This window comes from Celerinatantimonas yamalensis (assembly GCF_046054155.1).
GTDB lineage: Bacteria > Pseudomonadota > Gammaproteobacteria > Enterobacterales > Celerinatantimonadaceae > Celerinatantimonas > Celerinatantimonas yamalensis.
Genome location: NZ_JBEQCT010000006.1, coordinates 1 through 115,343, shown reverse-complemented (window position 1 = coordinate 115,343; position 115,343 = coordinate 1). Strand labels below are relative to the sequence as shown.

Sequence of the window (115,343 nt, the reverse complement as noted above, 5' to 3'; positions counted from 1 at the left end):
CACTTGTTGTTGGCACATTGCAACAAAATATAGGAATGAATCAAGGCATTTTAGCGGCAGCTGCAACCGGGTTAGATGACTTTATTGCACAGGTCGGCGGAGATGTAGAGCAGATCCTAGCCAGCAGTCATATCGACCCACAAATTCTCACCAGCCCCACCCTCAGCTTGCAATTAGTGAACTATTGCCAAGTGCTTGAGCAAGCCGCACAACAAAGTGGTTTTAATAATTTTGGCCTCTATTATGGCCGACAGTTTCAGCCACAATCACTGGGATTAATCGGATATATCGGTTTATGCTCCGCAAATTTAGGCGAAGCACTCAGGAATGTCGTCAACGCTTTTTGTTGGCACCAGCATGACACGTTCGTACAGTTGGTAGAACAGGCCGATTGTTGGCGTTTTGACTATCAAGTGCGCCATGGAGCGATCCTCTGTCGTCGCCAAGATTCTGAGCTGACGTTAGGGATGATTAACAATTTGATCCGTCAAGCCTGTGGCAAAAATTGGGCTCCACGCGAAGTTCACTTTGAACACCCAAGACCAGAGCAGTGGCATGACCACTGTAAAGTATTTGATGCACCCGTTTACTTTGATCAACCTTTTAACTCGTTGTTCATTCGTAAAGCTGATGTACTCAAAGCGATGCCCTCGCCTGATCCGATCTTGCTAAGCGTTATGCTTGATGCCATTCGGCGCCTGAATAGCGACCATCGGCAAGACCTTATTAATCAAACCCGCGCACAGATCCAAACAGCACTGCTCAGCGGTGAACCCGATTTAGAGAGTATTGCTGAGCAACTGGGGTTATCTCGCTGGTCCTTGCAACGACGGCTACGCCAGAACGGATTGACCTTTAGCGGCTTAATTGAACAGGTGCGTTGTGACATGGCGACCCATTATCTGCGCCAGCAACAGATCCCCATTTCCGAAATGGGCATGTTGTTGGGCTATTCAGAAACTAGCGCTTTCTCACGCGCGTTTCGCCGCTGGTTTGGCGTGAGTCCAAGGCAATTTCGCCAGCGTCAACAATCTATGCTAAAGCATGCTCCCAGCAATACTATGGCGGCATATCAAGTTAAAGTATGCTGAGATGTTCGAATGAAAAAGACTGACTAACCCGCACCCACCATGCGACAACAAACTTGGTTACTCCGTATTCAAGCCCCTTTGCACCAACATTGTCAACCGAGCAACGCGTCGTTACTTGAGGCTTTAGAGGTTTCACGTGAAACGATTCACCGCGATGTGATGACGATTTGCGCGCACAGGCTAACGCAGCGAGTCTATACTGGCGTGATAGCTCTTGAATACCCAAAAGAACTCTTCCTAACGATTCGCCAAAGTGCCCCTACTCAGGAAAGAGCCAAAGGTTACATGCGTCTTATTCAATCCGGTCAAACCCTATTTATTGATGCTGGCAGTAGCAATTGTTGGGCCGAGCAGCCCAAAACGCTGAGCGATCTAACTACCATTACCAATAACCTATCGGTCGCGATAACCCTAAAGCATTCCTACACCAGTGCTCTGCATCGTGCTCTTTTGTTGCACGCAGCCATGCAAGCAAGAGCAAATGCCAGTAGCAACTATCATCCATGGGGAAGCGGTATTGTTGTAGCGATGTTCAGCCAGTCAAAGCGAACGATTATTTTGGCCAATCACAGCACAATTGGAATGACCAATCATTTTATTTACACCCCTCGGTCACAACTTGACACCGTAGTGACCGATCATCACCCCAAAACAAAAATAACTTGTTTTAATCTTAAGTAACTGGAGGTATAGAGCATCACCACATAATTGCATCTGGTCGATATTAAACAGAAAATTGTTATTAACATGTCGCGATAATACTCAAACTGGTGAGTATTTACCCATAGTTAAATTATGGTAGACTTGCCGCGCTTCTTAGTCATAACGGAATATACACTATGCATTTACTGCATTTTTTGCTCGCCCTCGTGGTCATTTTTGGCCTCGCGGTAGTGGTTAGTTACGAACGAAAACAAATTCGATTACGCTACATCGTTCAACTACTAGTGATTGAAATTGCGATCGCTTGGTTGTTGTTAAACTCACAAGCTGGACTTTCGATTGTTAAATCATTCGCAGGTTTGTTTGATGAGTTAATGGGATTTGCTGCTCAAGGAACCGATTTTGTCTTTGGTAATATGAGTAAACAAGGTCTGGCGTTTGTCTTCTTGAACGTGCTTTGTCCAATCATCTTTATCTCGATGCTCATTGGGATCTTACAACACTTCCGTATTCTGCCTTGGCTCATCCGTATCATTGGAACCTTGTTATCCAAAGTCAACGGGATGGGAAAACTGGAATCTTTCAACGCGGTCAGCTCACTGCTACTCGGCCAATCAGAAAACTTTATTGCCTATAAAGGGATCTTGGGACAGCAATCACCACGGCGAATGTACACCATGGCCGCAACGGCAATGTCAACGGTGTCAATGTCGATTGTCGGTGCTTACATGTCAATGATCCAACCGCGTTATGTGGTGGTTGCCATCATCTTGAATATGTTCAGTACCTTTGTCATTTTATCACTGATTAACCCCTACCGCCCTGGGGATGAACCAGAAATTGAGCTGCAAGAATTGCACGAAAAACAAAGCTTTTTTGAAATGCTCGGCGATTACGTTCTAGCCGGTTTTCGAGTTGCAATGATCGTAGCAGCAATGTTGATTGGTTTTATCGCATTAATTGCGGCATTAAATGCCCTATTCTCAGCGGTATTAGGGTTAAGCTTCCAGCAGCTTCTAGGCTATGTGTTTTATCCACTAGCATGGGTGATTGGGATCCCTTCAGTGGATGCACTACATGCCGGATCGATCATGGCGACTAAATTGGTTTCTAACGAATTTGTGGCAATGCTGGAGCTGCAAAAAATCACTGCGCAATTTACCCCGCGCGGGCTTGGCATCTTGTCGGTATTTTTGGTGTCATTTGCCAACTTTGCTTCTATTGGCATCGTTGCTGGGGCCATTAAAGGGGTCAGCGAACCACAAGGCAATGTGGTTGCTCGCTTTGGTTTTCGCTTAGTTTATGGCGCAACGTTAGTCAGCTTACTTTCTGCTGCCGTCGTTGGACTCGTGCTCTAATACACGTGCTATGCAGTACAAAAAAGGCCAGCAACAGCTGGCCTTTTTTTGTCGATCTTAGCGAAATGACCACTTAGAATGAAACACACTTGGTTGAATCAACACGCATCACTGATTCTTGATTGAACCGTTTCATGTAGATCTGACGTAACTCTTGGATTTTCTCACTGCTCGCCTTATCGTTAGCCGGATAAATCACCATTAACGCACGACTTGGCTCTTTGGTCACCTGACCGTCTTTGCCTAACCACTGACCTTGCGCATTAAAGATAGTTAAACCATCACGAAAACGCGGCGTAACTTCTTTATCAACATAGTTTTCCCATTGCGCCTTAGTGATATCAACTACTTTTTTACCCTGATAACGAGTCAAACCATAGTAAAGAGTTGTTTTAGCCATTAAATCACCTGCTTGACAGACCTTTTCTGGGCTGTTTTTAGCTTGCAGCTGGGTATTAGGAGCAGCGCAACCGGCTAGAGCTAACGTCAGTACTAGTGCGCCTGCAGTCAATGATGCGCGGCCTAACGTCAATGTTTTTAACATAAAAAATCCATAAATTGAGGGGGAAAGCGATATCTTACTAAACTCTATCCAAAAGAGAAGTAATTGCGGACTACTTACCCATAAGATAATCGATCAAGTTTAGATTAAAGCTGTCGTCACCATCACAAAAATACTGAGCAAGATCTTCTATATTAGTATATACTAATATACATGTTCACCGATGAGTATGAGGGCTATATCATGTTAAAAATTCATTCATTGTTTGACCACTCTACCCACACTGCCAGTCATGTGGTTTACTGCCAACAATCCGGTCACTGTGCGATTATCGATCCGGTATTGGATTTAGATCCGCTAGCGTGGCATACCCATACCCAGCAAGCCGATAAGATCATCCATTTTGTTCAGACCCAGCAATTAGCCGTACAGTGGATTCTAGAAACCCACGTACATGCCGATCATCTCACAGCTGCCAGTTATATTAAATCACAACTCGGAGGGCAAATTGGGATTGGCAATCAAGTGACACAAGTGCAAGAAATATTCAAAGGACTGTTTAATGCAGGCGATGAATTTCACACCGACGGGCAGCAGTTTGACCATTTATTTGCCGATGGTGACACCTTTCCATTAGGTGATTTTAACTTTACAGTGATCCATACGCCCGGCCACACCCCAGCTTGCGTTAGCTACACGATTGATGATGCCGTATTTGTGGGCGATACCTTGTTTATGCCCGACTACGGCACAGCCCGCTGCGATTTTCCAGGAGGCGATGCCAGCGATCTGTATCAGTCGATTCAGCGGCTTTATCAACTGAGCGACGACACCCGAGTTTTCCTGTGCCATGACTATCTCCCTGAAGGCCGTGAGCAATTTACATGGGAAACAACCATTGGCGCACAAAAACAACACAATATCCATATTCAAGCTGACACGTCAAAAGACACCTTTGTTACCTTTCGTCAGCAACGAGATGAAACATTGACGTTACCAGAGCTGATCATGCCATCCATTCAAGTCAACATGCGCGCCGGGGAACTCCCCCCTGCCGAAGATAACGGCATCCAATATCTCAAGTTTCCATTAAATAGGTTGTAATCGATGCTGACGCTTCCCCTCATTGCATGGCCTGCTGCATTGGCCATTGGCTTAAGCCTGGGCCTGCTTGGCTCAGGTGGCTCTATCTTGACCATCCCAGTACTGATCTATTTGTGCGGGTTATCTGAAAAAATGGCGATCGCATCGGCGTTGATCATCGTCGCTTGCATCAGTTTCGTAGGTGCAATGCCTTATATTCGTGCCCAAAAAGTGCAATGGAAAGTGGTCTTTGGATTTGGGATGCCAGGCATGTTCGGTACCTATCTAGGCGCGTATGCCTCCCATTGGATCAGCGGCACAATACAGCTGGTACTGTTTGCCATCGTCATGATCTCAGCGGCCTTTTTTATGATTCGCCGCCCAGCCCCCCACTCGACGGCCCCTCTGCAATGGTATCGGCTACTGGGTGGCGGTTTTTTGGTGGGCATCGTCACAGGGCTCGTCGGTGTTGGTGGCGGTTTTTTAATCGTCCCAGCCCTATTACTGCTCGCCCGTATCGAAATGACCCAAGCAGTGGCTTCGAGCTTGGTGATCATCTGCTCTAATGCCCTGATTGGCTTTTTTAAGTATTTTCAACTCCTACATAACCAAGGACTACACTTCAATTGGCCGCTCATTGTACTCGTGAGTGTGTTGGGGATTGTGGGAAGTTGGATTGGTTCAAAATGGGCGATTAAACTGCCACAAACATTACTCCGACGTATCTTTGCCATCATGCTGGTGCTGATGGGCGGGTACATTTTGTACCATTCAGCCAACGCGTATGCTCATTGATTTGTTATTTATATAGGTGCTTTTTATCATGAAAATTCATTATCTAGAACCAAACTTTGCCGTCAGCCCACAGATTGAGCATACTGATTTGCACGATATTGCCCAATTGGGGTTTAAAACTATTATTTGTAATCGTCCCGATGGCGAACATCACGAACAACCAAGCCAACAGCAACTTGCACAGTTGGCAGAAGAGCTCGGGCTAACATTTATCTATCTCCCCTTACAAAACGGTCAAATACAACAAGCCGATGGTAGACAGCTCGCAGCAACGATTGCCGAAACCGAATTACCTATTCTAGCCTTTTGTCGCAGTGGTACTCGCTCGGCGATTGCTTGGGCACTGGCTAATACAGCGCATCGCAGCGCAGAAGAGATCCGCGCCTGCGTTGAAGCGCAGGGCTATTCTTTGAATAGCTGTTATATTGAGCAAGCGCATACCCTCGATTAGCGGCATTAATGATGCTCAGGTGAGATGCAAAACGCTCTTTGCAATAATCTGAGTCATCTATCAACAGCGCCAACTTGCGATGATGGTTATTATGACTAAGCCCATTGGGCGATCGCCGCCAAACTTACATTATTGTCAAATGCCCTTTAGCTTGCTGAAAGCATGCTTAACTAGCACTAGGCCATGGTGTAAACGAGCCTTATTCTTCACGATGAGGTCAATACCGCCTCACAAAATGTGGGGTCACTTATCATCGGCGGGTTCAGCACACCTAAAAAAGAACCAGCATCTTAAACCTCTCACCACCGCCTATACGCCCTCACGCTAAGGAGAGAGGATCTAGCTGAAAATTGATTGAAATGCGACCAATCTCTCGGCCGAAATCCCATCTTCCTCGTATGCTGATAGAGCCATACAGGCTGATCCGCGTAGCCATGTACAGGCCAAAGCAACTCTAACAATCCTCTCATCAAGGAGTAGGTTATGAAAGCTGTCATTTATCACGGTCCGGGTCAAATTGGCTACGAAGAAGTCGATAAGCCACAGCGCCAATTTCCCACCGATGCCATCGTCAAAGTCACTAAAACCACCATCTGTGGCACCGATCTACACATCATCAAAGGCGATGTTCCCGAAGTAACCAATGGACGCATTTTAGGTCATGAAGGCATTGGGATCATTGAATCGGTCGGTGATTCGGTAAGCCATTTTAAACCAGGTGACAAAGTCATTATTTCGTGTATTACCTCCTGCGGCAGTTGTCGCTACTGTAAACGTGCACTACCCGCTCACTGTGAAGATGGCGGCTGGATCTTAGGCCATCTCATTGATGGCACTCAAGCTGAATATGTGCGTATTCCGCACGCCGATAATAGCCTCTATTTAATCCCTGATGGGGTCGATGATGAATCGGCATTGATGCTCAGTGATATCCTGCCCACGGGCTTTGAAATTGGAGTGCTCAACGGTCAAGTGAAACCGGGCGACTCGGTCGCCTTTGTCGGAGCAGGCCCCGTAGGGATGGCGGCGATGATGACCAGTCAATTCTACTCACCTGCACAAATTATCATGATTGATGTCGATGATAACCGTCTAGAGGTTGCCAAACGATTTGGCGCTAGTCATACCATTAACCCACTACGCGAGGATGTTAATCAGGTGATCGGACAACTCACCCATGGTGATGGTGTTGATGTAGCGGTAGAGTGCGTGGGTGTATCCAAAACCTTTGATATTTGCCAACAGATTGTCAGCAAAGGTGGCCATCTGGCCAACGTCGGGGTCCATGGACAATCGGTCGATCTGCAGTTGCAAGATTTGTGGATCAAAAATGTCACGATCACCACCGGTTTAGTCAATGCTATCAGTACCCCAATGCTACTTAAATCTCTTGCGACCCAACGGGTTGAAGCCAGTAAACTGGTCACACACACCTTCACCTTTGATGAATTTTTGACCGCCTATAAAGTCTTTACGAACGCAGCTCAAGAAAAAGCGATGAAAGTAGTGATTGAAGCGAAGTAAGATCTTTTTGTTTATCTTGCGCTTTGCTAGCGGCGACCCACAAAGTCGCCGCGTTACGCATATTCACGTGCATTGCTCGGTAAAAAAAGCGCAAGCGTCTCTGCAACCAATCCAATTTAAATTTAGCCATTCGGCCAATCATCAAGGCTCACTGGCTTAAGCATTCGACACAAATTCTCAAGACGTGGAGAGCGGCTGCCCGCACGCACTGCTAACCAGATAGAGGCGAATAGCGGCACTTGCGCATCCAATGGGCGGTAGACAACACCAATAGCCTCTAAGCGTTTCAGCGACTGTGGCACAATCGAGACGCCAAGACCTGCGGCCACTAAACTCATCATGGTGGTCAAACGCGGCGCCTCTTGAACAATCTCGGGGCTAAATCCAGCCTGATAGCAAGCCGCTAGAATACTGTCATATAATCCTGGCCCCGATGGACGCCGATACAAGACAAAAGGCTCTTGGGCTAATTCACCAAGCGCCATAGGCGTATTCAGGTGGGCTAAATGATGGCGTGCGGGCAGAGCCACCAACATCGATTCTTGGCTCACTGGAAACAAGGTAAGCCGCTCACTATTACTAGGGGAAACGCTGCGAATAAAAGCCGCGTCAAGCTGCTCAGTTAACAAGCTACTAACTAACTCGCCACTACCGGCTTCTTCAAGTCGCATCTGTACGTTCGCAAACTGTTCTCGATAGTGATTTAACAGCGCCATCACAGGCACAGCCAATGCAGCTGAACTGGTAAACCCCACCGCCAACTCACCACTAAGTCCCGAGGCCGCGTGTTGCACGGTGCTGGGGAGTTTCGCCACCTTACTTAAAATAATCTGTGCTTGTTCATATAAAGCAAGGCCTGCGGCGGTCGCCTCAACGCCGCGCGGTAAACGCGTCAATAAAGGGGTATCAAAAACCTTCTCTAAGCTTTGCAACAGCCGTGACAAGGAGGGTTGCTGCATAAACAATTGCTCAGCGGCGCGGCTCATATTCCCCGCATCGACCACCGTCACAAAAGCGTGTAGGTGGCGTAGTTTAAGTTGATTCATAACATTTTTGTTATAGATATGGCCATTAGAATGCATTAGACAATATAGCAGCTTTTGCGCCATGGTGTGACAACTACCATTTGAGGAAACGAGTACAATGGGCACACACACTTTAGAGCAAACGAGCACATCCAAGGCACAACCCAATCCCCCCAACTGCCGAGCTTTATTTATCGGCTTTATGATGCTGGGAATGATAGGTTTCGGCGGGGTATTACCGCTGGCCCATCGCATGCTCGTTGAACGACGAAGGTGGTTAACTGACACCCAGTTCACCGAACTATTAGGCCTTTGCCAGTTCTTACCCGGTGGCAATATCATCAATTTAGCCGTCGCTGTCGGCGCGCAATTTCGTGGTATCCGCGGCGCGATTGGGGCGTTATTAGGGCTATTACTGGTACCAACTATCGTCGTTATCGCATTAAGCTATATCTATATGCATTATCAAGGCAACACCGCTATCCAGCATCTTTTTCTCGGCTTGATGGCAGCCGCGACGGGGCTATTGATCACCACCGCTTTAAAAATGTTCAAGCCTTTTATCGGCAATACCCGAGCTCTCGTAAGTATCGTCTTAACTATTCTGTTCATGGTCTTCGTCCACCTGCCACTATTCGCGACGCTGGTCAGCTTAGTAAGCTTTAATGTATGGATGCAACGAGGTGACTATCGATGATACTCATGATTAGCTTAGCGTTAGTGTTTGCACAGCTCTCATTAATGGCATTTGGCGGCGGCAATACCATTTTACCAGAGATGCAACATCAAGTGGTGCAGGTACATCACTGGCTAACTGCCCAGCAGTTTTCTACTCTGTTTGCAATGGCGCAAGCGGCTCCGGGCCCGAATATGATGATAGTCCCTTTGATTGGTTGGCAAGTAGCTGGAATCAAAGGCTTAATGGTTACATCTGCGGCCAAATTTATCCCATCCTCATGCCTGACCTTACTGACGCAACATTTCTGGCAGCGCTTTCAATATGCCCCTTGGCGGACGCGCCTGCAACAGGCTCTAAAGCCAGTAACCGTGGGATTGGTGTTCGCAAGTGCCATTTTGATTGCAAAACCCAACGCCAGTCACTGGCAACTGATTATCATTATGATGCTGGTGACAAAGCTAAGCTATCGCTATCAAATGCATCCCCTGTGGCTACTCGCAGGTGGTTCGATGGCTGGGGTATTGTGCTTGTCATAACGAGAGTGATGCGCGATCGTTACGGGTGCGAGCAAAGTGACACTTGGCTCAAATGGATTGATGCGCAATTTGCGAGAGGATGCGCAGCTTGATTAGGTAAACATCGCTAACATCCGTATAACAGTGGTATCTTAGCTGTTCTTTATCCTATTTTAAGCACTAATCCATTCAATCTTGCCACCTAAACGAGGGAGTTTCATTGCAACATGAGCAAATCAATTCACTACACCCTTGGCCAAATCAGTGATTACGAATTAAAACAGCTGAGAGTGTTTAAAACGGTGGTTGAATGTGGCGGTTTTTCAGCATCTGAAACCCAGCTTAATATCGGTCGCTCCACGATTAGTTTGCATATATCCAACTTAGAATCACGGCTCAATTTAACCTTGTGTCGACGGGGCCGTAGCGGTTTTGCACTGACTGATGAAGGCACTATCATCTATCAAATGACGCAAAAACTGCTCGATTCATTGGAAGATTTTCGCAACACTGTTAACAACTTAAATAGCAGCCTAACAGGCCGTCTGCGACTATTACTCTCTGATGGAATTAGTCTTGATCCCCGCTGCCAATTTAGTGAAATGATCGACAACTATTGCAGCCAAGCACCCGAGGTCAAATTAATCACCGATATGGCCCCAATGGCTGAAATTGAGCGAAAAATTCTCAATGACGAAGCGGATATTGGCCTTATTCCCTATCACCGCGAGCTTGAAGGGCTAAGCTATCTACAGCTTTATCATGATCGCTGTTATCTCTATTGCGCCCCCAAACACCCACTCGCACAGCGCCCAATGGAAACCATTACTGATGAGGATATTCAGCAAGCAGCAGCAGCTCACGCCGGATTAAAACCCCATCAACAGGTCAATGAGCAACTGCTTGATCTGAACTTGGCCGCTACCGCCTATTTTTATGATATTCGCTTAAGTTTGATCTTATCCGGCCACTATATTGGATTTTTGCCAGAGCGCTACGCCCAGCATTTGGTACAAAGCGGTCAATTGGTAGTGATCAAACCAGAGAAGCGTTTTTATAATCTGGGCGTGGCAGCGATAAGCCGCAAAACTACCCAGCCACATAAACCCCGCGAACTGTTTTGGCAGTTACTCCAACAACAGGGACTTTGCTCACAAACAGCTCAGTCAACAGGGCGCTTAACGCACCCTGCATAAAAAGACTAGGCATGAGCTTCAATAGTCGTTTCATCAAGCTCTGGTGGACTATTTTGAAATCCGCGGGTAATAAAGGCCAGATAGCCCACACCAATCAGCGCCCAAACAACCCCCAATTCAATGGCATGACTATCTAAGCTGGTCAACAGCCAAAAGTCACATATTGCACCACTAGCTGGGAATAATAAATAGTAGACCACACTGGCAAATCCGCGGCGTTTACCATGGATAAAGTAGTGAAAAATCACCGACACATTCACCAAGGTAAAGGCAATAAAGGCACCGAAGTTGATAAAGGAGGTCGAAGTTGAAACATTCATGGTTAACGCCAACAAGCCGATGACGGCCACCAGCAGAATATTGGCTACTGGCGTTTGATATTTCGGATGCAATTGCCCGAAAATCGACTCTGGCAACACCCCATCGCGACCCATCGCATAGAGCAAGCGTGAGGCGCTCGCCTGAGCAGAAATGCCTGAGCAAAACTGGGCAACAATCAGCCCGGCCAAGAAAATTGCGCTAAATAGTGCGCCGCCAATCTGTTTTGCAATTGCAAAGGCGGCTGAATCAACATCCTTAAAATGCAGATCAGGATGTACCAAGGTGGTGACATAAGAGGCCAGAATAAAAATTCCACCCCCAATACAGGTGACTAAAATAATCGCCCGCGGAATAGTTTTGGTCGGATTTTGGCTCTCTTCGGTCATGGTTGTGATCGCGTCAAAGCCCAAAAAAGAGTAACAGCCAATCGCCGCTCCTGACAAGATAGCTGAACCAGCATGCCCATAGTGATTCATCAGTGGCTGCAGCGAAAAGAGCGTGCCTAATCCTTGCCCCTGCTGCACCCCGCGCACCGCCAAAATAATAAATAAGGCGACCACTAGCAATTGAAAACCCATCAACAACATGTTGACGTTCATGCTGTATTTGATCCCCAAAATATTTAAGAAAGTTGTCACCACGATAAAGGCTAACACCCATGCCCAACTAGGAATCGCAGGGAAAGCGGCATTCAAATACGCGCTACCAATAAGCCAGATAGCCATGGGGATAAAGAGATAATCAAGCAGTGTGCCCCAACCAACCATAAAACCCAGATGGCCATTGAGTGCTTTGCGGGTGTAGGTATAAGCAGAGCCAGAAACAGGGAAAGCTTTGACCATCTGTCCATAGCTAAGTGCCGTAAACAACATGGCGATCAGCGCAACAATATAGGCGCTGGTACTCATGCCCTCAGTGGTTTGCGCCACCAATCCATAAATGCCAAAAACGATCATTGGGGCCATGTAGGCCAGACCAAATAGCACCAGATGAGGAAGCGTCAATACGCGTCTTAAAGCGGTTGAATTTTCCATAACGAATATCCCAATTTTGGTTGTTGATGTTGTGTGATTTGTTATTCATGTTTTATATCTATTTTTTATAATGGATTGTTATTATTAGTTTTTTTATAATTTCATGGTTTATTAGTGAGGATGCCATATAGATGCGCTTGCTCTCAAAACGCATCTACATGGAAGTATTCAGACAACGGCCATCCCCAAGCCATCAGCTGAGCCATAGTTAAACGAGTGAGGCCATCACTTCAGTGAGAATATCCATCGCTTCGTCTAAAATTGCTGGTTGTGCGGTGAGTGCTGGCAACAAGCGGATCACATTGCCTCGCGTACCACAAGACAACAAAATCAACCCTTTTTTCGCTGATTCAGCCACAATCGCTTTGGTCAGTTCAGGGTTAGGTTGCTGCGCATCGCCGGCATGAACGAGTTCAAAGGCAATCATCGCCCCTAAATGGCGCACATCACCAATCAGCGCTGGATAACATTGCTGCAAATTGTTTAAACGACCCGTAAGTTGTTCACCGATGCTAAGTGCTTTAGCGCATAACTGCTCTTCAACGATGATATCAATCACCGCTAATGCCGCGGCGCAGGCAATCGGTGAACCGCCATACGTTCCCCCTAATCCGCCTGGTTGAGGTGAGTCCATAATTTCGGCTTTACCAACCACTCCAGAGATAGGAAATCCGCCGCCCAAGCCTTTGGCGATAGTCATCAAATCAGGTTCAACCTCTGCATATTCACAGGCAAACAATTTACCGGTGCGAGCAAAACCTGATTGAATTTCATCGATGATCAATACAATGCCGTGCTGATCGCACAACTGACGCAGCGCTTTTAAAAAACTCACTGGCGCGCGATAAAAACCACCTTCACCTTGCACAGGCTCAACCACGATGGCGGCAACACGCTCTGGTTCGATATCTACTTTAAAGCGCATTTCAATGGCGTCGAGCGCTTGGCGCTCGCTAATGCCCACATAAGCATTCGGATAAGGAACGTGATAAACTTCTGCAGGAAATGGCCCGAAACCTTTTTTATAAGGGTTCACTTTGCCAGTAAGCGCCATCGCCATCGAGGTGCGCCCATGAAAACCACCATCAAAGGCAATCACTCCACTGCGTTTGGTATAGTGGCGGGCAATTTTGATCGCATTTTCAATTGCCTCAGAGCCCGAGGAAAACAACGCAGTTTTTTTGGTGCTATGACCAGGCGCCAGTTGGTTAAGCTTTTCGGCTAATTCCACCGCTGCAGCATAAGGGGTCACGGTCATACAGGTATGGGTCACATGTTCCAATTGTTCTTTGACCGCAGCGAGCACTTTAGGATGACGATGCCCGGTATTAAGCACCGCAATTCCTGCGCCTAAATCAATATAACGATTCCCTTCAGTATCCCAATATTGCGCGTTTTCAGCCCGATCAATAAAAATATCGAACGCATTGCTTTGTCCTGCGGCAAACGCCTGCTGCCGACGTTGTGCCAGTTCCTGATTTGTCATTAATCGATACTCCAAATTATCGAGCGTTAACCAACGCCCATACATAAATATTTAATTTCACTGTATTCATCGATCCCGTGGCGAGAGCCTTCACGCCCAACCCCAGATTCTTTGACCCCACCAAACGGCGCAACTTCATTCGAAATGAGCCCTTCATTAATGCCGACCATGCCATATTCAAGTGCTTCGCTAACCCGCCAGATCCGACTCATATCGCGGGCATAAAAATAGGCGGCCAAACCAAATGGCGTTTTATTGGCTAGCTCCACCGCTTGTTGTTCCGAGTCAAAGCGAATCAATGGTGCCACTGGACCAAAAATCTCGTGATGAAAGATATCCATATCGGCATTTACTTCGGTTAATACCGTCGGTTGATAAAACAAACTGTTCCCTTGCGTCTGCCCGCCAAGGCGCACTTGCGCGCCCGCGCTTATGGCTTGGGCAACCAATTGCTCAACTTTGTTGACTGCAGCTTGATTAATCAGTGGCCCCATGGTCACTCCAGGCTCAAGCCCATTACCAAGTTTGAATGATTGCACCGCTTGGACTAGTTTTTCGCAAAATTCGTCATACACATCTGATTGCACTAAAATTCGGTTGGCACACACACAGGTTTGACCACTATTGCGATATTTACTCGCCAACACCCCTTCAACCGCTTTATCTAGATCAGCATCATCAAAAACGATAAATGGCGCATTACCACCGAGCTCCATCGAGGTTCGCTTGACGGTATCAGCGCACTGGCGCATCAACAATTTGCCAACGGGGGTTGAGCCAGTAAAACTGAGTTTGCGAACAATCGAACTGCTCGTCAGTGCCCCGCCAATCGCCTTAGCATCCGTACCAACCACCACATTGAGCACCCCAGCTGGAATGCCCGCACGGTTTGCCAGCTGGGCTAAAGCCAGGGCACACAGTGGCGTCTGCTCAGACGGCTTAATCACCATGGTGCAACCCGCCGCTAACGCAGGGGCAGCTTTGCGAGTAATCATCGCAATCGGGAAGTTCCATGGCGTAATAGCCGCGACCACCCCAATTGGTTGCCGAATGGTGAACAATCTCTGCTTGGCATTAGTCGCGGGGATCACCTCCCCATATTGACGTTTGCCCTCTTCGGCAAACCATTCCACAAAGGAGGCGCCATACGCGACTTCGCCTTTGGCCTCTGCCAAAGATTTGCCCTGTTCTAAGGTCATCAGGGTGGCTAAATCCTGCTGATTCGCCATAATCAGCTCAAACCATTGACGCAGATAGAGGGACCGTGCCTTGGCGGTCAGTGCTTGCCACCCATCAAGAGCACTCTGCGCCGCACGAATAGCTCGTTCGGTTTCCATCTGAGCACAATCAGCAACATCAATCAGCGCGGCACCCGTCGCCGGATTAAAAACTGTAAACTGCTGACCGTCGGCCGCGTCGCACCACTGGCCGTCGATAAATGATTGATGGCAAAGTAACGCTGGATCAGATAACTGCATGCAAATCTCCTAGACGGTGAATGACAACATCTCCTTGAACCATGGGAAGCCCTTTTGGCGTCTCTGCATGATCAATGTGAAACGAATAAAAGATGTTGTGTTAATTAGATGTTAGAGGCGCAGATAGAGGTGAAAAATCACACACTATCAACGCATAGTTTGATGCCCACAGAACTTTATAACGCCTAGCCCGTGTCATCTTCATTGCATATAAAATAGTTATGAGTAAATATCTATTCATTGTATGATGCACGATGTAGCCGTAATGTGTCGTTATATCATGCGCACAGTCCTACAACTGATAACATATCAACTCACGTGCATCATGCAATCACCTCTTTCAATACGGTAGCCACCATGTTTCGCTCTCGCTTTTTTCGCTCGTTTCATAGCATGAATTATCGTCTCTGGGCAGTTGGTGCGCTGATCTCCAATATTGGCACATGGATGCAACGCACCGCCCAAGATTGGCTGGTACTGACCCAACTCACTCAACATAATGCGACGGCCGTTGGCATCGTGATGGCCTGCCAATTTGGGCCTCAACTACTATTTTTACCGTGGAGCGGCTTTGCCGCCGACTACTTTGACCGGCGTAAGTTACTGATGGTGACTCAATCTGTGATGGGGGTGTTATCGCTCATATTAGGCGTTTTGACGGTCACCGGGTGGGTCACGCTCTGGCAGGTCTATCTGCTGGCATTTTTATTCGGTTGCGCGGCGGCCTTCGATGCGCCAGTGCGCCAAACCTTTGTCGGCGACTTGGTCGGCGATTCCGACTTAGCCAACGCAGTTGCCCTGAACTCAACATCATTTAACAGTGCAAGGATGATTGGCCCAGCATTGACGGGCATCTTGATTGCAGCCATCGGCACTGGCTGGGCGTTTTTGCTTAATAGTGCATCATTTCTGGCCGTATTACTGTCGCTGTCACTGATGCGCCCTGAGCGCTTTTTTACCATGACCCGCGCCAAGCGCGCCAAAGGCAGTTTTAGTGCTGGATTTCGCTATGTCTATCAACGCCGCGATCTGTGTGCCATTTTATCAATGGCCTTTGTGATTGGGACCTTTGGTTTAAACTTTCCTATCTACATATCAACTATGGCTGTCACCGTTTTTCATAGCGATGCCCAAGGCTATGGCTTTCTTTCCTCGTGCATGGCAATTGGCACCGTATCTGGAGCAATTTTTTCCGCCAGCCAAGAGCGTCCACGAATGCGTACACTGATGATTGGCGCCGCTCTGTTTGGCGTGGGATGTACCTTTGGGGCGCTGGCACCAAGCTATCGTTGGTTTGCCGTGATTTTGGTTTTAATTGGGATGGCGGCATTGATCTTTAACAATACCAACAATAGTCTGATTCAACTATCGACTGAATCATCGGTTCGTGGACGCGTGATGGCCATACGAATGGCTATTTTAATGGGGGGAACCCCCATTGGCGCACCGATTGCTGGCTGGGTTATTGATCATGCTGGCCCACGTTGGGGCTTGATGATTGGTGCAGCATCGGGGTTTATCGCCACACTTATTGCGCTTCGCTATGTGGTGACGACTCGACGCCTAGCTGCACAATCAGCTGCGGAGCAATCTCTCTGATAGCAAGACTGTAGCGATTTGGCGCTATCCATTATCACCACGAAAGATCGGCTCTCGTTTCATCTGCCAAATCAAGGTTTGCCGAGCATAAGCAATCCGCGGCTGACGTAATGCACTGGGTAACCAAATCAGAAAATAAAGTACTTGAGTGTTAGCGACGGGGGCTGGGAGCGCCACTAGCTTGCCTGTCGCTATCGACTCCAAACATAAGTATTCAGGCATTATTGACCAGCCAAATCCTTGACAGAGTAACGAGCGCTGGGCACGTAAATCTTGACCCACTGCGGCGGGCATTAAATGATCAATGTTGATACGATTATACGTCAGCCAATCTTCAATCAGTGACAATTCCAAGTTATAGGCCAACAGCGGCTCGCTCAATAGCGCGGCGGCGAAATCATCGGCAGCCAGTAGTCTGTTTGCGACCGTGGGCGAGGCAACCGCAAGGACACTATCACGAAACACCACCTCGCTTTTTAAGCGCGGATCACTCACCGGATGCACCGAAAAGCCAAGGTCACACTGTTCTTCTAATAACAGTTGTGTCACAAGAGGGCCATCGCCAATATGCATCCTGACTCGAATGCCAGCTTCTAACAATGGCAATAGTTCAGGCGTTACCCTTTCAGCCATAAAATCGGCATGACCAATCAAATGCAAAGCCCCAGACATATCTAATGAACGAGCTTTTGCTGCAGATAAGGCCACTTCAGCTAAATCTAACTTATCGCCGATATCAGTGGCTAACTCGTCAGCGGCTAAGGTTGGATATACGCCGTGACTTTGCCGGGTAAACAGCGGTCGGCCAATCGCAACTTCCAACCCTGCAATATGTTGTGACACGGCCGGTTGAGTTAAATTTAAAGAACGGGCAGCACCGATAAATGAGCGTTGCCGGTAGACTTCGACAAAAGTCCTTAATCGAATGAGGGACATTAGTGACCTATAAAATTATTTATACCCCTAGCAAAATAACCTTGTTGGTCAAGCAATGCCAGCTTCCCCTATACTTTGCTTAGTTACAACACAACAATACTATTTGTCGGTGACGAGAGGGGATTAACTCGATGTACACCCAATCAAACAATGAATTACAAACTATTTTAAACACCATGAAAAAGGCGCACCTTGACACCGGACCGGCCAGCGCAGAACTTCGTCGTGACCGCTTAGAGCGCTGCATTAAACTGCTTCGCGATAATCATTCAGCGTTAGTACAAGCAATCAACGCTGACTTTGGTCATCGCAGCAGCTACCAATCACTGGTTGCCGATCTATTCGCGACCATTCAATTGCTGAAACACGCTGCCGAGAATGTGGCGATATGGATGCAACCGGAACATGTTGCCGATCCAGTCCCAGGTATGAAAGCTTGGATTGAACAGCAACCATTAGGTGTGATCGGGATCATCAGCCCTTGGAACTTTCCGATTAACTTGGCCTTCGGCCCACTAGCTGGGGTGTTTGCTGCGGGTAATACGGCGATGTTAAAACCTTCTGAACTCACCCCCTGCACCAGCGAATTGTTGGCCGAATTAGTAGCGCGCTATTTTCATCCTCACGAATTGACAGTTGTGTTAGGGGATGCCCTTGTCGGACAGGCGTTCAGTGCCCTGGCCTTTGATCATTTGGTCTTTACCGGTAGCACGGCTGTTGGTAAGAAGGTGATGCGCGCCGCTGCTGAAAATTTAGTTCCAGTCACGCTCGAACTGGGTGGAAAATCACCCGTGATGGTCGACATGGATGCCGACATTGCGCAAGCAGCTGAGCGAACTTTGACAATCAAAACCTTTAACGCCGGTCAAATCTGCTTATCACCCGATTATATGTTGCTCCCAGAAGATAAAACCCAAGGATTTATCGATGCCGCCAAAACTTTCGTCGCTGAACACTTTCCGACGATAATAGGTAATCCGGACTACACTGCCATTATCAATACCCACCACTATGAGCGGTTAGTGGGTTTGCTTGAAGAAGCGAAGCAACATGGGGCGACCGTCATCAGCCTCGCCCCTGACGGTGAAGCTGATTATGATGCAATAACGCGCAAAATAGCCCCGCATCTTATTTTGCATGTCAGCGACGACATGGGCGTGATGCAAGAGGAATTATTCGGCCCGTTACTGCCGATCAAAACATATCAAGATAGTGCACAAGCGATTGCCTATATTAATAGTCATCCTCGGCCACTTGCCGCTTATTATTTTGGCGTCGATAAAACGAACCAAGCTGCATTTATGGCGCAAACAACATCTGGTGCACTGGTGATTAATGATGTTATGACCCATGTCATGATTGATAGCCTTCCATTTGGTGGCGTTGGAGCCTCAGGTATCGGAGCTTATCACGGAGTACATGGCTTCCGTCGTTTTACCCACGCTAAAGCAGTCGTCGTTCAAAGCAAAGATGGCGCATCCAACTTAAAACTGCGTGCACCCTATCAAGAAAAGCTAGCTGATCTTGAAGCATTTTTACAAGGTTAATCTTTAATTTAAAATTGCCGTCAGGCGATGATCAGGAGTCAACAATGAACGTATTAATGGTACTTACCTCACACAGCGATCTTGGGAACACCGGCGAAAAAACCGGATTTTGGCTAGAAGAGTTTGCTGCCCCTTATTATGCATTTAAAGATGCAGGTGCTGAGGTCGTATTAGCCTCCCCAGCAGGGGGTCAGCCGCCACTCGATCCGAAAAGCGATTTGCCCGATTTTCAAACTGAACTGACGCATCGTTTTAAAGCTGACCCAAGCGCGCAACAAGCACTGGCTCATACCGTCAAACTTGAAACCATCAGCCAAGATGATTTTGACACAGTCTTTTATCCGGGCGGCCATGGACCTTTGTGGGATTTGGCAGAGTCTAAGCAGTCCATCCAACTTATTGAAGCGTTTGAGCGCGCCGGTAAACCGATTGCCTTTGTCTGCCATGCGCCGGGCGTACTGCGCCATGTGAAAACTATCGATGGTCAACCACTGGTTAAAGGCCGTCAGGTAACCGGCTTTACCAATGGTGAAGAAGCGGGTGTGCAGCTCACCGATGTGGTGCCATTTTTGGTTGAAGATGAGTTCATCGCATTAGGCGCTCACTATCAAAAAGGACCTGACTGGGCATCGTTTGTCGTTGAAGATGGCAAACTCATCACCGGTCAAAACCCAGCCAGCTCAGAGGCTGTTGCTAACGCATTGCTCGCGCAGCTTGCTTAACTCTTCAGCCAAGAGCCGCTTCTTCAGCGGCTCTTTTTTACGCAGTGAACACCTCATCGTTTGATCGTCAAAGCGACTTGCAACGCGATCCAGCAACTAGCGCAATACGGCCAGATCATCAGAATGTCACTTTAACAATATGGCTAGCTTGGCCATCGATTCCAAAGTCATTATCGGTACTCAGATACCAGAGCTTAGGATTGACATAAGCCATTCCTTCGATTTTTGACGGTGCATTAACCACCTCATCGGTGCTAAATACCAGCGTTTTACGCAGCATCGGCACGCCCATTTGTTGCTCTAAACTTGGATGTGTGGCAGCGTTATCCCACTTCGATGTAATCGATTTAGTTGTGCTCAAGTCAACTTGATAAAACTTCGTCGTTTGGCTGATCCGCTCCAAAATAATCAGCTTATCTTGACCAATGGCGGTCATTTCACTGATTTTTACATCACTTTGTTTACGCGGCTTTTTGTGATTGTCTTTGGCAAAGGTGCTGGGTTTATCCAGCTGATACACATATTCACCAAGGATATCGCCTGAGGTACGTTTGAGCTTAAATAGCCGGACATTACGCGATTTTTTATAAGCATCTTTATTGGGGTTATCCAGTGGGCTTTGCAGCGAAAAATACAAAAATTGCTCATCGGGCGACAAACCGACTGATTCAATGCCGCGATTGAGATGGCGTTTTGCTAAGATCGCCGGCAATTTCTCACGCAACGGATAATCAGCCCCAGCAAACCGCGCCTTGCTGCCCTTAGGGATCCAACGCGCTAAAATAGTGCCATCACGGGCAAGGTGCAAAATGCTCGGCCCATACTCATCACCCACATAGAAATCACCACTTTGGGTGCGCACCAACGCTTCGGAGTCAACCCCATTCGGATCATCGCGCAACTTTTTACCATTCAGATCAAAAGCTGCTTCAGTTTTAGGCGTTGAAATACCCGTAACAGGGATCTGCTGAGCCGTTTTTATTTGGATACGCGCTAAGACCTCAACCCCTGACGCGGTGATCTTGAGCTTATAAATTGAGGGAGCAAAATAGGGATTCGGGAATATTTTTCCATTGGGGCACACGGGACGGCCAATCAATGCCTTCGCCTCTTCACATGGAATATTAGGCCCCCGATCACTGATGGTGTAAATGACATCATCGGGATCGCCACTGCGATGATAGGCACCACTACCAATACCCACCGACAGATTCAATGGATGTGGAGTATTCATCATATCCATTGGCAAGGTTATTGACATCGAACGAAGAGCCAAATTGGCATGCGCCTGTATGGCGACAGCAAGCGTCGCCGTTAACACCATCACTCGATATTTTTTCATGTAACACCATCCCTGATTAATGACCATTGCTATGAGTATCAATAATACATTTGACAATAATGTGACGTTTTTTTGAACAGTCACAAATAAACAATCTCTAGAGGAGTGACAGCAACGCGAAGCTATCCGTTATTCTTTGCCTTCACTCAAACAGATAACCGCCGCTTTCGCATCACGTTGATAGACAACGGGTCGAGTCCCTCTGTAAAATCGGGCATGAGGGCAAATAATAAACATGTCGATATACGACAACACACTTAGACATCGCCCAGGCCATCATCTGTAGTATGAATTTTGCCGCCGTCGGTCTGAGTGAAATATGACAATTTTACACATTGGCGAGTGTTTAACGCTGCTCATTTAGAGATTAAGGCGAAGAGTCACAATGAAATTATTGCTGGTGGGATCGACGGGGTTAGTCGGCAGCCACGTGTTGCATCTGGCGCTAGCTGAACAACGCGTGCAAGAGGTGCTCGTGCTCACGCGCCGCGCGCTGAACATACAACATCCCAAACTACGCACTCAAATCGTCGATTTTGAGAATCTACCAGAAGATGCGCGCCTTTGGCACGCTGATGCAGTGATCTGCACCCTTGGTACCACGATGCGAATAGCGGGTTCAAAAGCGGCTTTCCGACGCGTAGACTACGCTTATCCACTGGCTGTCGCAAAACGGGCTCGTCAGCACCATACCCCAGCCTACGTTCTTAACTCAGCACTCGGGGCTAATCCTACTGCCCGCATCTTTTATAACCAAGTAAAAGGCGAACTAGAGCGTGACCTAACCCAATTGGGTTATCCATCACTCAGTCTAATTCGTCCCGGTTTAATCGGCGGTGCGCGCGAGCAAGTTCGCTTGGGTGAACAAACGCTATCCGTCGTCTTAAACATACTCTCGCCGCTACTCCCACGGCGCTGGCACATCAATCCTGCACCCCGCATTGCTCAGGCTCTGATTGAGGCCGCACTCGAACAACCACAGGGCACAAACATCGTCACCGCCGAACAGCTCATCTAACTGACCCGAGCTAAATTTTAAAGCCACTATAGTACGATTGCGCTTACTTATATTTTTTCACTCGATTCAAACTACTTATCTATCCGCCAGACAAACCGCCTTTATGAGTATTAAGTCCTACCTAAACTTATCCACCACTGACGGCTTCGACCAAAGCCATCTGGCAACACGTGCATTGAAGACTTCGCCTAACCGGCTCGATTGATCGCCAGACATACCTCCATGTTATTTCTACCCAAATGCGGTGTGATGACCGAGAAAGTAAAGTAGCTAACAAGTCATTGCCGAAAAATATTCAAATAAAGATCGCATTGACTCGTTCTTACCACTTGATATATGGAAAATAATATATATGATATTTCATATATAAGGAGTCAATATGCTATCCCCATTAACCTTTTTTAAGTGCCTAGCCGAAGACACACGTCTTAAATCGTTACTGCTGATCAGCCTAAAGCAGGAGCTGTGCGTTTGCCAGTTACAAGCCGCGCTTGAACTCAGCCAACCTAAAGTATCTCGCCATTTGGCGTCCCTTCGCCAATGCGATCTATTAATCGATGAGCGCCGTGGCAAATGGGTCTACTACCGGCTGCATCCAGCACTCCCTGATTGGGCATGCGACGTACTGTTTAACATCTCTAACCAGCACGGCGATTATCTGGCTGATTGTATCAAACGATTAGCCGCTACCTGTCAAAGCACTTGTGAGTCATAAGATGAGAATTCTATATATTTGCACCCATAACCGCTGTCGCAGCATCTTGTCTGAGGCGATTACCAACCACCGAGCGAACGCTAAGATCGAGGCGAAAAGCGCAGGCAGCCAGCCGGCCTATGAAGTTCATCCGCTGTCACTGAAATATCTCAGCGAGGCTGGCATCGCAACGAACAGTTTACAAAGCCAGTCGTGGGATGATTTTGCAACCTTTGCCCCCGATATCGTAATCACCGTCTGTGATAGTGCGGCCAGTGAAACCTGCCCCGTTTGGTTTGGCAACACGCTCAAAGTGCATTGGGGGTTAGCCGACCCTTCTAAGCTAAGTGGTTCAGAGAGAGAAGTTGCCGAGGCGTTTCGCCAAACCATCGCCATCATCGAAGATCGTGTCGATGCCTTACTCGCGCTGACCCAATTAGATAAAACCCAATGGCCGCAGGCACTCAGAAACCTTGGCGCACATTGATGAAACTAGCGGCCCGGTCCGAGCGCAAGTCGTGCAATATGCCGCTTCACTCTTCCACTCACTCAATCAACTCTCAGATAGGTGATTAAAAATGGGGTTATTTGAACGGTATTTGTCAGTTTGGGTCGCACTTTGCATTGGTACGGGCGTATGGCTAGGGCATCGGGTTCCAAATGCCTTTAGCCACATCGCAGCACTCGAATATGCCCATGTCAATTTGGCGATGGCCGTTTTGATCTGGCTGATGATCTATCCAATGATGATCCAAATTGATTTTTCCGCCTTAAAAAACGTGGGTAAAAGGCCCAAAGGGCTGCTCTTAACACTGGTCATCAACTGGCTCATTAAACCGTTTACAATGGCCCTGTTAGGTTGGCTGTTTTTTAAAGGGTTATTTGTAAACTGGGTCGACCCACAATCGGCCGAAGAATATATTGCAGGCATGATTTTGCTGGGGGTAGCGCCGTGCACGGCTATGGTATTTGTGTGGAGCCAACTGACTCGCGGCGATGCCAATTACACTCTCGTGCAAGTATCCATTAACGATCTCATCATGATCGTCGCATTTGCGCCGATTACCGCTTTTTTGCTCGGTATTAGTGATATTCAGGTGCCTTGGGAAACATTGCTGCTCTCGGTCATCCTGTATGTGGTATTACCGCTCGTCGCCGGTGTAATCACCCGTAAAAGGCTCAATCAAGCCAATGATTCACACCGTCTGCAAGGTTTTATCCGTACCTTGAAACCTTGGTCGATCATCGGTCTATTAGCCACAGTGGTCTTGCTTTTTGGTTTTCAGGCGCAAACCATTTTAGACACCCCGTTGGTGATAGGTCTTATTGCCATTCCGCTGCTGATTCAAACCTACGGCATTTTCGCCATCGCCTACTTTGCCGCCAAAAAGATGAAACTTCCCCATAACATCGCAGCGCCTGCCTGTATGATCAGCACCTCTAACTTTTTTGAGCTGGCGGTTGCTGTCGCTATCTCATTGTTTGGTCTGCACTCAGGCGCTGCACTAGCAACCGTAGTCGGCGTCTTGGTCGAAGTGCCCGTGATGTTATCATTGGTCTGGTTTGCTAATCGTACCCGTCACTGGTTTGATGAGTTGGAGGCATTCGATAATCAATCTCCTAAATGAACGAGGAACAATCTGTCGTCCGTGAAGTTAAAAATACAGGCCTGACAGATGTTCAACGAGCCCTTTAGTTATAAGGGCTCGAAGCAAGCTTGGCTTGGTTGACGACGAGACTCAGTCCCACCGACAACTCAGTTTAAATTGGGTTTAAAGCCAACTGCATAATCATCTGATTGATAGGATGAAACAGTGGTTTTTTTCGTGAATTGATTATTCCTCCAAACAGCAGGAAACACTTGATCACGAAAATCAATCGTCATTTTGACCATTCAAATTCATTGTCATGGGTCTTTAACCATAAAACGAGCGAGAAGCAAGCCATCAGTATCGATTAGGGACAGAAGAGTCAATATGTCCTGGTGATTGAATATCATAAATCCAGTGCATCCATTCCCAGGACGGCTGCATGAATAGTTCTTAAGCCTGTCTATCGAAACCGTACCTCAGATTAAATGATTTTCACTCAAAATTTGATTGTTTTAAAAATATAATTCATTCAAAAAATATTCATGAGGTAACCCTAAAAAATACGAGGGTCATGACTTGAATTTCTATTTTTTTAATTGCTTTAAATAAATCATGCTTTAGCTTAGCGTAATACCTAAAACATAAATACTCACGGATTTATAACGATAAATATCGAATGTATTTTCGTATTTAAAATGAGATGAAAGATCAAAAGTCGAAATCTGTTCCAACAGACTTTCCTTAATTCATTACCTTTTGACTTGCTCTTCGATATTGGATTGCAAAAAGCGATAGTCTGTTTTTTGAAATACTAACTTAATCTCTTTAACTCTCGTATCGCTTTCATCCGGTTCCACTTTTTAAGATTCATCTGCTTATAAACCCATAAACAACCGATATCAAACCCAAAGTAAAAGACACTGATACCACTAGGGGGGTTACTGCTTGTAATAAAAGAGATTCTTGAGAACCAAGTTTCAGGCCACATCCAGCAATTATAGTGAGTACCAAGAAGTTCTAAATATACCACCATAAAATACATGACAAGGAAAAACAGTGTATTGCCGCGCTTCTTCTTTAGAAAATACATGACAAACAAAGTACACACGAAACCAAACAAGTCATCATCTAGCACCAACCAAAGAGTAGCATAAAGAATCATCGCCCCGAACAAAACACGACTAATCAGAATTTTATTGCGTTGAACCACCCTTTCTTTGCAAAGATAAAACACAGCGGCATAGACCAAACTATGGCCTAGTGGCACGTAAATTGGCACATTGGCTAAGCGGTATTCATACATACCTAAAACCAGAGAAAAAAACATTTCTCCTAATAACGCCAAACCAACACCATAAACCATCAGTTTTTTTATCTTACTAGTCGCCTTTCTATATACCCAAGCAAAACACAAGAGTACGATAAAACTTGTCATCCACTGATTGTATTCCAACACCTGAGCCATCGACCGACTGTCAATAAATAGCCCAAGCCATAACACAATAAAAATAGGCAGATACACAGAAGGATATTGTAGTTTAGATATCATTAAAAACTCAAAATTAATAAAAAAATGGATTGGAAAACATTATAATAAAAAAATGGTCTATTGGGTCGCTGTATACCCTTCGATAACCGTAAACACTGTCAGATCAGCCAAAACTAATTAATCAGTCCGGGAAGATATTGATACCACTTCTCCGGCTTGCTGTCGGGTTGCTTAAGCCAAGCATAATAGCACTGCTAAAGACTTTACAATACATCGAACATCCCAAACAGATTGATTAGCTTTGATAAAGGAGGACCTCAGTCGACCGACTTGCGTAGTATAACGTTACTATTGAACAAGCCGCCCACATTTCCTCTTGCTCTGTTATTGCTGAACACGACAGGGCAATGACAGCTCAATCACTTCGTGCCGCTCGATTGTATTGATGAGCTGTGTGGCACACCTTCCTATAAATCGGTTCCGATCAGAGTGAACAAGCATGCGGATGGATGATGCCAGATAAATATAAAACCTGATGTGTCGTTCGCTATTCAACCGCAGCCCTGTCGATAACTTTTTTACATTAGATGGGGAATAATCAATTTTTTATGGTTTCGATTGTCCTTGGATTATCGACGATTTGATAGCCAATCATCATGTTAAAACAGAGTGCAGCGATGAATTTTTTGAATCAAGCGAAAGCTACACAGACCCAATCGCTATTGAGCAAAGTACCGGAGGTGACACTTTACTTCTGGATCGTAAAAGTTCTGACAACGGCTATGGGAGAGTCTACTTCGGACTACCTCGTTTATCATTTTAATCCTTATCTGGCGGTAATTCTTGGCGCTTTTGGATTTGCAGTGGCGCTGGTGATTCAGTTTCGTGCCCGCCGCTATGTGGCCTGGATCTACTGGCTGCTGGTGGTCACGGTGAGTATTTTCGGCACCATGGCGGCTGATGTCGTGCATATTGTGCTTGGGGTTCCCTACGTCGCCTCGGTCTGTTTTTTTGCGCTCTCTTTAGCCATTTTGTTTATCCTGTGGCAGCGCGTCGAAGGAACCTTGTCCATCCACAGCATCTACACGCCGCGCCGGGAGTTTTTCTATTGGGCCGTGGTTCTGGCTACATTTGCTTTGGGGACAGCAACCGGTGATTGGACAGCAATGAGTTTGCATTTAGGTTATCTTGGTTCTGGGCTATTGTTTACTGGGTTGTTTTTATTACCGGGGCTATTGTTCTGGGCCCGAGGGTTAAATGGTATTGCGGCATTCTGGAGTACCTATGTGATGACTCGTCCGTTTGGTGCGTCGTTCGCTGATTGGATGGGTAAACCGCACGCCGCGCACGATTTAGGCTATGGTTCTGGGGTTGTTAGTCTGGCCTTAACGGCGTTGATTATTATTTTCGTGGGATATCTGAGCATGAGTAAAAAAGATAGCCCTGCTGCAGGCAAGCTCAGCGACGATAACGAACCCGACTCAATCGATTAAAAAGCGCTTTGAACGTTAAATACGATCATAATATCAGCTGAAAAGGTGACGATGTCATTGATGATAAAACCGAACAACAAAACACAATCCATCTAGCAAATGATCTCTGCGGGTGTATGGTGCTTGGTAGAAAGAGCCTGCTGATGGATTTCTCCTCAGAGATAATCCATGCTTTATTGGCTTATCTGGTAACCGTTCTCGGCACGGTTGGTATTTTAGAAGGCGTTGCCGAGACAACTGAATGGCGGGGCGGTAAATATTAATGTTTTCCTTTGTGTCACCTGAATCGGTGCAGCATCTTATTCAAAACGGCGGTCTGTGGCTGCTGTTTGCGATGGTGATGCTAGAGAGTACCGGGTTGCCAATTCCCGGCGAGACGGCGTTAATTGCTGCTGCGCTTTATGCGGGGAGTGCACATGCCTTCTCTCTACAGTCGGTAATTCTCATTGCCGCTCTGGCCGCAATGACTGGCGATAACCTCGGTTATGTAATTGGCCGTACATTTGGCCATCGTCTGTTGGCTCGCTACGGCAAATATATCCGCCTGAGCAGCGAGCGGCTGCGGATTGGCGAATATCTCTTTTTTCGCCATGGTGGCAAGATCGTGTTCTTTGGCCGCTTTGTCGCCTTTTTGCGAACCTTTGCCGCCATTTTAGCAGGCGCTAACCGGATGCCTTGGCAGCACTTTTTGTTGATGAATGGTCTGGGGGCAACCCTCTGGGCTGCCTTATTTGGCTCTGGGGCCTATCTGTTTGGCAATCAAATTCATCGCATTACCGGCCCATTTAGTGTACTGCTGTTGATAGGTGCTGCCGTTGCCGTGATGATCGGTGGATGGTTCTTACACCGTCATGAACAAGAATTGCAGCGCCGCGCCGATGTTGCACTGACTGAGCGAGATAAACGCCTTGCGATGCGTCAATCAATTGATTAAAAAATTTTTCGCCCAATGTGAGGTTTGTCACTGACAATTTAGACCAGTAGTCTAAATTTAGACTGGTGGTCTAAACAGATTATGGCAAATTGTCTTTTCAGTTATTGAGAAGGGCCAAAGGGAAGCAACTAATGCGATGGCGCGGTGTGAATCATGTGGAATTTTCGGTACTGGACTATGAGCGCTCGGTGGCGTTTTACGATGGTATGTTCGGTTGGCTAGGGTATAAAAGTTTCTGGACCCTCGACATCGGTTATCGCTCGACATACTACATGGCGCGTTTCCCTATGCCGCACAGTTATATCGGTATTCAGCCGGCGAAAAGCAGCTATAAGCTGGACCATCAGGCGCGAGCAACTGGTATCCATCATATTGCACTTTGGGCCAAGAGCCGCCGTGAAGTAGATCTTTTTTATCATGATTTTTTGCAGGCTAACGCGATCCCTATTTCCGATCAACCGGTCGAGTATCCAGTTTACGCACCGGGCTATTATGCCGTATTTTTTGAAGATCCGATTAACGGTATTCACTGGGAACTTGCACATATTCCGCGCATTCCTAGTTGGGGAGCATGGCGGCGGTTTCGTCAGGTGATGGATGAACAGATAGCTCTGCATCCGCAGTGGAAGAAATCTTTTATGAATGCGGCAATGCGTAAACTGCCGGGGCGGCGCCATGGCTGAGTTACCGAAGAAACGGCGCAATAATTTGGATCTTGCGCGGCTGGCGCGCTTGTTAGATCCAGCTGAGGAGGAGTTTGCAGCCCATGGATTTTCGGGCGCTTCATTAAATCATATTTTAAGCCAGGCCGGGATGAGTAAAGGACAGGCTTATTATTATATCGCTGGTAAAGCTGATCTTTACGAAGCCGTGATTGAACGGGCATTGCAGAGGCTGATCACCCAACTGGATTTTTCATTTAGCAAATCGCTCAATGCAGAGCAGTTTTGGCGTCGTATAGGCGAATTTTTTGCACGTGTTCATCAGGTGCTGGTGGACAATACGACATTAGCCGCTCTAGCCTGCAGTCTCTATGAAAATGAAACGACTCGGGCAATATTTCCCAACAAATTAATTCAGGAGCGGTTTGTCGAATTGATTAAACAGGGGCGATCGATTGGAGCAATTCGTTGTGATCTGCCCGAATCGCTGTTCATGAATATGCTGTTTGCTATGGCGATTGAAGCAGATCGCTGGTTTGCCAACCACTGGCAACAACTCGGTGAGTCTGAATCTACGCGACTCAACCGCCAGGTCATTGCAGTGTTCCGTGCGGTGGCGGCCCCACCCGATGCGAGTATGACTGACCATCGTGATATCGGATGATGATCATGGCATTGCAGGCGTGTTAAAAATTGCACTTGGATGGCGACCTTACTTTGTTCCAGCACGTTGTGTGATGGGAAAACATATTTCTCAACTTTCCGAAAGATGGGTGCTTTGGCACTTTTTAGGCGCAATCATCGTCCCGTATTTTTAATTATAAATCTCGGATGTATCCACTTTAGTTAGTGCAAAAGTTCTTAGCCATAACTGGCTTAATTATAAGCAGATACACAATTTAAATTACAGATTCAAATAATACCTTTTGGTGAACTATCCGGAATTTCCGGATAGTTCACTTGGTCTTGTGTGCTTTTCTAACGAGGAGGTTTACCTCATGGTTAATATTCATACTCTGAGTGTGAATATCTTATTTGAGATAAACTGACGAGCTCTCACTCCCTTCTTGAAAATGGTTGCCGCTTGTTCACTGGTTTAAATATGGCAGTTGTTCGGAATAACCGAACAACTTAATTATCGTCCATTTGACTTTGAGCAAAGATACTCTTTACCTACTGAGATTGTAATGAGTGTCAAATAGTTATCCTGCTTTTCGAGTTTCTTCAAGATCTGCTTGAGCCGCAAACAGGGTATTTACTATTTGTTCGGCTACGGGGTGGATTACTTTCATACATACTGAGTTGCCAAATTGTTTGTAGATTTGCCCCTGTGATACAGCATCGACATTGAATTCTTGAGGGAAGCCTTGTAAGTTTGCACATTCTCTCGGTGTGAGCTTGCGTGGGTTTTTTTTGAGATGGCTTTGGTCAATAAGAATCTCTGAGCCATCTTTATAGTACCGAGCACTGATGGTATTCGTATATTCACTATCTGCATTAAAAAGAGAGTAACCGAAGCCGTTACCTTTGGTTTTGTGCTCTGCTTTTCGTTTTTGATGCCCTTCCCAAAGCTTGTCTGAGATAGTAAACCTGTCTTTTCCGTATTGCTCTCTATCAAGATCGAGTTCTTGTTGAGTTTGAAGAATATCGCCTACTCTGGTCGGAGTTTTTGGCGCTTCAGGCCAGCTAAATAGCTTGTCAAAATCGACACTAGGGAATTCATCTTTATTAAACCCGATAATGAAAATACGTTCACGGTTTTGAGGTGTACCAAAGTCGGCCGCTCTTAACACCTTGACATCAACCCAATAGTTTAGTTTGTCGGCAAGTGCGTGGCGCGTTTCTTCACTAAGCGTTATGTCATCTGGAATTTCCTGATCGTGTTGGCCTTGCAGGATATCTAAAATTGTCTTTAGCGTTTTCCCTTTGTCATGTCCGCGCAACTGCTTTACGTTTTCCAGCAGGAATGCTTTTGGCCGCTTTGCTGCAAGAATACGCTGAATTTCGAAGAACATAGTTCCACGGGTGTCGTTAAAACCTTTTTTTAATCCCGCTTGAGAGAAAGCTTGACAAGGGAATCCCCCAAGTAGAATGTCATGATCTTTTATGTTTTTCGCAGCTATTTGGGTAATGTCGCCATTAGGCATTTCGCCGTAGTTTTCAAGGTAGGTTTTTTGGGCAAACTTATCCCATTCAGACGTGAAAACACAATGGCCTCCAAGTTGCTGAAATGGATAGCGGATGCCGCCAATGCCGGCAAACAAATCAATGAAAGTAAACTGAGATTGTTCAATAGGCAGCTGTTTTAACGGAGCGTTATCATAGTAGCGCTTCATCTCATCTTTAAGCTCGATGATGCGACTCCATTTTAGAGGGGAAGGTTTATGTTCGCCATTTTCCCAGCCGCGAACCGTACGCTCTCCATCTTTTCCTAAACCTAACAAATTTGCGAACTCACGCTGACCCAAGCCAAGATTGTCTCTTAACTGTTTGATATGATGAGAGGTGTTTAGTATTTCTGCCATTGTGTTTATAAAGTATCCGGTTTTTTGCCTGGTAATATTGCGAACTGTATATATGAACATTGATAATTGCAATAGGTATCCGGTTTTTTACCCTGTAAAAAGAGAGTTGTGATGACATATCTGATTAATAACGGTGTTGTTGAGTATGACAATGTGCCAATCTCATCAGAAGAGCTATACAAGCAAGGCCGTTTGAATGCTATTTGTAATGGTGAGGTGATATCCCTAGTGGCGTCTAAGCGTCCCGCAGATCTGCGTTTTCACTTCTATATCAACCCTCAACCGCATTTTTCGGTTAGCTTTAAGGGGGAATTGTTGGATACACAACAGCTAACCTCTTTAAAACAACAAGGATATTTTGTTGCTAATGCCAAGCGAATTCATTTTGTTAGCTCGGAAATAAAAACTCACGTCGATGCAGCATTTAGTGACCTGCACTTACCTTCTTTGATCAAATTGCTCAGAACGTTATCTCAGGAAGGTTTATGTGAACAGCTACCATCTAACCTGTTAGAAACATTACGGACAAAAAACAAGCGCATAGCTCATCACGAAAAGCTTTTCGTCCAAGAGTTGTATCCTTATCAGAAGCAAGGGGTCGATTGGTTGAGTTTTTGTGTGGACAATGGAGTCGGCACAATCCTAGCCGATGACATGGGGTTGGGTAAAACGGCTCAGATTATTGCGTTATGCTGTGACACTTTGGAAAAGAACCCCAATGCAAAAATTCTTATCGTCGTCCCCAATCCACTCTTGGATAACTGGAAACGGGAGTTCGCGTTTTTTGCACCACAAGTTGAGCCGTACTTACATTATGGAACTGCCCGTCGAGGTGTTAGCTCTGCTCTATTGGGACATAATGTAGTCATTATGCCTTATACCACGATGGCTTTCGATATTTCGATGTTAGAAGAACTCTACTTTGACCTAGCCGTGTTTGATGAGGCTAGCATGCTGAAAAATCCAAATTCAGGTAGATCGATCGCGGTAAGACGATTGGATATTGGGGTTGCAGTGGCAATGTCAGGAACCCCAGTTGAGAATAGTTTGATGGATGCATGGTCCTTGAGTGATTTGGTTTTCCCTCGATACCTAGGCTCTCAAGAAGCCTTTAAATCTCGCTATGTACATCGTGACTTATCGGAAACGCTCAGTGCAAACTTAGAAGAACTAGAAGCTTCACTACGTCAAATAACTCTCAGGCGCATGAAAAAAGATGTGCTTGAGCAATTGCCTGAAAAGTTGGATATACACCTTCCGGTGTCGCAAACTGAAAGCGAAAAGTTGGCATACGACAATATTATCGAAGAAATGCAAAATGATGCTGATGGCTCAGGGATCCTCCCCATGATTAACAAGCTTCAGCAGTTTACAGCGCACCCAGCTTTGCTAAATCCTAAAGCTCCAACCGATGTCCGCTCGTTATCGGCTCAAAGCGCCAAGTTTGAGCTTATGTTACTTAAATTGGACGCTATTGCCCTTTCTGCGGAAAAGGTCATTATTTTTGCAACATTTCAAAAAGCGATTGACTTGGTTAAAAGCGCAGTTAAAGAAAAGTACGGCATTACTGCCGGTGTTATTGATGGCAGAACACCGAATGAGGAACGACAACCGCTTATTGACGAATTCTCATCTTCGGAAGGTTTTGACGTACTGATTCTTCATCCAAGAACGGCGGGAATGGGGCTAAATATTACAGCGGCAACTCACGTTATTCATTACTGCAGGCAATGGAACCCCGCCCTTGAAGAACAAGCTACCGCTAGGGCATGGAGGAATGGTCAGAAATCTGTAGTCAGTGTTTACTACATGTACTATGCCAACACAATAGAAGAAACCATTGATGAGCGTATTCGCCTTAAGCAACAACTCAGTGACCGAGTAGTCTCGGTTGCAGATGAAAAAGAAACAGACAAGCAAATCATGCTTGCATATTTGGAAACGTTAGGTTTATGAGTCAAAAAACAGAAATACAAGAAGATGACTTTCGTCCTTCTGCAGCGCGTTTAGTCGAAAGTTTACGCGATACTGGGTACAGTCGGGAAGCTGCATTTGCCGATATCATTGATAATTCGATAGCCGCAAATGCTACGAAAATCTCAATTGAACTTCAGTACATGTTTGGTGAGTTTAGGGTCATCATGACAGACAACGGCGATGGTATGTCTGAAGATGAACTGAGAAACGCGATGCGCTATGGGTCAGAGAAGCGAGCTAACCCTAAATCTCTGGGTAAGTTTGGGATGGGGTTGAAAACTGCTTCGACTGCCTTCTGTCGCCGTTTGGTTGTTTTGACTCAGAAGGCAGGTATTCAATCTGGCCGTGCTTGGGATATTGACCGCATCATCAAAACAGACCGTTGGGAGTTAGAGACGCCTAGTTCTGATGATTACTACGATTATTTTGAAGATCTGAGCGAGTTCACAGGTGACGGCGGCACCATGATCATATGGGAAAATACCGACCGATTGATTAATCAAGGTAGCGAACGTCAAGTTCGAGAGCAGATTAAAAACCTAGGCAATGAGCTCAAGGCTGAGTTGAGCTCGGTTTTTTTCAAATACCTTGCATCCGGCGAAGTGTCTATTTCGCTTAAAGTCGCGGGCGCTTCGGCAGAAGACCTAAAAGGGTGGGATCCTCTTTGTGCCGATTTGGTTACAGTAGATGGTGTGCGTTCTCGTGTTTTAAAAGAAAAAACAGTTCCAGTAGAATTTGCTGGGAAATCAGCCACTTTCTCGGTCAGAGGAAGTGTTATTCCTTCGCAGAATGATTTGAATTCTGAAGAGCGAGAATTTGTTCGCTATAGCTTAGATAATCAAGGTTTCTATATCTATCGAGAAGGTCGTTTGATTTGGCACGATGGTTGGCCACATCGAATGTACAAAAAGGAAAGTAAAATTACTCGCCTTAGAGCTGAGCTGCACTTTGATCATGAACTGGATGATGTATTCAGTATCGATTTCCGCAAGAGCCGTGTCATCATTCCTGTGGAAATACGTGAGGAACTTAAACGCTTAGTAGCACCTTGGAGACAGGAGTTACTTAAAGGGCAGGATCGTTTGATTTCAGCGAATACTAAGAGAGTTCATGGCCCTGCTGATAGATCGATAGATAAGCATAAAAAGTATACAAAAAACTCTGATATAAACGTCGATGGCGACACGGTTACCATTCGTAACCAAAATCAGCCTAAACCTATCGTGATTGAGGGCATAAAAGTCTATCAGGACAAAACGGTCAGAGTTCACGAGGAAGATTCTTTACTAGGGGATGACTTGTGGGAACCTTCGTGTGATGAAGAAGGAAATACGTGTGTCACACTAGGGAAATCACACCCATATTTCCACAAAATGTATAACGTTTGCAAAGATAACGTTGAGGCTATGAAGGCACTTGATATGCTGTTGTGGAGTCTCGCTAATGCGGAACATGGTGAATATTCTGAAGCTAATCGTCACACCTTAAAAGGATATAGGCAGAAAGTTAGTCAAACGCTTCGTTATTTGAGTATTGAGTTGCCGGATGCGGAGGAATACGAATGAGTTATCAGTACGATTTAGCGGACTTTAAACGTTACCTGAATGATAGAAACCCGAAATATCGCGTCGACGGGTTAATTTTTTGGCAAAACCGTATCCCACTCCCAATAGACTTATTCAACCGTATTTTTAACGAATCGAACCAAATCGTGTCGGACTATGTCTATCAAGTTGCTGCGAGTGCGGTCACGTTCAGAAATAGAACTTCTTTTGAGAAGGCGACGGCTGTTGATGTGGCTGATTTGCCGAAAGGTGACCTCAAAAAACAAGTCGAGACTCTAAAAGAATGGTTGAATGGCAAATTGCCAGAAAACTCCTCTGTTGTTCGTATGTCCTATGAAGTTGCTGATATTTTAGGTCTAGATAGTTTTGTTTTTTCTATCGATAAAGTGGCCGACGCTTTGCAGCACCAAGGTAAAAAATACGTACGCTTATTTATACCTGCAGAAATTAGAACCCAACTTAACCTAGTCTCGGATTGTGAAGATGTTGGCACGGATAACACCGATATGTTTGGCAACATCATTGCTGATCGCTATAACATTTACCGTTCAGGTTTTAGTGATGCACTCGCAATAATCTTTAATGCACTGCTCGAATTCAGAATTTTGTGCTCAGGCAGAGGTGAACATCTTCAGCGAATTAGAGTGATAGCCCCACTCGTTGAAGATATAGATATTCGGCTGGGTAAAACTCGTGATGGCTCTTTGTGGGAGCCAGGTTATGAAGACGATCATTACATCACCTTGAACAGCGAACACCCTTTGATTCGAGGCCTTTCAGAAGACCAGTCAAAGCCCTTAGCTGAGCTTTTATTTTATATGGGTGAATTTGAAAACGGCCAGTTCTCCGATGAAAGCAAGAAGTTGGTTGAGAATCTACGCCAGAGTGTTTCTCGTAGTTTGTGGATTAAACACGATTAGTTAATTTTTGCAGCAGAGAGCTGCATTGGACAATATAAGGAAAATGCTGATTATGCTTTCTGAACTCAGCACGATTGGTCAGTGGTATCAAAATGAACCCGCGGAAGGTTGGCACTTTGACGAAGTTACGTTTGATGATGAAGCAAAAATTGCTTTTGAAAAACTCGATCTCAATATAAAAATCTTTGAGCACTCTGCTCGAGTCGATATTAGAAATAACCATACTTATATGCCGGGGCACTACTTCCTGTACGCACTAAAAGTACAACCTTTAGTCACGTTGCTTCACAAGTATATGGAAATGTTTGATTCGCTCAAATCACATATCACAAACTCAGAAAATTTAGCTATCCTAGTGCGTAGTTTATCGCCATCTCATCCAATTACTGATGCGCTAGATGAGTATAGCAAAACCAATTTTTACCAAGCGTTTAGTGACCGTGAAAAGAGACTGAGAGGGAAGGATATTATTAATGGTTCAGGAGCAAGTACCTCTCTTAGATCTGGAGATGATTTTATTTGCTCTGTCATACTCAAAGCTCTTCCTGTACCTGACGTTAGCTCTGATATGTTAGGGCAACTTATTTATAGTTTCTCTCAATGCCCCGAGGCGCTACAAGTCCTAAAGAAAAAATACTATCCATCGATTCCTTACTTATTTAAATGCAGCTCAGGTGATGAACTAATGTTCCGTATCCTTTCTGTCTTAGGATGGGAAGGTAAACTTGACCCATTGTTCGATAATGTTGATTCCAGTGTTGGTAATCTTGATTGGGCAGAAACCAGCGGGGCTTTTAAGCTAAGCAGGACTAAAATACCTGGGAATATTAGCTATTTTGACGAGCCAGTTCATTATTCACCATCTAGTGGTAAATACGTTCATATTCGTAAAGGCTTGCTAAATAATAGTGCTGGGATACAGCAGGTTAATGACGCTCTAAGTAATTTGTGGCCAGAACTAACAATATCTGAAGAGAACTCAGAGTTTTTGTTTAAGTCTTCAGTCAGGCAGAAACATTCTGCGCCACCTAAAACCGGTGGTTGTAATCGAATTATCTATGGTGCGCCTGGCACAGGAAAAAGCCACTCAATTGAACAAAGTACAGGTGAAGAGTTCATTGTCCGTACGGTTTTTCACCCAGAAACGCAGTACAGCGATTTTGTTGGATGCTTAAAACCAGTAATGGAAGGGGATCGTGTCGCGTATAGATTCAGGCCCGGTGCATTTACTAAGGCTTTGGTTAAGGCAATAAAGGACCCTAGTAATATCTATCGCCTTGTTATTGAAGAGATCAACCGAGCACCAGCGGCGGCTGTTTTTGGCGAGATATTTCAGCTATTAGACAGAAAGCCTGATGGCAGTAGTTGCTATCAGATTGATATTTCTGATCCTGATTTACTTACCTATCTCAATGCGCAAACAGGTGGTCGCTTTTTGGCAGGAAAACTTTTTATTCCCTCAAACCTCTCGTTGGTCGCCACCATGAACAGCAGCGACCAAGCTGTAATGCCTCTTGATACTGCGTTTAAACGCAGGTGGTCTTTTGAATATGTAGAACTTAGCTTTGCTAAAGCACCGAATCAGGTTTTAGAGCTTCAAACGAGCGAAGGTTTGTTTTCTATAACTTGGGCCGATTTTGCCGAAAAAGTTCTGAATAATATGTTGAAAGAGTTCAGAGTTCCCGAAGATAGAATGATCGGGCCATTTTTCCTTAATGAAACCGAGTTGCAAGACTGGCAATCGGCATTGCGCGGTAAGTTGTTTGTGTACTTATGGGACGATGTTTTGAGACATAAGACTCAAGATCGAGCTCGTCTATTTTCAGCTAAGTTTGGAACGTTTGGAGAACTGTACAATAGCTTCCCCAAAGAACCAGTCTTCGGTTTAGAAGCAGACAGCCTCATTAGAGAGTTCGGTACCGCAGTCGAGAATCTGGATGGCTAACTTAGCATATTACCGAGATCGTGATGAGGTTGACTCTTTACCCTGTGGCCTTGCAACCCTAATGCAACAACGGGGGCTTATTGCCCCAGATCAGACAAGGGTTCACTACTGTGGATTTGTCTCTTGGCAGCAAGGCATCGCTGTCTTTATGCCAAGAAACACCTGCTTGAAATCGTTACGATCTCATCATACTTTTTATCTTTTGCAGTCTCTAAATCGTTACTATTTGGGGAAAAGTACCGGCATTACTGAAGGGCAAGAGAGCGAGCTCATTGGCAAAACCTCTCTGTCATTGATTTATTCTCTTATCGAGGACTATCGGGCAAAAGGGCTTTATGTGCGCAGAAAGAAGCACTTCTCTATAAACCAAGGCCGACCAAACTGGAAACGAACGATTGCACGACGAACTCCCTACCCCTCTGGAGGATCACCTGTCTATCTCGATACAGATACAAGCAGTACACGCTACGTTTCTGACTGTGAAACGGCAAGAATCCATGCGCAGGCGATTCGTAGCATTTACAAGAAATATGGCGTTGTCATTACTGGTGACGATGTCAACTCAGATGAAAACCTCGATCGGATGCCGGCACCAAAACTCGGAATAGAAACCCAAATGACAGTCCTCGATCGCGAGCTGTCAGAAAGTTACTCTGAACGTGATATTCAGCTGATTGGTATGCTGAAGGCCTATATTGAAGAAACCTCGGCTTCTGGAGGAGCTGAGCTTTTAGTAGGTACTCGAAAGTTTCATAACGTTTGGGAAGGAATGCTCGATAAGTGTCTGCCTAACAAAGTTGATATTAATAGCAATCTCCCAGTTCCTTACTACCAGCAAGATAAGCACTTTATCGAAGTTTCTCAAAAAGGACAAAGAACGGATACTGTCATTGAGAGCGAAGATCGTAAGCGTTGGGCTGTGATTGATGCTAAGTACTATAACGCTTCCACACCAAACTTAGCCCCTGGATGGCATGATTTGGTGAAACAATTTTTCTATAAAATAGCTGCTGAAAATATATGTGGCTCGGATGTTTTAGTATCTCTTCACTTTGTTTTCCCTGGAAATATTTCCTACCTAAACAACGTTAAAGTCGGAAAACGAAAGCAAAAAAGGGTAACTATAGATAAGTTCCTTGAAGTTGACGGCTATGGCGAAATTTTTTGCCATTATTGTGACCCTGCTATTCTTCTAGAGAAGTATGCTTGTGGTCAGCTATTAGAACTCAATCGTAAAAGCCATATAACAGGGAGTTTTTTCAATAAAGCAGATATTATGTAAGTCTGGTTGAATATTTGAACTTCTTTCACTTGTGAAACTCATCATAACACTGGTTTCTACTTTATTTGTGGGTCAGGAACTGAGCCGATGATGGAATTTCGTTTACCTGCAACAGCCATTTTCTGCTCAAACTGCCCAAAATGGGCCTAAGCACCGCGCGTCTTTGCGTTACTCATTCTGCAAACTACTTCTTGATTATTCATTAGCTATCAGGAGTAGTTATGACCGAACAAAAACAATTAAATCAGCTATTAAGCTATTAAGCTATTAAGCTATTAAGCTATTAAGAAGTTTGCAAACTAACTCAGCTATCTCAAGCGACGATTCGCCGCTATGTAAAAAACGGTTCCTTTCCTACTCTAGCCACACTCTCACCTAGCGCTCGACGTGTGAGATACGCCTCGAATATGTGCAAAAGTGGCTTTTGAGCCAGTGATGGGGAGGTCATATGATGTTTCGTCATCACAATGAGCGATCACTGTTCGTTTTTGAATAGAAATTTTCATTTTAGACTCCACTGGGGCCCCAATCAGAGCGAGTAGCATGTCCTGGAGCCCAAATAGAGGTTAGATTTGGCAATTAACGGCAACGGATGGAAACAAACGGCAAAGGACGATCTAATAAAATCAGATGGTTATCTGCCATTATTTGCTGTTGTTTTCCGTTATTGTCCACTTCACTTCCCGATACAAAACGAGCCGAAGATTTTACCTAGCAAATCGTCACTAGTGAACTCACCGGTGATTTCGCTCAAGGCGTTCTGACACAACCGTAGCTCTTCGGCCACCAACTCACCTGCTTGATACTCATCTAATTGCACACGGGCACCCTCAAGGTGCTCTGCGGCTTGATCAAGCGCAGTTAGATGACGACGGCGTGCCATAAACGTGCCTTCATTGGAACCTTGAAAACCCATGCACTCTTTAAGATGTTCGCGCAGCATATCGACCCCTTCACCAGTTTTGGCTGAAATGGCGATGACGGGAATATCCCCCACCGATTGCCGACCGATGGATTCCCCGCTCTCATCGGCCTTATTACGAATCACCGTAAGCCCCATATGCTCGGGCAGTCGAGCAATAAACTCAGGCCAGATATTATTTGGGTCTTTGGCATCACTTTGGCTGCTGTCGACCATTAACAACACCCGATCGGCGTTGTTAATTTCATCCCACGCGCGGGCGATACCAATCTGCTCGACTTTATCGGGGCTATCGCGCAGGCCAGCCGTGTCAATAATATGCAGCGGCATGCCATCGAGGTGAATATATTCGCGCAGCACATCACGCGTCGTCCCTGCGATATCAGTCACAATTGCCGACTCTTTACCTGCCAGCGCATTCAATAGGCTAGATTTACCAGCATTTGGCCGGCCAGCAATCACCACTTTCATTCCTTCGCGCAGCAGTGCCCCTTGACCGGCTTCTCGGCGAACCTGTTGCAATGCTTGCTCAACCTGTGACAGTTCAGCTGCAATTTTGCCATCATTTAAAAAATCGACCTCTTCTTCAGGAAAGTCGATCGCCGCTTCAACAAAAATACGCAGGTGGATTAACTGCTCAACCAATGCGGTCACTTTATTAGAGAACTCCCCTTGCATGGAATTCAGGGCACTTTTAGCCGCCTGAGTGGAAGTGGCTTCAATGAGATCGGCTATTGCTTCTGCCTGTGCTAAATCGATTTTATCGTTTAAAAAGGCGCGCTCGGTAAATTCGCCAGGACGAGCCGGACGGATCCCATCCATTTGAATAATTTGTTGGATCAGCAAATCCATCACCACTGGCCCACCGTGACCTTGTAGCTCAAGGATATCTTCACCCGTATAGGAATGAGGGCCTTTAAAATAAATCGCGATCCCTTGGTCAATCAGTTCGCCTTGGGCATTTTTAAATGGCAGATAATCGGCAGAACGAGGTTTCGGGCAACGACCAAGAATACGTTCGGCAACCTCGCGTGATTTAGCGCCAGATACACGGACAATCCCCACCCCGCCGCGCCCCGGCGCAGTGGCTTGGGCAACAATGGTGTCAACACTTTGCATGAAAACTCCTAATGGGCGCTCAGCCCCATAAAAAAATGCCACTTGATTCAGTGGCATTTTAAAGAATTGAAGCGATTAGTTAATGGTAAATCGCTAATTTTTCTCTTTCTTGTCGCGGCTGTGTAGACCTTTTCTCTCCAGCTCCCGATAAATCAGAGTTTGCTGAGCTAAGGTGACACAGTTACTGACTAACCAGTAAAGCACCAGACCCGATGGGAAGAATAAGAAGAACACGGTAAATGCCACCGGCATAAACTGCATGATCTTCTGCTGCATGGGATCAGCAACAGCCGTTGGTGACATCCGCTGGATCATGAACATACTGGCGCCCATCAACACCGGTAAAATATAGTATGGGTCTTGCGCTGATAAGTCATGGATCCACAACATAAATGGCGCGTGACGAAGCTCAACGCTGCCTAAGAAGGCCCAGTACAAGGCGATGAAAATAGGCATCTGCAGGGCAATTGGCAAACAACCACCGAGCGGATTCACTTTCTCTTTTTTGTACAGTTCCATCATCGCCTGAGATTGTTTCTGGCGATCATCAGCATAACGTTCACGCAGCGCTTTCATCTTCGGCTGCAACAGGCGCATTTTCGCCATTGACGTGTACTGTGCACGAGTTAGCGGGTACATCACCCCTTTGACAATTAGGGTAATCAAAATAATCGCTACACCCCAATTTCCAACCAAGCTATGCAGGAATTTGAGGAATTTAAACAGTGGTTGTGAAATAAACCATAACCAACCGTAGTTAACGGTTAAATCCAAATGCGGTGCCACCGCGGCCATTTTGTCTTGCAATTCAGGACCAATCCACGCAGAGCTTGATAACGTTGCGCTTTGTCCTGGTTCAATCGTCTTCGGTGCACTGATAAAGCCAATCCGAGCAAAGCCGTTACCAGAATGGCTATATAAAATATTATTACCATTTTGCGGGGGGATCCAAGCGGCCGCAAAATATTGCTGCAACATGGCAACCCAACCCCCTCGGGTGTTGGCATTTAAGTCGCCATCTTTCATATCGCTGAAGGTATATTTTTCATAGCGATGTTCAGCGGATGAATAAGCCCCACCCCGATAGTTTGGATGACCAAAAAATCCGCCTTTGGCTTTGATGGTATTTTGTTTCAGTTCACCAAACATTTTCACACTAATTGGCGCCGTTGAAGCGTTATCGACTTTGTAGTCAACAGCGACATTATAACTGCCTTTTTTCAATGTAATAATTTTGGTGAAGACCACACCATTGGCATTAGTCGCGGTAAGTGGCACTTGGATCTCATTTTGCCCAGAAGCTAATGAGAAATCGGTTTTAGCCACGTGATAGAGCGGACGGGCTTGGCCAAAATTGCCGCCAATTAGACCACTGCGTGCTGAATACTGATGTTTGCCATTCACATCTAATAACTCAACCGGTGATGAGTTTTTTTCAGTTTTGGCATACTGGAGCAGTTCGGCTTTAACAATATCACCACCATAGGTGTCGATAGTTAACGCCAATACGTCAGATTTAACGGTGATAAGCTGACCATGAGATTGACCAGCTTGAACCTTAACATTACTAGCCTGTCCAGATTCACTTGGGACATCTGTTTGACTGTTCTGGGTGGTTGAAGCCACCTGTTCAGTTTGAACGGGCTGTGGGTTATGGTCCTTCTCCCACTGCTGGTAGATCAGAAAGCTGACAAACAGCAAACCGATGAGCAATAAATTACGTTGAGATTCCATAGTCTAGTCAATCTCTTTTAGAGTTATGAGCCGGTGGCACAGGATCGTATCCACCATGGTGTAATGGATGGCATTTTAATAGACGTTTGACAGATAACCAACTACCTTTCATCAATCCATGCTCTTTTAATGCTTCAATCGCATAATTTGAGCACGTTGGTGTAAACCGACATCGCGGTCCAAGTAGCGGACTGATGAGCAGTTGATAGCCACGAATGAATCCAACTAAGAGATAGTGAATCGGCGCAGTAATCTTCGCCATGACTTTTCCAACATCTTATTTAGGTCAGCATCCGACAATTGAGAGACGCCCGGCTTTGAAATGACCACAATATCCAAACCTGGAAGTTGTTGTTGATTCAAGCGGAAACTTTCTCGAATATGTCTTTTGATTCGATTTCGGGCGACAGCTCGCTTATCGCTTTTTTTTGAAATGGCTAAGCCAAGGCGAGGATGTGATAGCTGGTTGGCAACGGCCAGAAAAGTAAGCTGAGGAGTGCCGATTCGAGTCGGTTGGTTAAAAACTTGTTTAAAATGCATGGGAGTTAACAATCGTAACTCCCTGCCGAACGACTGATATGCCACGATTAGGCAGACAGACGTGTACGACCTTTGGCACGGCGACGAGCCAGAACCTGACGGCCATTTTTTGTAGCCATACGAGTGCGGAAACCGTGACTACGTTTACGCTTTAGTACGCTTGGTTGAAAAGTACGTTTCATATTATTATTACCGTTTGCTAGCTAGTTTTTTACTGTACAGCAGACTTGCCCAGATCACATCTGACAACAAAGCCTGGTAAAAAGAGGCGAAATTCTAATCATTCACCAAACAAAAGTCAATCTCTGCACGCAGAGTAAACAACAAATAGAATGATCGCTGTGATCAATTTCTGATCCGCGCCGATTATAGCGATTCTATACGCTGATACAACCACATTTACATCAAAGCATAGAAAGGCTCGCCTCAGCGACGAAATTCGCTACAATAGCGAGCTATTTTGCCGACCCATGTGTGATTATGGCTGATTTTAAAACTCATACAATTGTTGCCGCCGGTGTCAGTGGTGCCATGACCGCTTCACTGTTAGTGCATTTTCAACTGTCAGTTCCGCTGGCATTACTTTATTGGGGAGCGGGCACCTTAGGTGGGATCTTGCCGGATATCGACTCCGATCATTCCAAAGCGATTCGGCTGATCTTTCAGCTATTGGCGGGCATCGTTGCGGTTATCGCTGTAATAAGGTTTCATCAGCAGCTCAATATTTGGCAGTTATGGTGTGCCGGTTTAGCTGGTTTTTTAGTTATCTATTATCCAGTGCGACGAATTTTTGCCCATTTTACCGTTCATCGCGGTATCTTGCATTCACTGTTAGCTAATCTTTTATACGCCATGTTAAGTATTGTAGTCGGCTTTTATTGTTTAAATATGCCGTCATGGGTAGCTTGGGGCTGCGGCTGTTTTCTCTTCTGCGGTGCCTTAATCCACTTACTATTGGATGAAATCTATAGTGTTGACTTATCAGGCGGGCGCCTTAAGTCATCATTTGGTAGCGCCCTTAAAATAACCCAATGGGATGAGCCCTTATTAACCATCGCCTTTATCGGCGCAATCGCAGGGCTCTACTATATCGCCCCTGCGGATCGCTACTGGTTACATCTTCTCGAAAAGATCGGTTCGAGCGTTGTGCAACTGGTTTAAAGGCTATCTAACTCACTTTAAGTAGTTTGCAAGTATTGGTGCTGCCGCTTAACTCAGTTTCATCGCCGTGGGTAAGCACCACTAGATCGCCGTTTTGTAAATAACCTTGTCCTTTAAGCTCTGCCAAGGCGGATTTAATCACCTGATTAATATCTCCGAGCACATCAAAGTAAACTGGATACACACCACGAAAGAGCGCGCAGCGATTCAAGGTCCGTTGATGACGCGACAGCGCTAAGATAGGCAAACCCGAGCTTAGCCGAGAGGTTAAAAGCGCAGATGAACCAGATTCGGTCAAGGTGATGATGGCCTTCATCCCTACCTGATGGTTGGCCGCAAACATGGTTGCCATTGCGATGGTTTCATTAATTTCGGTAAAATAACTGTCAGCGCGATTGCGCGACACGTTAATACTTGGATGTTTTTCTGCACCTTGGCAGACATTAGCCATCGCTTTAACAGTTTCAACTGGATAGTTGCCCACCGCCGTTTCCCCAGATAGCATCACCGCATCGGTACCATCAAGGACTGCATTTGCCACATCCATGGTTTCAGCACGCGTTGGCATCGGTGAGTTAATCATCGACTCCATCATTTGGGTGGCGGTAATCGCAACACGGTTGAGTTTACGCGTCAAACGGATCAGCTTTTTTTGTACCCCAACTAATTCAGCATCACCAATTTCAACGCCCAAATCGCCGCGCGCCACCATCACCGCATCAGAGGCGGTGATAATATCAATCATACTCTGTTCGCTAACTACTGTTTCAGCCCGTTCAACTTTGGCCACCAGCTTCACTTGGTGCAGCCCCGCCGCCTCGGCGAGCGAGCGAGCATAGCGCATATCATCACCGTTACGCGGAAACGAGATCGCCAAATAATCCACGCCAATGGCCGCCGCGGTATGCAAATCCTTTTTATCTTTATCGGTCAAGGCCGAAGCTGACAAGCCTCCACCTTTTTTATTGATGCCTTTATTGTTGGATAATTTACCGCCCACAGTGACTCGGCAGTGCACTTTCCACCCCTCTAAATTGCAAACCTCCAACTGAATTCGGCCATCATCGAGTAATAATATGTCGCCAGGGTGCACATCCGTGGCTAACGCTTTGTAATCTATACCGACGATCTGCTCAGAGCCTTGCCCAGGGGCAAGATTGGCATCTAGACAAAAGTCATCCCCAATCTTCAATATCACGGCATCATTTTGAAAAGTTGAAATGCGGATTTTAGGGCCTTGTAAATCCCCCATGATGGCAACGTGAGTGTGGTGTTTGGCGGCTAATTCACGCACTCGGGAAGCCTGTTTTTGATGATCACTGGCGAGCCCATGCGAAAAATTCAGTCGCACCATATTGACCCCGGCGAGGATCATCTGTTCAAGTACCTCTTCGCGCTCGGTTGCTGGCCCCAAAGTCGCTACGATCTTAGTCCGTCGAAACATATTGCCCTCCATGCTGATAGCATACATAGCTGCGAGGCAAAATAGCTCACAGTTTGTACAAAAGCATGGAGCGAAATAGGCTCAATGTCCAGAGATATGAGGAAAAACTTAAGACGAAAAAGGCATGTCGAACGCATTAGCGCAGGCGATGGTTATCGGCGATTCGTCATCGATGTAGGATCAATCATAGTGGGTGATCCAATCGGTGAGTTTTTCACACACCCAGCGTGGATCATCTAAAGGCAGATCATGTCCTGCACTTAAATGCGGAAATAGCGGTGCCTGCCAAATATCAGCAAGTTGATAGCTCACCTCACTACTGATCCATTTATCATGACGTGACACTAAAAGTTGCAAGGGAACCATAGGCTCAGCAATAGGCATCTCGTACAAATGCTGGGTGAGCGCTTTAAAATCAATGCTATGCGTCTCACTTGTGGCTAATTGTGAATGCAATGAAGGCCATGCTGATAAGCGATGTAACCAGCGGGTTTGTTGATCCCCAGGCCAACGGCTGAACACCATAATTTTAAATAATAACCACCATAACAGCGGTTGCCAGCGGCGCTGTTTAACCGTCACTAACGGGTTGATGAGCGTACAACTTTTTACTTCATCAGGATACATTTGTTGCCAACAAAGCGCGACGCTTGCACCCAAAGACAAACTCACCAGATGGCAATCGCCTTGGCCAGTCAATTGGCACAATTGTTCACGGTGCTGCTCAATAAGAGTTACCAGCGACAGGGGCTCAAGGGAAGTACCTGATTTAGCCAATGACAACAAAAAAACGGGACGCTGTAGGCGTTGCTCGACTAATTGCTTAAAATACTCCCAATAACGACACTCACCTAACATGCCTCGAATTAACACCACTGGTGCTAAGTTATTTGAGATTTGATGATTATCCACGATTATTGTGACCCTTAAGAGCAACCAAAGCCCCGCGATTAACGATGACTATTATATGAGGACGCATTCAGCTTACCTCAATAAGCGTTAAACAAATTAACAATTTTTTTACAAAAAATCCATGTATTATCCAGCGCCTATAACCATTTTTGCATATCTAGAATGACCCAATCTTGACCTCGAAGGGATTTTACTCGGCGTTGTTGATAGGTTTTAAACCCAAAATAGCAGTAGCGATTAAATGCCGCTAAATTATGTTGATAGACCCCTAATTCAATACGCCGAACGCCCAGTTCATCGCGAGAAAATTGAATCGCATGCGCAATCAACTGTCGACCGATACCTTGCCCTCGAAAATCAGGATGAACAATGACTCGGCATAATCGCACGCTTTGCAAGCGGCACGGTCTGAGCTGACAATACCCTATGAGCTGCTTTGCTTCGATGAGCATGCGAGCATAACCACCTTGTTCACTCTGCACTAATTGATGAATATCAAGGGGCCAATGTAGATTGGGGCCTGCAAATAATTGCAGCTCATTGGCATCATTTGGCCAACTAAGCAACTGTGTTAGCCAAGATGGATGACTGGCAATACTCCTCATTATCCATACTCCTTACACGGTTTTTTCACTACTTTACACAGCTTGCCTGCACTTTACGTCCGATACCCTAGACTCTCATTGTACACTGGCGAATTACTGGAGAAAGGGAATGAAAACATCACTCAGATTAGCATTAACAGCAAGTGCCTTAGCACTTTTATTTAGCACGGCAAGTTTCGCTCAAGGGTCTACGGGGCAAGGGCCGAAGGGGGGCAAATTTCAACGTGGGCCAGCACACTGCCAAATACCAGGCAGTTTTATGAATTACCTTGGTCAAATAAACTTAAGTCAGGCACAAAAGGCGAAAATATTTGATATTCGTCTCGAACATGCCAAACATCGTCCGCAGCAGTTTGGTGAATATCACAACAAGGCAGCCAGCAAAGTCAGAGGTGAGATACGCCAAATGATATTTAGCGAAAACTTTGATAAACAGAAATTTGAGCACTACATTGACACCATGCATACACAGCATCAACATCAAGCGCAGCAATCGATGCAGCATCGTTGGGTCAAACGAGCAGAATATATCCACAAACAGCTGTCTGTATTAACCGCAGAACAGCGCAGTAAACTCCAAGAACTTGTGGCCAAGAGTCCGTGTCCATTAATTAATGAAGGTCCTATAGGGCCCTTTGGTCGAGCCCCTATACAGCCATAAACTGATCGAACATCAGAAAGGTGCAGTAAGGACCTTTCTGATGAGTTTACGTCACAAGCTTAGCGGCGCAGCATGCGTATCAAGGTATTATCCTTCAGATAATAGTGATGGTACAACGCTGCCAGCGCATGCACTCCAACCAAGTAATAACCCAAATTAGCAACAAATTCATGCACTTCTTTAAACGAATGAGCTAACGAATAATGGGCCCCTAGTGTAGGTGTTGCAAAGCCTAAAAATGACCACGAATCGGCTTGCAAAGCGACCGACACACTACCAAGCACAGGTAAAATCAAAAAGCAGCCATACATGACTAAATGCAATAACGAGGATATTTTCTCTTGCCAAGCTGGCGGCGCAGGAATAATCGGTGGACGGCGTCGGTCAACCCAATACAGAATAAACCGCACCAACATCACCACCCACAATATCATCCCCAAATTGAAATGCATCAAACGCAGCCAATCGTTCACCTGTTCACTATCAAACAGCCCCCGTAAGTTCATTGCCATGTAGACACCAATCACTAAAATGACCGATAACCAATGTAATGATATTTTTAACCGCGAATACCCAGCCATTGAGAAACTCTCCTGCTTTATCATTGTTTAATTTATTAAGCATAAGCATAAAAAGGTCGAAAGAAGGTGAATCAACTAGACTAAATGGTATATTTTTTAACGAGAACAGATAATTTACATTCAAAGCACAACGTGCCTTAGTAAATTTGTTATTTATTTATTCATAAATAATCGTATTAATAACTAAATGGAATAATAACTAGCACCAGAGACGTTTATAATTGACGGCTATTTCGTTTATAAGGTAACAAAACATGAAACGTTGGAGCAAAATCATCGCCATGGCGACCTTGGTTGTCGCCACAATAAGCAGCCAAGCTTGGGCGAAGGATGAGGTGGTTAAAGTCGGGATGTCCGGCGGTTATTTCCCCTTCACCTTTGTTCACAACGATAAATTGCAAGGCTTTGAAGTCGATCTCTGGAAGGCGATCGGTAAACGTAACCATTATGATGTGAAATTTGTCACTGCGAGTTTTTCTGGATTATTTGGTCTGCTACAAACCGGACGCATTAATACGATTTCTAACCAAATATCGATAACGCCAGCACGCAAAGCCAAATATCTGTTTTCAAACCCTTATGTGATCGATGGCGTGCAGATCACGGTACGTAAAAGTACCAATGATATTCATAGCTTAAAAGATCTCAATGGTAAAACTGTAGCAGTTGATTTAGGCAGCAATTTTGCTCAAATATTGGAAAAATATAATAAAGACCATCATGGCAGCATTCAGATCAAAACCTTTAATACTGGGGTCGAACAAGTAGTCGCGCTAGGACGAGCAGACGCGTATGTGATGGACCGTCTATCAGCCGTGCAGTTAATCAAAAAAACCAACTTACCCTTGAAGTTGGCCGGTCAACCATTCTCTAAAATTGAAAATGCTTGGCCATTTGTCGATAATGCCAAAGGTCGGAAATTACGTGATCAAGTCAATAAAGCGTTGGCCGGCATGCGAGCCGACGGCACATTGAAGAAGATTTCAGAAAAATGGTTTAATACCGATATTACCAAGTAACAGCTGCGCGATGCCCGTCAGTTAGGCTGGGCAGTTGTCTATCACAACGAAGACCCGTTGCTTGCGACGGGTCTTGCTATTTTGGGGACACTATGCAATTTGATTTGCCCTACATGTTGGGACTATTTCCAATATTATTTAAATACTTGGGAACAACCATGGGGATGGCGGTGCTCGGGATGATCTTCGCCTTGATATTGGCAGTAGTCATTGCCAATATTCGCATCTTTAAAATCCCCATTCTTAACCCCTTGTGTCAAGTTTACATTAGCTTTTTTCGCGGTACACCGCTACTGGTACAGATGTTTCTGTTCTACTACGGTTTGCCACAACTGATTCCTGCCTTAGCCGGCATGAATGCCTTTACTGCCGCAGTCATCGCCCTGACCTTGCATTTTGCCTCCTATATGACTGAGAGCATCAGAGCTGCAATTATCGGTATTGATCGCAGCCAGATGGAAGCTAGCCTTTCAATTGGCATGACCACACCACAAGCCATGTGCCGCATCGTCTTGCCACAAGCAACCCGCATTGCTTTTCCATCATTGGTGAACTACTTCATCGATATGATTAAATCAACATCGCTCGCATTTACCCTAGGGGTCTCTGAAATCATGGCAAAAGCGCAGCTTGAAGCCGCTTCAAGTTTTAAATACCTGGAAGCCTTTCTAGCTGTAGCGCTTATCTATTGGGGCGTTGTGGTCATTTTAACCCGAATCCAAATTTGGACTGAAAAACAACTCAATAAGGCCTATCAGCGATGATTAAGATAACCGATCTCCATAAGCGCTTTGGTCAAAGCGAGGTGCTCAAAGGCATCAATTTGAACATCAAACAAGGTGAAATTGTCTGTATCATTGGCTCTAGCGGTACCGGCAAATCAACCTTGCTCAGGTGTATCAATTTTCTTGAACGAGCCGATCAAGGCACGATAGAGTTAGGCGGGCAACAGGTTGACGTCACTCACGCGAGTAAAACACAAATTTTAGCACTGCGCCGGGCCAGTGGTTTTGTTTTTCAAAACTATGCATTATTTGCCCACATGAATGCCCGCGATAATATCGCCGAAGGGCTAATCACGGTGCAAAAACAAGATAAAGCCAAAGCGCGGCAAACAGCCATGCAAATTTTAACCGATATAGGACTTGCCGATAAAGCGCAGGCCTATCCAGCATCACTATCAGGCGGCCAGCAGCAACGCGTAGGGATTGCCCGTGCAATGGTTCTAAACCCAGAGATATTACTGTTTGATGAGCCCACTTCGGCGCTCGATCCTGAATGGGTTGGAGAAGTGCTTTCCTTAATGAAAAAACTCGCTGAACGCCATCAAACCATGCTGGTGGTGACCCATGAAATGCAGTTTGCCCGCGATGTAGCAGACCGAGTGATCTTTATGGCTGATGGCTTAATCGTCGAACAAGGCGTTCCCAACGAGCTATTTAATAGCCCCAAAGATCCCCGATTACAGCGTTTTCTCAAGCAAGTCATCTCCTATTAATTCATATTTTTCCTCCTTTTTGGGCGATTTGAGCAAATCAGACCGCCTAATTTCAAATTATTTTTCAATCTATTTTCCGCTTTTTTACCGTCATCTTATATTTCTCCATTGTTATGCACAGCTTTCACTTGAAGCTTGATCGGGATAACTGATCCATCTAGGGATCACATTGCCCTGATCATTGGTGAGGATCTTAATTTAAGGGGATCGAACATCCCGTGTACAAGGTGTGGATCAGCTGTGACTTCTTTACGATCTTGTTTTATAGTCGGGTAATCTAAGTGGATGAACTTAGCTTACCCCGATAAATTCATCCACAAAAAAACCATACTCATTTTCTTAACTTGCACACGAGCGAGGATTCAATATGGAAATCGATCTCATAGTGGGATCTATGATGGGCGCCGCAGAATATGTCGCCGATGAATTAGAACAAGAACTCATTGATAGTCACCAAGTCACACAGCATCTTGATGCTGACCTAGAGGAACTACCAACGGATGGCAGTCACATTTGGTTGATTTGCACCTCAACCCATGGTGCAGGCGACTACCCAGATAATATCGAGCCCTTTATCGAGCAGTTAAAAGCGCAGCGGCCGAACCTAAGTAGACTCAAATATGGGGTCATTGCGTTAGGTTCAAGCCAATACGACACCTTCTGTCAGGCGGGTCGAAACATCGATCAATTGCTCGGTGAACTTGGAGCAAACCGCATTGGTGAACGCCTAGAAATTGATGCACAAATTCAGCCCGTTCCTGAAGATAGTGCTATCGAATGGTTACCCAATTGGCGACAACAGCTCGAAGCTCAATAATCTATCCACATAAAAAAGAATAAACTGTGAATAACGGGATCAATATCCTCTGATCCTAGCTAGGTTATTCCTATGGATAACTTCTAGATAGGGATCGCCTGTGGATAACAAAGGATCTTGATCCCAGCTTCTACGCATGTAGATCAATGCTTAAGCACATCTTTTGATCGTATGTAACATATTGTTTTTTAAACTACTTTTTTCAGTTAACCACAGAAATAGCGATCCCTAGTAGTAAATCTAATAAAAGATCTTTAAATAAGATCATATATATATAACTAATTAAGATCCTTTTTGATCGTCACTGAAAATTGATCATTTCTTCTGAGCCATTAAATCGGTAGAATACACTCCCCCCTAAAGCAGGGGTCTTCTAGGTTTGTGGGGTCAATCAGATGTTCTTTAAACAACAATTCGATGTCATCGTTATTGGCGGTGGTCATGCTGGCACTGAAGCCGCGAGTGCAGCAGCACGTATGGGTCGTAATACCTTGCTGCTTACGCATAATATTGAAACATTAGGACAAATGTCCTGTAACCCAGCGATCGGTGGGATCGGCAAAGGACATCTGGTCAAAGAAATTGATGCCATGGGTGGGATCATGGCGAGAGCCGCTGATCGCGGTGGGATCCAATTTCGAACCCTCAATTCCAGCAAAGGCCCTGCAGTGCGAGCCACAAGAGCTCAAGCTGATCGGTTACTTTACAAAGCTGCTGTACGTCAAATGCTTGAGAACCAACCGAATTTATCACTGTTTCAACAAGCTTGTGATGATTTGATTATCGAGAACGATCGTGTCATCGGCGTTGTGACGCAAAGTGGCTTGAAGCTGTATGCAAAAACAGTTGTGCTCACAGTGGGCACATTTTTAGCGGGTCGAATTCACATTGGTTTAGATAATTATGCAGGTGGTCGAGCGGGCGATCCACCCGCTCAGCGTCTTGCGGAACGGCTGCGTGAACAACCATTTCGAATTGATCGCTTAAAAACTGGAACACCACCACGCATCGATGGACGAACCATTGATTTTTCAGTGATGCAAGAACAACTAGGCAACGATCCTGAACCGGTCTTTTCGTTTATCGGTGATCGCAGCGAACACCCGCAACAGATCCCTTGTTATATCACTCATACCAATCTCAAAACCCATGAGATAATAAAAAATGGGTTGGACCGTAGTCCAATGTTTACGGGCGTCATTGAAGGAGTTGGTCCTCGCTATTGTCCTTCGATTGAAGACAAAGTGAACCGCTTTGCCGATAAAGATAGCCATCAGATATTTATCGAACCTGAAGGGTTAACCACCCATGAAGTTTATCCAAACGGTATTTCCACAAGTTTACCGTTTGATGTTCAAGTTGATATTGTTCACTCGATCAAGGGATTAGAAAATGCGCATATTTTACGAGCAGGTTATGCTATTGAGTATGACTATTTTGATCCACGTGATTTGAAAATGACGTTGGAGAGTAAGTTTATCCAAGGGTTATTTTTTGCTGGCCAGATCAACGGTACCACGGGTTACGAAGAAGCCGCCGCGCAAGGCATGATCGCAGGGTTAAATGCTGCGCGCAGCGCTTGGGATGAGGAAGGTTTTGCTCCGCGTCGCGAGCAATCTTATGTTGGGGTGTTAATTGATGATTTAGCCACCCTAGGAACGAAAGAACCCTATCGAATGTTTACCAGCCGCGCCGAATATCGTTTATTGCTGCGCGAAGACAACGCGGATATCCGTTTAACTGAAATTGGCCGCCAGTTAGGCTTAGTGGATGATCACCGTTGGCAGTTATTTAATCAAAAACAAGAATCTGTGGAGTTAGAGCGTCAACGCCTGCGCGATACACTCGTGCATCCTCATACACCAGGGATCGAAGCGCTCAATCCATTGCTGAAGAGCCCGCTCAATCGTGAGCATCGATTAGAAGAGATTTTGCGCCGCCCCGAGATGACATACGCTAAACTGATGTCGGTGGAGTTATTTGGGCCGGGTTTAACTCAACCAAATGCTGCTGAGCAGGTAGAGGTTCAAGTTAAATATGATGGCTATATCAAACGCCAACTGGATGAGATTGAAAAATCTCGACGCCATGAACAAACTTTGCTTCCAGGTGATTTAGATTTTAGCCAAATCAGCGGTTTATCAAATGAAGTTGTGGCTAAATTAATAGCTTCTCGGCCGGAAACCATTGGCCAGGCTTCACGCATTTCTGGAATAACACCTGCGGCTATTTCACTATTGTTAGTCTATTTGAAAAAGCATAATTTGGTGCGTAAATCTGCATAAAGGTGATCGGGTGCTAAAATCATTATTGGAATCATTGCTGGATGAAGCAATGATTCAATTATCACCAACCCAAGTCGATCAGCTACTAGCGCTAGTTGGGTTACTAGATAAATGGAATAAAGCGTATAATTTAACCTCGGTGCGAGACCCCAAGGCGATGTTAACCCGGCACATTATGGATTCTTTAGTGGTCAGTTCACATCTGCAAGGACAGCGTTTTATTGATGTGGGAACAGGACCTGGGCTTCCTGGGTTACCTCTGGCTATCGCTAACCCAGATAAGCAGTTTGTACTGCTGGACTCGCTAGGAAAGCGGATTCGTTTTATTACCCAAGTGTGTCATGAGCTTAAATTAACCAATGTCACCGCAGTGCAAAGCCGCGTTGAAGACTATCACGATGAAGTTGGATTTGATGGCGTTTTAAGTCGGGCCTTCGCTTCATTGAGTGATATGTTACAGTGGTGTTCTCACTTGCCGGCGAATCATGGTAAATTCTATGCGTTGAAGGGGATTATACCTGAGTCGGAAATTGCAGAGTTGAGTGCTGAGTTTGCCTTGTCGAAAGCCATTGAATTATATGTGCCTCGACTTGAAGGTGCGCGTCATCTCGTTATCATTGATCAAATTTCACATTAGACAGAGAGTGCCTGTGGGTAAAGTGATTGCAGTTGCCAACCAAAAAGGCGGAGTCGGCAAAACAACGACCAGTGTCAATTTGGCAGCATCTATGGCAGCGACCAAAAGAAAAGTGCTATTGATTGATCTCGATCCGCAGGGCAATGCCACCATGGGTAGCGGTGTCGATAAATATGAAGTGCCTAAAACCAGTTATGAATTATTGGTTGACGAAGAACCTATCGATGATGTTTTAGTGCACGAAACATCAGGGGGCTATGACTTGCTCGCAGCAAATTCTGATGTCACCGCCACCGAAATTAAGTTGATGGAATTTTTTGCCCGTGAGGTCCGCTTGCGTAACGCCCTGGCGCCGGTGCGAGATAGGTATGACTATATCTTTATTGATTGTCCGCCATCGCTGAATATGTTGACGGTGAATGCTATGGCTGCAGCTGATTCGGTGTTGGTGCCGATGCAATGTGAGTATTATGCGTTGGAAGGGTTGACCGCATTAATGGATACCATTGGCAAGTTAGCTGCAGTCGTGAATCCCGATCTTAAAATCGAAGGGATTTTGCGTACTATGTTTGATCCGCGTAACCGTCTCGCCGCCGATGTTGCCGCGCAGCTCAAACAGCATTTTGGCGATAAAGTTTACCGAACTGTGATCCCGCGCAACGTCCGTTTAGCGGAAGCACCCAGTTTCGGAAAACCGGCAATGTACTATGACAAAAATTCAAATGGTGCTAAGGCCTATCTTGCTTTAGCTGGTGAAATCATCCGCCGTCAAGAATCCAATAAACAAACGCAGGTTGCAAGTTAAGTATGGGAGCTGATTCATCAATGTCGCCTCGTAAACGTGGTTTAGGTAAGGGACTGGATGTACTGTTAAGTACTAGCCATTCAGCACGCCAGCGAGAGCAGGCTCAACAAGACACCAATAGCGCAGATGCGGCGCACAGCGATAAGACGCTGCGTGCATTACCTATTGAATGGTTACAACCTGGGCGCTATCAACCCCGTAAAGATATGGCCAGTGATGCCCTTGACGAGTTAGCCCAATCGATCAAAGCACAAGGCATAATTCAACCGATTATCGTGCGCTCAGTCGACTATCAGCGCTATGAAATTATTGCTGGAGAACGTCGTTGGCGTGCCGCGCAGTTGGTTGGTATGCATGATGTTCCATGTCTTGTCAAAGATATCGATGATAATGCGGCTATTGCCATGGCGCTGATTGAGAATATTCAGCGAGAAGATCTCAATGCAATGGAAGAATCGATTGCTTTACAGCGTTTATTAAGTGAATTTTCACTGACACATCAACAAGTTGCTGATGCAGTAGGAAAGTCTCGTACAGCGATTAGTAATTTGTTGCGGCTCAACAGTTTAACCGATGAAGTAAAGTTACTGCTCGAACATGGCGATATCGAAATGGGTCATGCGCGGGCGCTGTTAGCATTAAAAGATGTGCAGCAGATTGAAGCTGGACGCATCATTGCTGGCAAATCGCTCACCGTTAGAGATGCTGAAAAATTGGTTAAGAAACTCCTCAATCCAGTCCCTGCTACTCCAGCTATCTCAACTGATCCCGATGTTGAAAGATTACAGCAACGGTTATCGGAACAACTTGGTTCTGTTGTAAAAATACAACAAACAAAACAAGGACAAGGAAAACTAGTGATTAATTACACATCATTAGCTGAACTAGATCAACTTATCAATAAGTTTAACTAAAATAAAACATTTGTTATGTAGTTTAATTTCTATTATCTGTATGAATCATATAAATCTGTAATAAATTGACATGTGTCAACATATCAACTACGCGACAGGTTGAATATAGGAACGGCTGGTTTCTATTGATGAAATAGGCCACTTGTATAACGTGAAAGTTATATTTGTGACAAAAAACTTTGCATTGTTAACAAGATTGCAATGGTAATTTAGCAACGTATAATTGCAATCTTGTTGGTAGCAGGAATGCTTCTGACTTGATGCTAGCTGGGAGTAATACAGTGCCGAAACGATTTGATGAATATACGCGAAGCCGCGTGGTTCGCCTGATAGGTTTCCAAGCCTGTTTTGTCTGCCTAGTAATATTAGGACTGATTCTTTTTATGCAGAGTCAAATTGTTTTCTCTGTATTTGTGGGGTTTGTCATATTTTTTATCCCAAACTGGTTATTTATATTGTTTTCTTATCGAAAATATAACGTCAAAGAGCCGGTACAAGCGATAAAAAATATTTATATTGGTCAGGCTATGAAGCTGGCATTGGTGGTAGGGCTGGGTGCTTTATGTATACATTGGTTCACAATTAATAGTTTGGCATTCCTACTAGCTTTTATTGTGAGTATACTGGCGCACTGTTTGACGTTGTTACTTATTTTTCAAAGAAGATAACTTAAGGGTGGGACTTATTGTATGGCTGCAACTGGAGAAACGATGACTTCTGCTGATTACATCGGACACCACTTGCATAATTTACAAATGGGTTCTGGGTTTTGGCAATTAAACGTTGATTCGTTATTTTGGTCGGTTGCATTAGGTGTGCTTTTTTTGTGGATATTTCATCGCTTCGCAAGTAAAACCACCGTTGGTGTACCGGGTAAGTTTCAATGTTTTCTGGAGATCATTGTCGAGTTTGTGGATGGTTCTGTTAAAGATATTTTCCATGGTCGCAATAAATTAATTGCGCCGTTATCTTTAACCATTTTCGTCTGGGTTTTCCTGATGAATTTGATGGATCTTATCCCCATTGACTTTATCCCATACATTGCCGAACACTGGCTCGGATTTAAATTTATGCGTGTTGTGCCGTCGGCTGATGTCAATATTGACATGTCGATGTCGTTAGCCGTTTTTGTATTGGTTATTATCTATAGCTTGAAAGTGAAAGGCGTCGGTGGATTTATCAAAGAACTGACTATGCAACCTTTCAATCATTGGGTGTTTATTCCAATTAATTTTATTTTGGAAATGGTTTCATTGCTGTCAAAACCGTTATCTCTTGGGCTGCGGTTGTTCGGAAATATGTATGCCGGTGAGTTGATCTTTATTTTGATCGCTGCACTCCTTCCGTTTTGGGCGCAATGGATCTTGTCTGTTCCGTGGGCTATTTTTCACATTCTTATCATTACATTACAAGCGTTTATCTTTATGGTCTTGACGATTGTTTATCTATCGCAGGCATGTGAAGATCACTAATTTTTAAACTCTATTGTTTGATTAACATAGTCGGTAGAAACTGGAGAAACAAATGGAAAATTTGAGTTTTGATATGTTGTACTTAGCTGCAGCTCTTATGATGGGTTTTGCTGCAATCGGTGCTGCTGTTGGTATCGGTATTTTGGGTGGTAAATTCCTGGAAGGTGCAGCGCGTCAACCAGATATGATTCCACTACTACGTACCCAATTCTTTATCGTAATGGGCTTGGTTGATGCGATTCCAATGATTGCTGTTGGTTTGGGTCTGTATGTCATGTTTGCGGTGGCCCATTAACCTAGAATGCTATCGATTGATATTACATTCATTTTTTTAAGAGAGGTATTGCAGTGAATATCAATGCAACCATCCTCGGCCAGGCTATCGCTTTTATTCTATTTGTCTGGTTTTGCATGAAATTCGTATGGCCGCCGATTATGAGCGCCATCGAGAATCGTCAAAAGGCTATTGCCGACGGTTTAGACAGTGCAGAACGGGCGAAAAAAAATCTGGAGTTGGCTAAAGCCAAGTCTGCAGATCAGCTGAAAAGCGCAAAAAACGAAGCGGCCGTCATCATTGAACAGGCAAGTAAACGCAAAGCCCAACTCATTGATGAAGCGAAACAAGAGGCTATCACTGAGCGGGAAAAAATTATCGCTCAAGGGCAGGCTGAATTAGAAGCCGAACGTAATCGACTTCGTGAAGAGCTACGTGCTCAGGTTGCTGCGTTGGCCATGCAAGGGGCGGAGAAAATACTTCGGCGCTCGATTGATGCTGATGCCAATAGCGATATCATCAACAAGGTGCTCGAAGAGCTGTAGAAAGGGGAAGAGTTTATGGCTGAACAAAGAACCATTGCTCGCCCTTACGCGAAAGCTGCGTTTGAGTATGCCGTGGAGCATCAGGCGATCGATAAATGGAGTGACATGCTGGATTTTGCCAGTTTAGTCGTTCAAGACCCCAAAGTGGAAGAGTATTTATCGAACGCGGATAAAACCCAACTGATGGCGGATTTATTCGTCAATATTTGTGGGGAACAGCTCGATGAGCATGGCCAAAACCTGATTCGGGTGATGGCCTCAAATAAACGCTTAGGAGTCCTTCCTTCAGTCTGCGAACAATTCATGGCGTTCCGAGCTGAACACCAAAAAGAGATTGTTGTGCAAATTGAAAGTGCAGCTGAACTGTCACAGTCGCAGCTGCAAGATTTAACTCGCGCGTTAGAGAAACGGTTTGCGCGAAAAGTGCAGCTAGAATGCAGTGTCAACAGTGACTTGATCGCCGGTATGGTGATTACCGCTGGCGATACAGTGATTGACAGCTCTGTAAAAGGGCAACTGACTAAACTGTCTGACACGCTTAAAGCGTAATTGGGGAATAGAGCATGCAACTGAATTCCACTGAAATTAGCGAACTGATCAAACAACGTATTGAACAGTTCGAGGTTGTAAGTGAAGCTCGTAATGAAGGGACTATCGTTTCAGTTAGTGACGGTATTCTACGTATTCATGGTCTTGCAGATGTCATGCAAGGCGAGATGATTGAGCTTCCTGACAACCGTTATGCAATCGCACTCAACCTAGAACGAGATTCTGTGGGCGCGGTTGTGATGGGACCTTATGCTGACTTGGCTGAAGGTAACAAAGTTAAAAGTACTGGTCGTATTTTGGAAGTTCCGGTTGGCCGTGGTCTGTTAGGACGTGTGGTCAATACCTTGGGACAACCAATTGATGGTAAAGGTGCGGTTGAACACGATGGGTTCTCAGCTGTTGAAGTGATTGCCCCTGGGGTAATGGCGCGTAAATCGGTTGATAAACCTGTTCAAACTGGTTTGAAAGCCATTGACTCGATGATTCCAATTGGCCGTGGCCAACGTGAACTTATCATTGGTGACCGTCAAACGGGTAAAACAGCGATTGCTATCGATGCCATTATTAACCAGAAAGATTCTGGTATTAAATGTATCTATGTTGCGATTGGACAAAAAGCATCAACTATTGCGAACGTGGTTCGACAGCTTGAAAAATACAGTGCAATGGCTTACACCACGGTGGTTGCCGCTTCTGCATCCGATACGGCTGCGCTGCAATATCTAGCACCCTATGCAGGTTGCGCCATGGGCGAATATTACCGCGATCGTGGTGAAGATGCGCTGATCATCTATGATGATTTGTCTAAACAAGCCGTTGCATATCGTCAAGTATCACTGTTACTGCGTCGTCCGCCAGGTCGTGAAGCTTATCCTGGGGATGTTTTCTATCTGCACTCTCGCTTGTTAGAACGTGCTGCGCAGGTTAGTGAAGCTTATGTTGAAGAGTTCACCAAAGGTAAAGTGAAAGGTAAAAGTGGTTCATTAACTGCACTGCCTATTATCGAAACCCAGGCCGGTGACGTTTCTGCATTTGTACCAACCAACGTGATTTCGATTACTGATGGGCAGATCTTCTTGACCACGCAGCTGTTTAACTCAGGTGTTCGTCCTGCGGTTGACCCTGGTATTTCAGTGTCTCGCGTTGGCGGTGCTGCGCAAACTAAGATCGTTAAAAAGCTTTCTGGCGGGATCCGTACTGCCTTGGCGCAATATCGTGAATTGGCCGCATTTGCTCAGTTTGCCTCTGATCTAGATGATGCCACTCGTAAACAGTTGGATCATGGTAAAAAAGTGACCGAACTGATGAAGCAACATCAATTTTCACCTCGTTCAGTAGCTGATCAAGCTTTAGCGCTGTTTGCGGCTGAAAAAGGCTTTTTATCTGATGTTGAAGAGAACAAAATCGTCGATTTTGAAGCGGCTCTGCTGGCGTATGCCAAAGCAGAACATGCAGAATTGTTAGCCACTATCAATGAGAAAGGCGATTACAACGATGAGATCGAAGCGAATCTTAAAACGTTAATGGACGCGTTCAAATCGACTCAAACTTGGTAATCCATCGATAGGAGCATAACTGTATGGCTGGCGGAAAAGAGATTAAAGGTAAAATCAGTAGTGTAAAAAACACACAGAAAATTACCAAAGCGATGCAAATGGTTGCCGCCAGTAAGATGCGTCGCTCTCAAGGGCGTATGGAATCTAGTCGTCCATACGCTAATACTATGCGCAAAATGATCGGTCATATCGCACTGGGTAAGCTCGAGTATAAACATCCTTATACGATTGAACGGCCAGCTAAGCGCGTCGGTTATATCATTGTTTCCAGTGACCGTGGGTTGTGCGGTGGCTTGAACGTGAACTTGTTTAAAAAAGCACTTTCAGATATGAAAGAGTGGCGCGACAAAGGTGCTGAGGTTGATTTAGCACTGTTAGGTTCAAAAGCGACTGCTTTTTTTAACGTTCATGGCGGGAATGTGGTTGCCCAAAACTCTGGGCTAGGTGATAAACCTGCGCTTGATGAGTTGGTTGGGACGGTGCGTGTGATGTTAGACGCTTACGATGAAGGTAAACTTGATCGTCTGTATCTAGTGTATAACCAGTTTATCAATACCATGGTTCAGCAACCGAAGATTGATCAAATTTTGCCACTGCCTAAAGCAGATGACCCTGAAATAGCATCGCGTAATTGGGATTATATTTATGAACCTGATGCGCGGGATATTCTGACGACTTTAATGTCTCGTTATGTTGAGTCTCAGGTCTATCAGGCGTCTGTGGAGAACTTGGCATGTGAACAAGCAGCTCGCATGATTTCAATGAAAGCTGCAACCGATAATGCCAGCAGTCTGATAGACACTCTGCAATTGGTCTACAACAAAGAACGTCAGGCCGCCATTACCCAAGAACTGACAGAAATTGTTTCAGGGGCTGCAGCGGTATAAGGGCAGCTAAGCTAAAAGAATTTAGAGGAATCAACATGAGTAACGGTAACATCGTCCAGATTATTGGCGCTGTTGTGGACGTTGAGTTTCCACTGGACAGTGTGCCTCACGTCTACCATGCGTTGAAAGTCGAAAGTGCCGATCTGGTACTGGAAGTTCAGCAGCAAATTGGCGGTGGTGTTGTGCGTTGTATCGCTATGGGCACATCAGATGGCCTAGTACGTGGTATGGAAGTGAGCAATACTGGCGAGGCAATTAAAGTACCGGTTGGTGAAGGCACTCTAGGACGGATTATGAACGTCTTGGGTGAATCTGTGGATGGTTTTGGCGAAGTCGAAGCTGAAGAAAAATATGTGATCCACCGCGCCGCACCAACCTATGAAGAGCAGTCTAGTTCGATTGAACTGCTTGAAACTGGCGTAAAAGTGATCGACCTGATTTGCCCATTTGCCAAAGGTGGTAAAATTGGCTTGTTCGGTGGTGCGGGTGTCGGTAAAACCGTCAACATGATGGAACTTATCAACAACATTGCAACTGCTCACTCAGGTTTATCCGTATTTGCAGGGGTAGGTGAACGGACCCGTGAAGGGAACGACTTCTACTACGAAATGAAAGAATCTGGCGTTATCGATAAAGTTGCGATGGTATACGGTCAGATGAATGAGCCACCAGGAAACCGCTTGCGCGTTGCACTGACTGGTTTGACCATGGCGGAAAAATTCCGTGATGATGGTCGTGATGTGTTGTTATTTATCGATAACATCTATCGCTATACCTTAGCTGGGACTGAAGTATCAGCACTGTTGGGGCGGATGCCATCAGCGGTAGGTTATCAGCCAACATTGGCTGAAGAGATGGGCGTTCTACAAGAGCGTATTACATCGACTAAAACGGGTTCGATCACATCGATTCAAGCGGTTTATGTGCCTGCGGATGACTTAACTGACCCATCGCCAGCAACAACCTTTGCCCACTTAGATGCAACGGTCGTATTGTCACGTAATATTGCTTCCCTTGGCTTGTATCCAGCCGTTGACCCACTGGATTCAACCAGTCGTCAATTGGACCCATTGGTTATTGGCCAAGAGCACTATGATGTTGCTCGCGGTGTGCAGTCGATGTTACAGCGTTATAAAGATCTTAAAGATATCATCGCTATCTTAGGGATGGATGAGCTGTCTGAAGATGATAAGTTGGCCGTGGCGCGTGCTCGTAAAATTGAACGTTTCCTGACCCAGCCTTATCACGTTGCAGAAGTCTTTACTGGTGATCCAGGGATCTATGTCTCTCTTAAAGATACGATTCGTGGATTTAAAGGCATCTTAAACGGTGACTACGATGATCTTCCAGAACAGGCCTTCCTGTACTGTGGTGCTATCGAAGACGCAGTTGAGAACGCTAAAAAAATCTAATCTCTCCGCTTAGGGGATAGAGGAGGCTATCATGGCAGCAATGACAGTCCATCTGGATGTGGTTAGCGCCGAGGACAAAATGTTCTCAGGGTTGGTTGAAAGTATTCAGGTGACCGGTCAGGAAGGGGAACTGGGCATTCGTTATGGCCATGCTCCATTGCTGACTCCGATTAAGCCCGGTATGGTACGTATCGTCAAACAACATGGCACACCTGAAGTGATCTACTTATCCGGTGGGATCTTAGAAGTGCAGCCAAATTTAGTGACGGTGCTGGCCGATACAGCGATTCGTAGTCAAGACTTGGATCGCAGTAAAGCTGAAAAAGCAAAACAATCAGCGGAAGAGCGAATTAATAACCCGCATAATGATATTGATTATGTGCAGGCACAAGGCGAGTTGATGAAAGCTCTCGCGCAGTTACGTGTACTTGATTTGGTAAAAAATCGCTAATCCTTCTTACTGAAGCTTAATACAACGAATAAAAAGGTAACCCGCAACGGTTACCTTTTTTCGTTTTATCATCATGCTTTTTAAGATGTCCCTCAGTGCAGATTAATCTAGCTGTTGATAAGAAACCGTGGTTTGGATTAATTGATAAGTTGTTATAATCAGTTGGTTTATCGATTTGAATAATCTTTGGAGTTTTCCATGAGCTTAAGTGTGGTTATCCTCGCAGCCGGCAAAGGTACCCGGATGCATTCTCGTTTACCCAAAGTACTCCATCCTATCGCTGGCAAAGCGATGGTGCAGCATGTGATAGATAGTGCGCGTGCGCTAGGCGCGAGTTCAATCCACTTAGTTTATGGGTATGGTGGCGAGCAATTAAAAACGGTTCTTTGCGGCGATGATCTAAACTGGGTGGAACAAAGTGAACAGCTTGGAACTGGCCATGCGATGTTACAAGCTGCCCCGCAATTTACCGACGATGATGTGGTGCTGATGCTCTATGGTGACACACCGTTGGTGGAAGTGGCTACGCTTGAAAAACTCATTGCCACTAAACCTAGCGATGGCATTGCGCTATTAACAGTGGTACAAAGCGATCCAAGTGGCTATGGTCGTATTGTTAGAGATGAGCAAGGTCAGATATGCGCCATAGTCGAACACAAAGATGCCAGTGAGGCTGAGCGAGCCATTGACGAAGTAAACACCGGGATCATGGTAGCCAGTGGCCGAGATTGGAAATACTTCTTAAGCCAGCTGAGTAATGACAACGCGCAGCATGAATATTATGTTACCGATGTGATTGCGATAGCGGTTCAAGAAGGGCGTAGCGTGACCAGCGTGGTGGCTCAATCAACCGATGAAGTTGCTGGTGTGAATAGTCGTGTGCAGCAAGCCGAATTAGAACGCGCCTATCAGCGTAAGTTGGCCCATAAATTATTGGAATCAGGTGTGACCTTAATGGATCCTCAGCGCTTTGATTTGCGCGGCTCACTCGAGCATGGCCAAGATTGCATCATTGATATCAACTGTGTCTTCAGTGGCCGCGTTGAGCTGGGTCAACGCGTACAAATTGGCGCTAATTGCGTACTGAGTGATTGCGTGATTGGCGATGATTGCATTGTAAAAGCCAATACAGTGATCGAAGGCGCGACGCTTGAAGCGGGAAGTTCAGCTGGGCCATTTGCGCGTATGCGTCCAGGGGCAAAATTGGCTGAAGATGCGCATATTGGTAACTTTGTTGAGATGAAAAAATCCACATTGGGCCGAGGTTCTAAGTGTGGTCACTTAAGTTATTTGGGGGATGCAACAGTGGGGGCTAACGTCAACATTGGTGCTGGCACTATTACCTGCAATTACGATGGTGTGAATAAATTCAAAACGATTATCGAAGATGGTGCCTTTATCGGCAGTGATAGTCAGCTGATTGCGCCGGTGCGGGTGGGGAAAAATGCCACTATCGGAGCTGGTTCAACAATTAGTAAAGATGCCCCCGCCGAGCAATTGACGATCTCTCGAACACGGCAAACATCGCTGAGCGGTTGGCAGCGCCCTGTTAAAAAATCATAATCGATCATCCCAATAGATAAGGTGTTTTGTATGAGTATTCATGTTGTGACTGAGCGAGCGCAGGTGGTGTTACTGCAACCTGGGTTAGCGCCGCTGTTGGCTGATTATCGACTTCGCAATCGTGATCATCTGGGTCCATGGGAGCCGCCTCGCAGTGAAGCTTATTATTCTCTCAAACAGACCCGTGAGAATGTGGCAGGGATGTTGATGCTTTATGAGCAGGGCGCTGGTATGCCGTTGGTGGCACTGGATCGATCGGGTCAACAAGTGATTGCAACCGTTAATGTTTCAAATATTGTGCGAGGTATTTTTCAGGCGGCTCATCTAGGCTATGGCTTAGATGCAACACTGCAAGGGCAAGGGTATATGCGCGAGATCTTAAGCGCTGCGATCCCTATGATTTTCAAGCAGCTTAAGTTACACCGTTTGATGGCAAACTACATACCGACGAACCATCGTAGCGGCGCAGTCCTGAAACACCTTGGTTTTACAGAAGAAGGGTTAGCTAAAGATTATCTATTTATTAACGGCCAATGGCGAGACCATATTCTCACCGCCAAAGTAAACCCTGATTTTCGATTCTAGTCGACATCCTGCTCGTATTTTTCTCACAACTTGCTGAATTTTTAGTTCAGTAAGTTGATCTTATCTTTCGATGTGTCTATAGTAACTTTCAGTTTGAAACTTAAAGTTACAGGTTTATGGCAAAGCGAAACACCCAACAGCGTCGTCGACTCATTATTGAGAAACTTAATCGTCAAGGTGAAGTTAAAGTTGATCAATTGGCCCAACAATTTAATACCTCTGAAGTAACTATCCGCAAAGATCTGACTGAACTTGAAGAGAGTGGTTTATTACTGCGCCGTTACGGCGGGGCGATTCCGCTGCCGAGTGAGTTATTATTGGATGCAAATGAGCCGGAAGTTTCGATTCGAAAGAAGTCGATTGCTAAAACTGCTGCGCGACTAATCAAAGACCACCATCGCATTATTCTCGATTCTGGCTCTACTACCGCTGCTTTACTGCCTGAACTGAGTGATAAGCAAGGGTTAGTAGTGATGACTAACTCATTGAATATTGCGGGTGCATTGCGTGAGCTAGAAAACGAACCCGTCTTATTGATGACCGGTGGAACGTGGGATCCTCACTCAGAGGCCTTTCAAGGCAAAGTTGCCGAAGAGGTCCTTAAATCCTATGACTTTGACCAACTGTTTATCGGCGCAGATGGTTTAGATGTGGAGCGCGGAACCACCACTTTTAATGAATTGTTTGGCTTAAGCCAAGTCATGGCACAGGTTTCTCGGGACGTGGTGGTGATGGCTGAATCCAACAAAATTGGTCGTAAGATGCATAATGTCGAATTGCCTTGGCAACAGATCCGAATATTGGTTACCGATCATAAGATAGCAGATGCAGACCGCCAAGCGATTGAAGCGCATGGGGTGCAGGTTATCGTAGCAAACGAATTATAAATACTATAACGAATTGATTAAATATGAGGAGATAGATATGTGTGGAATCGTCGGCGCAGTAGCGCAGCGAGATGTGGCTGATATTTTGGTTGAAGGGCTACATCGTTTGGAGTATCGCGGTTATGACTCGGCAGGGGTCGCTACGATTACGTCAACCGGTGAACTTAAGCGGCTGCGCCGTTTAGGGAAAGTACAGGCGCTTAAAGATGCGCTTGCCCAAGAGCCACTATCAGGCGGTACCGGTATTGCGCATACGCGTTGGGCGACTCATGGCGAGCCTAGCGAGCGCAATGCTCATCCACATGTTTCATGTGAAACCATAGCAGTCGTGCATAATGGCATCATTGAAAACCACCAGCCGCTACGGAAAATGCTGCAAGCTAAAGGGTATCAGTTTGACTCCGATACGGATACAGAGGTGATTGGTCATTTAATCTATGAACTGCTTAAAACTCACCACTCACTGCGTGAAGCGGTACAAGCAGCCAGCCTGCAATTAGAGGGTGCCTATGGCATGGCCATCATGGACAGGCGAGATCCCAGCCGCATTATCGTAGCCCGCTCTGGTAGCCCGTTGGTGATAGGTTTTGGGATTGGCGAAAACTTTGTTGCTTCTGACCCAATTGCGTTGTTGCCCGTTACTCGCCGTTTCGCCTATCTTGAAGAGGGCGATGTAGCTGATATCACTCGCCAAAGCGTGATGATTTTTGACTGTCACGGTACACTCGTTGAACGCGACGTGGTTGAGTCAAGTGCTTCTAATGATAGCGGCGACAAAGGCCTGTATAAGCACTTTATGGCTAAAGAAATTTATGAACAACCTACCGCTCTACAGCAAACCTTAGATGGACGAATTAAGGCAGGCCGTGTGCTGGATGATGTGTTCGGCGCGCAGGCCCGCGATATTTTGCCACAAATTGAGCATGTGCAGATTATCGCCTGTGGTACCTCCTATAACTCAGGAATGGTTTCGCGCTATTGGTTTGAAGCCCTCGCAGGTGTGTCGTGTAATGTTGAAATTGCCTCCGAGTTTCGTTATCGCCACTCATTTGTTCCTAAAAACAGCTTATTAGTCACTCTTTCCCAAAGTGGTGAAACCGCCGATACATTGGCGGCGATGCGTCTTGCTAAAGAGATGGGGTATAAAGCCTCTCTCACGATCTGTAATGTGGATGGTTCCTCATTAGTACGCGAGTCAGATCTCGCCTATATGATGCGTGCTGGCGTTGAAATTGGTGTTGCATCGACCAAAGCATTTACCGTACAACTGGCCGCGTTGCTGATGCTGGTGGTGAGTATTGGTCGTCACAAAGGGATGTCGACTGAGCAAGAGCAACAGATTGTCAGTAGCTTGCAAAGCCTACCCGCAAAAATTGAACAAACTCTAACGCTAGATAGCGAAATTGAGAAGCTCGCTGAAGAATTTGCCGATAAGCAGCATAGCCTGTTTTTAGGTCGTGGCAGTCAGTATCCGATTGCTCTAGAAGGCGCGCTGAAGATGAAAGAGATCTCCTACATTCACGCCGAAGCATACGCCGCCGGTGAGCTCAAACACGGCCCACTTGCATTGATTGACTCTGAAATGCCAATCATCGTCGTGGCGCCGAATAATGAATTGCTTGAGAAACTCAAATCCAATGTGGAAGAAGTGCGCGCGCGCGGCGGTTTACTCTATGTGTTTGCCGACAAAGATGCTAATTTCCAAAGCGATGCTACGATGAAGGTGATTAATTTGCCTCATGTGGATGAGATCATCGCCCCAATTATCTACACCGTACCCACTCAGCTACTGGCTTATCATGTCGCGCTTATCAAAGGCACCGACGTTGATCAGCCCAGAAACCTAGCCAAATCAGTGACAGTGGAATAACCGCAATGATCCGCTTCTACAAGTGTGTGATTATATAATAGTTTGATGTTTTTATGCCTCCTGCTAATGTCCATTTAGACAGGAGGCTTATTTATGCGTGATTCAGAAAGACCGCTAGATCAAAGTGATGAAAAACGACTTAAAACCAGAGGTTTAGGCTCTAGTCGTTCGTATGAGCCTTTCATCAAAGTTCACGAAATAAGCAGTAAAGGTGAGAGTTTTCGTATTTTAGGAAGAAACTCAACTCGCCTTCATCATTTGCTTTCCCGTCTTGAACTCTCCGCTTTTCTTGTTTTTGACCGATACCAACCAACGACTGATATTAAAGAGCAGTACCCTTTACCTATCGTTGATAGCTTAAGTATTTGTGAGCGATTGGGTATAAAGCATCCTCAGATAGCAGGAAAACTTCAGGGCGCGAGCATACTTTGTTCAATTTATAACCCAAATAATACCCGTGCCCGATAGTCATCGCTCCAACCCGCTTTTTTGAGTTTACTCTTCTGGCTTGGTGCACCACAGTCGCTCTGCTTGAGCATGTTCATCACGAACCGCCTAAACAAAGCGATATTTTCTACCGCGCTATCCAGCGTTATTCTTGAGCTTGATCACTGATAGGACCAAGAAGCAGTTGACCAATCCCCAGACTCAATAATGTTACGGCCAAACTCAGCTGGATAACTATTGTAGGACTTTGCAACTGATTGGCCATTTCTGGCAAAGCTAGCAAGTAAATATCAGTGCATAAAGGGCCCTGTGTTGCAAGGAGGGAGCTCCAGGATCTTTGAATTTACTGTCTGGCGCTTTTCTCATATTTGACTGTTCCAGCTTGATTTAAATCAATATACATAACTAGGAAATGTAAGATTATTAACTATACGATATCGTACAGTTATTATTGATCAACAATTCATACAAGCATTAGTGGAATTGATAGAAAGACCGTCTAGGTCAGGCTGAATGACAAATAAAGAGGATATGATAGTGAAAAAGTATATTGTAACTGGGGTGGATGGACAGTTGGGGTCAAGGGTCGCAGAGAATATGGCGCAACAAGCGGATGCACAAGACTTGTTATTCACATGTAGCCGCATGGATAGAGTGCTTCGACCTAACATGGAAAGGTGGCAAAACCTTGGCATTAGTATAATAGAAGCCAATTATGATAACGAACTACAGCTGCTCAGTGCCTTCGAAGGAGGGGAGAGGTTGTGGATGGTCTCGAGTGTACTGAATGGGCCCGAGCGTATCAAGCAACATAAGAGAGTGCTTGATTGTGCAAAAAGAGCCGGGATACAGCATATTACTTACACGTCTTTTATCGGAGCAGATAAAGAAAACTATACTCAATATGTACTCCCTGATCATACTTGGACCGAAATGTACCTGCACCAACTCGGTGTCTCGTTTAATGTCATGCGTAATAATCTTTATCTGGAAAACTACTTCACGAACTCCCTGCTTATGGCCCATTTGTCTGATTATCGTTGGTGTACAACAGCAGGTGAGGGAAAAGCGACATTCATCGCTAAAGATGATAGCGCTAGAGTTGGCGCGGCGCTGCTGCTGGGTAAAGGCGAGGTTAATCAATCTTACGATATTACAGGAGTTTCCATTAGTGAGCGTAGTATTTGTGAATTGATTTCGGACTATTCGGGCATCCCTTATCAATATATACCAATGGATAATGAGGCGTTTTATCATTACCTCGATTCACTGCATATTCCTCACGCCACTGATGGGGATTATTCGAAATCTCCAGTGCCATGGTGCAGCAATGATATGGTAACCAATGAAAGAGCAATATCGGATGGATTAATGGATGTGAATAGTAACAATGTAGAGTTGCTAACGGGGATGCGTCCGACTAACCCAACACAACTATTACCAATGTATAAGTTTGTTTGGGAGAAACAGTTAACCAACTATTGGGTGATGTCCTCGATGATTCATTAAGTGTGAGTAGGCATGATCGAATAAGCTTTGATTGGAGTTGTATCGAGAGGGGAGCACTAGCCATCATATCGAACCGTTGATGGATAGATTAAACTCTCTAACTTGGCAAGCATTGAACTAGTGTCTGTCTATTTTGGGTGGGCATTTTTTGAAAGGCATGGTGAAGAGTTATAATTATTTCGCCAAAAACAACTACACCATGCCTGAATAATGTTAACCGACAATGATGGACACTGTCCCTTCAAATAGCGAAAAGCACTGATCCCGTCTATGAAAAACCTGTGGAGGTCATTCGACAAAGGTTATGGCAGTATGCTGTTCAGTAAATATGTAAAGCTTTAAAGGCCGAGAGACCGTCATTGCTAAGCGAAATTATGAGCCATATATAGATAAAAGCAGTATGGAGTGGTGACTATGTCAGTCTCGCCATTTAGTTGAAAGTGCCTCTGATCGAATCAATAATTATCTTTCAATTTCAACAAAATATGACAAAATTAGAGAATACTATGTCAGTATGGTATCACTGGCATTTATATTAATGCGGCTACCGATGTATTGCTGATTAATCGTTGCACAGCAAAGATCAACAGACCCTAGTATAGGAAAAGGATGCGTAAGAAAACTTTAGCCAAGAGGCAGACATTCATTCATGCTGCGGGGGATTTGTTTCTTGAACGTGGTTTTTTTGGTGTAACAATGGAGGCTATTGCTCTCAAAGCGAATGCCTCCAAGATGACATTGTATAACTACTTTTCTTCTAAAGATGACATTTTCAAAGCGTATATCGTTGAAGTCGGTGTTGGGAGCGATATGAGTTTACTGAGTTCCCTTGAGTTTAAACCGGATGTCAGGGCTGTTTTATATCATCTTGGAATTGCCTATCTGGCTTTTGTGACTAGTCCTGACGTTGTTTCGTTAGAGCGTTTAGTTATCGGAGAGGCGGGACGCTCTCCTGAGTTAGCTCATGTATTCTATGAAAATGGCCCTAAGAAAATATTGGTGATCATGTCGCAAGTGATACAAGAATTGATGGATGAAGGTTTGCTATGCCACTGTTATATTACTGATTGTGTCCTTGATTTTCAGGCATTATGCAGTTCCGGGGTGGCAGAGAAGTGCCTTTGGAATATTGAGTCACCTCCTGAACTTGATGTGCAAAAAGAAAAAGTGAAGAGAGCTATATCGATTTTTACCCAACATTATTCACCTACTGCCTGATTAAATTGTGTGATTCATAGACACGGGCATAATTCTGTTTTCATTTCAGTACACTGCGTCCACCCGCAATTATACAAAGCGCCAATTAGAGTCCGAAGGCTTCGGTCCTGATAAAGTCCGTCAGGCTGTGGCAGCAAATCTTAAAGAGAACAATACCCTATTTGGTAACCCTGATACGGCAAATCCAAGTCAACGACCAACAATGGCAAAAGCTCGTTTTAACTTCGTAGTACGCAATTACAACAGGGATTCGATACCTTACCTAGCGACTATGCAGGGCCCTGTTTTGGCTCTTTGGGGCGAATACGATAAAAATGTCGATCCAATATACAACCCCAAAATATACAAGCAATACCTAGATAAAATGAAAGATCAACAAACGCTTGTTATAAAAAATGCTACCCATGGCTTGTTGAATGCGAATTGGTTTAATTACCAACTACCCAATGAGTGGCCTTTTTGGAAAAAAGTCGTCTTTGTTATAATGGGTCGTCACGGCTACGCGTCTGGAGCGCTCACTACCATAAGTCAATGGATACATCGCACAGTAAGAGTAACGTATCATCAATAAAATGATAATAACAACATCGCGCAGGATTAAAAAATATGAAGGGATCCGCCAGTAAAGGCTGAGAGATGAAAATAAAATGCCTACTGAGGTGTTGCATCTTTCTGGTCGGCAACCCAAAACTGAATGAATTATAGTAAGCTGGATAAGTGGCTAATATGGCCACTTATTTTTCAGTTAATATCCCTACTGGGTGCACATTCTATGTAATAGATGACTCTATGATTCGACTTGGGTATGGCGTCTCGATCTATCAACCGAGAGCAATATACAGATTTTTCGGTCACTCTAATCGTTGCTCAAAACACCATGTTCGAGCTTGAATGACCAATCATCGCTTCAAGTTTAAGGTTCAACATTAGTCAAACCGTGATTCACTTGCATCCCACCTATATGAACCATCCGCAAGCAATTTGTCGCCGAGTTCTTTGTAGCTAAAATCGCTAAATTCAGCTTTGAGTTCATAGCCTGAGTAGTCAACCGCTGCAAGTCCAACGAAAGCGCCGGTGAAAAAGCCGCCATAGCTTTGTAGAACATAATCATCTGAAAGAATGGCTGCATCGAGTGTAACCGGGATTTCTGTAAAGTTTTTACTATCAAAGCTGTATTCATAAGTATAACTTTCTTTACGAACTTTCGTGCGCAACCACACATATTCTGTTCCAGCCGGAACTTTAATCGCATCATATTTCAAATAAGATGTGTAGTTACCACGATTATTCTCGCTGACTTCGATGACATGACCATTGATTTCATTCCAAGTAATAAAGGCAAAACTCCAATGGCGATCATTGTAGTAGTTAGTTAAACCAGCCATTTGTTGATAATTAAACGGGTTAAATTTGACTTTGACAGTTGCGTCAAAGTAGAAGGCTTGCCAGCGGCGTGCAATGAGTGAAAGGTCATGCGTGTTGGTTAGTGAACCTCGACCTATGAGGGTCAATTGACCATTCCCTGTTGTTCCCATTGCCTCTGAAAAGGGCACACGTAAGGTATTCCAATTCATATCAAGTGTTGGATGGGTGAAGTTGTCATGGAGACTATGATCGGCTGGTACTTTTGTTATCCGAGCATCTTTTGGTCCGTCGACAAAAGTCTTCCCTCCATGACCGCCTTCAATGCGTGGCCAACCCGCCTCATCCCAGTATACCTTTTGGATAGATGTTTCTCGGCCCAATGGACACCAACCACGTGGGTCTGAGCTAGATTCATGGGCATGATTCCAAGGACGAGCAGCGAGTGAAGCGTAGTACCATTCGCCAGCAGGCGTCGATACTAAGCTACCGTGACCTTGTTTTTGCAGATAGTGGTTAGGGGTATCAAAGTTGGTTATGAATGGATCACCGGGTGCTGTTTCAAATGACAATGTATCCAGTGTTTTAGAACGAGCCACAACCTCTTGGTGGGCAAAGACAGTGCCGCCTTGGGCGATAAAGAGGTAGTAATAGTTATCGATCTTATAGATGTGTGGCCCTTCTGGCAATTTTACATTTGTGCCGTTGTAAATTGTACGTGCTGTTTCAGGACGCAGTTTCATCGTTGTTGTATCAAACTCGGTCAAAGTAATGCCATCGAAGGGATGATGATACTCACGATGATCCCAAGTTTGTTGTGCCAGGTATTTGCGACCGTCTTCGTCATGCAAGAGTGACGCGTCAAATCCAACACCGTTCAATTTGATCGGGTCTGTCCATGGACCATTGATGTCTGTGGCTGTCGTCAAATAGTTCGTCATATCTTTGAATGCACCTTCGGTCACTTTTACATCCGTATAAACGAGCCAAAACTTGCCGTCTGCATAAGACAGGTCGGGTGCCCAAATACCACCAGAGGAAGGATTACCCTTCATATCAAGCAATTTCGTTGTTGAAAGTGGACTAGGTAATAAATTCCACTGCGCTAAGTTTTTGGATTCATGCAATCGAACGCCTGGAAACCACTCGAAAGTTGAGTTTGCAATGTAGTAAGTATCCTTAACGCGAATAATACTAGGGTCAGCATTAAAACCGGGAAGAATAGGATTCTGAATTTTTGACATTTTGTGATGGCCTTACCAACGGTAAATTAAGTGAAAATATGTAACACTATGCTTGTGTTGCTTTTACTTGCGCACGTTTGGTATCAAGTTGTTCATTAATTGTTTCTATATCTGCATCTGATATGGGGTAAAGTTGTATGATAATCATTGAAACTATGGCAAGAATAATGGGGATCCAAATGGCAGTTAGATTAATGCCTGAGATAGCAGTTGCATGTTGTGTGGCAGAATGTTCATTAAAGCCATTTGCTGCAAGGAACCAGAGTGGAATTGCGCCACCAAGCGTAAAACCAATTTTATAAAAGATACCCATAATAGCATTAATAATAGCGGCATTCCGTTTGCCTGAGTGTAGCTCTCCATAAGAAACAACTTCGGGTACAAGTGCCCACATGAAACCAGTCGCAGATGTAAGTCCCCATTGCTTTAGGAAGGTTGCAATATAAGCAAGCCAAAGGGCATCGTGCATCCCATTTAAAGACCATACCCATGTGAGTATTTCACCGACGACAAACATCGCAAGAAAGAAATGGAAGAACCCTTTCTTGCCCAATATTTTCTTAAGGCGTGGCCAAAAGATTGGGAAGATAATGCCAGGAATAGACGATATTAGGCCTACTGCACCCATCCAGTTTGATTTATTAACAACATATTGATTGAAGTAGCCGTTGACGGTATTCATAAAGAACATGAAGGTAAAAGCTAGCATGAAGAAGAGGCCTAGAATAACCAGAGGTCGGTTGTTTTTAAGCTCACTAAATATATCCATGGCTTTTACTTTGGCTGATTGTTCTTTGGTTGCGACGACACGCTCCTTGGTAAAGTTGTAGCAAAAAAAGAATGCAATGCCACCAAGAATTGCATAGATGAGATAGACTGAAAACCAAGCGTACTGAGCAGAAGGATCTGTATATGTTCCTAGATGAAGCTTCAAACCAAAGAAACCTGTATCTTGTAGGTAGTTATTTTTTGGTGAAGCCATCTGAACAAACATAGGAAATAAGGTATAAACCAAGAGATTTGCAATGTTTGCCAGCATCATGCGTGTTGTCGTAATTTTATCCACAGACTCAGGATCGCGGGTGAGTGAAGCGTTGAGCGATGCATAGGGAATATTGACGACGGAGTAGATCAAATCCATTAAAAAGTAAGTGATAAATGCAAAAGGAATATTAGCTTTTGCAAAAGGCAGGGGTGCAAACATCAAGAGGGAAAAAATCATGAGAGGGGTACCGGCACGTAGGATCCATGGCCGATACTTTCCTGCTTTAGATGTATGTTTATCGACGTAAGTCCCGACCATCGGATCCCAGAATACATTGACAATACGAACAATCAGGAAGATGAAGCCTGCTTCTAACGTACCAATTGAATTGACGGTTGTCATATAAAGAGCTAGAAAACCGCCAACTGTCCCGAAGGTCAAATTATTGGCAAAGTCGCCCAAACCATAAGCTGTTCGCTCCCAGAGACCAAGCTTGTGATACTCATCTTTCTTGATTTCTCGCTGCAGTTGTATTGAGTCACTCATTTTATGAGATTCCTTAAAATAAATAAGTGAAATACTAGCTTAATAGTTACCCTATGGTGACCTTCCCTATTAACTTAGCCAGTATAAAAGTAAGCAAGGATTAATAGGGTGGTCTGCTATGTAAAATTACAGACGGTATCAATTAATCCCTAAGTGATTGTTCTATTCGTTATTCGCTCTGTTATTTTTCATTTTTTATCCAGATATATAATTTATTTGGTTGTAATCTACTTTTAATCTTTATGTAATCTTTATGAATTATTTATCCAGGTCAAGTTACTTAAAATGATTTTGGCGTTATGATATTTCACTTATGTGATGTAATAGTCATTTCAATTGAATAATAAAATTTTTTAATATAGTTAAAAGTTATCATTAATCACAATTTGGTTATGATTTTTTGTTTTTTTAGATTCAAATTTAATAGGTAAAATCGTGAAATTGACCGGTGAATATCATAAAGGAAGATTAATAAAAAACTGGTTGATGACCAATAAAACAGGTAAATTAGTTTTTTAAGTCATGTGTAGCGGTGCAAATGTTGAATATAATTGAGTCGCTAGATCGCTAAGATTAAGGCAAATAAGAGGCTAGATAGGTGACGAAGCATACGGATTTTACCTGTGTTTTACGCGCGTGGGAGGCCCATGAAAAAGAGCTGCTCGCTTTTTTGATAAGCCATACGCGGGATAGCCATTTGGCCGACGATCTGTTGCAAACTGTATTTCTCAAGTCGATACGTCAAGGCCAAGGGTTTTGCACACTTAAAAACCCTCGTGCATGGCTGTTTCAAGTTGCTCGCAATGCACTGATAGATACAGCCCGATTGAACAAACCTCACGTCGAACTATCAGAAGAATCAGTGGCATCTGCTACCTTTGAGCGCCCACCTGTCGATGAACTGGATAGTTGCGTTGTGCATAATCTACAGGCGATGGCGGCCGACGATCGCCACATTATTGCCGCGTGCGATCTTCAAGGGCAAACCGTTTACGCCTATGCTAAGGCTCATCAGCTCAGTCTGGCCGCTGCAAAATCGCGCCTGCTTCGTGCTCGCAAGCGGCTACGTGATCATCTCATCCAAAATTGTCAGGTCCATTTTGATGAGAGTGGTAAGGTTTGCTGCCATGTACCGCGTACCACAAACCATGAGCTTGAATAGTGCTTTTTTCCTGAATTCTTAGTCCATCTTTAACCTTCTTACAAATAGGTGGTTAGCAACTAGGTGTTGTTTTACTGTATTTTTAAAAAGTCAATGACGCTTATTTACTTTTGACCTTTCAATATTTCTACTCCTTATTTTCAATCACATCAGCATGTTGCTTACAAGCTTGGATGGATTGGTCTCGCAAGATCTCACTGAATCGTTGAAATGTTAAGAATCCTTTTCTCTATTGATTCGTCTTCTCTATGAGCCACTTAAAACAAGTACTGTCCGATTGCGTATGTTGGATCAGTAAGACCAAAGCACCGAGTCGATCGAGCCCGGTGCTGTATTAGGTTTAAGGGTAAGGCTTGGAATATAGACTAAGTTATTATTTTTAATGGGGAAATAAAACAATTATGGGTGTATTACGCGGGCTTTTGCATCGCCCCAAAATATTTTTGGGGTTGACTGCACTCTTGTGGATAGGCGTTTACCTAGCGCTGATCCCTCTCTCTGAAGCGCTGGTGGCTGTTTTACCCGTATCGCGTGATAGTCATTTGGGCGGCGCATTGCAGTTTTTCTTCTACGATACCCCTAAAGTGCTGCTACTTTTGACGGGCATTGTCTTCGTCATGGGGATGATCAATAGCTATTTCACCCCTGAGCGCACGCGAGCATTGCTTGCGGGTCGCTCTGAAGGTGTGGCTAATGTGATGGCCGCTAGCTTGGGGATTGTAACCCCGTTCTGTTCTTGCTCTGCGGTGCCGTTGTTTATTGGCTTTGTTCAGGCTGGGGTTCCGTTAGGCGTGACTTTTTCATTTTTGATTGCTGCACCGATGGTGAACGAGGTGGCTTTAACACTGCTTTTCGGAATGTTTGGTTGGAAGGTCGCTCTGCTCTATCTTGGCTTAGGGTTATCTGTGGCGATTGTCGCCGGTTGGATCATCGGAAGGCTGAAAATGGAAGCGCATCTGCAAGATTGGGTGCGCGATATGCCCAAGCTCAACGCGCAATTTGTCAGTAAAAATATGAGTCTCACAGAACGTCTTGATGCGGGCTTTCAAAGCGTGCGTGAAATCGTGGGTAAAGTCTGGCCCTACATTTTAGTCGGTATCGCTATTGGTGGCGCCATTCACGGTTATGTGCCCGAAGATTTCATGGCCGCAGTGATGGGGAAAGATACTTGGTGGGCGGTGCCACTTGCGGTGGTTATTGGTATTCCCATGTATACCAACGCCGCTGGAGTGATCCCTATTGTACAAGCATTGCTTGCCAAAGGGGCGGCACTGGGCACGGTACTGGCTTTTATGATGAGTGTCATTGCTCTGTCTTTTCCTGAAATGGTGATATTGCGCAAGGTGCTCAAAATCAGGCTGATCGCCACGTTTGTCGGCGTGGTTGCCTGCGGCATTTTGTTAGTTGGGTACATATTCAATGCAGCGCTATAGCTGCCAGTTAAACAAGAGGTCTATTTATGAAACATATTAAAGTTCTCGGTAGCGGATGCGCTAATTGCAAAGCCGTCGCTAAACTCATCACCACAGTGGCGACAGAAAAAGGCATTGCCATTGAATTGGAAAAGGTCGAAGAGATGCGTGAAATTATGCGCTTTGGTATTCTTTCCACGCCGGGTGTGGTGGTGGATGATAAGGTCGTGCATTCTGGAGGCATCCCCTCTCGCAGCAATGTTGAGCAATGGCTAATGGCCTAAACACATCATTCTATATGGTGCTGATAGTTGCCTACGTAAAAGTAGCTTCCCCCACAACCGCTGATAACCATGTTGTGGGGTTTTTGCCCGTAGCAAGTGGTGATAGTCATCTCCCCATCATTATAGGCGTCTATAGTTGAGCCTTGCATATAGCGTTTAACTTGAAGTGCTTATTTATAATTAATTTTTTAAAATCAAAAAGTTATATAAATAGCAAAGGTAAAATGGCGATGTGTTAGTGATTTGGAATTATACGCCTCACTGTGTTTTTGTGATTCAACAAGCTGTACCCGTTAATGTGTTGAAGTATCCATTGTGTGACCAAATCTGGGTGATTAGCCATTGCTTTGCTACGACGACGCCGATATGGTAGCAAACAGGTTTTCTATTCACGTGAGTCCTATTGATGATGGTCATAAAAAAACGAACATTCGCTGTATTATCCGCAGCGATGATGATGGCAACAGTGACAACCGCTTACGCCAAAGAAAGCACCAGCTTTTCGCCAGATCAGCAAGAACAGATTGGCAAGATTGCTGCTGATTATTTGTTAAAGCACCCCGAAATTCTGGTCCAAGTGAGCCAAGAGTTGCAGCAAAAGCAGCAACAAGAGACACAAGCTTCTCTCACTGAATCAGCCGTCACCGCGCACTCTGCGCTGATGCAGTTAGACGGAATTCCCCACGTCGGACCCAAAAATGCCAAGATTACGGTGACTGAATTTTTCGATTATCAGTGTTACTACTGCCATAAAATGGCTCCTGAAATTGAACAGCTGATGAAAGCCAATCCTAAAGTGAAGTTTATCTTCCGAGATTGGCCAATCTTTGCCTCGCGCTGGGAAAATTCAGCGACGGCTGCCTTTGCAGGTCTTGAAGTTTGGCAGCAAAAAGGAGCTAAAGCTTATATGCGCTACCATAATGGTATTTTTGCAACCGGTCATGATGAAGGTAAATTGACAGCTGCAGATATTCAAAAAGTAGCGAAAAGTGCGCTGAACGCGCCACTGAAAAAAGTGTCAGATACACCTTATAAGAAAACCATTCTTGGTAATGATCAATTATCACGGCAAATTGGTTTCCAAGGTACACCAGCCTTTATTATTATGCCTGCAAGCGGTGCGAGTGTTAAAAACACGACCGTTATTGGAGGAGCTGTCGATGAGCAAACTTTGCAGCAAGCGATTGAAAAAGCCAGCCAATAGATAAGCTGAACAATTGAATTGTTGACAGGCCAAGTCAATGACTTGGCCTTTTTAAGAGTTCATGCAGACAGTTAGAAGTTATCGTGGTAGGCATTGTAGCCTTTATCAAAGCGCTGGTGCAGTGCATTTGCTGATGCGGGTGTCATTTTTGATACTAACCAGATAAGCAGCGAACAGGCGATAAACCCAGGGATAATTTCATATAATCCGGTATTCATCGACTTCCAAACCACGACAACGACTGCGCCACCGACCATCCCTGCTAGAGCACCCGCCGAAGTCATGTTTTTCCAAAACAGTGAAAAAATCACAACGGGGCCAAAGGCAGCGCCAAACCCAGCCCATGCATACGAAACTAATCCGAGTACGCTATTATTGGGGTTTTGGGCAATTCCGATAGCAACCAGTGCAACTACCAATACCATAATACGGCCTAGCCAAACTAACTCTTTTTGTGAGGCATTGGGGCGAATTAAACCTTTATAGAAGTCTTCGGTGATAGCACTGGAGCAAACCAGCAATTGGCAGCTCAAGGTGGACATGATTGCTGCCAAAATCGCCGAAAGCACAACGCCTGCAACCCATGGGTTGAACAATAAGGTGCTCAAAGCAATGAAGATCCGTTCACTATTGATACTCGTTTGACCGTTCACGGTGACTGCCATCGCTTGGGTTAAATGAGGATGGTCCCCAAAAAAGGCAATGCCAAAGTAACCGACCGCACATGAGCCGAACAAGCAAAGTACCATCCAGCTCATCCCGATGCGGCGGGCTTTGGCCATGGATTTAACCGAATCGACAGCCATAAAACGAGCCAGAATATGGGGTTGACCAAAGTAACCTAACCCCCACGATGCGGCGCTGATAATACCAATGAATGAGGTACCAAATAGCAAGCTGCCATAATGTTTACTATGTGTCGTTGAGGCTGTGGCAATGGCACTGTGTAGTTCATTCATGCCTCCTAAATTGAGATAAACCATGACGGGGACTAACAATAATGCAAAGAACATCAGTGAAGCTTGCATGGTATCGGTCCAGCTCACTGCTAAGAAACCACCGATGAAGGTATAGATGATGGTTGCGCCAGCTCCCAGCATTAACGCTGTTTCATAGTTAATGTCGGGGAATAGGCTTTGAAATAATTCACTGCCAGCAACAATGCCTGATGCACAATAAATGGTGAAGAAAAATAGAATGATAAGCGCTGAAATGACCCGAATCGTTTTATTTTTTGCACCAAAGCGATGATGGAAGTATTCAGGTAGGGTCAATGCATCGTTATTGACTTCAGTATGGGCACGTAGGCGACCTGCGACAAATAACCAGTTTAGGTAAGCGCCAATCACTAAGCCGATGGCTATCCACGTCGAACTTAATCCAGATAGATAAATAGCGCCGGGTAAGCCGAGCAATAGCCATCCCGACATATCGGAGGCACCTGCGGACATTGCGGTTACAAAACTGCCTAATTGTCGGCCGCCTAGAATATAATCACCAAAGTTACGTGTTGCAAAGTAGGCCACAAAACCAATGAGCAGAACACAAACAAGGTAAATACCAAATGTGATATAGATAGGGCTAGATATATTCACAAAACAAACTCCATATTAATTTAATTATAATAGGTGCACAGCTATCCGGCTGACATCGTATGTTGTGTTAATCCATTGTTAACATGAGTTGGACCCTTTAGCAGCCATTTTTTTAAAAAAAATGGGAGGTGCCGATCGTGTTCAGCATAATCATCTAAATATGTGGCATATTAGCTAATGATAGAAGACTATAATATGGTTGGCCGATACAGGTGATCGGCTGAGGTTATCGATGTTGCTGGGCTAAGGGCACTAAGCGCTGAGCATCATTTTTATGGATCAAGATGTTGATACATCAACGTGTTGGCCAGCGTAGCTGGCTATAGTGGTGTTCTTTTGTGGCTTATTCAAAAATATTCGAGTTATCACTAAAGCTCACGATTCTTGGTGATTAGACTATCCGCTGTGTGATAAATCCGCTAGATTGAGGGGATCAGTTGACGGGACATACATGTCTAAACAGAAAATAAAGGCCATGATGAGTTGGGTATTGAAGCTAAGGGTTACTTGGCGGTTTGCGTTGTTTGGGCTTATCGTGGCATGCAGCATCGCCTATGGGGCGGTTTTGCCCGAGAATCAAGCGATTTCGCTCTCGGCAAACTATCAAAATGGTCAGTTAAACTTGCATTGGCAGATGGCCCCAGGCGTCTATTTGTATCGCGATAAAATTCAGTTACAAACTGATTCATCCACGCCGTTACCTATCTATAAACCACCGGGACAAGCGCACCACGATCCTATCTTTGGCGATACCCGTGTTTATGCGGGTTCGGTGAATGTCATGGTTGATATTCCTTCCAGCCATCTGCCGTTGCAATTACGAGTAAGTTATCAAGGCTGTGCGAAGTCCGGTATTTGTTATCCTCCTATGCTACAACGCATAGAGCTCTCTGAGCACGGCGTTAAGTTAACAACGGGCAGTAATTCTATTTTTGTCCCAGATAATTCGGTTTCATCCTCGCCTTTGAAAATGTTGCCTCCCGCCACACCGGCCCGCACCGATTTGCCCGATTGGTTAGAGCAGTCCACTTGGTTGACCTTAGCCATGAGTTTTGGCTTTGGTCTTTTGCTCGCTTTTACACCTTGTGTTTTGCCCATGCTTCCGCTTATCACTGGGCTGATTTTAGGCTCTGGCCAGCGCAGCTGGCGTCAAACGTTGCTACTTAGTGTGAGCTATGTCCAAGGCATGGCGTTAACGTATACGCTGTTGGGAATACTAGTCGCCTGGCTTGGTCTGCAATTGCAAGTATGGTTGCAAAGTCCATGGTTACTTTCAGTGATAAGCGGCTTGTTAGTGATATTGGCCGTATCAATGTTTGGTTGGTTTGAACTGCAACTGCCCTCCTTTTTGCAGGTCAAATTGATGCACTGGCAGCGTCATCTGGATACCCGTTCCTATGGGCGAGTTTTGCTGATGGGGGCTATCTCGGGGGTGATCTGTTCACCATGTGTGACCGCGCCAACCGCTGGGGTTTTATTGTATATAGCTCAGACGGGTAACCTTTGGCTTGGTGGTGGGGCGCTTTATCTATTCGCATTAGGGATGGGGCTGCCCTTGATTGCGATTACGTTACTCGGGCGGCAGGTTTTGCCTAAGGTTGGGGCATGGATGATTCAGGTGCGGGTTGTGGGGGGCTTTTTGTTGCTGGCCACCGCGCTATTGTTGTTAGAGCGGATTATCCCAGAGCCTTGGAGTACTGGCATATGGCTGATTTGGGCCGGTTGGGTGCTGTGGTGGTTAAGCACTCAGATCTTGTCACGATGTTGGCCGCGTTTTAAATTCTTACGTTTTATCATTGCGCCTTTATTGTGCGTAGTGATGGCGGTGATACTATGGCGGCCATGGCTGGGAGGTCCTTCTGTTGCGAAGGCGCTGTCGATGACTTCGGTCACCAGTTTAACCGCGCTCAAAGAGCAGTTGGCCAAGGCTAAACAAGCTCAGCGTCCTGTATTAGTGGATTATTATGCCGATTGGTGTGTCGCCTGCCGCGAGCTCTCGCAGCAGACGTTATCTGACCCTCAGGTGAGAGATTTATTGGCGAATTTTCAGGTGATCCGTGTAGATTTGAGCACCTATAGCGACGCGCAGCAGGCGCTATTGAGCCACTATCAGGTGCTGGGGCTGCCCACGCTCGACTTTTTTTCAGCCGCCGGGAAATGGCGCCCAAATGCGCGCATCAGTGGTTTTATCTCTGCTGCGCAACTGACCCCAAAGCTAGCCGCTTCTCAAAACCAAGGCCGCGTACCATAAACGGCGACTTATGATGACTAAATCGAGCCCATCAATCGTGATTAGTTTAGTAACTACTTGAGCTTTGCTCACCATTTAGAATTGCAACACCAGAGCTGGTACCAATTCGCGTTGCGCCAGCGTCGATCATCGTATCAGCACTCTCACGACTGCGCACGCCTCCAGAGGCTTTAACGCCCATCACCGGACCGACGGTTTGTCGCATTAATCTCACCGCTTCAACGGTGGCACCACCTTGACTAAATCCGGTGGAAGTTTTTACAAAGGCGACATCGAGCTCGACACAGATTTTGCAAATTTTGATGATTTCATCATCACTGAGTAGGCAGGTTTCTAAAATGACTTTGAGTGGCGTGTTAGCGCAGCTTTGGCGCACAGCGGCGATATCTGTTTGGACATCGTGCCAACGGCCACTTTTAAGCCAGCCAACATTGATGACCATGTCGATCTCTTGAGCGCCAGCTTGAATCGCGGCATTGGCTTCAAAGCATTTCACTTGGGTTAAGCACGCACCTAAAGGGAAACCTATGACTGAGCAGACTTTTACATCGCTTTTCGCAAGTTTTTGAGCGGCATATGGGACATAACCGCTGTTCACACAAACAGCATAGAAGTGGTTGTCGAGAGCTTGTTGACATAGCGTTGCAATGGCCTTCTCGGTTGCATCCATAGCCAATAAGGTATGATCCACATAACGGGCATAATCACGTCCAGTACTCATTTGTTGTCCTCATTATTTTGCTTTGTGCATCCAGCGATGTGGGGTATCGGTTGATGCTATTCTGATTGCCGCTAGTTTAGCATGACGACCTAGGGATGAGGATAGCTGGGCTGGATAGGCGCTCTATTGTGTGAAATAAATCATTTGTATCCTTGGGGGAGTCGAGGGAAGCTAAAGCACCAGCTTTAATGGCTGGCATCAAAACCGTCCGCTGGGCCTTTAAACTGGCGAAAACTGACTAGGCATTAAGTGAAAAAATCGGTTGGTTAATTCCAGTGTTTATTTTAATGTATAATACATTAAACACATTATTGAGAGTGACCATCTCAAGTATTTTGGGTATGCGTTGCTTGATCAAAGAGGAAACAGATGATGTTAAATGCGCCTACAAGTAGCATTCGAGTTATCGCTCGTGCAACGGCGAAAGCTGGTGAGAGTGAATCATTAAAACACGCTTTTTTGGAGATAGTTGAGCGGGTGCGACAAGAAGATGGATGTTTGGGTTATCAGCTGCATGTGGATCATGGCAATGATCACCGTTTCGTGATGGTTGAAATTTGGCAAGATGCCGATGCACTGACTCGTCATGCTCAGACTGCTTATTTCCAACAACTGCTCAAAACCATTGAGCCGCTGTTAGCTGAGTCTTTGCAAGTTGAGCAATTTTCCCCAATCGAGTTGTAAGTTTGTGCGTCAACCTGAGGAGTAAAAGATGAATCCTGTGTCATTTGCAAATGCGCGTTATACGACTAAAGTATTTGATCCCGCGCGTAAGATCTCGCCAGAGCAATTTTCCCAGTTGGTCGAAAGTTTGCGTCTTACCCCTTCATCGGTCAATTCACAACCTTGGTCATTTGTGGTTGCCAGTGATGAAGCGGGTAAACGTCGAATTGCCAGTGGCGCATCAGGGGCTGCTTCTTATAATGCCCCCAAAATTATGGATGCGTCGCATGTGATTGTATTGTGTACTCGTACGCAACTGGATGCGTCGTATCTGAATGCAATTTTAGAAAAAGAGCAGGAAGATGGTCGATATGCCGATGAGCAAGCCCGGCTACAAGGTGGGAAAATTCGTGCGGGATATATTCATCAGCATCTGTTTCAAAGCAAAGATTTGCAGCAGTGGATGGAAAAACAGACTTATATTGCACTGGGTTGTTTGTTAAGCCATGCCGCCATGCTTGGAATTGATGCAACGCCAATGGAAGGGATTAACTTTGCTGCGCTCGACAAAGAGTTGGGACTTAATGAACAACATTTAACCAGTACAGTTGTAGTCGCTTTGGGATACCGCAGCGATAGTGATTTTAATGCCAAATTACCTAAATCTCGTCTTAGCCGTGAGCAACTTTTCAACTTCATTTAACGACTTCTGAATGGCAGGCAAGCAAGTATGTCTTTGCCATTCACTTGGTTGTTCATTCAATGAGTGCTCTGGTTCTTCCATCGGCTCCAAATGGTTGGTTTGAAGGGTTATCTCGCAATAGCTGGTTTGAAGCGCTACATTGCACGGTCTTTTTGGTTCGATGGCAAGGAAAATTTATTCAGCTGCTTGTTGAATCACAATTTATTGCCATACTTTCAGGATGTGACGATAGATCAAGATCAATAAAATGTTATAATATAGATCACTATTTTATCTTCGCGTTACCAAATACACACTCTTTGTATAAAGTTTGTGAATAATGTGTCGGCGGGATGGGTATAAATTCACATTTTCCGTAAGGTTATTGTGAGAGCATCAGTCGTTGATTGATGATGTAGAACACTCGATGCGCAATTGACCGGAACTTCGTGCTCCTTGAATTACCGCGCAGCTTCCATTTCTAGCAAGGGTTGTAATATGAGACAAGGAATATTTCTCAAGCTCTACCGGTTGCTTTTTGTTGGGTTCATCGCATTACTGACTGGGTGTCAGGGCGGATTACTCGATCCAAAAGGGCAAGTTGGAGTTGAGGAAAAACATCTGATTTTTACCGCTGTTGGATTAATGCTTCTGGTTGTCATACCAGTCATTTTTTTAACACTGTTTTTCGCTTGGAAATATCGTGCTTCTAACACAAGTGCTCGGTATGAACCTAAATGGTCACATTCTAATAAGATTGAGGCAGTATGTTGGGGCGTTCCTATCATCATTGTCATCATTCTCATGTGTATTACTTGGGTGTCGACTCATCGACTTGATCCTTATCGTCCGTTAGACGTGAAGCCAGGAACACCGTCGATTCAAGTTGAAGTGGTATCAATGGATTGGAAATGGTTATTTATTTATCCTAAATTGGGGATTGCGACTGTGAATCAGTTGGTCTTCCCTAAAAATACGCAAGTGCGCTTCCATTTGACATCACAATCGGTGATGAACTCATTTTTTATTCCTCAATTGGGAAGTCAGATCTACACCATGGCGATGATGGAAACGAAGCTTCATTTGATAGCCAATGAAGCAGGTACTTTTGACGGTATTTCATCAAGTTATAGCGGTGCTGGTTTTACTGGGATGAACTTCAAAGCGATTGCTACGCCATCACAAGCAGATTTTGATCAATGGGTTGCGAAGGTTCGTCAATCGAGCAAAGTACTTAACGATGCCAGCTATAAGCAATTAGTTAAGCCTTCTGAAAATGATCCAGTTGTCTATTTTTCATCGGTGAAACCGCATATGTTCCAGCAGATTATGCATCAGTATATGAAAATGAAAAAAATGTCTGGACAGCTGCATGACTCAACGTCGGCACCGGTCATCACCGAATCAGCAGGTAAGGAGTAATCACGATGTTTGGAAAATTGACGCTAGACTCGGTGCCATGGCATGTTCCGATTGTCATGGGAACATTGAGTGTCGTCGCCCTATTAGGGATCATACTGGTCGCTTTGATCACCTATCATAAAAAATGGGGTGTGCTTTGGACGAACTGGTTAACCAGTGTTGATCATAAGCGCATTGGGGTAATGTATATTGTGGTTGCATTGGTGATGTTGGTGCGAGGATTTGCCGATGCCATTATGATGCGTACCCAACTGGCTATTGCCACCAATGGGCACACGGGGTATCTACCGCCGCATCACTATGATCAAATCTTTACCGCGCACGGCGTGATTATGATCATTTTTATGGCGATGCCAATGATGATCGGTTTGATGAATATTGTGTTGCCTTTGCAAATTGGGGCCCGCGATGTAGCCTTCCCATTTTTAAATTCGCTGAGTTTCTATCTGTTCCTTGCCGGGGTGTTGTTGGTTAACCTTTCCTTAGGAGTTGGTGAGTTTGCTAAAACGGGGTGGACGGCGTATCCACCATTGTCAGAACTTGCGTACAGTCCGGGGGTGGGGGTTGATTATTATATCTGGGCTCTGCAGATCTCGGGAATCGGGACGACCTTGACGGGCGTGAACTTCTTGGTCACCGTTTTGAAGATGCGCGCGCCTTCGATGAAGTTAATGCAAATGCCTATTTTTACTTGGGCTTGTACTTGGACCAACGTGTTAATCGTTGCGTCATTCCCTATTTTGACCGCTGCGCTGGGGCTGTTAACACTCGATCGTTATCTCGGATTCCACTTTTTCACCAATACCGGTGGTGGGAACGCGATGATGTATATCAATCTGTTCTGGGCTTGGGGTCATCCTGAGGTCTATATTCTGGTTTTACCGGCGTTTGGGATCTTCTCTGAAATTGTACCCGCCTTTAGTAGTAAAAAACTGTTTGGTTATACCTCGATGGTTTGGGCGACCGGCTCTATCGCATTGCTTGGTTTTATCGTGTGGTTACACCACTTCTTTACTATGGGCTCAGGAGCTAACGTAAATGCCTTCTTTGGCATGATGACGATGGTGATTGCGGTGCCGACGGGGGTCAAGCTGTTCAACTGGCTATTTACCATGTTCCGCGGCCGGATCCGATTTGAAACCCCCATGTACTGGACGCTAGGGTTCATGGTTACCTTTACTATTGGCGGAATGACTGGGGTCTTGCTAGCTGTTCCTGGTGCTGACTTTTTGCTGCACAATAGTTTGTTCCTGATTGCCCACTTCCATAACACCATTATTGGTGGGGCGGTGTTTGGTTATTTGGCCGGTATATCTTTTTGGTTCCCGAAAGCTTTTGGCTTTAAGCTCAATGAGAAGTTGGGACGTCGTGCCTTCTGGTTCTGGTTAACGGGTTTCTATTTTGCCTTTATGCCGCTTTATGTGTTGGGCTTTTTGGGAATGACACGTCGTTTGAACCATACTAACAACCCCGAATGGACGCCTTGGTTGATTATTGCCTGCTTTGGTGCGGTACTCATTTTGATTGGGATTTTGCATCAAATTGCCATGTTCTATGTCAGTTTCCGCGATCGTGCGCAAAACCGCGATGAAACGGGTGATCCATGGGGTGGCCGTACTTTGGAGTGGGCGCTGTCGTCACCACCGCCGCATTATAACTTTGCACAAACACCAGAAATTCACGATCTGGATGAGTTTGAATGGCAAAAAGAACACGGTAAAGCATATCAACAACCTGCTAAATTTGAGCCGATTCATATGCCGAAAAATACTTCTGCTGGGGTTTTCATCGGGATTGGTTCATTCATCTTAGGGTTTGCGATGATCTGGCATATCTGGTGGTTAGCGATTGTTGGTCTGCTTGGCATGATCGGTTCATTTCTGTACCGAGCTTATGATGATGACAAAGACTACTATGTACAACCAAATGAGATTGAAGCCTGTGAATCGGCTCATCTTGAGAGTGTTCGCCGAGCAGGTCTAGTTAAGACCAATGCATAAGTTCATTGTGAAGTAGGTGAAATAGATGACATCACAATCAATTAATACTCATGGGCATGATGTCCATGAGCATCACGATACAAGCAGTATGACGCAGTTTGGTTTTTGGATCTATTTGATGACCGACTGCCTTTTGTTTGCTTCTGTTTTTGCAACCTATGCGGTTCTCTATCCGAATGTGAATGGTGGACCCTCAGGTAAAGACCTGTTTGATCTTAAATATGTACTGGCTGAAACCTTTGCTCTATTGGTCAGTAGTATTACTTATGGGTTTGCCATGGTTTGTGCCCATAAGAGTAACCGCGCTGGGGTGTTGCTCTGGTTATTTGTGACCTTTTTGCTTGGCGCAACCTTCATCGGTTTGGAACTCAATGAGTTTCATCATCTAATTATTGAAGGCAACGGGCCGTCCAGAAGCGCCTTCCTGTCAGGCTTTTTTGCGTTGGTTGGGATGCATGGTTTACATGTGACGGTTGGCCTATTTTGGATGATTGCGAATATGGTTGAAGTGGCCCGTTGTGGGTTAGGCCGTCGCACCATCACACGCTTGAGCTGCTTAAGCTTGTTCTGGCATTTCTTAGATATTATCTGGATCTGTGTCTTTACCGTTGTTTATCTAATGGGGGTGTTGTAATGAGTCACGAAAATCATTCGGCTGATCACGGTAGCGTGAAATCCTATATGACTGGATTTGTCTGGGCTGTGATCTTAACAGTGATCCCCTTTTATTTGGTGATGCATCTGAGCATGTCAAAAATTGCGACGTTGTATACCATTTTCGCATTTGCAGTGGTTCAGATTTGGGTGCATGTGAAATATTTCTTACACCTTAACTTTACTACCGAAAGTGGTCGCTTGAATACTTATTCATTTTTATTCAGCGTACTCATTATTTCTCTGGTTGTTGGGCTCTCATTGTGGATTATCTACAGTGCCAATAATCTGATGATGTTTTAGCAGGTTATCGTGTTGAAATTTAAGCGGTATCTACTAGTCATTAAACCGGGAATTATTTTCGGTAACTTGGTGGCGACGATTGGTGGCTATTTTCTTGCGGCTAAAGGGCATTTTGATTTGCCTTTGTTTGTTGCAACGGTGGTTGGTTTGTCGTTAATTGTGGCCTCAGGTTGTGCGTTCAATAACTATATTGATCGTGATATCGATGGCCGTATGGAGCGTACCAAAAACCGAGTGACGGTCACGGGAGTTATTTCTGTGGCCCAAACTCTTTCTCATGCTGCTTTGTTGGGGTTGATAGGGTTTGTCACATTAGCCATTTGGACTAATTGGGTTGCGGTTGGCTTTGCCGCATTTGGTTTTGTCATTTATGTAGGGGTGTATAGCCTCTACATGAAGCGCCATTCAGTTTATGGCACATTGGTGGGCAGTTTCTCTGGGGCTGTCCCACCCGTGGTTGGCTATTGTGCTGTCGCCGGTCAATTTGATACAGGTGCGGCTATATTATTGGTGATGTTTAGCCTTTGGCAGATGCCGCACTCCTACGCGATTGCTATTTTCCGTTATGATGATTATAAAGCGGCGAATATTCCAGTACTGCCAGTTGTGCATGGCGTGCATCATGCCAAAAGCCATATTGTCGCTTATATCATCGCGTTTGCTTTGGCTGCCGTGATGCTGTCAGTCTCCGGTTATGTTGGTTTTGGTTATCTAGCGGTAGCGGTTGTGACCAGTATTTGGTGGCTACGCATGGCGCTGCTTGGGTATCGTCCTAATAGTGATGATACGGCGTGGGCTCGACGCGTTTTTTTTGCTTCGATTTTAATTATTACTGCGCTCAGTGTGGCGATGGCTGTAGATACCCATGTCGGCCCGCCATTAATAGGTATGTATCAAATTTGATATGCTCGTTATTGACCATAAAAAACCAGCAATTGCTGGTTTTTTATGGTTGGCGTGACATTCTGTGCTTGAACGTTCAATTATCAGGTTGTAATAAGCTGTTATCTTGATTGAGTAAATCACATAACTCAGCGATCGCTAGTGTCATAATCGAACGAACCACTCGACCTTGGCGTTCTTGCGAAATGGCAAGACTAGTGGGATCAAGTTGGATATGTCCATGCGTTATCATCTCCAATTGAGAACGGGAGATGTCACTTAGCGCGTGCAACTGTTGGATATGTTTGATAATCACCCCATCAGTGAATTGATATTCTTGAGCCTCATTGTTTAAAAAATTTCGTAGTGAGATCAATCGTTCGATATCCTGATAAACCGCTTGTGAGATGATCCCTAGTCCGTAAATAAGTTTTAAACGCACACTCATTTCGCCTAAAGGTCCTTCACTGCTCAATAAAGGACCGACAGCGTACTTTACCGCATAATCATCCTTTCTAAGGACACGTTGAATTAAATGAGCGACCGCTCGCTCTAATAACTGATGGGTCTGAAGCAAAAAGCCACGTATTGAATTGCATTGATTCAATTGCTCTAAAATGTCTGACTCGTCGACCCACGTACTCATTATATTTTCCAAAGCTAACAACGTATCAATTGCTCAGCCTGCAGATGGTGTATTTGCTTGCAGTTGCTGATAGGCGGCGACGATGCGCTCGACTTCCGCTGTGTTGATATCTAGACCCGTATAGTGGGTCAGAGTAGCTTTAACGCCTTGTTGATTCAATAGCGTTTGTAATTCGACTGCTTGCGGATCGCTCTCATTTTTATATAAAAGTGTAGCTGCAATGACGTTGATTAGATTGTCATTGGCCGTTGCATACTCGATGGTCCCCAGTAATGGCTTGATTAGGCGATCGCTTGCACTGAGTTTACGAATGGGTTGGCGCGCGACACGGTCGACCTCATCAGTGAGGTAAGGGTTGGCAAAACGGCGGAGAATTTTTTCAATATAGGCCTCATGCACCGCCCTATCAAAGCGATAGCGGCGGATTAACACTTCACCACTTTCTTGCATTGTCGCTTTAACTTGTTGATAAATAGTAGCATCGCCAATTGCTTGTAAAATGGTCTTATGACCATAATAGGCACCTAAGTAAGCGGTCGCTGCATGCCCTGTATTTAAAGTAAACAGTTTACGCTCAATAAAAGCAAGCAAGTTATCGGTCAGTTCCATACCAACGATATCTGGGATTGCCCCTTTAAATTGTGTTTGATCGACAATCCATTCAGAGAATGTTTCAACGGTGACTTCCAGCGGATCATCGGCTTGCGTCGGTGGCACAATACGATCAACGGCTGAGTCAACAAATCCAACACAGGCCTCCACTTGCTCATGATAGCTTTTCGGAAGATGCTTAAAAACTTCGTGTTTAAGGTGCGTTGTGGCTTGCACCATGTTTTCACAGGCAATGATATTTAGCGGCGCATCATTGTTTGTAAGACGACGCATCAAACCTTTGGCAATCGATTGAGCGATGATGTCCAAAACCGCCGGACCTACTGCGGTGGTGATGAGATCGACTGACTCAATCATCTCTAGTACATCATCTGTGGTCGAGTTGATCGCTGAAACGGGGCCGACAGTGACCGTTGAACTTTCGGTGCCAACGATTTTGACGGGGTAGTGCCCACGCGCATTGATTGCATCAAGTAGTGGCTGATTTACATCTGCAAAAATAACCTCTAATCCCGAGTCGCTAAGTAGCTTGCCGATGAATCCACGGCCGATATTTCCGGCTCCAAAATGCAGTGATTTCATAGTATTACCTCAATTTTAAGAATTCAGCGTGAGGGCCAGCAGGCAGATCGAGACCTGCTGACATTGAGCGTTGGTAGTTTTAGGTATTTAGAATGGTCAGAATTTCCTGAACATCTTGGGTAGTAGCCAGTGTTTCGATAGCCCCAGGTTTGTCCAGCGCATTGGTGATGGCTGAAACCACTTGCAGATGCTCATTGTTTTGCGCGGCGATGGCGATGACCAAACGAGCTCTGTCGTCCTTGTTTTCACCCCATTGCACACCAGCTGGATATTGGCAAAAGGTAATCCCAGTTTTGAGAACTTGCGATTTCGCCTCAACGGTTCCATGTGGCACTGCGATAGATTCGCCTAGATAGGTTGAGACCAGTTTTTCGCGATCAAACATCGCCTCGATATATTCAGGTTTGATATAACCCGCTTTGGCTAACTGTTCGCCAGCAAATTGGATGGCTTGTTCTTTGGTTTCTGCTGTTAAGCCCAGTGTTATATCTGTTTCGGTAAGTTTAAATGGTGCGCTAATTGGCGCTGAATCAGCGGCTTGAGATCCCTCTGATTTTGGCTGATGACCAGATTGAGCTTGCTGGAGTTTTTCAATCAATGAATCATAGATCGCGCCATCTAGGAAGTTGGTTAACGACAGATGCTCTGCATTGGGTGCGCAGCTCCGGGCTCGATTGGTGAGATCGCGATGAGTGATGACAATATCCACATCGGCTGGCAGGTCGTTGATGGCTTTATTGATGACCGTGATATCCAACCCTGCTTGTTTTATCTTTTTGCGCAGAAGGCCTGCACCCATGGCACTTGAACCCATCCCAGCATCACAAGCGACAATGATTTGACGAACGTTGGCATAATCGGTGTGGCTAATGGCGGTTGATTCTCCTTTAGCCTGCGCTTTCATCGATTTCATCTGGTCGGTTGCTTTGTCGATATCTTGAGTATCATCTTGGCGCTGAGTTTTAAGTAGCAAGGCAGATAGTGCGAATGAGACGGCGCAAGAGAGCACTACTGAGAGAATCACACCGACAAATGCACCATGGGGCGTCATCAGCAGAACGGCAAAAATAGAACCAGGTGATGCGGGTGCGACGAGTCCAGCGTGGAAAGTGACTAAGGTAAAGACTCCTGTCATACCACCTGCAATCATTGCGATGATAAGGCGTGGGTTCATCAACACGTAAGGGAAGTAAATTTCATGGATCCCTCCGAGGAAGTGGATGATACATGCCCCAGGTGCAGATTGTTTAGCCATCCCGCGACCGAATAGCGAGTAAGCTAGCAACATTCCAAGACCTGGACCTGGATTCGCTTCGATAAGAAAGAAAGCGGATTGTCCGACTGCATGAGATTGTTGGATCCCCAGTGGCACTAAAATGCCGTTACCGATTGCATTGTTTAAGAACAGTACTTTTGCCGGTTCAACAAACAGCGAGGTCAGCGGTAACAGATCATGCCGCACCAAGAAGTCAACGCCAGCGGCTAAGGCAGCGGATAACCCTTGAACCATTGGGCCTACGACCAGATAACCCACGATGGCCAACACCATGGCAATGATCCCAGCTGAGAAGTTGCTGACTAACATCTCAAACCCAGCTTTGACTTTACCTTCAATGGCTCGGTCAAAAGATTTGATCGCCCAGCCACCTAGCGGTCCGACAATCATCGCTCCCATAAACATCGGGATACTGGTTCCTATCACCACACCCATGGTGGTGACCGCGCCAACAACTGCGCCTCGTTCACCACCAACGAGTTTACCCCCGGTATAACCGAGTAGCAGTGGCAGCATGTAGGTGATCATTGGGCCGACTAAAGCGGCCAAGTGTTTATTTGGGATCCATCCAGTTGGGATAAATAGGGCGGTGATAAAGCCCCACGCAATAAATGCCCCGATATTGGGCATAACCATGTTAGACAGGAAGCGTCCAAAGTGTTGGATCCTGACCTTTGCCTCTGGTGATAGCATATTGACTCCGTTGCAATGTGCAGTTGTGACAGCGCGGAGCGACCCGGCTGCAGTTATCTTGTCGATAACGCAAAATTAGCATTGGAAGTGCAATGGTGTTGGGGGTTATGAAAATGTTGTGATTGTGATCATTTATTTGAACAAAAAGTTGATATTTGGCGTGATCTACTTCACATATAAGTGTGATTAAAAACACTAAATTTAATAAAAAAATATAAGTCAATATCAAAATAAGTGATCTATATCTCATTATTGATATGATCAATCATGAGAGATATAGTGATATTCATCACAAAATAGATTAAAAACAAATTAGATAGTAAGAATAAATGTGATATATATCACAAGTTTTCAATGGAAGGGTGTAAACTAACCGATTGATTATTTTTCGATCTATTTTCTGTGTCGTAGTTACATGATTGTGTTTAAGCGATGGAAGCGGCGTGTAGTTACACCGATCGAGTGTTGCTAAAAGGGCGAAACATAGCAGCCCGATACAAACAATAAATAGAACGCTTTACATCGTCCTTTAGATGCTTTGAATCGGATGATGCGAGGCACTAAAATATGTGTTTATTTTGCATCATATTTTGAAAATGTTGAGCTGCAAGAATGGCTCTAGGTGGCTATCTAATCTAACTCAATAGTGGTGTAAATCCCTCGAGGGAGTGTGTAATATAGCAACTAGAGAATCGCATGATCTGCGCCTGTAATGATGAATTGCTGGCAACTAGTTGGGTGTATGGTGATGATAGTCCTCAAACATTCCAATTAGCATGTCAATCAATGGCTCGGCTTGATTTAAGTGGAATTTCGAGTCGTTGTCTTGAATGCATTTCAAAATATAACCATTGATGGTAGCGCTGATAAGGTGGGCACCAATACGGGAATTGAATGTTGGCGATAGTTGACCACGCTTGATCGCATTGGTTAGCGATTGTTCTAAATCTTGCAAAAATTGCTGATATTTGACGTGAGTATGCTGGTGGATCTCGACGATATCTTGGTGGGATTTATCTAAACTAAAAAGAATAATAAAAATTTGTCGCTGGGTGGGGTCGCGACTCATTCTATCTAACAGAGCCATCAAAAAAAAGCGCAGTTTGCCTAAAGGATCGGGTTCATCTTCACGGATACTCGAGTCAATTAGATTGCTCAGTGGTTCGCAGAATTCTTCCCAGATGGTTATAAATAGATCATTTTTGTTTTTAAAGTGCCAGTAAATGGCACCCCGAGTGACACCAGCTGTGGTGGCGATATCGGTCAAACTTGTTTCTGTCATACCTTGTTCACAAAATAGCTTGAGGGCAGTGTCGAGGATGATTTGACGAGTTTTGCTGGCTTCTTCTTTTGTTTTTCTCGCCATAGCGGGCTCTCTTATTACTAAAAAAATGAAAAAATGATTTACATACATTTATGAATGTATGTAAATTACTACAACATTGACGTATACGCCAATATAATTGATCACAACGTGGTGATTGGATAAATGACAGGGGCTCAGACATTCATGCGATACAAAAATATGCTGAAACGTTCTTTAGGGGTGGCCATTGTGGCTAGCCTAATTTTAACAGGATGTGGGGATAACAAACAGAAAGGAATGCCTCAAGGCGGTGCTCGAGTTGTTCCTGTAGATACTGTTACTATTCATGCTCAACCTGTTCAGTTGCATACTCAACTCTCTGGGCGAGTCAAACCCTATCGAATTGCTGAAGTTCGGCCACAAGTGAATGGCATTATCCTCAAACGCTATTTTAAAGAGGGTAGTGATGTCAAAGCGGGCGAATTACTATATCAAATTGATCCATCCAGTTATCAAGCTTCTGTTGCGAATGCGCAGGCTAACTTGGCCGAAGCAAAAGCGAATGAGAGGAGCTCTTATCTTAAGGCCAAACGCTACCAAAGTTTGATTAAAACTAATGCGATTAGTGCGCAAGATTATGATAATGCACAGGCAACATGGAAACAGCAACAAGCTGCTATCCAAGCGGCGGAAGCACAACTGCAAACGGCTCAAATTAACTTAAATCATACTCGGATTAAAGCACCTATTTCGGGCCGAATTGGTGTCTCAGAAGTGAGTGAAGGGGCGTTGGTTACGGCCAACCAGACTAGTGTGATGGCGACGATTCAGCAGCTTGATCCCGTTTATGTTGATGTTCAACAGTCCACGAATGCGTTATTGCGTCAACGCCGCGAAATGGCTGAAGGTTCACTGAGTGTAAATGCTGATAATAGCGTTATAGTACACTTTATCTTGGATGATGGTTCGACCTATCAATTCCCTGGTCGGTTACAGTTTTCTGATGTGACCGTTGATCAGACAACTGGGATGGTTAATCAGCGAATTATCACGCGTAATCCGCAGAGATTGCTGTTACCTGGCATGTATATTCAAGCGTCTCTCGATGAAGGCAAGCGTAATAATGCGATTCTTCTTCCACAAAAAGCTGTTACTCGTACACCGCGTGGACAAGCAACCGTGATGTTGGTCAATGCAGATAGCCAAATTCAGCAACAACAGGTCCAATTGGGTCGTATCATCGGGCAGGATTGGTTGGTTGATTCGGGCTTGAAAGTGGGTGATAAAGTGGTGGTATCTGGACTGCAAAATATTCGCCAAGGTAGTAAAGTTCAAGCGAATGATGTAACGGCTAACTTTAAAAATAGTTCAGCCGATAACGCCGCTGACCAAACTCAGAATCAGTAAGACGGAGCAGCAAATTCATGGCTAGATTTTTTATTGATAGACCTATTTTTGCATGGGTTATCGCCTTAGTAATTATGCTTGCCGGGGCGCTTTCTATTCTCAAACTTCCAATATCGCAATACCCACAAATTGCGCCACCGGCTGTGCAAATTAGTGCAAACTATCCGGGGGCTTCTGCGCAAACTGTGGAAAATTCGGTGACGCAAGTCATTGAGCAGAACATGACGGGTTTAGACCATTTCATGTACATGTCTTCCAGTAGTGATTCATCAGGTAATTTGAGTATTACTATTACCTTTGAACCTGGAACCGACCCTGATATTGCGCAGGTTCAAGTGCAAAATAAGCTTGAACAGGTTAAATCCAATTTGCCGACAATTGTTCAGCAAAATGGGATTACGGTGAAAAAAACCACCAGCAGCTTCTTGATGATTGTTGGTTTTATTTCGACAAATGGCCAAATGAGCCAGATCGACTTATCCGATTACATTGATACCCATATTAAAGATCCAATCAGCCGTTTAGATGGAGTGGGTGATATCCAAGTGTTTGGTTCGCCTTACGCGATGCGTATCTGGCTTGATCCGTCTAAATTAGAGCGTTTTGGGGTGACCACTGAAGAGATTAAATCAGCGATTACTACGCAAAATGCACAGGTTGCCTTGGGCAGTATTGGTGGAACTCCCGCTGTTGATGGTCAACAGTTTAGCGTGAGCATTGATGGCCGTGGTCGACTGAAAACTGTTAAACAGTTTGAGAATATTCTACTTAAAGTAAATCAAGATGGCTCGCGAGTTTATCTTAAAGATGTTGCTAAAGTTGAGCTAGGCAGTGAGAGTTATCAATTTAGCTCGTTTTACAATAATCAAGCTTCAACAGGGATTGCGATTAAACTCGGTACTGGTGCAAATGCATTGCAAACCTCGAAAGAGGTTAAAAACAAAATTAACCAATTATCGAAGTTTTTCCCTGATGGAATGAAAGTCGTTTATCCATTTGATACCACGCCTTTTGTTAAAATTTCGATTGAAGAAGTAGTGAAAACGCTGGCTGAAGCAATTGTCTTAGTGTTCTTTGTTATGCTGCTGTTTTTACAGAATATTCGAGCAACTCTGATCCCAACTATTGCGGTTCCTGTGGTACTGCTTGGGACATTTGGGGTGATTGCCGCGGCCGGTTTTTCTATCAATACCCTGACCATGTTTGGTTTGGTTTTGGCAATTGGTTTGCTGGTTGATGATGCCATTGTGGTGGTGGAAAACGTCGAGAGGATTATGTCCGAAGAGGGCTTAAGCCCTTATGAAGCTACCAAAAAATCCATGGGGCAGATTACCGGAGCATTGGTAGGGATTGCTTTGGTGCTCTCTGCGGTGTTCGTGCCGATGGCCTTCTTTGGTGGCTCGACCGGCGCTATCTATCGGCAGTTTTCACTAACGATTGTGTCGGCGATGATCTTGTCTGTCACGGTGGCAATGATCTTAACACCCGCCTTGTGCGCGACTATTTTAAAACCGCAAAAGGGTGAACACGGCAATAAAAAAGGCTTTGCTGGCTGGTTTAATCGCATGTTTGATGCTGGCTCTAAACGGTATGAAAACGGTGTTCGTCGCGTTATTCATCAGCGTTTTCGGTATCTGTTTATCTATGTTGTGATTGTTGCAGGATTGATATTTCTGTTTATCCGCTTACCGACCTCTTTCTTGCCAGATGAAGACCAAGGTGTTTTGATGTCAATGGTCCAGTTACCACAGTCAGCGTCTAAGCAACGTACTGATAAAGTGTTACATCAAATTACTGATTATTTTAATACCAAAGAAAAAGATACAGTATCGTCCATTTTTACCGTGTCCGGTTTTAGTTTTGCTGGTCGTGGACAAAATGTCGGGATGGCGTTTATTAAGTTAAAAAACTGGGATAAACGACAAAATGCTCAGGGCAATATTAACGCTATCATTGGCCGCTCAATGGGGTATTTCAGTACCATTAAAAATGCGAGAATCTATGTGTTCAATTTGCCGTCGATCCCTGCATTAGGCACAGCAACAGGGTTTGATTTCTATCTGCAAGATAACGGTAACCGAGGTCATGCTGCTTTAATTCAAGCTCGTAACCAGTTACTGGGTATGGCAGCGCAAGATCCAACACTCTCGCAAGTGCGTCCTAATGGGCTCAATGATACCCCGCAGTATGATCTGCATATCGACTATGCTAAAGCGATGGCTCAAGGCGTCTCGGTGAGCAGTATCAATAATATGCTCTCAACCTCGTGGGGCTCGTCTTATGTGGATGACTTCATTTATGAAGGGCGGGTGAAAAAGGTCTATGTGCAGGGTGAAGCATCACAACGGATGACCCCTGAAGATTTAAATCATTGGTATGTGAGCAATGATAAAGGTCAGATGGTGCCGCTATCAACTTTTGCCACCGGGTCGTGGGGTTATGGTGCACAAAGCTTGCAGCGTTATAACGGGATTAGTTCCGTCGAGATCCAGGGTCAGGCAGCACGTGGATATAGTTCTGGCCAGGCGATGACTGAGATAGAAAAATTGGCGAAACGATTGCCAGCAGGGTTTAATGTGGCTTGGACGGGGCTGTCTTATCAAGAACGCCAATCTGGCTCGCAGGCCCCTGTACTTTATGCCATCTCACTGTTAGTGGTATTCTTGTGCTTGGCTGCTCTGTATGAGAGCTGGAGCATTCCATTCTCGGTGATGTTAGTGGTTCCTCTTGGAGTCTTTGGTGCCATTGTTGCAGCGACAATGAGAGGTCTGGACAATGATGTGTATTTCCAAGTTGGGCTGTTAACTACCATTGGTCTGTCTGCTAAAAATGCCATCTTGATTGTCGAATTTGCCAGAGAACTGTATGACAAGGGTAATGGTTTGTTCGAGTCGGTATTGGAAGCGTCGAAAATGCGTTTACGACCGATTTTAATGACTTCTCTTGCCTTTATTCTCGGGGTATTGCCTCTAGCCATCAGTACTGGTGCCGGGGCTGCTAGTCGCCAAGATATCGGTACTGGAGTGATCGGGGGGATGATTACGGCGACGGTACTGGCCATCTTCTTCGTGCCACTGTTCTTTGTGGTGGTTATCCGCTATTTCACCAAGTATCGCAAAGATGAAGAAAGCGATATCTAGTAGATAGATGATCTAAAAAGGCCGGTCATTGACCGGCTTTTTTTATTGGGTAAGACATTCTCATTTAAGATCGCTATAAAAGGACACTGGGATGCGTTGCACGAATGAGTATAGTGGTGGTGTTGTGAGTCAGGTCGTTCTAAAATCGAGGGTGCCAGTGAAGATTTGACACATGACTCATTTTATTTATTTCGATTGGTCAGTGAAGCAGTGAGTGCATAGTCGCGGGTCAGAACTGCTATGTTTAGAAAGTTCAACCAGAGGAGGATTGATGTCAGAAATACGGCAAAAGGCCTTACAAAAAATTGCAAAATGTTTAGAGCTTGGACAATCCGCCAATATTCACGAAGCGGCTCAAGCAATCCGCATGGCCGAACGGTTGATGCGAAAGCATGGGTTGGAGCAGTCGGATATTGATTTTATCCGGATGGGAACGACGCGAGCAAAACAATTATTACCGGCACAGCCTGGAGCTAACATTCTGCGTATTATTCGTGGAATTAATTCACGCTTTGGAGTTGAGGCTGTGTTACTTGATCATAAAGGGTTAAAACGACTGGAGTTTGTCGGTGATGCTGAGCGCGCTATTTTTGCCGCTTTTGCTTTTGATATTTTATATCGATCGATGCAGCAAGAGATCGGTTCTTTTCGGACTAGTTTGGTGGGTAGTGGTAGCTCAGCGCAGGAACAGACTCGCCGCGTGGCATCGTTTAGTGCAGGTTGGATTGAAGGTGCGCTGGATAAATTACCGAACTTGAATAAAGAGCACAGTGATTCACTGGATGATTATCTTGATCAACAATTTAAAAATCTCGACCGGGAAACATTTAAGGCGCATTTGAATCAAGCGATGAAGCAGCTGACTCCTGATTTTGAATCGGGGATGAAAAAAGGCAAAAAGATCGCGATCAATCGTCCAGTGTCTGGCCAAAGAGCGGCTCGGCAGCTCAATCAGACCTCCTAAAAACACACTCATTCCAATATTTGTTAGCCTTAAAGTAACTGGCATTGCTCTTGCAATAGTCAAATTACCATTATACTGACAGGTATTTGACGGATGATTGAACTTCAATTGACAACCCAAGTGACTCAAGCGCTTCCCCGAGCGTTAACCAGTATCAACCCCGCGCGTGGTTGGGGGTGGAGTGGTCACCAATTTTCGATCGCCGGACGAGACTGTTTACTCTTGTTAGAGCACCAAAGCCTATATGTCATGTTGTTTGTCGGGCTGAGTGCTAGTGACTACGCTGCTTTTCAACAGGTCTGGCAACGGCGTTTATTAGCTGAAATGTTGACTGTCGCAGAACTTGACCCGCTACAAAGCAGTTCGCTGCAAATAGCGGTGCTAGAGCACAGCGATGCGCTATTGCTCAGTGATGCTCAGCATTTAGATGAACATCCGCATTTAGCGAAGGCGGTGCAAGGGGTCAAACTATTGGCGACTCGTTATGGACATTTACCAAATAATGAATCAGAGGAGTTTCGTTGGGGTGTGATCCTCAATCAGGCGTGTGGCTATCAAGGCACGACTCCCTATCTGCAATTTGCGAAGTATTGTCAGAAGTTAATTCCTGAATCGTTCGAGGAATCAATGCCTGTCCGAACCGTTTGGCACTAATGGTTGACGCTATCGGGCTTTATTATCGCCCATTTCGGTCTTTTGGCATTTCCTCATTCTGGAGAGATGGCCTTTGCTCGTCGTTTATCTCCTTCGGCTTCTTGTTGCAGAATTTGATTGAGTCGGTGTAACTCTTGATGGAGTTCATCACCTTGGATCATCTCGGCATGCTCTTTGATAAAATGCGTTAAGCTTTGCTGAAGTGTTTGCAGCGAGGGTAATATGGCCGTTTCGCTGGGGCGATCAACAAATGCACCGAGTGAGCGATAACCTAAAGCTTGGCGCAGATAACGGAGCTGTTCACTAGGGGTTGATTGAATATACCAAAAACGAACCAAATTCAGGCACGATCGAAGCCAAATGTCTAGGGCCTCGGTGCGTTGTGTGAGCGGGGTTTGTTCTGTTTGTTGTCCGAGCCAGTAGTGGGCTTGTTCCATCGCTGCTAGATAGTGGACTAAAGCAACACCTGGTTGGTCCTGTTGTAAGCTTTGTTCCCCAGCTTGCGTTCGATGATGCCATACTGAATAACTCATTAATGTATCCTCCATCAGTAATTCATCAGCATCGGTAAGGATGACTAGAGAGGCGTTGCTGACACATTTCAATGGCCCATCTGTCTGTTGGCGCACGCGCCTGTCTCGTTATACATGTCAATGAAGTTTTGGTTGTGAGTCATGATGATGAGTGCCAAACAAAAAGCAATCAAACTATCTCAAGTGATGACTTAACTCACGGATATGTAACCTATTGCGTCACTATTTATCCTCTAAATAGCTGTATTCTGCAATAGTGACATTCCCCGATAAACTTCCTTAGGAGATCTTTATTATAGCATATTATGTGGGTTATCAATTTAGATTTGGGATAGAGTTCTCAGACTAGTGAACAAAAAAAGGGGCTAGATAGCCCCTTTTGCCGATAAATACGCATTTATTTAGCTTTGAATGAGTGAAATATCTGCAACTTTCAAAAATAGCTCACGAAGTTTAGCTAACAATGCTAAACGGTTTGCTGCAAGTTTGGGATCTTCAGCCATCACCATCACTTTCTCAAAGAACGCATCGACTGACTCACGTAATGTCGCCAGTTCGTTGAGCGCTTGGGTATATTCACCCGCCGCAAAGACTGCGCTAAGCTGCTCACTTAAGTGCTCTAATTGCGCAGCTAACTGTTTCTCTTCAGCTTCAACAAACAGTGATTCATTCAGCTCAGAGGCAATCTGCTGCTGATTTTTCGCTAAAATATTAGCCACCCGTTTGTTGGCTGCCGCCAAGGCACTCGCTGATTCAAGGGTGCGGAAATGGTCAACCGCTTTTAAGCGTTTTTCGATGTCTGTCGGGGCACTCGGTGCTCGAGCTAGAACAGCTTGAATCACACTTTGGTCAATTCCCTGCTCTTGATAGAACGAACGCATCCGAGCGTAGATAAATTCCAAAAGCTGCAGTTGAATTGCTGCCTGTTGTTGCTCATTGAGGCTAACGGGCTGAGCGGCAATTGCGGCGTTAAACAGAGGCGCCAAATCGAGCTGTAGGCCTTGCTCGGTGATGATCCGGATGACACCTAAAGCGGCGCGACGTAATGCAAAAGGATCTTTATCACCTTTGGGCGGCATGTTGATGCTAAATATACCCGCCAATGTATCTAATTTATCGGCGATAGCAACAGCGGCTCCTTCTCGGCTATGCGGTAGTTTATCGCCGGAGAAACGCGGTAGATATTGTTCACCAATGGCTTGTGCGACAGCTTCTGGCTCACCGTCATGACGAGCATAGTACATTCCCATGGTGCCTTGAATATCAGTAAACTCCATCACCATTTCGCTCATTAAATCAGTTTTGCACAGTAACGCAGCGCGCTCAGCATGGCTAGCATTGGCGTTGATTTGTGGGGCGATGAGGGCAGCAAGTTTGGCGATGCGTTTTGATTTATCCAGTAGTGAACCTAATTTTTGCTGGAAGACAACATTTCCGAGTGATTCTAAGCGCGACGCTAGTGTGCTTTTGCGATCCGTTTTAAAGAAAAATTCAGCATCAGCCAAACGTGGGCGCACCACTTTTTCATTGCCTTGAATCACTTGTTTAGGATCTTTACTAACAATGTTAGCAATGAAGATAAAACGCGGTAGCAGCTGGCCTTGTTGATCCAATATCGGGAAGTACTTCTGGTTGTCCTTCATGGTATAGATCAACGCTTCGGCAGGCACGTTTAAGAATTTTTCTTCAAAACTACCAACCATGGCAACCGGCCATTCAACTAACGAGGTGACTTCTTCCAAAAGTGCTTCATCAATGTCTGCAACACCATTTTCACGGGCCGCTTCCGCTTCAATTTGTTCACGAATAATCGCTTTACGACGCTGGTAATCAACAATCACTTTACCGCGTAGATCCAGCATATTGACATAATCATCGGCATGGCTGAGTTGGAACTCGGCTTCACCCATAAAGCGATGACCACGAATAGTGCGGGCTGACTCTATCCCGAGTACTTCACCTTGGATGAGTTTATCACCATAGAGCATGGTAATGGTGTGTACTGGGCGGATGAATTGGATGCTGCGGCTGCCCCAGCGCATCGGTTTGGGGATCGGTAACTTAGCTAAGGCTTCATTGGTTAGTTCTGGGATCAATGTGGCTACATGAGCCCCTTGAATGTTCGCGCTATGCAGCAACCATTCGCCTTTGTCGGTTTTGAGTCGCTGCGCTTCGCTCACCTCGATGCCATTAGATCGCGCCCAGCCAAGCGCCGCTTTGGTCGGTTGACCGTCGGCATCAAATGCGGCTTGGATTGCTGGCCCACGTTTTTCCACGACTTTATCTGCTGCTTGTTCAGCGAGTCCTTGGACTCTTAGTGCTAAGCGCCGAGGGGCGGCGTACCAGCATAAATCTTCATACGCTAAATCGGCTTGATCTAACCCTTTGCTGATATTGTCGGCAAAGGCTTGTGCGAGTTGTCGCAATGCTTTTGGTGGCAGTTCTTCGGTGCCAATTTCAATTAGTAAATTATCTGTAACCATGCCTACCTCTAACCTTGTTCTTTGCACAGCGGAAATCCAAGTGTTTCACGTGCCGCGTAATAATTTTCAGCCACTGCTTTGGCCAGCGTTCGGATCCGCAGAATATAACGCTGACGCTCTGTGACTGAAATGGCATGCCGCGCATCCAATAGGTTAAAAGCGTGGGATGCTTTCATCACTTGCTCATAAGCGGGCAGAGGTAAATTTGCTTCAATCAGCTTCTGGCTATCTTTTTCACATTGATCAAATTGACCAAACAACGCATCAACATCAGCATATTCAAAGTTATAGGTCGATTGTTCAACTTCGTTTTGATGAAATACATCGCCATAGGTGACTTTGCCCATTGGACCATCGGTCCAAACTAGATCGTAAACGCTGTCGACTTCTTGCACATACATCGCCAGGCGTTCTAAACCGTAGGTGATTTCACCAGTGACTGGTGCACACTCTAATCCACCCACTTGTTGGAAGTAGGTAAATTGAGTGATCTCCATCCCGTTGAGCCAAACTTCCCAGCCGAGCCCCCATGCACCAAGCGTTGGGGATTCCCAGTTGTCTTCAACAAAACGAATATCATGAACTTCAGGATTGATCCCAAGCTCAATTAATGAACCCAAATACAACTCTTGGATATTGTCTGGCGAAGGCTTAAGCGCTACCTGGAACTGATAATACTGTTGCAGTCGGTTGGGGTTTTCGCCATAGCGGCCATCAGTTGGACGCCGACACGGCTGAATATAGGCACTACTCATCGGTTCAGGACCGATCGAGCGCAGAAATGTTTGTGGGTGAAATGTTCCCGCACCTACTTCCATATCCAGTGGCTGGATCACAATGCAGCCTTGACGAGCCCAGTAATCTTGGAGCGCCAGAATAAACCCCTGAAATGTTTTTATATCGTATTTTTGCATGTCGATTAATCGCTCGATGTTAGAAATTCAAGCTGTTTTAAAACCAGCATCTGTCGACCTATGAGTCGGATGTCTGCGGCCGCATCCTTGGCGGTCGCTCAATGCGTTGAGCTTAGGGGGCGATTGGCATCAAATGACTCAGATGTTGAATCAGATGTCGTTGAGCGTTTGAGTCCAATCAAAAAGTACGCACTTTAAGAGCGACTTACGATAATTTGTTTCGGCTACCATTAAGCCCAACATGCCCTAAGCTGAGCACATCTATTACCGCTAGCATAACAGTGTGTAGAGCTTTCACCGTGCGCTGAGCGAGCCTGCTAACAGGTTTGAGCCAAGTATACCTTTTGGTGGGCGTTGTCGATACCGCTGACCAACAAAAAATGGTGACTTTATTACCAATAATCAGTGGCTCACTACCTATAGATAGATCATTTGCCGTGGGTATTCACTCTTGTTTGGGTGATCCGTGATCAACTGGCGCGGCCTTTGCGAATCAGATATTGGTAGGGAGGTTGGCTTGCCTCGGTGCGCTCAAGTGTGTGATCCATGAATCGACAAAAGCTGGGAATATCCCGTGTGGTGGACGGATCATCAGCGAGCACCAACAAGGTCTCACCTTGCTGCAAGGCTCGAATGGATTTACGAACCAGCATGACTGGCTCTGGGCATCGCAGTCCTTGAGCATCTAATATTTGGGTCGCATCATCGGTTATTAAAGTCATCACTTTGTTACTCACTTACCATCTTTTTAATAGTGTACTTATTTTGGCGCTTCGATCAGTAAAATTAACTGATCGAAGCGCATTTGTATTAACTGGCTGCTAGTACCACTCGCATCAATCTGGCGGCGGCTTGCTGTGGTTTTGCACTAGGATCGTTAATAAAATGATTGACTACATCGAGAATTGCACTTTGCACATAACTGGTGGTGGCCATGCCATGTGCAACACTGGGTAATAAGCTCTTATCGGCGAGGCTTTTGGCAAAGGCGCGGTGAGCTTTACGGGAGCAGTCGTCAAACCCTTGCATGCTTAAATGGGGACGAATTGGGATGGAACCTTTAATCTGATTGAAACGCCGCTGGAATGTTTTGCTCATGATGGTGCGGGCTAATGCACGCTGGGCGCCAATATCAGCAGGTTCACTCAGCTGGAACATGGCAAAGCTATCGACCGAGTATATAAAATCACCTTGTGTGCCAGGGACTGGCACACAGTCAATATTATTTGTCACTTTGGGGCCTGCTGCTAAGAATTCGCCATTTGCCCAGTCACCGGTGATCTGCATTGCGGCTTTGTTGTTGATAACTTCGGCGGTGGCTTGATTCCAAGCTTGTCCTGCGTCAGGTGATTGAAGGTATGGCCGGAGTTTTTGGAAAAGCTCAAAGGCTTGTACCATCTTTGGACTATCTAAGGTTTTCGGGTCTAGTGCGATGAAGGCTTGGCGATAACCTTGTTTGCCAAGTGTTGTTAACGCAATCGATTCAAATAACGTGGTATTTTGCCAATCTTGATTGCCTTGCGCTAATACGACATAACCAGCTGCTTTTAATTTTTTTGCAACCTGAAAAAACTCTGGCCAGGTGGTGGGGGCTTGGGCGTGGACAGCGGCAAATATTTTGCGATTGATCCACAGCCAATTGGTGCGGTGAATATTAACCGGCACAGCAATATAATGACCATGATACTTCATTATCCGCGCAATCGGTTTTGGAATGAGCTGATCCCAGTGCTGCGCCTGAGCGACATCGTCAAGATTGGATAAAAATCCCAATGAAGCCCATTCTTGTAAAGCGGGACCTTTAATCTGTGCTGCGGCTGGCGGATTGCCCGAAATAGCCCGAGATTTAAGAACCGTCATTGCGCTCTCCCCAGCGCCGCCTGGAACGGCAAAATCTTTCCACTGTATTCCTTGTTGGCGCATCATCATTTTGAGAATGTTCACGGCTTTGGCTTCACTGCCGGAGGTCCACCAATGTAAAACTTCGACCTCTTTGGCCGCAAAAGCGTTGGGCGTAAGACATCCTGTCAGTGCTATACAACTGATAATAATACGCGCCAATACGAACAACTTCGCCATTTGAATATCCTCATGTAACTTAACGAATATGTGGCAGATCTAGAGTCACTTTCAAACCGCCTTGCGGCATATTAGCGAGGGTGATTTCTCCGCCATGGGCATGGGCAATATTGCGGGCGATGCCAAGCCCTAAGCCGTTACCGCTAGTGGTTTTATCTAAACGAACATAGGGTGAGAAGATATCTTTGTGCAACGCTTCAGGGATCCCCGGCCCGCAGTCAATAAAATGGAGTGTTAATAATGTCTCACTGTCCTCGATAAGGATGTTTAGGTGTTTGCCATACTTAATGCCATTGTCGACAATATTACCAATACAGCGTTTCATGGCCAGTGGCTTGCCATGATAACGTTGTATGGGCTGACCCTCGATAGTGGCCTCATTGAGGTAACTTTCACAAATCAGTTTGAGTAGGGCCTGTATGTCAATATCTTGCAAGTTTTCATGGATATCGGTGTCCTTGACGGTTTGTAGGGCACCTTTAGCCATGATCTCAAGCTCATCTAAATCACGGGTGAAGGTTTCAATTAATTGTTCATCATCGAGCAGCTCTGCACGCAGGCGTAAACGCGTGATCGGGGTTTTTAGATCATGAGAAATGGAACGAAACAATAGCTCGCGATCTTCAATGTAGCGTTTAAGTTTCTCTTGCATGGTATTAAAGGCGCGAGTCGCTCGTACCAGTTCGCTACTGCCTTCAACGGTGAGCGGTGGTTGATATAGATGTAGTGCTAATTGCGAAGCCGCATCAGCCAAGCGATTAAGTGGACGCGTTTGACGGCGAACTAATAGATAGGTAAAAAGGCACAAAAATAGGGTGGTCAAAATCAGATTAAGAATTTGCCGAGGTGGAAATTTTGGCTCATCAAGTGTCATGTAAGGCGCAGGCAGAAGAGCTGCTAAGTAGATCCACTCATGCGCTTTGAGCTCGATCTGGGTCACCAATATGGGCGGATTGAGCGGCTCCATAGTCAGCGTATAGTGAGCCCACGATCGGGGTAAATCGGTCATCAAGGTTTGGTTGTTGAGCACTTTTAAGGTTTGTGCTGCGGAAAAATCGGTGTAAATGTGATCGATATGGCCAAGTTGCTGATGCAATATGCTATTGACTTCATTGATTACGATCGCTTTACGCTGGCTGGCAGGGATCGAGTTGATATCGATTTTCTCACGGTTCAACGATACAAAAAAGCGAGTCCCGCCCATATTGCGGAGTTGATTGAGCACGATATGGCGATATTGCAAGGGTAATGATTCAAAAAAACGCACCGTGGATGCCAAGCTCAAGGCAAGATTGCGGGACGTGGCTTTTAGTCCTTCGTTTTCGGTTTGTTCAAATCGGTAAGACCAAAATAAGCTACTGATCCCTTGTGCTAGCGCGATCCCTAGTAGTAGTAAAATCAGCATCCTAGAGAGCAGTGAGGTAGGTTTAAGGCGATCGATAATGCGTTTAACGTTCATAGCTAACTTGTGCCACTAATGTATAGCCACTGCCTCGGATGGTTTTAATAATACGCTTATGCTTATCGCTATCGGCTAGACGTTGGCGTAAGCGGCTGATTTGCACATCAATTCCGCGCTCCATCGGTAAGATCTCCCGCCCTCGCGTGGCATCACTTATCATATCGCGATTGAGGATCTCATTGGGATGCTGCAAAAACAATTGTAAGAGTCGGTAGTCACTGCCGGAGAGTTCGAATTGATCACCACTATCGTGTAGCAAGCTTTGAGTTTGGGTATCTAAACGCCATTGATTAAAGCGAATGTAGCGGCTCGGGAGCATCGCTTGGGCCGTCACTTCGGCGCGGCGCAGTAAGGCTTTGATGCGAGCTAACAATTCCCGAGGGCTAAAAGGTTTAGCGATATAATCATCAGCGCCAAGTTCGAGCCCGACAATGCGATCCATCTCATCGGAGTTGGCGGTGAGCATGATGATGGGAACATTGGAATGTTGGCGAACCTTGCGACAGAGGGTGAACCCGTCATCACCAGGCAACATAATATCTAAAATAATCAGATCAGGTTGTTGACATGCTAAATGAGCCAACATTTGCTGTCCTTCCCCAGCAGTAATCACTGCAAAACCTGATTTATGCAGATACTGCTGTAGCAAACTGAGGATCTCGTGGTCATCATCAACAACTAATATTTGTTTTTGTAGCGTCATAATCCTTGAGCCCTACCGTTGTCAAAACGAAGTAATTGTAACATGCGTCTATCATTGTGGCATCGTTCTGATGATTTATTGACGCAGTCGCTTTTGGTGGGAAATTCATCAGATAAAAGATGAATTATTGACGTTGATCCACTATGGTTGGCAAATGACGTGTAAGCTGTTTGATTGACGACTGCCGTGGTTGGATGGACGTGCTCCATTGTCAAAGCGCGTAACCTTACAACCTGATTCATTGTTTGAGTGATTGGAGTTGGTGATGGAAGAGCATGATGGCTTATTATATCGATCCCATATCGAGCAACTGCAACAGCGTTGTGCGAAGTTGTTACAGGCAATGTCCGGCTCACTGTTGGTGATCCATGCTGGCCACTCGCTGCACCAAATCTTTGCTGAGCAACCCTTACCTTTTGTCCCCAGCGCTATGTTTCGTCAATGGCTAGCGGGTATTGACTGCGAGCATGCTTGGATTGTGACTGATGGTCAAATGACTCCTCAGTTATTTCTATTGCAAGAGCATTTTCAGCCGTGTTGGGAGCAAGCCGATTGGTGGCCCTGTTTTAGCGTTCAACTGATGCGCTCCGCGCACGATATTGAACAATACTTGCCGCACCCAATAAATAGCGCCATCTATCTCGGCCCACATCCGGATATTGCTCAAGCGCTTGGATTTGAGTGGATCAATCCTGAGTTAGCCATCCACTATTTTCACTACCACCGCGCCAATAAAACCGATTATGAATTATTTTGTTTGTCGCAAGCCGCTTTGTTGGCCAAACGTGGAATGCAACAGGTGCATGATCGCTTTTTTCAAGGCGCAAGTGGCTTAGACATCTATTTAAGTTATTTAAAAGCTTTGGGGCGGCCCTACTTAAACGAACCTGCACAACTGGCGTTTAATCAACAAATTGGGCGTCGTCAACCGTTGCCAATTGGCGATCGGCCGTTGGCGGAGAGCAACCGTCATTCTTTATGGTTTAATGCAGGGGCTCAATATCGCGGTTATCAAGTGCAGATAGGGCGATGCTTTGGTTTTCGCCGTGGGCATTACAGTGATATGGTGCAATCGTTTGACGGCCTACTGGTCGAATTAATTGCCCAGTTGCGTCTCGGGCGGCCGTTGACCGATATTCGACGTCGTTATCAAAATATACTAGCACGCTGGCTGGTGGATTGGGAGTTAGTACAAACAAACATCAATGAGTGTGTGCAAAGTGGCCTCATTGATAAGCTGTCACCGCTCCCGCTCTATGAACTAGTGGGCTTAAGTCTTCCTGATCCTGGGGCGCAGTTGGTGGACCCAACCGGCGGTGAACTGAGCTTTGATGGCAGCGATAAATCCGCCCGTGCGCTGGAACCAAAGCAAGCATTGGTGCTCAATATGGCTGTCTTTTTTAACCCCTATCGATTGGGGCAACTCAAGCACTCGGTTTATGCTGAGCTACTCAATTGGCCACAGATTGAGATGTTGCAGCGTTTTGGCGGGATTGCTCTGAGCGATACGTTAATCGTGAATGCCGACGGTGTAGAGCGCATTACCGCCGATTCGCCATTGTGATCTAGCTGAGCGAGCCACTCCTTGCGTTGATGATCCAAGTGCTCTAAAGTTTTCCTATTTTTTTCTCCTTTATCTGAAGTGCTTATCAACAAACCATTGGCCGAATATCTTACCGATGGTTTGTTGGTCGCTTCAGCTATAAGGCAGTCGATTGCAAGTGGACTGAATAAGCTCAAGATTCGCGTTTGTTTATGATAGGCTGTGGCTAACAAGCCCCTGTTGTGTTGATAGAAAAGGTCAGTACGACAAAGCGCCAATTGGTATGTGAAAACCTGATTTAGTCATTTTTCTTGGGCATTGAGTTGAGATGCATCTGGCAAATTAATTTAAGGAACATTCAATCCGTATCAATGAGTCATCTGTTTTCGGTTCCGCAGGCCGCCGTAGAGTGCCAGCAAACGATCAAAAAGAGTCGTTTTATCACCTATCTATTGCCCGTCAGTAACCGCGCTGACGCCATGGCACAAATTGAGCAGCTCAGACAGCGCTACCCAGATGCTCGCCACCACTGTTGGGCCTTTATTGCTGGTTCCCCAGAGGATACCCAAGTGTTGGGCTTTAGTGATGATGGAGAACCTAGCGGCACGGCTGGTCGACCCATATTAGCGCAGCTACAAGGCAGTGGATTGGGGTATGTTTGTGCTGTGGTGGTGCGTTATTTTGGCGGGATCAAGTTGGGTACGGGAGGGCTCGCTCGCGCTTATGGCAGCAGTGTGGCGCAAGCTTTAACGCAAGTGGTGAGCACGCCTTATATCGCCCAAACACAGATCACTGTGCGGTTTGATTTTGACAGTCTGGGAATCGTCAATCAACTCATTAACCAGTATCAAGCTGAGCAGATTGATGTCACCTATAGTGATCAGGTGACCTTGCAACTGCAAGTTGCGCGCAGCGAACAGGCGTCATTTTCTGAACATCTCACCAATGCCTGTAGTGGCCAGATTGAATTTATCCAATAACCGAGCCATTATGAACACAATTAAGACAAGCTAAGGATATTCATGACCCTTTTAATCTGCTATTCCAGCTGTGAAGGCCAAGCCCGTAAGATAGCCGAAACGATAGCAGCCGATCAGCGTGAAACCGATATTGTTATGGCTGATCTCAGTGCCCAAGAGCAATGGCCCGATCCTGCCCAATTTGACAAGATTTTGATTGGTGCCTCGATTCGTTATGGGAAATTCCGCCCAGTTGTGCATCGTTATGTGGATCATTATCAAAGCGCTTTAGCCAGCCGTCCTAGCGCCTTTTTCGGCGTTTGCTTAACTGCTCGCAAACCAAACAAAGATGAGCCAGAAAATAGCGTCTATATGCAAAAATTTGCCAAAGCACACTCATGGCAGCCTAATTTAAGGGCGATGTTTGCAGGTGCGCTGCGTTACTCTGTTTACAACTGGTGGCAAGTGAAGCTGATTCAGATGATTATGAAAATGACCGGTGGTAGTACTGATCGCAGCCAAGACATTGAATTTACTGATTGGCAAAAAGTAGCGCAATTTGCAGTGCGTTTTAACCAGCTATAGATAGCTGCTGTTGCTGATCGTAGTACCAACCCCTCTTATTAAAAAGACAATCAACAACGACAGGGCAAATGGGTTGGCTATTTGATTTGTTGAAAAGCCATGTCTGGTGTCAGTGCGGATGCCAATTGTGGGGCGTTAAAAAAATACCCCACAGCATACTGTATTCCTGAACATGAACCCCGCATGGACGAAATAGCATCAAGTCTAATGCGCGGTCAATGTCATCTTGAGTGCCTTTGTTGGCTAAAATAGCGGTTTATAACGTTGTCATAGGGCTATCAAGTGAGCACATCTGTGTTTTTTGCCCAGCCTACACAAAGGTGCGATATATTTATCTATTTAAGGTCGTCTTAATATAAATAAGGACATGGATTTAGATATAGGGCCGCAGTGGAATTTACGTCAGCTGAACTTAATTTGAATGGGCGATGTAGTTGGTTATTGGTAATTTATCCGCAACTCTACATGAGCATCATTCAGCAGCAAGGCCCTGCCCTTAGATGGACAACTCTTATAGAAGCGAAATACCCACCTTCATTCAAGTAACACTACCTCGTTCCTCATTGCAGCACAGAAGCCATGATTTTCCCCGATACTGTGACAAGCGTCGCTATCTGGCTATCAGATGGCATTGGGAAAGTAAAAATCCTGATATGATTAAGACGAAGTGAAGGCTTATTGCATCAGATTGTGCAAGATAGTTGTTTTTTTATTGTTATTTTTCAATCAAATCGATTGTTTTTAACGCAAAACTGTTTTTTTTAGAAAAAAACGCAAAAAAACATAAAAAAGGGTTGCGTAAAACCGAGCTATCCCTATAATGCGCAACCACTGAGACGGCACACCGCTTCACAGCGACAGCCACTCAGGGTTCAGACGGTTTAACCGGATGAACGGGAAACAAAAAAACGATAAATAATCGTTGACATCGTTTCCTCTGGTGCGTAAGATTCGCATCCGCTTCAACGAGTTATAACGCTCAATGAAGCAACGTTCTTTAACAATTTATCAAGCAATCTGTGTGGGCACTCGCAGAAGATGATTCGCAAAGTATTAAGAAAAATCATCATTTTGTAAGTGACTAACACTGTCAATTAACAGAATTCGA

General features: G+C 45.3%; 105 protein-coding genes and 3 pseudogenes. 73 read left to right on the top strand and 35 right to left on the bottom strand.

Features of this window, described 5'->3' with window-relative positions; all coding sequences use genetic code 11:
- Positions 1–35: 35 nt before the first annotated feature.
- From qhpR to ABUE30_RS13050, 3 genes are all read left to right on the top strand, one after another.
- Positions 36–1,091, top strand: coding sequence for an AraC-like transcriptional regulator QhpR (gene qhpR, locus ABUE30_RS13060; protein WP_408624360.1), 1,056 nt, complete (start codon positions 36–38; stop codon positions 1,089–1,091).
- 39 nt (positions 1,092–1,130) lie between these two features.
- The gene (locus tag ABUE30_RS13055) at positions 1,131–1,772 is read left to right on the top strand and encodes a DeoR/GlpR family DNA-binding transcription regulator (RefSeq protein ID WP_408624237.1); all 642 of its coding nucleotides are present in this window, start codon (positions 1,131–1,133) and stop codon (positions 1,770–1,772) included.
- A gap of 158 nt (positions 1,773–1,930) precedes the next feature.
- The gene (locus ABUE30_RS13050) at positions 1,931–3,112 is read left to right on the top strand and encodes a NupC/NupG family nucleoside CNT transporter (protein ID WP_408624236.1); all 1,182 of its coding nucleotides are present in this window, start codon (positions 1,931–1,933) and stop codon (positions 3,110–3,112) included.
- Between the two features lie 73 nt (positions 3,113–3,185).
- Here the strand turns inward: ABUE30_RS13050 and ABUE30_RS13045 are convergent, their stop codons facing one another.
- On the bottom strand, positions 3,186–3,656 hold the full coding sequence (locus ABUE30_RS13045; RefSeq protein ID WP_408624235.1) for a DUF3574 domain-containing protein: 471 nt from the start codon (positions 3,654–3,656) through the stop codon (positions 3,186–3,188).
- A gap of 201 nt (positions 3,657–3,857) precedes the next feature.
- Here ABUE30_RS13045 and ABUE30_RS13040 point away from each other — a divergent pair, with 201 nt between their 5' ends.
- From ABUE30_RS13040 to ABUE30_RS13025, 4 genes are all read left to right on the top strand, one after another.
- Positions 3,858–4,718 (top strand): MBL fold metallo-hydrolase, encoded by an 861-nt coding sequence (locus ABUE30_RS13040; RefSeq protein WP_408624234.1) that lies wholly within the window; start codon positions 3,858–3,860, stop codon positions 4,716–4,718.
- 3 nt (positions 4,719–4,721) lie between these two features.
- Positions 4,722–5,492 carry a sulfite exporter TauE/SafE family protein gene (locus ABUE30_RS13035; protein ID WP_408624233.1) on the top strand — a complete coding sequence of 257 codons (771 nt, stop codon included), beginning with the start codon at positions 4,722–4,724 and terminating at the stop codon, positions 5,490–5,492.
- 28 nt (positions 5,493–5,520) lie between these two features.
- On the top strand, positions 5,521–5,943 hold the full coding sequence (locus ABUE30_RS13030) for a TIGR01244 family sulfur transferase (protein WP_408624231.1): 423 nt from the start codon (positions 5,521–5,523) through the stop codon (positions 5,941–5,943).
- Between the two features lie 483 nt (positions 5,944–6,426).
- Entirely contained in the window at positions 6,427–7,467 is a 1,041-nt protein-coding gene (locus tag ABUE30_RS13025; protein WP_408624230.1) for a zinc-dependent alcohol dehydrogenase family protein, read from the top strand.
- Between the two features lie 122 nt (positions 7,468–7,589).
- Here ABUE30_RS13025 and ABUE30_RS13020 read toward each other — a convergent pair whose 3' ends face one another.
- Positions 7,590–8,513, bottom strand: coding sequence for a LysR family transcriptional regulator (locus tag ABUE30_RS13020; RefSeq protein ID WP_408624229.1), 924 nt, complete (start codon positions 8,511–8,513; stop codon positions 7,590–7,592).
- A 97-nt stretch (positions 8,514–8,610) separates the two neighbouring features.
- Here ABUE30_RS13020 and ABUE30_RS13015 point away from each other — a divergent pair, with 97 nt between their 5' ends.
- The 3 genes from ABUE30_RS13015 to ABUE30_RS13005 all read left to right on the top strand — a co-directional run bounded on the left by ABUE30_RS13015 (position 8,611) and on the right by ABUE30_RS13005 (position 10,882).
- Complete coding sequence (locus tag ABUE30_RS13015; RefSeq protein ID WP_408624228.1) at positions 8,611–9,189, top strand: chromate transporter; 579 nt, start codon at positions 8,611–8,613, stop codon at positions 9,187–9,189.
- Positions 9,186–9,707, top strand: a complete 522-nt coding sequence (locus ABUE30_RS13010; RefSeq protein WP_408624227.1) for a chromate transporter — start codon at positions 9,186–9,188, stop codon at positions 9,705–9,707. Before ABUE30_RS13015 ends, ABUE30_RS13010 begins: the two co-directional genes overlap by 4 nt.
- Positions 9,708–9,913: 206 nt before the next feature.
- Complete coding sequence (locus ABUE30_RS13005; RefSeq protein ID WP_408624226.1) at positions 9,914–10,882, top strand: LysR family transcriptional regulator; 969 nt, start codon at positions 9,914–9,916, stop codon at positions 10,880–10,882.
- Positions 10,883–10,887: 5 nt separating this feature from the next.
- Here the strand turns inward: ABUE30_RS13005 and ABUE30_RS13000 are convergent, their stop codons facing one another.
- The 3 genes from ABUE30_RS13000 to ABUE30_RS12990 form a co-directional block, all read right to left on the bottom strand.
- A complete protein-coding gene (locus ABUE30_RS13000) occupies positions 10,888–12,237 on the bottom strand; it encodes an APC family permease (RefSeq protein WP_408624225.1) in 1,350 nt (449 codons plus the stop codon).
- A 208-nt stretch (positions 12,238–12,445) separates the two neighbouring features.
- Entirely contained in the window at positions 12,446–13,723 is a 1,278-nt protein-coding gene (gabT, locus tag ABUE30_RS12995; RefSeq protein WP_408624224.1) for a 4-aminobutyrate--2-oxoglutarate transaminase, read from the bottom strand.
- Positions 13,724–13,749: 26 nt separating this feature from the next.
- Positions 13,750–15,201 carry an NAD-dependent succinate-semialdehyde dehydrogenase gene (locus tag ABUE30_RS12990; protein ID WP_408624223.1) on the bottom strand — a complete coding sequence of 484 codons (1,452 nt, stop codon included), beginning with the start codon at positions 15,199–15,201 and terminating at the stop codon, positions 13,750–13,752.
- A gap of 393 nt (positions 15,202–15,594) precedes the next feature.
- Here ABUE30_RS12990 and ABUE30_RS12985 point away from each other — a divergent pair, with 393 nt between their 5' ends.
- Positions 15,595–16,800 carry an MFS transporter gene (locus ABUE30_RS12985; RefSeq protein WP_408624222.1) on the top strand — a complete coding sequence of 402 codons (1,206 nt, stop codon included), beginning with the start codon at positions 15,595–15,597 and terminating at the stop codon, positions 16,798–16,800.
- Positions 16,801–16,824: 24 nt separating this feature from the next.
- On the opposite strand, the gene ABUE30_RS12980 is transcribed toward ABUE30_RS12985, so the two are convergent.
- The gene (locus ABUE30_RS12980) at positions 16,825–17,736 is read right to left on the bottom strand and encodes a LysR family transcriptional regulator (protein WP_408624220.1); all 912 of its coding nucleotides are present in this window, start codon (positions 17,734–17,736) and stop codon (positions 16,825–16,827) included.
- 131 nt (positions 17,737–17,867) lie between these two features.
- On the opposite strand from ABUE30_RS12980, the gene ABUE30_RS12975 reads away from it, so the two are divergent.
- On the top strand, positions 17,868–19,283 hold the full coding sequence (locus tag ABUE30_RS12975; RefSeq protein ID WP_408624219.1) for a coniferyl aldehyde dehydrogenase: 1,416 nt from the start codon (positions 17,868–17,870) through the stop codon (positions 19,281–19,283).
- 44 nt (positions 19,284–19,327) lie between these two features.
- Positions 19,328–20,005, top strand: a complete 678-nt coding sequence (locus ABUE30_RS12970) for a type 1 glutamine amidotransferase domain-containing protein (protein WP_408624218.1) — start codon at positions 19,328–19,330, stop codon at positions 20,003–20,005.
- Positions 20,006–20,123: 118 nt separating this feature from the next.
- Here ABUE30_RS12970 and ABUE30_RS12965 read toward each other — a convergent pair whose 3' ends face one another.
- Positions 20,124–21,347 (bottom strand): esterase-like activity of phytase family protein, encoded by a 1,224-nt coding sequence (locus ABUE30_RS12965; RefSeq protein WP_408624217.1) that lies wholly within the window; start codon positions 21,345–21,347, stop codon positions 20,124–20,126.
- 385 nt (positions 21,348–21,732) lie between these two features.
- Here ABUE30_RS12965 and ABUE30_RS12960 point away from each other — a divergent pair, with 385 nt between their 5' ends.
- The 4 genes from ABUE30_RS12960 (at position 21,733) to arsB (ending at position 24,687) form a co-directional block, all read left to right on the top strand.
- The gene (locus tag ABUE30_RS12960; protein ID WP_408624216.1) at positions 21,733–22,365 is read left to right on the top strand and encodes an NAD-dependent epimerase/dehydratase family protein; all 633 of its coding nucleotides are present in this window, start codon (positions 21,733–21,735) and stop codon (positions 22,363–22,365) included.
- Between the two features lie 379 nt (positions 22,366–22,744).
- Positions 22,745–23,080, top strand: coding sequence for a metalloregulator ArsR/SmtB family transcription factor (locus ABUE30_RS12955; RefSeq protein ID WP_408624215.1), 336 nt, complete (start codon positions 22,745–22,747; stop codon positions 23,078–23,080).
- A gap of 1 nt (position 23,081) precedes the next feature.
- Positions 23,082–23,546: an arsenate reductase ArsC gene (locus ABUE30_RS12950; protein ID WP_408624214.1), complete on the top strand. Its 465-nt coding sequence runs from the start codon at positions 23,082–23,084 to the stop codon at positions 23,544–23,546.
- Between the two features lie 91 nt (positions 23,547–23,637).
- A complete protein-coding gene (arsB, locus tag ABUE30_RS12945; protein ID WP_408624213.1) occupies positions 23,638–24,687 on the top strand; it encodes an ACR3 family arsenite efflux transporter in 1,050 nt (349 codons plus the stop codon).
- A gap of 775 nt (positions 24,688–25,462) precedes the next feature.
- Here the strand turns inward: arsB and ABUE30_RS12940 are convergent.
- Both ABUE30_RS12940 and ABUE30_RS18550 read right to left on the bottom strand, forming a co-directional pair.
- Positions 25,463–26,200, bottom strand: a complete 738-nt coding sequence (locus tag ABUE30_RS12940; protein WP_408624212.1) for a hypothetical protein — start codon at positions 26,198–26,200, stop codon at positions 25,463–25,465.
- Positions 26,201–26,316: 116 nt separating this feature from the next.
- Positions 26,317–26,464: pseudogene (locus ABUE30_RS18550) on the bottom strand (IS3 family transposase); the annotation flags it as partial.
- 353 nt (positions 26,465–26,817) lie between these two features.
- On the opposite strand from ABUE30_RS18550, the gene ABUE30_RS12935 reads away from it, so the two are divergent.
- The 4 genes from ABUE30_RS12935 (at position 26,818) to ABUE30_RS12920 (ending at position 29,893) form a co-directional block, all read left to right on the top strand.
- Positions 26,818–27,633 (top strand): COG4705 family protein, encoded by an 816-nt coding sequence (locus tag ABUE30_RS12935; protein WP_408624358.1) that lies wholly within the window; start codon positions 26,818–26,820, stop codon positions 27,631–27,633.
- Between the two features lie 262 nt (positions 27,634–27,895).
- Positions 27,896–28,567, top strand: coding sequence for a DedA family protein (locus ABUE30_RS12930; protein ID WP_408624210.1), 672 nt, complete (start codon positions 27,896–27,898; stop codon positions 28,565–28,567).
- 131 nt (positions 28,568–28,698) lie between these two features.
- Positions 28,699–29,250 (top strand): VOC family protein, encoded by a 552-nt coding sequence (locus tag ABUE30_RS12925; protein ID WP_408624209.1) that lies wholly within the window; start codon positions 28,699–28,701, stop codon positions 29,248–29,250.
- Positions 29,243–29,893 carry a TetR/AcrR family transcriptional regulator gene (locus ABUE30_RS12920; protein ID WP_408624208.1) on the top strand — a complete coding sequence of 217 codons (651 nt, stop codon included), beginning with the start codon at positions 29,243–29,245 and terminating at the stop codon, positions 29,891–29,893. The genes ABUE30_RS12925 and ABUE30_RS12920 overlap by 8 nt, the downstream gene beginning before the upstream one ends.
- Before the next feature lie 538 nt (positions 29,894–30,431).
- On the opposite strand, the gene dcm is transcribed toward ABUE30_RS12920, so the two are convergent.
- Entirely contained in the window at positions 30,432–31,754 is a 1,323-nt protein-coding gene (dcm, locus tag ABUE30_RS12915) for a DNA (cytosine-5-)-methyltransferase (protein WP_140070570.1), read from the bottom strand.
- A gap of 111 nt (positions 31,755–31,865) precedes the next feature.
- Between dcm and ABUE30_RS12910 the strand changes: the two genes are divergently transcribed.
- The 5 genes from ABUE30_RS12910 to ABUE30_RS12890 are packed head-to-tail and all read left to right on the top strand — an operon-like array spanning position 31,866 to position 39,443.
- Positions 31,866–33,710, top strand: coding sequence for a DEAD/DEAH box helicase (locus ABUE30_RS12910; RefSeq protein WP_408624207.1), 1,845 nt, complete (start codon positions 31,866–31,868; stop codon positions 33,708–33,710).
- Positions 33,707–35,296, top strand: coding sequence for an ATP-binding protein (locus ABUE30_RS12905; RefSeq protein ID WP_408624206.1), 1,590 nt, complete (start codon positions 33,707–33,709; stop codon positions 35,294–35,296). The genes ABUE30_RS12910 and ABUE30_RS12905 overlap by 4 nt, the downstream gene beginning before the upstream one ends.
- Positions 35,293–36,216: a hypothetical protein gene (locus ABUE30_RS12900; RefSeq protein ID WP_408624205.1), complete on the top strand. Its 924-nt coding sequence runs from the start codon at positions 35,293–35,295 to the stop codon at positions 36,214–36,216. Before ABUE30_RS12905 ends, ABUE30_RS12900 begins: the two co-directional genes overlap by 4 nt.
- A gap of 52 nt (positions 36,217–36,268) precedes the next feature.
- Positions 36,269–38,161, top strand: coding sequence for an McrB family protein (locus ABUE30_RS12895; protein ID WP_408624204.1), 1,893 nt, complete (start codon positions 36,269–36,271; stop codon positions 38,159–38,161).
- Complete coding sequence (locus ABUE30_RS12890; protein ID WP_408624203.1) at positions 38,154–39,443, top strand: LlaJI family restriction endonuclease; 1,290 nt, start codon at positions 38,154–38,156, stop codon at positions 39,441–39,443. The genes ABUE30_RS12895 and ABUE30_RS12890 overlap by 8 nt, the downstream gene beginning before the upstream one ends.
- A 676-nt stretch (positions 39,444–40,119) precedes the next feature.
- Here the strand turns inward: ABUE30_RS12890 and mnmE are convergent.
- From mnmE to rpmH, 5 genes are all read right to left on the bottom strand, one after another.
- Positions 40,120–41,484 (bottom strand): tRNA uridine-5-carboxymethylaminomethyl(34) synthesis GTPase MnmE, encoded by a 1,365-nt coding sequence (gene mnmE / locus ABUE30_RS12885; protein ID WP_408624202.1) that lies wholly within the window; start codon positions 41,482–41,484, stop codon positions 40,120–40,122.
- 93 nt (positions 41,485–41,577) lie between these two features.
- Positions 41,578–43,218 carry a membrane protein insertase YidC gene (gene yidC / locus ABUE30_RS12880; RefSeq protein WP_408624201.1) on the bottom strand — a complete coding sequence of 547 codons (1,641 nt, stop codon included), beginning with the start codon at positions 43,216–43,218 and terminating at the stop codon, positions 41,578–41,580.
- Between the two features lie 7 nt (positions 43,219–43,225).
- Positions 43,226–43,480 (bottom strand): membrane protein insertion efficiency factor YidD, encoded by a 255-nt coding sequence (yidD, locus tag ABUE30_RS12875; RefSeq protein WP_408624200.1) that lies wholly within the window; start codon positions 43,478–43,480, stop codon positions 43,226–43,228.
- Positions 43,444–43,758 carry a ribonuclease P protein component gene (gene rnpA, locus ABUE30_RS12870; protein WP_408624356.1) on the bottom strand — a complete coding sequence of 105 codons (315 nt, stop codon included), beginning with the start codon at positions 43,756–43,758 and terminating at the stop codon, positions 43,444–43,446. Before rnpA ends, yidD begins: the two co-directional genes overlap by 37 nt.
- Positions 43,759–43,805: 47 nt before the next feature.
- Positions 43,806–43,940 (bottom strand): 50S ribosomal protein L34, encoded by a 135-nt coding sequence (gene rpmH / locus ABUE30_RS12865; RefSeq protein WP_408624199.1) that lies wholly within the window; start codon positions 43,938–43,940, stop codon positions 43,806–43,808.
- A 298-nt stretch (positions 43,941–44,238) separates the two neighbouring features.
- Here rpmH and ABUE30_RS12860 point away from each other — a divergent pair, with 298 nt between their 5' ends.
- Positions 44,239–44,919 carry a metal-dependent hydrolase gene (locus ABUE30_RS12860; protein WP_408624198.1) on the top strand — a complete coding sequence of 227 codons (681 nt, stop codon included), beginning with the start codon at positions 44,239–44,241 and terminating at the stop codon, positions 44,917–44,919.
- Between the two features lie 7 nt (positions 44,920–44,926).
- Here the strand turns inward: ABUE30_RS12860 and pyk are convergent, their stop codons facing one another.
- The 3 genes from pyk to ABUE30_RS12845 all read right to left on the bottom strand — a co-directional run bounded on the left by pyk (position 44,927) and on the right by ABUE30_RS12845 (position 47,880).
- On the bottom strand, positions 44,927–46,363 hold the full coding sequence (gene pyk / locus ABUE30_RS12855; protein WP_408624197.1) for a pyruvate kinase: 1,437 nt from the start codon (positions 46,361–46,363) through the stop codon (positions 44,927–44,929).
- A 180-nt stretch (positions 46,364–46,543) separates the two neighbouring features.
- A complete protein-coding gene (locus ABUE30_RS12850) occupies positions 46,544–47,275 on the bottom strand; it encodes an alpha/beta fold hydrolase (protein WP_408624196.1) in 732 nt (243 codons plus the stop codon).
- 137 nt (positions 47,276–47,412) lie between these two features.
- Entirely contained in the window at positions 47,413–47,880 is a 468-nt protein-coding gene (locus ABUE30_RS12845) for a GNAT family N-acetyltransferase (protein ID WP_408624195.1), read from the bottom strand.
- Between the two features lie 109 nt (positions 47,881–47,989).
- Here ABUE30_RS12845 and ABUE30_RS12840 point away from each other — a divergent pair, with 109 nt between their 5' ends.
- Complete coding sequence (locus ABUE30_RS12840) at positions 47,990–48,541, top strand: Spy/CpxP family protein refolding chaperone (RefSeq protein ID WP_408624194.1); 552 nt, start codon at positions 47,990–47,992, stop codon at positions 48,539–48,541.
- A 59-nt stretch (positions 48,542–48,600) separates the two neighbouring features.
- Here ABUE30_RS12840 and ABUE30_RS12835 read toward each other — a convergent pair whose 3' ends face one another.
- Complete coding sequence (locus tag ABUE30_RS12835) at positions 48,601–49,122, bottom strand: cytochrome b/b6 domain-containing protein (RefSeq protein WP_408624193.1); 522 nt, start codon at positions 49,120–49,122, stop codon at positions 48,601–48,603.
- A gap of 254 nt (positions 49,123–49,376) precedes the next feature.
- Here ABUE30_RS12835 and ABUE30_RS12830 point away from each other — a divergent pair, with 254 nt between their 5' ends.
- The 22 genes from ABUE30_RS12830 to ABUE30_RS12725 all read left to right on the top strand — a co-directional run bounded on the left by ABUE30_RS12830 (position 49,377) and on the right by ABUE30_RS12725 (position 69,616).
- Positions 49,377–50,141, top strand: a complete 765-nt coding sequence (locus ABUE30_RS12830; protein WP_408624192.1) for an amino acid ABC transporter substrate-binding protein — start codon at positions 49,377–49,379, stop codon at positions 50,139–50,141.
- A 92-nt stretch (positions 50,142–50,233) separates the two neighbouring features.
- Entirely contained in the window at positions 50,234–50,905 is a 672-nt protein-coding gene (locus ABUE30_RS12825; protein WP_408624191.1) for an amino acid ABC transporter permease, read from the top strand.
- Entirely contained in the window at positions 50,902–51,639 is a 738-nt protein-coding gene (locus ABUE30_RS12820; RefSeq protein ID WP_408624190.1) for an amino acid ABC transporter ATP-binding protein, read from the top strand. The genes ABUE30_RS12825 and ABUE30_RS12820 overlap by 4 nt, the downstream gene beginning before the upstream one ends.
- A 367-nt stretch (positions 51,640–52,006) precedes the next feature.
- On the top strand, positions 52,007–52,456 hold the full coding sequence (gene mioC, locus ABUE30_RS12815) for an FMN-binding protein MioC (RefSeq protein ID WP_408624189.1): 450 nt from the start codon (positions 52,007–52,009) through the stop codon (positions 52,454–52,456).
- Between the two features lie 395 nt (positions 52,457–52,851).
- Positions 52,852–54,741 (top strand): tRNA uridine-5-carboxymethylaminomethyl(34) synthesis enzyme MnmG, encoded by a 1,890-nt coding sequence (mnmG, locus tag ABUE30_RS12810; RefSeq protein ID WP_408624188.1) that lies wholly within the window; start codon positions 52,852–52,854, stop codon positions 54,739–54,741.
- 49 nt (positions 54,742–54,790) lie between these two features.
- The gene (gene rsmG / locus ABUE30_RS12805) at positions 54,791–55,378 is read left to right on the top strand and encodes a 16S rRNA (guanine(527)-N(7))-methyltransferase RsmG (RefSeq protein WP_408624355.1); all 588 of its coding nucleotides are present in this window, start codon (positions 54,791–54,793) and stop codon (positions 55,376–55,378) included.
- A gap of 13 nt (positions 55,379–55,391) precedes the next feature.
- Positions 55,392–56,183 carry a ParA family protein gene (locus ABUE30_RS12800; protein ID WP_408624187.1) on the top strand — a complete coding sequence of 264 codons (792 nt, stop codon included), beginning with the start codon at positions 55,392–55,394 and terminating at the stop codon, positions 56,181–56,183.
- A gap of 20 nt (positions 56,184–56,203) precedes the next feature.
- Entirely contained in the window at positions 56,204–57,097 is an 894-nt protein-coding gene (locus ABUE30_RS12795; protein WP_408624186.1) for a ParB/RepB/Spo0J family partition protein, read from the top strand.
- Positions 57,098–57,378: 281 nt separating this feature from the next.
- Positions 57,379–57,765 (top strand): ATP synthase subunit I, encoded by a 387-nt coding sequence (locus tag ABUE30_RS12790; RefSeq protein ID WP_408624185.1) that lies wholly within the window; start codon positions 57,379–57,381, stop codon positions 57,763–57,765.
- Between the two features lie 21 nt (positions 57,766–57,786).
- Positions 57,787–58,569 carry a F0F1 ATP synthase subunit A gene (atpB, locus tag ABUE30_RS12785; RefSeq protein WP_408624184.1) on the top strand — a complete coding sequence of 261 codons (783 nt, stop codon included), beginning with the start codon at positions 57,787–57,789 and terminating at the stop codon, positions 58,567–58,569.
- A gap of 52 nt (positions 58,570–58,621) precedes the next feature.
- Entirely contained in the window at positions 58,622–58,864 is a 243-nt protein-coding gene (gene atpE, locus ABUE30_RS12780; RefSeq protein ID WP_408624183.1) for a F0F1 ATP synthase subunit C, read from the top strand.
- Between the two features lie 53 nt (positions 58,865–58,917).
- A complete protein-coding gene (gene atpF, locus ABUE30_RS12775) occupies positions 58,918–59,388 on the top strand; it encodes a F0F1 ATP synthase subunit B (protein WP_408624182.1) in 471 nt (156 codons plus the stop codon).
- Between the two features lie 15 nt (positions 59,389–59,403).
- Positions 59,404–59,937: a F0F1 ATP synthase subunit delta gene (gene atpH / locus ABUE30_RS12770; protein WP_408624181.1), complete on the top strand. Its 534-nt coding sequence runs from the start codon at positions 59,404–59,406 to the stop codon at positions 59,935–59,937.
- Between the two features lie 14 nt (positions 59,938–59,951).
- Positions 59,952–61,493, top strand: coding sequence for a F0F1 ATP synthase subunit alpha (gene atpA, locus ABUE30_RS12765; protein WP_408624180.1), 1,542 nt, complete (start codon positions 59,952–59,954; stop codon positions 61,491–61,493).
- Positions 61,494–61,516: 23 nt separating this feature from the next.
- Positions 61,517–62,380 (top strand): F0F1 ATP synthase subunit gamma, encoded by an 864-nt coding sequence (atpG, locus tag ABUE30_RS12760; protein ID WP_408624179.1) that lies wholly within the window; start codon positions 61,517–61,519, stop codon positions 62,378–62,380.
- A gap of 35 nt (positions 62,381–62,415) precedes the next feature.
- Positions 62,416–63,792 carry a F0F1 ATP synthase subunit beta gene (gene atpD / locus ABUE30_RS12755; RefSeq protein WP_408624178.1) on the top strand — a complete coding sequence of 459 codons (1,377 nt, stop codon included), beginning with the start codon at positions 62,416–62,418 and terminating at the stop codon, positions 63,790–63,792.
- Between the two features lie 31 nt (positions 63,793–63,823).
- Positions 63,824–64,243, top strand: coding sequence for a F0F1 ATP synthase subunit epsilon (locus tag ABUE30_RS12750; RefSeq protein WP_408624177.1), 420 nt, complete (start codon positions 63,824–63,826; stop codon positions 64,241–64,243).
- Between the two features lie 198 nt (positions 64,244–64,441).
- On the top strand, positions 64,442–65,806 hold the full coding sequence (gene glmU / locus ABUE30_RS12745; protein WP_408624176.1) for a bifunctional UDP-N-acetylglucosamine diphosphorylase/glucosamine-1-phosphate N-acetyltransferase GlmU: 1,365 nt from the start codon (positions 64,442–64,444) through the stop codon (positions 65,804–65,806).
- A 30-nt stretch (positions 65,807–65,836) separates the two neighbouring features.
- Entirely contained in the window at positions 65,837–66,391 is a 555-nt protein-coding gene (locus tag ABUE30_RS12740; protein ID WP_408624175.1) for a GNAT family N-acetyltransferase, read from the top strand.
- 116 nt (positions 66,392–66,507) lie between these two features.
- Positions 66,508–67,278 carry a DeoR/GlpR family DNA-binding transcription regulator gene (locus tag ABUE30_RS12735; RefSeq protein ID WP_408624174.1) on the top strand — a complete coding sequence of 257 codons (771 nt, stop codon included), beginning with the start codon at positions 66,508–66,510 and terminating at the stop codon, positions 67,276–67,278.
- A gap of 37 nt (positions 67,279–67,315) precedes the next feature.
- Entirely contained in the window at positions 67,316–69,148 is a 1,833-nt protein-coding gene (gene glmS, locus ABUE30_RS12730; RefSeq protein WP_408624173.1) for a glutamine--fructose-6-phosphate transaminase (isomerizing), read from the top strand.
- A 93-nt stretch (positions 69,149–69,241) separates the two neighbouring features.
- Complete coding sequence (locus tag ABUE30_RS12725) at positions 69,242–69,616, top strand: PDDEXK family nuclease (protein ID WP_408624172.1); 375 nt, start codon at positions 69,242–69,244, stop codon at positions 69,614–69,616.
- Here the strand turns inward: ABUE30_RS12725 and ABUE30_RS12720 are convergent.
- Positions 69,586–69,753, bottom strand: a pseudogene (locus tag ABUE30_RS12720) (ISAs1 family transposase); the annotation flags it as partial. The gene ABUE30_RS12725 and the pseudogene ABUE30_RS12720 sit on opposite strands and share 31 nt — an antisense overlap.
- A gap of 379 nt (positions 69,754–70,132) precedes the next feature.
- Between ABUE30_RS12720 and ABUE30_RS12715 the strand changes: the two are divergent.
- The 4 genes and pseudogenes from ABUE30_RS12715 to ABUE30_RS12700 all read left to right on the top strand — a co-directional run bounded on the left by ABUE30_RS12715 (position 70,133) and on the right by ABUE30_RS12700 (position 72,893).
- On the top strand, positions 70,133–71,104 hold the full coding sequence (locus ABUE30_RS12715; RefSeq protein WP_408624171.1) for an NmrA family NAD(P)-binding protein: 972 nt from the start codon (positions 70,133–70,135) through the stop codon (positions 71,102–71,104).
- Positions 71,105–71,398: 294 nt separating this feature from the next.
- A pseudogene (locus ABUE30_RS12710) lies at positions 71,399–71,666 on the top strand (IS5/IS1182 family transposase); the annotation flags it as partial.
- A gap of 47 nt (positions 71,667–71,713) precedes the next feature.
- Entirely contained in the window at positions 71,714–72,322 is a 609-nt protein-coding gene (locus tag ABUE30_RS12705; protein ID WP_408624170.1) for a TetR/AcrR family transcriptional regulator, read from the top strand.
- 127 nt (positions 72,323–72,449) lie between these two features.
- Positions 72,450–72,893, top strand: coding sequence for an alpha/beta fold hydrolase (locus ABUE30_RS12700; RefSeq protein ID WP_408624169.1), 444 nt, complete (start codon positions 72,450–72,452; stop codon positions 72,891–72,893).
- Positions 72,894–73,248: 355 nt separating this feature from the next.
- On the opposite strand, the gene ABUE30_RS12695 is transcribed toward ABUE30_RS12700, so the two are convergent.
- Both ABUE30_RS12695 and ABUE30_RS12690 read right to left on the bottom strand, forming a co-directional pair.
- Complete coding sequence (locus ABUE30_RS12695) at positions 73,249–74,928, bottom strand: glycoside hydrolase family 43 protein (RefSeq protein ID WP_408624168.1); 1,680 nt, start codon at positions 74,926–74,928, stop codon at positions 73,249–73,251.
- A gap of 46 nt (positions 74,929–74,974) precedes the next feature.
- Entirely contained in the window at positions 74,975–76,459 is a 1,485-nt protein-coding gene (locus ABUE30_RS12690; protein ID WP_408624167.1) for an MFS transporter, read from the bottom strand.
- A gap of 598 nt (positions 76,460–77,057) precedes the next feature.
- Between ABUE30_RS12690 and ABUE30_RS12685 the strand changes: the two genes are divergently transcribed.
- The 4 genes from ABUE30_RS12685 to ABUE30_RS12670 all read left to right on the top strand — a co-directional run bounded on the left by ABUE30_RS12685 (position 77,058) and on the right by ABUE30_RS12670 (position 80,521).
- Complete coding sequence (locus tag ABUE30_RS12685) at positions 77,058–77,621, top strand: sigma-70 family RNA polymerase sigma factor (protein ID WP_408624166.1); 564 nt, start codon at positions 77,058–77,060, stop codon at positions 77,619–77,621.
- 401 nt (positions 77,622–78,022) lie between these two features.
- Positions 78,023–79,054, top strand: a complete 1,032-nt coding sequence (locus ABUE30_RS12680) for a permease (protein WP_408624165.1) — start codon at positions 78,023–78,025, stop codon at positions 79,052–79,054.
- A 26-nt stretch (positions 79,055–79,080) separates the two neighbouring features.
- Entirely contained in the window at positions 79,081–79,317 is a 237-nt protein-coding gene (locus ABUE30_RS12675; RefSeq protein ID WP_408624164.1) for a thioredoxin family protein, read from the top strand.
- Between the two features lie 406 nt (positions 79,318–79,723).
- Positions 79,724–80,521, top strand: a complete 798-nt coding sequence (locus ABUE30_RS12670; RefSeq protein ID WP_408624163.1) for a DsbA family protein — start codon at positions 79,724–79,726, stop codon at positions 80,519–80,521.
- Positions 80,522–80,592: 71 nt separating this feature from the next.
- Here ABUE30_RS12670 and putP read toward each other — a convergent pair whose 3' ends face one another.
- Positions 80,593–82,116, bottom strand: a complete 1,524-nt coding sequence (gene putP / locus ABUE30_RS12665) for a sodium/proline symporter PutP (RefSeq protein WP_408624162.1) — start codon at positions 82,114–82,116, stop codon at positions 80,593–80,595.
- Between the two features lie 451 nt (positions 82,117–82,567).
- Between putP and dsbD the strand changes: the two genes are divergently transcribed.
- On the top strand, positions 82,568–84,367 hold the full coding sequence (gene dsbD, locus ABUE30_RS12660; protein WP_408624161.1) for a protein-disulfide reductase DsbD: 1,800 nt from the start codon (positions 82,568–82,570) through the stop codon (positions 84,365–84,367).
- A gap of 46 nt (positions 84,368–84,413) precedes the next feature.
- Here dsbD and deoC read toward each other — a convergent pair whose 3' ends face one another.
- Entirely contained in the window at positions 84,414–85,088 is a 675-nt protein-coding gene (gene deoC, locus ABUE30_RS12655; protein WP_408624160.1) for a deoxyribose-phosphate aldolase, read from the bottom strand.
- Between the two features lie 372 nt (positions 85,089–85,460).
- On the opposite strand from deoC, the gene ABUE30_RS12650 reads away from it, so the two are divergent.
- From ABUE30_RS12650 to cyoE, 7 genes are all read left to right on the top strand, one after another.
- A complete protein-coding gene (locus ABUE30_RS12650; RefSeq protein WP_408624159.1) occupies positions 85,461–85,772 on the top strand; it encodes a putative quinol monooxygenase in 312 nt (103 codons plus the stop codon).
- A 28-nt stretch (positions 85,773–85,800) separates the two neighbouring features.
- Complete coding sequence (nfsB, locus tag ABUE30_RS12645) at positions 85,801–86,454, top strand: oxygen-insensitive NAD(P)H nitroreductase (RefSeq protein WP_408624158.1); 654 nt, start codon at positions 85,801–85,803, stop codon at positions 86,452–86,454.
- A gap of 477 nt (positions 86,455–86,931) precedes the next feature.
- Entirely contained in the window at positions 86,932–87,855 is a 924-nt protein-coding gene (cyoA, locus tag ABUE30_RS12640; RefSeq protein WP_408624157.1) for a ubiquinol oxidase subunit II, read from the top strand.
- A gap of 5 nt (positions 87,856–87,860) precedes the next feature.
- On the top strand, positions 87,861–89,855 hold the full coding sequence (cyoB, locus tag ABUE30_RS12635; RefSeq protein WP_408624156.1) for a cytochrome o ubiquinol oxidase subunit I: 1,995 nt from the start codon (positions 87,861–87,863) through the stop codon (positions 89,853–89,855).
- 25 nt (positions 89,856–89,880) lie between these two features.
- Entirely contained in the window at positions 89,881–90,489 is a 609-nt protein-coding gene (cyoC, locus tag ABUE30_RS12630) for a cytochrome o ubiquinol oxidase subunit III (protein ID WP_408624155.1), read from the top strand.
- The gene (cyoD, locus tag ABUE30_RS12625; RefSeq protein ID WP_408624154.1) at positions 90,489–90,812 is read left to right on the top strand and encodes a cytochrome o ubiquinol oxidase subunit IV; all 324 of its coding nucleotides are present in this window, start codon (positions 90,489–90,491) and stop codon (positions 90,810–90,812) included. The genes cyoC and cyoD overlap by 1 nt, the downstream gene beginning before the upstream one ends.
- A 12-nt stretch (positions 90,813–90,824) precedes the next feature.
- Positions 90,825–91,715 (top strand): heme o synthase, encoded by an 891-nt coding sequence (gene cyoE, locus ABUE30_RS12620; protein ID WP_408624354.1) that lies wholly within the window; start codon positions 90,825–90,827, stop codon positions 91,713–91,715.
- A 76-nt stretch (positions 91,716–91,791) separates the two neighbouring features.
- Here the strand turns inward: cyoE and ABUE30_RS12615 are convergent, their stop codons facing one another.
- The 4 genes from ABUE30_RS12615 to ABUE30_RS12600 all read right to left on the bottom strand — a co-directional run bounded on the left by ABUE30_RS12615 (position 91,792) and on the right by ABUE30_RS12600 (position 96,869).
- Positions 91,792–92,340, bottom strand: a complete 549-nt coding sequence (locus ABUE30_RS12615; RefSeq protein ID WP_408624153.1) for an MltR family transcriptional regulator — start codon at positions 92,338–92,340, stop codon at positions 91,792–91,794.
- 33 nt (positions 92,341–92,373) lie between these two features.
- Entirely contained in the window at positions 92,374–93,534 is a 1,161-nt protein-coding gene (locus tag ABUE30_RS12610; RefSeq protein ID WP_408624152.1) for a mannitol-1-phosphate 5-dehydrogenase, read from the bottom strand.
- Positions 93,535–93,613: 79 nt separating this feature from the next.
- On the bottom strand, positions 93,614–95,503 hold the full coding sequence (locus tag ABUE30_RS12605; RefSeq protein WP_408624151.1) for a PTS mannitol transporter subunit IICBA: 1,890 nt from the start codon (positions 95,501–95,503) through the stop codon (positions 93,614–93,616).
- Positions 95,504–96,233: 730 nt separating this feature from the next.
- Positions 96,234–96,869: a TetR family transcriptional regulator gene (locus tag ABUE30_RS12600; RefSeq protein ID WP_408624150.1), complete on the bottom strand. Its 636-nt coding sequence runs from the start codon at positions 96,867–96,869 to the stop codon at positions 96,234–96,236.
- Positions 96,870–97,013: 144 nt separating this feature from the next.
- On the opposite strand from ABUE30_RS12600, the gene ABUE30_RS12595 reads away from it, so the two are divergent.
- From ABUE30_RS12595 to ABUE30_RS12580, 4 genes are all read left to right on the top strand, one after another.
- Positions 97,014–98,216, top strand: a complete 1,203-nt coding sequence (locus tag ABUE30_RS12595; RefSeq protein WP_408624149.1) for an efflux RND transporter periplasmic adaptor subunit — start codon at positions 97,014–97,016, stop codon at positions 98,214–98,216.
- A gap of 17 nt (positions 98,217–98,233) precedes the next feature.
- On the top strand, positions 98,234–101,356 hold the full coding sequence (locus ABUE30_RS12590; protein WP_408624148.1) for an efflux RND transporter permease subunit: 3,123 nt from the start codon (positions 98,234–98,236) through the stop codon (positions 101,354–101,356).
- Positions 101,357–101,627: 271 nt separating this feature from the next.
- On the top strand, positions 101,628–102,320 hold the full coding sequence (locus ABUE30_RS12585; protein ID WP_408624147.1) for a DUF2786 domain-containing protein: 693 nt from the start codon (positions 101,628–101,630) through the stop codon (positions 102,318–102,320).
- A gap of 93 nt (positions 102,321–102,413) precedes the next feature.
- Positions 102,414–102,974, top strand: coding sequence for a DUF6933 domain-containing protein (locus tag ABUE30_RS12580; RefSeq protein WP_408624146.1), 561 nt, complete (start codon positions 102,414–102,416; stop codon positions 102,972–102,974).
- A gap of 53 nt (positions 102,975–103,027) precedes the next feature.
- Here ABUE30_RS12580 and ABUE30_RS12575 read toward each other — a convergent pair whose 3' ends face one another.
- The 7 genes from ABUE30_RS12575 to ABUE30_RS12545 form a co-directional block, all read right to left on the bottom strand.
- Positions 103,028–103,603, bottom strand: a complete 576-nt coding sequence (locus ABUE30_RS12575; RefSeq protein WP_408624145.1) for a hypothetical protein — start codon at positions 103,601–103,603, stop codon at positions 103,028–103,030.
- 305 nt (positions 103,604–103,908) lie between these two features.
- Positions 103,909–105,990 (bottom strand): glycine--tRNA ligase subunit beta, encoded by a 2,082-nt coding sequence (gene glyS, locus ABUE30_RS12570; RefSeq protein ID WP_408624143.1) that lies wholly within the window; start codon positions 105,988–105,990, stop codon positions 103,909–103,911.
- 8 nt (positions 105,991–105,998) lie between these two features.
- Positions 105,999–106,904 carry a glycine--tRNA ligase subunit alpha gene (glyQ, locus tag ABUE30_RS12565; RefSeq protein WP_408624141.1) on the bottom strand — a complete coding sequence of 302 codons (906 nt, stop codon included), beginning with the start codon at positions 106,902–106,904 and terminating at the stop codon, positions 105,999–106,001.
- A gap of 470 nt (positions 106,905–107,374) precedes the next feature.
- The gene (gene tusA, locus ABUE30_RS12560) at positions 107,375–107,626 is read right to left on the bottom strand and encodes a sulfurtransferase TusA (RefSeq protein WP_408624353.1); all 252 of its coding nucleotides are present in this window, start codon (positions 107,624–107,626) and stop codon (positions 107,375–107,377) included.
- Positions 107,627–107,714: 88 nt separating this feature from the next.
- Positions 107,715–108,983, bottom strand: a complete 1,269-nt coding sequence (locus tag ABUE30_RS12555; RefSeq protein WP_408624140.1) for an ABC transporter substrate-binding protein — start codon at positions 108,981–108,983, stop codon at positions 107,715–107,717.
- Positions 108,984–109,002: 19 nt separating this feature from the next.
- Entirely contained in the window at positions 109,003–110,442 is a 1,440-nt protein-coding gene (locus ABUE30_RS12550) for an ATP-binding protein (RefSeq protein WP_408624139.1), read from the bottom strand.
- A complete protein-coding gene (locus ABUE30_RS12545) occupies positions 110,432–111,148 on the bottom strand; it encodes a response regulator (protein WP_408624138.1) in 717 nt (238 codons plus the stop codon). The genes ABUE30_RS12550 and ABUE30_RS12545 overlap by 11 nt, the downstream gene beginning before the upstream one ends.
- A 265-nt stretch (positions 111,149–111,413) precedes the next feature.
- Between ABUE30_RS12545 and ABUE30_RS12540 the strand changes: the two genes are divergently transcribed.
- From ABUE30_RS12540 to hemG, 3 genes are all read left to right on the top strand, one after another.
- Positions 111,414–112,712, top strand: coding sequence for a hypothetical protein (locus ABUE30_RS12540; protein WP_408624137.1), 1,299 nt, complete (start codon positions 111,414–111,416; stop codon positions 112,710–112,712).
- A 350-nt stretch (positions 112,713–113,062) separates the two neighbouring features.
- Positions 113,063–113,671, top strand: a complete 609-nt coding sequence (locus ABUE30_RS12535; RefSeq protein ID WP_408624136.1) for a YigZ family protein — start codon at positions 113,063–113,065, stop codon at positions 113,669–113,671.
- 42 nt (positions 113,672–113,713) lie between these two features.
- Positions 113,714–114,235: a menaquinone-dependent protoporphyrinogen IX dehydrogenase gene (hemG, locus tag ABUE30_RS12530; RefSeq protein WP_408624135.1), complete on the top strand. Its 522-nt coding sequence runs from the start codon at positions 113,714–113,716 to the stop codon at positions 114,233–114,235.
- The last annotated feature ends 1,108 nt before the right edge of the window (positions 114,236–115,343 follow it).

Bases quoted from the DNA above. Each gene is read 5' to 3' on its own strand.
- atpA (WP_408624180.1), top strand. From the start codon at position 59,952: ATGCAACTGAATTCCACTGAAATTAGCGAACTGATCAAACAACGTATT.
- cyoB (WP_408624156.1), top strand. From the start codon at position 87,861: ATGTTTGGAAAATTGACGCTAGACTCGGTGCCATGGCATGTTCCGATT.
- arsB (WP_408624213.1), top strand. From the start codon at position 23,638: ATGGGGTTATTTGAACGGTATTTGTCAGTTTGGGTCGCACTTTGCATT.
- ABUE30_RS13025 (WP_408624230.1), top strand. From the start codon at position 6,427: ATGAAAGCTGTCATTTATCACGGTCCGGGTCAAATTGGCTACGAAGAA.
- ABUE30_RS12690 (WP_408624167.1), bottom strand. From the start codon at position 76,459: ATGAGTGACTCAATACAACTGCAGCGAGAAATCAAGAAAGATGAGTAT.
- atpE (WP_408624183.1), top strand. From the start codon at position 58,622: ATGGAAAATTTGAGTTTTGATATGTTGTACTTAGCTGCAGCTCTTATG.
- dcm (WP_140070570.1), bottom strand. From the start codon at position 31,754: ATGGCAGAAATACTAAACACCTCTCATCATATCAAACAGTTAAGAGAC.
- ABUE30_RS13055 (WP_408624237.1), top strand. From the start codon at position 1,131: ATGCGACAACAAACTTGGTTACTCCGTATTCAAGCCCCTTTGCACCAA.
- atpB (WP_408624184.1), top strand. From the start codon at position 57,787: ATGGCTGCAACTGGAGAAACGATGACTTCTGCTGATTACATCGGACAC.
- ABUE30_RS13050 (WP_408624236.1), top strand. From the start codon at position 1,931: ATGCATTTACTGCATTTTTTGCTCGCCCTCGTGGTCATTTTTGGCCTC.
- ABUE30_RS12545 (WP_408624138.1), bottom strand. From the start codon at position 111,148: ATGACGCTACAAAAACAAATATTAGTTGTTGATGATGACCACGAGATC.
- ABUE30_RS12955 (WP_408624215.1), top strand. From the start codon at position 22,745: ATGCTATCCCCATTAACCTTTTTTAAGTGCCTAGCCGAAGACACACGT.
- dsbD (WP_408624161.1), top strand. From the start codon at position 82,568: ATGTCTAAACAGAAAATAAAGGCCATGATGAGTTGGGTATTGAAGCTA.
- rnpA (WP_408624356.1), bottom strand. From the start codon at position 43,758: ATGCATTTTAAACAAGTTTTTAACCAACCGACTCGAATCGGCACTCCT.
- mioC (WP_408624189.1), top strand. From the start codon at position 52,007: ATGGAAATCGATCTCATAGTGGGATCTATGATGGGCGCCGCAGAATAT.
- ABUE30_RS12980 (WP_408624220.1), bottom strand. From the start codon at position 17,736: ATGTCCCTCATTCGATTAAGGACTTTTGTCGAAGTCTACCGGCAACGC.
- cyoC (WP_408624155.1), top strand. From the start codon at position 89,881: ATGACATCACAATCAATTAATACTCATGGGCATGATGTCCATGAGCAT.
- atpG (WP_408624179.1), top strand. From the start codon at position 61,517: ATGGCTGGCGGAAAAGAGATTAAAGGTAAAATCAGTAGTGTAAAAAAC.
- glyQ (WP_408624141.1), bottom strand. From the start codon at position 106,904: ATGCAAAAATACGATATAAAAACATTTCAGGGGTTTATTCTGGCGCTC.
- rpmH (WP_408624199.1), bottom strand. From the start codon at position 43,940: ATGAAACGTACTTTTCAACCAAGCGTACTAAAGCGTAAACGTAGTCAC.
- ABUE30_RS12985 (WP_408624222.1), top strand. From the start codon at position 15,595: ATGAATTATCGTCTCTGGGCAGTTGGTGCGCTGATCTCCAATATTGGC.
- ABUE30_RS12910 (WP_408624207.1), top strand. From the start codon at position 31,866: ATGACATATCTGATTAATAACGGTGTTGTTGAGTATGACAATGTGCCA.
- ABUE30_RS12900 (WP_408624205.1), top strand. From the start codon at position 35,293: ATGAGTTATCAGTACGATTTAGCGGACTTTAAACGTTACCTGAATGAT.
- cyoA (WP_408624157.1), top strand. From the start codon at position 86,932: ATGAGACAAGGAATATTTCTCAAGCTCTACCGGTTGCTTTTTGTTGGG.
- ABUE30_RS12835 (WP_408624193.1), bottom strand. From the start codon at position 49,122: ATGGCTGGGTATTCGCGGTTAAAAATATCATTACATTGGTTATCGGTC.
- ABUE30_RS12585 (WP_408624147.1), top strand. From the start codon at position 101,628: ATGTCAGAAATACGGCAAAAGGCCTTACAAAAAATTGCAAAATGTTTA.
- ABUE30_RS12940 (WP_408624212.1), bottom strand. From the start codon at position 26,200: ATGATATCTAAACTACAATATCCTTCTGTGTATCTGCCTATTTTTATT.
- ABUE30_RS12925 (WP_408624209.1), top strand. From the start codon at position 28,699: ATGCGATGGCGCGGTGTGAATCATGTGGAATTTTCGGTACTGGACTAT.
- rsmG (WP_408624355.1), top strand. From the start codon at position 54,791: ATGATTCAATTATCACCAACCCAAGTCGATCAGCTACTAGCGCTAGTT.
- ABUE30_RS12960 (WP_408624216.1), top strand. From the start codon at position 21,733: ATGAAATTATTGCTGGTGGGATCGACGGGGTTAGTCGGCAGCCACGTG.
- ABUE30_RS13000 (WP_408624225.1), bottom strand. From the start codon at position 12,237: ATGGAAAATTCAACCGCTTTAAGACGCGTATTGACGCTTCCTCATCTG.
- ABUE30_RS12725 (WP_408624172.1), top strand. From the start codon at position 69,242: ATGCGTGATTCAGAAAGACCGCTAGATCAAAGTGATGAAAAACGACTT.
- glmU (WP_408624176.1), top strand. From the start codon at position 64,442: ATGAGCTTAAGTGTGGTTATCCTCGCAGCCGGCAAAGGTACCCGGATG.
- ABUE30_RS12590 (WP_408624148.1), top strand. From the start codon at position 98,234: ATGGCTAGATTTTTTATTGATAGACCTATTTTTGCATGGGTTATCGCC.
- ABUE30_RS13030 (WP_408624231.1), top strand. From the start codon at position 5,521: ATGAAAATTCATTATCTAGAACCAAACTTTGCCGTCAGCCCACAGATT.
- ABUE30_RS12740 (WP_408624175.1), top strand. From the start codon at position 65,837: ATGAGTATTCATGTTGTGACTGAGCGAGCGCAGGTGGTGTTACTGCAA.
- ABUE30_RS12845 (WP_408624195.1), bottom strand. From the start codon at position 47,880: ATGAGGAGTATTGCCAGTCATCCATCTTGGCTAACACAGTTGCTTAGT.
- ABUE30_RS13015 (WP_408624228.1), top strand. From the start codon at position 8,611: ATGGGCACACACACTTTAGAGCAAACGAGCACATCCAAGGCACAACCC.
- ABUE30_RS12650 (WP_408624159.1), top strand. From the start codon at position 85,461: ATGTTAAATGCGCCTACAAGTAGCATTCGAGTTATCGCTCGTGCAACG.
- ABUE30_RS12555 (WP_408624140.1), bottom strand. From the start codon at position 108,983: ATGGCGAAGTTGTTCGTATTGGCGCGTATTATTATCAGTTGTATAGCA.
- ABUE30_RS12990 (WP_408624223.1), bottom strand. From the start codon at position 15,201: ATGCAGTTATCTGATCCAGCGTTACTTTGCCATCAATCATTTATCGAC.
- ABUE30_RS12580 (WP_408624146.1), top strand. From the start codon at position 102,414: ATGATTGAACTTCAATTGACAACCCAAGTGACTCAAGCGCTTCCCCGA.
- ABUE30_RS12840 (WP_408624194.1), top strand. From the start codon at position 47,990: ATGAAAACATCACTCAGATTAGCATTAACAGCAAGTGCCTTAGCACTT.
- ABUE30_RS12895 (WP_408624204.1), top strand. From the start codon at position 36,269: ATGCTTTCTGAACTCAGCACGATTGGTCAGTGGTATCAAAATGAACCC.
- nfsB (WP_408624158.1), top strand. From the start codon at position 85,801: ATGAATCCTGTGTCATTTGCAAATGCGCGTTATACGACTAAAGTATTT.
- ABUE30_RS12735 (WP_408624174.1), top strand. From the start codon at position 66,508: ATGGCAAAGCGAAACACCCAACAGCGTCGTCGACTCATTATTGAGAAA.
- ABUE30_RS12670 (WP_408624163.1), top strand. From the start codon at position 79,724: ATGATGGTCATAAAAAAACGAACATTCGCTGTATTATCCGCAGCGATG.
- ABUE30_RS12600 (WP_408624150.1), bottom strand. From the start codon at position 96,869: ATGGCGAGAAAAACAAAAGAAGAAGCCAGCAAAACTCGTCAAATCATC.
- gabT (WP_408624224.1), bottom strand. From the start codon at position 13,723: ATGACAAATCAGGAACTGGCACAACGTCGGCAGCAGGCGTTTGCCGCA.
- mnmE (WP_408624202.1), bottom strand. From the start codon at position 41,484: ATGCAAAGTGTTGACACCATTGTTGCCCAAGCCACTGCGCCGGGGCGC.
- ABUE30_RS12905 (WP_408624206.1), top strand. From the start codon at position 33,707: ATGAGTCAAAAAACAGAAATACAAGAAGATGACTTTCGTCCTTCTGCA.
- hemG (WP_408624135.1), top strand. From the start codon at position 113,714: ATGACCCTTTTAATCTGCTATTCCAGCTGTGAAGGCCAAGCCCGTAAG.
- ABUE30_RS13040 (WP_408624234.1), top strand. From the start codon at position 3,858: ATGTTAAAAATTCATTCATTGTTTGACCACTCTACCCACACTGCCAGT.
- ABUE30_RS12680 (WP_408624165.1), top strand. From the start codon at position 78,023: ATGGGTGTATTACGCGGGCTTTTGCATCGCCCCAAAATATTTTTGGGG.
- ABUE30_RS12930 (WP_408624210.1), top strand. From the start codon at position 27,896: ATGTTTTCCTTTGTGTCACCTGAATCGGTGCAGCATCTTATTCAAAAC.
- ABUE30_RS12820 (WP_408624190.1), top strand. From the start codon at position 50,902: ATGATTAAGATAACCGATCTCCATAAGCGCTTTGGTCAAAGCGAGGTG.
- ABUE30_RS12890 (WP_408624203.1), top strand. From the start codon at position 38,154: ATGGCTAACTTAGCATATTACCGAGATCGTGATGAGGTTGACTCTTTA.
- ABUE30_RS13005 (WP_408624226.1), top strand. From the start codon at position 9,914: ATGAGCAAATCAATTCACTACACCCTTGGCCAAATCAGTGATTACGAA.
- ABUE30_RS12825 (WP_408624191.1), top strand. From the start codon at position 50,234: ATGCAATTTGATTTGCCCTACATGTTGGGACTATTTCCAATATTATTT.
- ABUE30_RS12975 (WP_408624219.1), top strand. From the start codon at position 17,868: ATGTACACCCAATCAAACAATGAATTACAAACTATTTTAAACACCATG.
- ABUE30_RS12610 (WP_408624152.1), bottom strand. From the start codon at position 93,534: ATGAAATCACTGCATTTTGGAGCCGGAAATATCGGCCGTGGATTCATC.
- tusA (WP_408624353.1), bottom strand. From the start codon at position 107,626: ATGACTTTAATAACCGATGATGCGACCCAAATATTAGATGCTCAAGGA.
- atpH (WP_408624181.1), top strand. From the start codon at position 59,404: ATGGCTGAACAAAGAACCATTGCTCGCCCTTACGCGAAAGCTGCGTTT.
- atpD (WP_408624178.1), top strand. From the start codon at position 62,416: ATGAGTAACGGTAACATCGTCCAGATTATTGGCGCTGTTGTGGACGTT.
- ABUE30_RS12860 (WP_408624198.1), top strand. From the start codon at position 44,239: ATGGCTGATTTTAAAACTCATACAATTGTTGCCGCCGGTGTCAGTGGT.
- ABUE30_RS12605 (WP_408624151.1), bottom strand. From the start codon at position 95,503: ATGCTATCACCAGAGGCAAAGGTCAGGATCCAACACTTTGGACGCTTC.
- ABUE30_RS12615 (WP_408624153.1), bottom strand. From the start codon at position 92,340: ATGAGTACGTGGGTCGACGAGTCAGACATTTTAGAGCAATTGAATCAA.
- glmS (WP_408624173.1), top strand. From the start codon at position 67,316: ATGTGTGGAATCGTCGGCGCAGTAGCGCAGCGAGATGTGGCTGATATT.
- ABUE30_RS12595 (WP_408624149.1), top strand. From the start codon at position 97,014: ATGCGATACAAAAATATGCTGAAACGTTCTTTAGGGGTGGCCATTGTG.
- ABUE30_RS12920 (WP_408624208.1), top strand. From the start codon at position 29,243: ATGGCTGAGTTACCGAAGAAACGGCGCAATAATTTGGATCTTGCGCGG.
- ABUE30_RS12550 (WP_408624139.1), bottom strand. From the start codon at position 110,442: ATGAACGTTAAACGCATTATCGATCGCCTTAAACCTACCTCACTGCTC.
- cyoD (WP_408624154.1), top strand. From the start codon at position 90,489: ATGAGTCACGAAAATCATTCGGCTGATCACGGTAGCGTGAAATCCTAT.
- ABUE30_RS12705 (WP_408624170.1), top strand. From the start codon at position 71,714: ATGCGTAAGAAAACTTTAGCCAAGAGGCAGACATTCATTCATGCTGCG.
- ABUE30_RS12830 (WP_408624192.1), top strand. From the start codon at position 49,377: ATGAAACGTTGGAGCAAAATCATCGCCATGGCGACCTTGGTTGTCGCC.
- ABUE30_RS12970 (WP_408624218.1), top strand. From the start codon at position 19,328: ATGAACGTATTAATGGTACTTACCTCACACAGCGATCTTGGGAACACC.
- ABUE30_RS12795 (WP_408624186.1), top strand. From the start codon at position 56,204: ATGTCGCCTCGTAAACGTGGTTTAGGTAAGGGACTGGATGTACTGTTA.
- ABUE30_RS12535 (WP_408624136.1), top strand. From the start codon at position 113,063: ATGAGTCATCTGTTTTCGGTTCCGCAGGCCGCCGTAGAGTGCCAGCAA.
- qhpR (WP_408624360.1), top strand. From the start codon at position 36: ATGAATCAAGGCATTTTAGCGGCAGCTGCAACCGGGTTAGATGACTTT.
- deoC (WP_408624160.1), bottom strand. From the start codon at position 85,088: ATGAGTACTGGACGTGATTATGCCCGTTATGTGGATCATACCTTATTG.
- yidC (WP_408624201.1), bottom strand. From the start codon at position 43,218: ATGGAATCTCAACGTAATTTATTGCTCATCGGTTTGCTGTTTGTCAGC.
- ABUE30_RS12935 (WP_408624358.1), top strand. From the start codon at position 26,818: ATGAATTTTTTGAATCAAGCGAAAGCTACACAGACCCAATCGCTATTG.
- ABUE30_RS13035 (WP_408624233.1), top strand. From the start codon at position 4,722: ATGCTGACGCTTCCCCTCATTGCATGGCCTGCTGCATTGGCCATTGGC.
- ABUE30_RS13020 (WP_408624229.1), bottom strand. From the start codon at position 8,513: ATGAATCAACTTAAACTACGCCACCTACACGCTTTTGTGACGGTGGTC.
- mnmG (WP_408624188.1), top strand. From the start codon at position 52,852: ATGTTCTTTAAACAACAATTCGATGTCATCGTTATTGGCGGTGGTCAT.
- ABUE30_RS12750 (WP_408624177.1), top strand. From the start codon at position 63,824: ATGGCAGCAATGACAGTCCATCTGGATGTGGTTAGCGCCGAGGACAAA.
- glyS (WP_408624143.1), bottom strand. From the start codon at position 105,990: ATGGTTACAGATAATTTACTAATTGAAATTGGCACCGAAGAACTGCCA.
- ABUE30_RS12675 (WP_408624164.1), top strand. From the start codon at position 79,081: ATGAAACATATTAAAGTTCTCGGTAGCGGATGCGCTAATTGCAAAGCC.
- ABUE30_RS13010 (WP_408624227.1), top strand. From the start codon at position 9,186: ATGATACTCATGATTAGCTTAGCGTTAGTGTTTGCACAGCTCTCATTA.
- ABUE30_RS12695 (WP_408624168.1), bottom strand. From the start codon at position 74,928: ATGTCAAAAATTCAGAATCCTATTCTTCCCGGTTTTAATGCTGACCCT.
- yidD (WP_408624200.1), bottom strand. From the start codon at position 43,480: ATGGCGAAGATTACTGCGCCGATTCACTATCTCTTAGTTGGATTCATT.
- ABUE30_RS13045 (WP_408624235.1), bottom strand. From the start codon at position 3,656: ATGTTAAAAACATTGACGTTAGGCCGCGCATCATTGACTGCAGGCGCA.
- pyk (WP_408624197.1), bottom strand. From the start codon at position 46,363: ATGTTTCGACGGACTAAGATCGTAGCGACTTTGGGGCCAGCAACCGAG.
- ABUE30_RS12965 (WP_408624217.1), bottom strand. From the start codon at position 21,347: ATGAAAAAATATCGAGTGATGGTGTTAACGGCGACGCTTGCTGTCGCC.
- ABUE30_RS12950 (WP_408624214.1), top strand. From the start codon at position 23,082: ATGAGAATTCTATATATTTGCACCCATAACCGCTGTCGCAGCATCTTG.
- ABUE30_RS12540 (WP_408624137.1), top strand. From the start codon at position 111,414: ATGGAAGAGCATGATGGCTTATTATATCGATCCCATATCGAGCAACTG.